The organism is Streptomyces sp. NPDC051286 (assembly GCF_044455345.1).
GTDB lineage: Bacteria > Actinomycetota > Actinomycetes > Streptomycetales > Streptomycetaceae > Streptomyces.
This window is the reverse complement of the sequence record NZ_JBITER010000003.1, coordinates 141,923-257,265: the sequence shown is the minus strand read 5'-3', so window position 1 is coordinate 257,265 and position 115,343 is coordinate 141,923. Positions and strand designations below refer to the sequence as shown.

Below are 115,343 nucleotides of genomic sequence, written 5' to 3'. Positions count from 1 at the left end.
CGGCCGTCGTCCTCGACCAGCAGCCCGAGCCCGTCGTCGAAGTAGACCAGCCGCACACTCGCCCCGGCGTCCGGGCCCCCGTGCTTGCGGGTGTTGGTCAGGGCCTCTTGCACGATGCGGTACGCGGTCAGCTCGACCCCGCTGGGGAGCGGGCGCGGGGTGCCCTCGATCTTGAAATCCACTGCCAGGCCGGTCTGCCTGACCTGCTCGATCAGTTCCTCGATCTGCTCGACGTCGGGCTGCGGGACGTACTCCCCGCTCTCCCGGGCGTCGCCGGTCCGCAGCACGCCGAGCAGCCGGCGCATCTCAGCGAGGGCCTGCCTGCCGGTGCTGGAGATGGTCTCCAGGGCCTGCCGGGCCTGGTCCGGCGCCGCGTCCATCACGTACGCCGCACCGTCGGCCTGCACCACCATGACGGAGACGTTGTGTGCGACGACATCGTGCAGTTCGCGGGCGATACGGGCCCGCTCGGCGGCCACCGCGACCTTCGACTGCGCCTCGCGCTCCCGTTCCAGACGGGCAGCGCGCTCCTCCAGCTGGTCGAAGTACGCCCGCCGGGTCCGCATCGAGTCGCCGAGCACCCAGGCGAGCACGAACGGCACCGTCATGACGACGACGACGAAGATCTCCTGCGCCCAGCCGCCCCGCATCTCGTTCGGCCAGCGCACCTGTGAGATCCCGGCCGCGCAGAGACTGCAGACCAGCGCGAGCCGGGAGGCCCAGCGCTCACCGACCGTGGCCACGGTGAAAGTGATCACCAGCATGGCGAAGTTCGCGACGCTCGGTCTGACACCGAACGCCAGCTGCGCGACGCCCATCGCGACGGCGAGCAGCAGCATCTTCTCCGGTGCCCTGCGGCGCAGCGCGACGACCAGACAGAGGCCGATGATGACCGGCACGGCGGGGAGCCGCTCCGATCCGCGGCTCGAGTCGGCCACCACGGACACGCCGGAGAGACCGAGGAGGACGACAGCCCAGAAGATGTCGACGCCCGTCGGGTGTCTGCGGATGAAGTCGTAGAGGCGCTGCACGTGATCCAGCGTAGGGAAGGCCGACAGGTGACTGGGTCAGCCGAAGGGCCGATCCGGTTCCGGGGACCATACTCCCCAGGGTGGAGACTTGGCTCCGTGACGGATGAGTGGCGTGGGTGGCAGGAGGCGGCACAGGCCGCTTTGTACGGGGACGGGGGGTTCTACCGGAGCTCCGAGGGGCCTGCCGGGCATTTCCGTACCTCCGTACATGCCTCGCCGCTGTTCGCCGCCGCCGTGGCCAGGCTGCTGACCGCGACGGCGCGGGAGCTGGGAACGGACCGGGTCGATCTGGTCGATCTCGGGGCCGGGCGGGGCGAGCTGCTGACGGGGGTGCTGGCGGCGCTGCCGGGCATCGCCCCGGCGGGGCTCGCGGTACGGGCGTACGCGGTGGAGATCGCCGCCCGGCCGCCGGGGCTTGACCCCCGGATCGAGTGGTGCGCCGAGCCGCCGCGGGGGGTGCGGGGGCTGCTGTTCGCCAACGAGTGGCTGGACAACGTGCCGACGCCGGTCGCGGAGACCGACGCGGACGGCGTCGACCGGTATGTGCTTGTCCGGACGGCGGACGGCACGGAACGGCTGGGCGCACCGGTGACCGGAGCGGACGCCGAGTGGCTGCGCCGCTGGTGGCCGTCGGCCGGTCCCGGCAGCCGCGCGGAGATCGGGCGGCCGCGCGACGAGGCGTGGGCGCGGGCGGTCGCCACCTTGTCCGAAGGGCTCGCGGTGGCGGTCGACTACGCCCACGCACGGGAGGCCCGGCCGCCGTTCGGCACGCTGACCGGTTTCCGGGCCGGGCGCGAGGTACGGCCGGTGCCGGACGGCAGCTGTGACCTGACCTCGCATGTGGCGCTGGACGCGTGCGCGGCGGCGGGTGCGAGGGGCGGGACGGAGCCGGAGGTGGTGGATCAGCGGGAGGCGCTGCGGGGGCTGGGGGTCAGCGGGGAGCGGCCGTCGCTCGCACTCGCCTCGACCGACCCGGCGGCGTATGTGCGGGCGCTGGCGTCGGCGGGCGAGGCGGCCGAACTGACCGCACGGGGCGGGCTGGGCGATTTCGGGTGGCTGATGCAACGCGTCGGGGCGAGCGTGTCGACTCCCACCGGCGTTTGACGAGCAGGCTCCGCGGCAGCGCCCCGGAGGCAACGCGGCCGGGGTGCCGGACGGGCCGGAAAGCCCGGGGCCCGGAGCGCGCTGTGCGGCACGCAGGGAATACTGGCCGTATGACGGAGACGACGGTCGGCATCGGTGGCGCGGCGGAGAGCACCGACATGGTGCTCAACATCGGGCCGCAGCACCCCTCGACACATGGCGTGCTCCGTCTGCGGATCGTGCTCGACGGTGAGCGGATCCAGCACGCCGAGCCGGTCATCGGCTATATGCACCGCGGTGCGGAGAAGCTCTTCGAGGCGCGCGACTACCGGCAGATCGTGATGCTCGCCAACCGTCACGACTGGCTGTCGGCCTTCTCCAACGAACTGGGTGTGGTGATGGCTGTCGAGCGGATGCTCGGCATGGAGGTCCCGGAGCGCGCGGTCTGGACGCGGACGCTGCTTGCCGAGCTGAACCGGGTGCTGAACCACCTGATGTTCCTCGGCTCGTACCCGCTCGAACTGGGCGGCATCACCCCGGTGTTCTACGCCTTCCGGGAACGCGAGGAGCTCCAGGCCGTGATGGAGGAGGTCTCCGGCGGCCGGATGCACTACATGTTCAACCGGGTCGGCGGTCTCAAGGAGGACCTTCCGGCGGGCTGGCTCGGCCGCGCCCGGGACGCCGTCGCTTCGGTCCGGTCACGGATGGACGTGTACGACCGGCTGGTGCTCGGCAACGAGATCTTCCGGGGCCGTACCCGCGGTGTCGGTGTGCTGTCCGCCGAGACCGTGCACGCGTACGGGGTGTCCGGGCCGATCGCCCGCGCCTCCGGGGTCGACTTCGATCTGCGGCGCGACGAGCCGTATCTGGCGTACGGGGAGCTGCAGGACACCCTCAAGGTCGTCACCCGCACCGAGGGCGACTGCCTGGCCCGGTTCGAGTGCCTGCTGGAACAGACCCACAACTCGCTGGACCTGGCGGACGCCTGCCTGGACCGGATGGCCGGGCTGGCGCCCGGTCCGATCAACCAGCGGCTGCCCAAGGTACTGAAGGCCCCCGAGGGCCACACCTACGCCTGGACCGAGAACCCGCTCGGGATCAACGGGTACTACCTGGTGTCCAAGGGCGAGAAGACCCCGTACCGGCTGAAGCTCCGCTCCGCCTCGTACAACAACATCCAGGCGCTCACCGAGCTGCTGCCGGGCACGCTCGTCGCCGACATGGTCGCGATCCTGGGCTCGCTGTTCTTCGTCGTCGGCGACATCGACAAGTAGCTCCGCCGACGACCGGCGGCAGGACAGGGCCTACGAGATCGCGCTGCGCAGCTCCACGACGTCCAGTTGCTCCGTCTCGTCGTGCGCGGTCAGGTCGATGACCTTGCCGACGGCGCGGTTCTGCGCCGTCCTCGTGCGGTGCACTGCCAGCGCCTCCTCGCCGACCACATCCGCGAGGTCCTCGTTCTGCACGGACTCGATTGCGGCGCGCTCCTTCTGCGTACCGAAGAAGTCGAAGCTGCCCTGCGGCACCGGATGACGGCGGGACGCGGCGTGCGGAACGACCGCACTGGCTGCCGGGACGACGCGCGGCGCGGGGAGCGCGGTGGACGGGCGGGCCTGAGGCAGGGCGGCTGACGGGCGGCGGTGCTGCTCGGCAGCGGCCGCCGCGTGCTTCCCCTTGCGCTCCTCCGCTTCCGGGGCGCGCTCCGCGAGATCGCGCTTCCTGGCCTGCTCGGCGGTGCGGCGGGCCTCCTGGAGCGCGGCGTTGCGGGTGAGCTCCTGCAGGGCCTGGGCGGCGCGCGCATACGCCGCCGGTGTCGGCGTGGAGCGGCCGGTGGGCAGTTCCTGGGGCGAGGCGGCTGCTTCGAGCGCGAGTTGCCTGCGTCCCTCCAGCGCGCTGGCCCGCTCGGTCTCGGCGTTGGCGTAACGGCGCAGCAGTGCGGCGTGCTCGCCGCGCAGACCGGCGAGCTCCACACGCTTGCGGCGCAGCTTCGTCTCCAGCCGGACGCGCAGGGCCCGCGACTCCTCCAGGTCGGCCTCGAGCTCCGCGATGCGCTCCTCGGTCTTCCATTCGTCGTTTGCGCGGGCACGCATCAGTTCCGCGACGCGACGGCCGGCCTCCTGGTCCCAGGAGCGCATCAGATACGCACCGGTGACGGCGGCGGCCGCCGCGACGGCGACCAGTCCGCGCAGGACCAGGGGCTCGGCGAGGAGCCAGGCGCCCGCAGCACAGACGACCGACGCTCCGGCAACGACCGAAGGCGGAAGGATTCTGTGCAGAGGTGGCGAATGGCGATGACGTCCACGTGGCATGGCCTGAAATTTACCGTGTGTACGGGTCGCTTGGGAGGCCGCCCGGCAATCTGTTCCACGGCGGTTACCTGGCGGGATACCCGGCGGCCCCCGAAGCGGTCCCTTCCTACTTCTTGATCAGACCTTTCGACTGCAGATAGTCCTTGGCCACATCGGCCGGCTTGGCACGCTCGGCGTCGACCTTGCGGTTCAGTTCCGCGAGGTCCTCGGTGGTGAGCGTCTTGGTGAGCTTGCCGAGCGCATCGGCAATGTCCTGTGCTCCGGCGTCCTTGGCATTGAGAACCGGAATGACGTTGTCCGCATTCTGGAGCTTCTTGTCGTCCTCCAGGAACACCAGGTCGAAGCTGTCCAGCACCGCGTCCGTGGTGGTCGTGAGGACCAGCTGGTCCTTGCCGTCCTTGACGGCCTGCTTGGACTGCGGGGTGCCGACTCCCTTCGGGTCGATACCGGTGACATCAATGCCGTACGTCTTCTTCAGACCCGGTGCGCAGAAGGGCCGCACCTCGCACTCGTCACCCGCCGCGATCTTCACCTTCAGCTTGGACGCACCCAGATCCGAAAGGGACTTGAGCTTGTTCTTGTCGGCGAATTCCTTGGTCACCGCGAACGCGTTCTGGTCGACCGCTTCGCCGTACGGGAGCACCTTCAGTCCGCGCGGGGCGGCGAGCTTCTCCAGCGCGGCGGTGGTGGCCGCCGCGTCACCGGAGGCGACCGGATTCTTCTCGGCCGTCTTCGCGCCGTTCGCCTTGGCGTTGAGGAATTCGGCGATCGTCGCGGCGTATTCGGGTACGACGTCGATCTCGCCCTTCTCCAGGGACGGCTCGTACAGTTCGCGGTTCTTCACCGTGGTGACCGAGGTGTTGTATCCGGTCTCGCCGAGGATCTGTGCGTACAGCTCGGCGAGCACCTTGGACTCGGTGAAGGCCGCGGCGCCGACGACGAGCGAGCCCTTCTTCCCCGAGTCACCGGACGCGGCGGAGCCGCCCTTGTCCTTCTCCAGGCTGTCGCCGCCGCAGGCGGCGAGCGAGCCGGCCAGCGCGACCATGCCGATGACCGCGCCCGCTATGCGCGAAGTCTTGCTCATGATGTTCTCCGTCCACAGCAACAGGGCTGATTACAAGTCGTGTCGGGCAAATCGGATGGGTCAGGCGGTCCGGCGGCGGCGGAGCGGCGACAGGGCCCGGTCCAGCCCCACCAGCACGGCCTCCACCGCCAGGGCGAGCACGGCGACGAGCAGCGCTCCGGCAACCACCTGTGGTGTGTTGTACGTGTTGAAGCCGGCGGTGATGATGCGGCCGAGCCCGCCCTGACCGACCATGGCGGCGATCGTCGCCGTGGCGATCACCTGGACCGCCGCCGAGCGCAGACCGGTCATGATCATCGGGTAGGCGAGCGGGAGCTCGACCCGTACGAAGAGCTGGCCGTCCGACATCCCCATGCCGCGCGCCGCCTCGGCCACCGACCGGTCCACCTCCGTCATCCCGACATAGGCGTTGGTCAGCAGCGGCGGCACAGCGAACAGGACCAGCGCACTGATCGTCGGCACATAACCGGCGTTGCGCAGCGGCGACACCATGAACAGGGCCAGCACCGCGAAGACCGGGATCGCCCGCCCCACATTGGAGAGGTTCACGGCCAGTGCGCCACCCTTCCCGATGTGCCCCAGGTACAGAGCGACCGGCAGCGCGATCGCGCAGGCCAGCGCGAGTGACACCCCGCTGACGTACAGATGCTCGCCGAGCCGGTGCCCCGCCCCGCTCTCCCCCGACCAGTTGGCGCCGGTGGTCAGCCAGGTCCAGGCCTCGCCGAGTACTCCCATGGGTCAGACCGCCTTCACCTTGGCGACCGCACCCACGGCGTCGCGCGTCGTGCGTATGCGGGTCCAGGGCGTCAGCAGCCGTTGCACCCCGAGCAGCAGCAGGTCCGCGGCCACCGCGAGCAGCACGCAGAGCACCGAAGCGGTGAGCACCTGCGCCTTGAAGAAGCTCGGCAGGGCGTCCTCGATGAGGTTGCCGAGGCCGCCTCTGCCGACGATCGAGCCGACCGTGGTCAGCGCGATGGTGGAGACGGTGGCGATCCGGACCCCGGCCATCACCGCGGGCAGGGCGAGCGGGAGTTCGACCTCCCACAGGAGTCGGCCCGGCCCGTATCCCATGCCCTTCGCGGCGTCCTTGGCCTCTTGCGGCACGGCTTCGAGCCCGGCCAGGATGTTCCGTACGAGAATGGTCAGCGAATACAGCACCAGACCGGTGACGACCAGCGCGGCCGAGAGCCCGAACAGCGGCAGCAGCAGCGAGAACATCGCCAGCGACGGCACGGTGTAGAGCACCGTCGTCAGTCCGAGCACCGGTCCCGCAATACGCCGGCTGCGGCGCGCGAGCAGCGCCAGCGGAAATGCCACCAGGAGTCCGATCACCACCGAGACAGCGGTGAGCCAGATGTGCTGAACAGTCGCATCGGTCAACTCCTGGCTGCGGGAACGGAGATACTCACCGCAGATCCAGTCGTTCGTCACCAGGCAGTTCTGTCCGGCCATCCGTCCCCCACCTCCCGGTCGCCGATCCGTACTGATGTCTGGCGACCCTATCCCCGACCACTGACAATCGCCGAGGCCGTTGTGTTCCAGCAACATGTCCTTCACAGAACACGCGCCACAATGGGGAACCATGATCCGTTTCGAGCACGTCACCAAGCGGTACGCCGACGGCACGACCGCAGTCGACGACCTTTCCTTCGAAGTGGCCGAGGGTGAACTGGTCACGCTCGTAGGGCCGTCCGGCTGCGGCAAGACCACCACCATGAAGATGGTCAACCGGCTGGTCGAACCGACCGAGGGCCGGATATTCGTCGGCGGGGACGACATATCCGCCATCGACCCTGTGCGGCTCCGCCGCCGGATCGGCTATGTGATCCAGCAGGTCGGGCTGTTTCCGCACAAGACGGTGCTGGAGAACACCGCGACGGTTCCTCATCTCCTGGGCTGGAAGCGGGGAAAGGGCCGCGAGCGCGCCGCCGAACTCCTCGACCTCGTCGGACTCGACCCTTCCGTTTATGGTGACCGATATCCGGACCAGCTCTCCGGTGGTCAGCGCCAACGCGTGGGAGTGGCAAGGGCACTGGCCGCGGATCCGCCGGTACTGCTGATGGACGAGCCTTTCGGCGCCGTCGACCCGGTGGTCCGTGAACGGCTGCAGAACGAATTCCTCAAACTCCAGGCCCAGGTCCGGAAAACCGTGTTGTTCGTCACGCACGACATCGAGGAAGCCGTCCGGCTCGGCGACCGCATCGCCGTCTACGGGCAGGGCTCCATCGAGCAGTTCGACTCCCCCGCGACCGTGCTCGGCGCCCCCGCCACCCCGTACGTCGCGGACTTCGTCGGCGCCGACCGCGGCCTCAAGCGACTCTCCGTGACCCCCATCGAGGAGAGCGATCTCGACCAGCCGCCCGTCGTCCATCTGGACGACCCGCTCTCCCGGGCGACCGAGCGGCTGCGCGCCGAAGGTGCGCGCTGGGCCGTCGTCCTGGACGCCGACGACCATCTGCACGGCTGGATCCCGGCAGGCACCGCCCTCACCGAGGCCACGGGCACGGTCCGCGAACACGCCCGCCGCATGGAGGCGTGGCTCCCCGTCGGCGCCCCGCTCAAGCAGGCGTTCGCCACGATGCTGCAGCACGACGCGGGCTGGATCGCGGTCATCGACAAGGAGAGCACCGGCCGGTTCCTCGGGGTGCTCACCCCCGCCCGCCTCCATGAGGCGCTGCGCCGCTCGATCGACGCGGATGCCCAGGACCTGCCGCGCGCCGACGTGAACGTGGAGACGGTGGCCCGGGCAGGCTCGCTCTGAACCGGCGGCACGCGCCCGGCATCTCCACGAGCCCGCCGCACCCGGTCAGCTCTCGCTCAGCCGGCTGCTCAGCCAGTCCAGCGCCGAAGGGATCTCCCGCCGCCAGGTGTTGAAGTTGTGCCCGCCGCTGTCCAGCACGATCGAGGAGACCTGGGCGGGCGCCTTCACCTTCGCCATGAACCTCTGCGTACTCCGGTAGTTCCCCTCGCCGTGCCGTGACGTCGTCACCAGAAACGACGAGTTGGGCTGGGGCAGATGGTCCAGGCACCACAGCAGGTTCGCGCGCTCGCGCTCCGCCCGGTTGCCGTGGAAGAGGTCACCGGTCGTCGGGTCCTCGGCCGCCTTGTAGTACGCGGACAGACCGACGCTCGCCGCGAACCTGTCCGGGTGGTGCAGGCCGATCTTCAGTGCGCAGTACCCACCGGTCGAGTCGCCGATGATGCCCCAGTTCCGTGCCCGCTTCCCGATCCGGTACGAGTCCGAGACCGCCTGGGGCAGATCCTTCGCGAAGAACGTCTCGGTCTGCGGCCCGCCCGCTATGTCCACGCACTCGGTGTCCCGCGGCGGCGCGACCGTGGGCCTCAGCATCACCAGGATCATCGGCTGTGCCCGTCCGGCTTTCACCCGATCGAGTGCGGTGCGTGGATACGCAAGACCCTTCAGGAGGTTCTCCGCGGTGCCCGGATAGCCGGTGAGGACGACGACCGCGGGGAACTTCCGGTGGGCGTACTCCGGCTGGAAGTACTCCGGCGGCAGATACACGTACGCCGAACTCTTGATCTTCGACCGCCGCCCCTCGATGACGACCTTGTCGATCCGGCCGGCCACCGTCGGGCGCAGATCACCGGGGACGTCCGGCTGCTGTATCCCGACCCGGACCATGTTCTTCGACGCCAGAGTCCTGACCGCCCCGTCCGTGACCACGCCCAGTTCCTGCTGCCCACCGAAGAGATCGGCCCAGGAGCCGTAGAACTGAAAAGAGTTGTTGGCCATCAGGCCGACCGATGTGAAGACCATCACCTGGGTGGCCAGCAGCAGGCCGACCCGGCCGAACACCGCGGGCACACTGCGGCGGGCCAGTCTCGGCCATATCAGGACCGTGGCAGCGAACAGAACGACGGTCAGCACAGTGGACAGGGTCAGAACTGTTTTGCTGGTGAGGCCCATGGTCGGGTGAGCTTTCTTGTCAGGAATTTTCCGAGATGTGGGTGAACCCACCGCCCGGAAGCCTCGTCCTAGAGGTCGCACATCGTCCGGACCGCTTCGGCCGACGGACTCAAGAATCTCTCGCGGAGCCACGGGAAGCGATGTCTATCACGCTAGATGGGGATAAATCGGGATCGGTTCCGAACGCTGTACGCAAGTTCGTACGCGGACCGCGCCCCGAATCCGTACCGGCACTCGTCGGCGCCTCCTGCAGCCTCGTCGGTCTCATCGACGTCGCCGCAGGGGTGTTCCCGCGCTTCCGGCACAGCCGGATGCACACACTCGCCGAAGTCCTTCCAGGAGCCCTCGGCCCCTTCGCCGCCGCGCTGTCGCTGAGCGCAGGCGTCCTGCTGCTGCTTCTCGCCCACGGTCTCAAGCGGCGCAAACGGCGGGCCTGGCGCGCCGCCGTGGTCCTGCTGCCGGCAGGCGCGGCAGCGCAGTTCGTCTACCGGCACTCGATCCTCGGCACCCTCGTCTCCCTCACGCTCTGCTGTCTGCTGGTCCGCCACCGGGGTGAATTCGCCGCGCTCCCCGACCCGCGGAGCCGTTGGAGGGCGCTGGCCAACTTTGTTCTTCTCGGAGCGGGTTCGCTCGTCCTGGGGGTGATCATCGTCTCCGTTCACCCCGGCCACGTCGTCGGCAACCCCTCCATCGCCGACCGTCTCCAGCACGTCCTGTACGGGCTGTTCGGCTTCGAGGGCCCCGTCGAGTACGCCGGAGTGACCTCCTGGACCGTGGCCTACTCGCTCGGCGCACTCGGTCTGCTGACCGCCGTCACGACCATCTACCTCGCGTTCCGCCCCGAACATCCGGCCGCCCGGCTCACCGAGGAGGACGAGGTCCGGCTGCGGGCCCTCCTCGACAAGCACGGCCGCCGCGACTCGCTCGGCCACTTCGCGCTCCGCCGCGACAAGGGCGTCGTCTTCTCCCCCAGCGGCAAGGCCGCCGTCTGCTATCGCGTGGTGTCCGGGGTGATGCTGGCCAGCGGCGACCCGATCGGCGACGTGGAGGCCTGGCCGGGCGCCATCGAACGCTTCATGGACGAGGCCAAGGCGCACTCCTGGACCCCCGCGGTGATGGGCTGCAGTGAGACGGGCGGCGAGGTCTGGACCCGCGAGACCGGGCTCGACGCGCTGGAGCTCGGCGACGAGGCGGTGGTGGATGTCGCGGATTTCTCGCTCGCCGGGCGCGCGATGCGCAACGTGCGCCAGATGGTGAAGCGCATTGAGCGGAACGGTTACGAAACCCGTGTCCGGCGCGTCCGCGACATCGGCGAAACCGAGCTCGCCCGCATCCGGCGGGCCGCCGCCGACTGGCGCGGCACCGATACCGAGCGCGGCTTCTCCATGGCGCTCGGCCGGATCGGCGACCCGGCCGACGGCGACTGCGTCATCGCCACCGCCCACAAGGCCGACGAGCACACCGCCGACTCCCCGTACGGCGATCTGAAGGCCGTGCTCCACTTCGTCCCGTGGGGCACGGACGGCATGTCCCTGGAGCTCATGCGCCGCGACCGCGCCGCCGACCCCGGGATGAACGAGCTGCTGATCGTCGCCTCCCTGCACGACGCGCCCCGGCTCGGCATCGAACGTGTCTCGCTGAACTTCGCGATGTTCCGCTCGGCGCTCGCCCGCGGCGAGAAACTGGGCGCGGGCCCGGTGCTGCGGGGCTGGCGCGGGCTCCTGATCTTCCTGTCACGCTGGTTCCAGATCGAGTCGCTCTACAAGTTCAACGCCAAGTTCCAGCCCCGCTGGGAGCCCCGCTTCGTCGTCTACCGCACCAGCCGCGACCTGCCCCGGATCTCGTTCGCCGCGATGCAGGCCGAGGGCTTCGTCAACGTCGGGCTGCCCCGTCCGTTCGCCCGCCGATTCCCGGCCGCCCGGCCCCGGCCCTGCGCACACACACGGGGTCCCGAACCGGAGCGCGGTGCCGGCGCGGCGTAACACCGCTCCGTACGGGCCTACGCTGGTCGCATGAGTACGTTGCGTGGACGAGGCACGGTCCAGGGCCTGCCGGAGTGGGACCGCTGTGCGGTCATGGGTGTCGTGAATGTGACCCCCGACTCCTTCTCCGACGGAGGCCGCTGGTTCGACACCACGGCCGCGATCAAGCACGGCCTCGACCTGGTCGCCGCAGGCGCCGATCTGGTCGATGTCGGCGGCGAGTCGACCCGTCCCGGTGCCAGCCGGGTGGACGAGGCCGAGGAGCTGCGGCGCGTGATCCCGGTCGTCCGGGGGCTGGCCCAGGAAGGCATCACGGTCTCCGTGGACACCATGCGGGCCCGGGTCGCCGAGCAGTCCGTCGCCGCAGGCGCGGCGCTGGTCAACGATGTGAGCGGCGGGCTCGCCGACCCGGACATGATCCCGGTCGTCGCCGCCGCCGGAGCGCCGTTCGTGGTCATGCACTGGCGTGGCTTCAGCGAGTCGATGAACAGCCGTGCGGTGTACGAGGACGTCGTCGCCGAGGTCGTCGCAGAACTGCGGACGCGGATGGACGCGGTGGTCGCGGGCGGTGTCGCCCCCGAACGGATCGTGATCGACCCCGGCCTGGGCTTCGCCAAGGACGCCGCCCACGATCTCTCCCTCGTCGCCCACCTCGACGAACTGCGCGCGCTGGGCCGCCCCCTGCTGGTCGCCGCCTCCCGCAAGCGGTTCCTCGGCCATGTGCTGGCCGGTGAGGGCGCCGCACCGCCACCCGCCCGGGAACGCGACGCGGCCACCGCCGCGATCTCCGCCCTCTCCGCCCAGGCGGGCGCCTGGGCGGTCCGGGTCCACGAGGTCCGGGCGACCGCCGACGCCGTCCGCGTCGCCCGCGCCGTCGAGGGAGCCACGTGAGCGACGACCAGGAACAGGTGGCCGCCGACATCGCAGCGGTCGAACAGGCCAACACCGCCTTCTATGAGGCGATGGAGCGCGGCGACCTGGACGAGCTCTCCGGGCTCTGGCTGCCCGGCGAGAACCTCACGGTCTCCTGCGTCCACCCCGGCTGGCCGGTGCTCAGCGGACGCGGTGAGGTACTGCGCAGTTACGCCCTGATTATGGCGAACACCGAGTACATCCAGTTCTTCCTGACCGATGTCGGGGTCTCGATGACCGGGGACACGGCCCTGGTCACCTGCACCGAGAACATCCTCAGCGGCGGTCCCGCGGAGGACGGCGGCGAGCTCGGACCGCTGGTCGGCCAACTCGTCGTCGCCACCAATGTGTTCCGCCGCACCGAGGACGGCTGGAAGCTCTGGTCCCATCACGGGTCCCCGGTGCTGACCGAGTCCGAGGACGAGGACGAGGACGAGGACGAGGACGAGTCGCCCTCCTGACCCCCTTGCTGGGGGCGCGACCCCGTGCGGATACGCCCCCGGGGGATTGAACTCCGGGCTGCGGGGTAAAGGACGCGCCCACCAGCCCCGCACAGTCCCGTCCATAGCCCCCGCGGGCGAGCACTGTCCCCGCTCGCAGGTAGATTCGAAACAGGGCACCTTGCCGTCCGCACGCGGCCCCGTGTCTCTACGACCAACAAGAGCAGGAGTGATTCGCGTGGATCGTGTCGCGCTGCGCGGCCTCAAGGCCCGTGGGAACCATGGCGTTTTTCCCCGGGAACGGGAAGAGGGCCAGACCTTCATCGTCGACCTGGTTCTCGGCCTCGACACCCGCCCCGCGGCAGCCGAGGACGACCTGACCAAGACCGTGCACTATGGCGTGGTCGCCGAGGAGGTCGTCGACATCGTGCAGGGAGAGCCGGTCGATCTGATCGAGACACTCGCAGAGCGCATCGCCCAGAAGTGCCTGGGGCACGAAGGCGTCGAGGAGGTCGAGGTCGTCGTGCACAAGCCGGATGCGCCGATCACCGTCCCGTTCGACGACGTGACCATCACCATCACCCGGAGCCGAGCATGACAGCATTTTCTACCGCGGGGCAGAGCGACCCGACCGTACAGCCGGTGCCCGCCTCCGTGGTCGAGCAGGTCGACGCGGCGGACATCACCCTCTCCAACCCCAAACCGGCCGTGATCTCGCTCGGCTCCAACCTGGGCAACCGCCTGGAGACCCTGCAGGGCGCCATCGACGCCCTGGAGGACACCCCCGGCCTCCGGGTCAAGGCGGTGTCCCCGGTGTACGAGACGGAGCCGTGGGGTGTCGCCCCCGGCTCCCAGCCGTCGTACTTCAACGCGGTGATCGTCGTGAAGACGACGCTGCCCCCGTCCTCCCTCCTGGAGCGCGGCCAGGCCATCGAGGAGGCCTTCGACCGCGTCCGCGAGGAGCGCTGGGGCCCGCGCACCATCGACGTGGACATCGTGGCGTACGCGGATGTGGTCTCCGACGACCCGGCGCTGACCCTTCCCCACCCCCGGGCCCACGAGCGGGCCTTCGTGCTCGCCCCGTGGTACGACGTCGCCCCCGAGGCGCAGCTGCCCGGCCACGGCCCGGTGGCGGAGCTGCTCGGCACGGTCGGCCGCGACGGCATACGCCCCCGGACCGATCTGGAACTCCGCCTGCCCGAGTAGTCGTTAGGCTCAGGGCAGGTCAGCACAGCACACAGAACAGACAGCCGGAGTGACGGGCGGACGGCCCGGTCGGCCGGCGGCGAAGGGCGGCTTTCTCGGTGAGGCAACTACGGCTCGGAGTACTGGCCGGACTCTTCGCCGTGGCCGGCGTGCTGTCCTGGGGCGGTGCCCGCCTCTGGGACTCCCTCGCGACCCTGCCGAGCGTGCCGATCGCTGCGCCCATCGTGCTCGCGGTGATCGCCGTCATCCTGCTCGCGACGGCGCTCTCCATCCGCTCCCGGCTGCGCGCGCAGCGGGAGCGCCGCCCGGGGGCGAAGGGTGTCGAGCCGCTGATGGCCGCCCGCGCCGTGGTCTTCGGCCAGGCCAGTGCCCTCGTCGTGTCGCTGGTCGCCGGCCTGTACGGCGGCACTGGGGTCTTCCTGCTCGGCTCGCTCGACATTCCGGCCCGCCGCGACCAGGCGATCTACGCCGGCTTCGCGGTGCTGGCCGGGATCGGGGTGGTCGCCGCCGCCTTGTTCCTGGAGCGCGTCTGCAAGCTGCCGGAGGACAAGGACGACGACAAGAGCGCCGCCTCGGCCTGACGCTCCGCCCCCCGCCCGGCCACCGTCACCGCCTCCGGGCCTCAGCTGGCCATGATCAGGCTCATCGCCTCGGCGCGCGTCGCGGGGTCACGGAGCTGGCCGCGTACCGCCGAGGTCAGCGTCTTCGCCCCGGGCTTGCGGATGCCGCGCATCGACATGCACATGTGCTCGCACTCGACGACGACGATGGCTCCGCGCGGCTCCAGGATCCTCATCAACGAGTCGGCGATCTGCGTGGTCAGCCGCTCCTGGACCTGCGGGCGCCGGGCGTAGACGTCGACCAGCCGGGCCAGCTTCGACAGGCCGGTGATCTTGCCGGTGGTCGCCGGGATGTACCCGACATGCGCGACCCCACGAAACGGCACCAGATGGTGCTCGCAGGTCGAGAACACCTCGATGTCCTTGACCAGCACCATCTCGTCGTGGCCGAGGTCGAACGTGGTCGTCAGGACGTCCTCGGGCTGCTGGTGCAGACCCGCGAATATCTCCTTGTACGCCCGCGCCACCCGTCCCGGTGTCTCACGCAGCCCCTCCCGGTCCGGGTCCTCCCCGACGGCGAGGAGAAGCTCACGCACCGCTGCCTCGGCCCGCTTCTCGTCGAACTCACCGATCGAACCCTGGCCGTCCAGCGTCACCGGGTCGGTCATCTGTGCCTCGTTCCTTCAGCTGTCACCTGCGCAGACATTGCGCAGACATACGAAAAGCCGTGCCCCCCAGGCTAAAACCTGGGGGGCACGGCATCCATTCCGGGTCGGTGGACCCCCGTGACAGGGGCCACACCGGGGTCCGCGTCAGCTCTCGGGACGGTCCTCAGGGATCGCCTCGGTGGCCGCGGCGGTGTCCGCCGGGGCCGACCCGTTGGCCGTGGTGACCCCGTTGGTGAGGGCGAGCTCCTTCGGCGAGAGCACCGGCGGCCGCGTCGACGGCGTACGCCGTGCGGAGCCGGTCCACGCCGGGCGGGCCGGACGCTTCACGATTCCGGCGAAGATCTCGGCGATCTCCTCCTTGCCGAGGGTCTCCTTCTCCAGCAGCTGGAGCACCAGGTTGTCGAGAACGTCGCGGTTCTCGACGAGGATCTCCCACGCCTCGTTGTGCGCGGTCTCGATGAGCTTCTTGACCTCTTCGTCGACGAGCGCCGCGACCTCTTCCGAGTAGTCGCGCTGGTGGCCCATCTCCCGGCCCAGGAAGGGCTCGGTGTTGTCGCCGCCGAACTTGATCGCGCCGAGCCGCTCCGTCATGCCGTACTGCGTGACCATCGCGCGGGCCGTGGCACTGGCCTTCTCGATGTCGTTGGCAGCGCCGGTGGTCGGGTCGTGGAAGACCAGCTCCTCGGCCGCGCGCCCGCCCAGCATGTAGGCCAGCTGGTCGAGCATCTCGTTGCGCGTCGTGGAGTACTTGTCCTCCTCCGGCAGCACCATCGTGTAACCGAGGGCGCGGCCGCGGGAGAGGATCGTGATCTTGTGCACCGGGTCCGAGTTGGGGGAAGCCGCCGCGACCAGGGCGTGTCCGCCCTCGTGGTAGGCGGTGATCTTCTTCTCCTTGTCGGACATGATCCGGGTCCGCTTCTGCGGACCCGCCACGACGCGGTCGATCGCCTCGTCCAGCATCTCGTTGTCGATCAGCTTCTGGTTGCTGCGCGCCGTGAGGAGCGCCGCTTCGTTCAGCACGTTCGACAGGTCGGCACCGGTGAAACCGGGCGTACGACGGGCCACGGCGCCGAGATCGACGTCCGGGGCGACCGGCTTGCCCTTCTGGTGCACCTTGAGGATCTCGAGACGGCCCTGCATGTCCGGCCGGTCGACCGCGATCTGCCGGTCGAAGCGGCCCGGGCGCAGCAGCGCCGGGTCGAGGATGTCCGGCCGGTTCGTGGCGGCGATCAGGATGACGCCGCCCTTCACATCGAAGCCGTCCATCTCGACGAGCAGCTGGTTCAGGGTCTGCTCACGCTCGTCGTGACCACCGCCGAGACCCGCACCGCGGTGCCGGCCGACGGCGTCGATCTCGTCGACGAAGACGATCGCCGGGGCGTTCGCCTTGGCCTGCTCGAACAGGTCACGGACCCGGGAGGCACCGACACCGACGAACATCTCGACGAAGTCGGAACCGGAGATCGAGTAGAACGGGACGCCGGCCTCGCCCGCGACGGCGCGTGCGAGCAGCGTCTTGCCCGTACCAGGAGGCCCGTACAGCAGGACGCCCTTGGGAATCTTCGCGCCGACGGCCTGGAACTTCGCCGGCTCCTGGAGGAACTCCTTGATCTCGTGGAGTTCCTCGACGGCCTCGTCGGACCCCGCCACATCGGCGAAGGTCGTCTTCGGGGTGTCCTTGGTGATCAGCTTGGCCTTGGACTTGCCGAACTGCATGACCTTGGAGCCGCCGCCCTGCATCTGATTCATCAGGAACAGGAAGACGACCACGATCAGGACGAAGGGCAGCAGCGAGAGAAGGATCGAGATGAACGGGGACTGCTTCGACGGCGAGACGGTGTAACCCTTCTCGATGTCACCGCTCTCGAACTTCTTCTGCAGCGTGTCGGCGAGCTGGACACCCTGGTCACCGATGTAGCTCGCCTGGAACTTGCTGCCGGACTCGCCCGCGAGTTTCTGGCCGTCCTTCAGCTCGATCTTGAGGATTTGTTCGTCGCCGGTGGTCAGCTTGGCCTGGTCCACCTGGTTCTTGCTGATCGCCTGGATCACCTTGCCGGTGTCCACCGTCTTGTAGCCGCCCGACGAGCCGACGACCTGCATCAACACGACCACGGCGAGGACGGCCAGCACGATCCACATGACCGGCCCACGGAAGTATCGCTTCACGTCCATCCATACGGAGCGAAGTCGCCCCGTCCCTCCTGCCCGTAGGTAAATGCTGCTGTGAGAAAAGACTGTTTCTTCGGACGGTACCCCAGCATTGTCGCCTGTGACCGCCTGGGCCGTCTGTCAAACCCGCCTTCAAAGGCTCCAACGCCGGGAACCCGTCAGGGGTTCCCGGGGGTGCACCCGGGTCGGGTGCGCGGGCCGGAGGCGGGCTGCGGGGCCTTCAGCCGCCGTAGACGTGCGGGGCGAGCGTGCCGACGAAGGGCAGGTTGCGGTACTTCTCCGCGTAGTCCAGCCCGTAGCCGACGACGAACTCGTTGGGGATGTCGAAGCCGACCCACTTGCAGTCGAGCGCGACCTTCGCCGCGTCCGGCTTGCGCAGCAGGGTGCAGATCTCCAGGCTGGCGGGTTCACGCGAGCCCAGGTTCGACATCAGCCAGGACAGGGTCAGGCCCGAGTCGATGATGTCCTCGACGATCAGGACGTGCTTGCCCTTGATGTCGGTGTCCAGGTCCTTGAGGATCCGGACGACACCGGAGGACTGGGTGCCCGCGCCGTACGAGGAGACAGCCATCCAGTCCATCGTGACGGGGGTGGACAGCGCGCGCGCCAGGTCCGCCATCACCATCACGGCGCCCTTGAGGACGCCGACGATGAGCAGGTCCTTGCCCGCGTACTCCGCATCGATCTTCGCGGCCAGCTCGACGAGCTTCGCGTCGATCTCTTCCTTGGTGAGGAGCACCGACTGAAGGTCGGTGCCCATGTCCTTCTCGTTCACCCACGTCTCTTTCTTTGCCTGCCCGGTCCGGGGTGGTGCCCCGGCCGAGCACAGCCGCTCGCCTGCATGTCAGCCGCTTGTGCTTCAGCTCTGCCGAATCACCAGTCTGCCACCCTGCCGCCGGGCTTCGACGCGGCCGGGCAAGTTGATGGCCTGCTGGCCGCGCCAGCCGGTGATCAGACGGTCGACTTCCTCAAGGTGGCGGGCGAAGAGGGAACCGGCCGGAGCGCCTGCCTCCACGGCCGCCCGGCGCAGCACCCGGCGGCGTACGGCGGGGGGCAGCGCGTACAGCTTGGCGCAGTCCAGCTGCCCGGCGTCGTCCCGTACGGCGGAGTCGGCCTCGGCGGCCCAGGTGTCCAGGGCATCGGCGTCGTCGCGGGACAGCTGCGCGGTCCGGGCCAAGGCCTCGACGACGCCTTTGCCGAGGGCCTTCTCCAGGGCGGGCAGGCCCTCGTGGCGCAGCCGGGAGCGGGTGTAGGCGGGGTCGGTGTTGTGCGGGTCGTCCCAGACGGGCAGGGACTGGACCAGGCACGCCTTGCGGGCGGTCTGGCGGTCGAGCTGCAGGAAGGGGCGGCGGTAGCGGCCGGCCGGGCCGGAGGCGGCGGCCATGCCGGAGAGCGAGCGGATACCGGAGCCGCGGGCGAGGCCGAGCAGAACGGTCTCCGCCTGGTCGTCACGGGTGTGGCCGAGCAGGACGGCGGCGGCGCCGTGGCGCTCGGCCGCGGCATCCAGGGCTGCGTAGCGGGCGTCGCGGGCGGCGGCCTCAGGTCCGCCGTCGCGGCCGACCTGCACGGCGACGGCCTCCACCGGGTCGAGGTCCATGGCGGCGAGGCGGGCGACGACCTCGGCGGCGCGGACGTCGGACCCGTCCTGGAGGTTGTGGTCGACGGTGATGCCGCCGGCCCGGACGGCGAGTTTGCGGGCCTCGAAGGCGAGGGCGGAGGCGAGCGCCATGGAGTCGGCGCCGCCGGAGCAGGCCACCAGCACCAGCGGGGCGTCGGGGCGTTCGGGGAGCGCGCGGCGCCGCCTGCCCGGGCCGGCTTCGGCGAGCTCGGGGCGCGGGGCGCGTTCGGTACGTTCGGTACGTTCGGTGAATTCGTTCAGTACGTCGTGGAGTACGCGGCGGACCGCCAGGCGTATCGCCGCGACCGCAGGATGGGGACCCATGTCCGGTGCCCTTCGTGAAGTTTTGGGGGTGCCTCGGAGCGTCGGGACGGGAAGAGTGCCGTCACCCAGAGTGCGTCGATGGTGACAGAGCCAAGCCGTTCATCGAGCATTGCACGCCTTCCCATGCCCCTACGGTCCCTCGGATGGGTGATTACCGGGGCGTACTTCTTCCGGCTTTCCCCGTCGGCCGCCTCATGATCACGACTCTGCCTTACGGTGCACCCTCGCGATCCAGTCCACCGGTTTGGCGATCTCGGCCTTGGTGGGGAGCGTGTTCGGGGAGGTCCAGACCCGGTTGAAGCCGTCCATGCCGACCTCGTCGACGACGGCGCGCACGAACCGCTCGCCGTCCCGGTACTGGCGCAGTTTGGCATCGAGGCCGAGGAGCTTGCGCAACGCCTGGTCGAGGCGGCTGGCGCCGCGCGCCCGGCGCTGCTGGAACTTCTCCCGGATCTCTGCGACGGAGGAGACGACCTCCGGGCCGACACCGTCCATCACGTAGTCGGCGTGTCCTTCGAGCAGGGACATCACGGCGGTGAGCCGGCCGAGGATCTCGCGCTGGGCGGGCGTCTGGACGATCTCGACGAAACTGCGGCCGCCGTCCTCGCCCTCCTCGCCCTCGGGCGTGCTGCCGGCGAGCGACTGGGCAGCCTCGCGGAGCCGTTCCAGCACGGTCATGGGGTCGACGTCGGTCTCGTCGAGAAACGACTGGATTTCGCCCTGCAGATGGTCGCGGAGCCAGGGGACACCGGTGAACTGGGTGCGGTGGGTCTCCTCGTGGAGCGCGACCCAGAGCCGGAAGTCGTGCGGGTCGACGTCGAGTTCGCGCTCGACGTGGACGACGTTCGGGGCGACGAGCAGCAGTCTGCCGCCGCCGCTGAGGGAGGCCGGGAGTTCACGGCTCGCGGGGGCGAACGTCTCGTACTGTCCGAGGACCCGGGAGGCCAGGAACGACAGCAGCATGCCCAGCTCGACGCCGGTCACCTTGGAGCCGACCGCGCCGAGCACGGCACCGCCGGGGCTGCTGGAGCGCCGGTTCTCCATTTTCGCCAGGAGCGGGCGAAGCAGTTCGCGGAAGCCCGCGACGTTCGCCCTGATCCAGCCGGCCCGGTCGACGACCAGGACCGGGGTGTCCTCCGGTTCGGCCCCCTCCGGGATCATCCGGGTGAAGGAACGGACGTGCTCCTCCGACGCCTTGGCATGTCTGCGGAGCTCTGCGACGACCTCGCGGGCCTCCTCGCGGCTGATGTCGGGTCCCGGCCGCACGAGCCGGGTCGCGGTCGCGACCGCGAGATTCCAGTCGACCATCTCGGCACCACCGATGCTCGTCATGCGTCAACCGTACGTGCTCGGGTCCGTCCGCGGTGTGCTGTCGACCGGCTCACCGGGTACGGACGACGAGGCTCGTGGCGAGAGCGTCGAGGGCGGACTGGGCCTCGGACGGTGACGTCGTACCGGACGCCAGGAAGGCGAAGGCGAGCAGCCGACCCTGTGCATCCACGACCGTCCCGGCGAGGGTGTTCACCCCGGTGAGGGTGCCGGTCTTGGCGCGGATCAGTCCGGTGCCGCGCGAGGTCGAGGTGTACCGGTTGCCGAGCGTGCCGGTGAAACCGGCCACCGGGAGGCCGGTCAGGACGGGGCGCAGCTCGGGGTGGCCGGGTTCGGCGGCGCGGGCGAGGAGGCCCGCCAGCAGCCCGGCGGTGACCTTGTCCTTGCGGTTCAGCCCGCTGCCGTCGGCGAAGTTCGCGCCGGCCAGCGGCAGGTGCAGCTTCTTCAGCCGGGCGGTGACGGCCCGTCGGCCGCCGTCGAAGTCGGCCGGTTCGCCGTCGGCCAGGGCGGTCTGCCGGGCCAAGGCCTCGGCGATGTCGTTGTCGCTGTTGGTCAGGGCCCGCTCGACCAGGGCGGACAGCGGGGCGGAGAGATGCTTGGCGACCGGCCGGGACGCGGCGGCGGCGCGGCCCCGCGCGGGGGCGGACCCGGTGCCGATACCGGCGTCGTTCAGGAGTCCGGCGAAGGTGCGGGCGGCGTCACCGGCCGGGTCGCCGCTGCGCGGGGCGGGCCCGCTGTCCGTCCGGTCGAGCCGCCCCTCGTCCAGCATCAGGGCGCTGACCGGGGCGATGTTCTCGTTGGGGCCGATCGGGTGCCGGGCGGGGCCGGAGTACCGGGAGGTGTCGTACCGGAGCCGGACGGAGTCGACGTCGCGGTCGCGCAGGGCTCGTACGGTCCCGGCGGCCAGTTCGCGCAGCGCCGCCTTGTCGAGGGTGGGGTCGCCGCCGCCCACGAGGGTGAGGGTGCGGGAGTCCGGGGATGCCCGGACGGTCGTGGCGATGCGATGGTCGGGGCCGAGGGCGGAGAGTGCGGCGACGGCGGTGGCGATCTTGACGGTGGAGGCGGGCGTCATCGCGGTGTCGGCGCCCTTCCCGTACAGCCGCTTGCCAGTGGCCGTGTCGATGACGACGGCGGTGCGGGCGGTGCCGAGCGCGGAGGAGTCCAGCAGCTTGTCGAGGGTGCTGCGGAGAGCGGCCGCCGCTCCGTCCGGGGCGGCCGTGTCGACCCGGGTGCCGAGGGCCGCGAGGACGGCCGGGGCACTGGGAGCGGGGTCCGGCGTGGCGGGCGCGGCGGATGCGGCGGGTTCGTGATGTGCGCCACCTGTGCGGTCCCGGGCGGCTGCCCACTGCCGCTCGGCCTTACGCTGGCCCGAGTCCCAGGGACCGGCGGCGAGGACGGCGCCGGCCGCGAGCGCCAGGCCGAGGACGGCGGAGCCTGCCGTGAACTGCCAGTTGCTCCATCCGTTCACCTTGTTCAGGCAGCCCGCCACGGTCGGCCTGCGCAACGCGTTCAACGGGTTGATCGACGGTCTTTTCACCGGCTCGGCCACCGTTGACCAGCCCCTTTCGCGAGCACACATCTCCGTGGGGGACACTTAATCACCAGTCGTATGTGTTGATCATGGAGGAGCCACCCGTGGAGTTCGACGTCACCATCGAGATCCCGAAGGGTTCGCGGAACAAGTACGAGGTGGACCACGAGACCGGTCGGATCCGCCTGGACCGTCGACTCTTCACCTCGACCAGCTACCCGGCGGACTACGGCTTCGTCGAGAACACCCTCGGCGAGGACGGCGACCCGCTGGACGCGCTGGTCATCCTGGACGAGCCGACCTTCCCCGGCTGCCTCATCAAGTGCCGCGCCATCGGCATGTTCCGCATGACGGACGAGGCCGGCGGCGACGACAAGCTGCTGTGCGTCCCGGCCTCCGACCCGCGGGTGGAGCACCTGCGCGACATCCACCACGTGTCGGAGTTCGACCGCCTGGAGATCCAGCACTTCTTCGAGGTCTACAAGGACCTGGAGCCCGGCAAGTCCGTCGAGGGTGCCGACTGGGTCGGCCGCGCCGAGGCCGAGGCCGAGATCGAGGCCTCCTACAAGCGCCTCGAGGCGCAGGGCGGCAAGCACTGACACTGCGGTGTCCCTGACCGCCGCACAGGCGTGATCCCGGTTCCGCTTACGGTCTGCCCCGCGACAGGGGGCCCACTTCCTGTCGCGGGGCAGACCGTTACGGTTCCCGCTGCGGTTCCGTGAAGAGTTCGGCGCAAGGAACGGGCGGTACACCGTTCCTGAGCAGTGCGCAGGAGTGAGTCCTGCGCACTGGCACGCCCCGAACGGTCTTGGGCGCACTGGTCGTCCGCTTTCGCAACCGGACGGCGACACGGATCCTGTCCGTGGTCCGAGCCGGAAGGGCGGAGTCCCTCACGACCTGGCCATACGGACGCGGCCAGAGGCGACGGAGAGGCCCTGAACCATCACGCTGGTGGAGCACGGACCCCGCACGCCGGCACCGCACCCGGCCGTCCCAGATCGCACGGCGACGCTACCCCGGCCGCCCCAGCGCCTCGCAAGCCCGGAAGCCCGGAAGCCGACCATCACACGATCGAGTGAGATCGACCTCGTGCGCTCTCCTTGGCGAGCAGTTACCAACCCCTCACCGGTGTGCCGCCCGTTTCGCATATGCGCCCATGACCGTGTCCATACTGGGGCAGGAGCGCAACCCAAGACGCGCAGCCAAGAAGGAGCGAGGTCCAGTGGTGGCGGAACCGGGCGGTCCCGAGGATCAGAAGCCCCAGTCCGACGAGGCGCGCAGCGCCTTTGTCCCGCCGGCCGGGGTCGGGCGCCCCGCAGCGCCGCCCGAGGACGACCACCCCACCTCGGAGTTCGCCCTCCCGGCCGGTCTGACGACCGAACCGCAGGGGTCCGGATCCGGCCCGGGACCGGGTTCCGCTTCTGGCTCCGGACCGGGTTCCGGTTCCGGTTCGGACACGATCGGTTCGGCCTTCGCCCCGCCGAGCACGTACAGCGCCAGCCAGTCGCCGCCCGCCTTCACTCCCGCGCACGGCATGCCGATGATCCGGCTGACCAAGGAAGCTCCTTGGCAGGACCGGATGCGCACGATGCTGCGGATGCCGGTCGCCGAGCGGCCGGCCGCCGAGCCGGCGCAGAAGCCCGACGACACGGGACCCGCGGTGCCGCGCGTGCTCGACCTGACGCTGCGTATCGGGGAGTTGCTGCTCGCGGGTGGTGAGGGCGCGGAGGACGTCGAGGCCGCGATGTTCGCGGTGACCCGCTCGTACGGTCTCGACCGGTGCGAGCCGACGGTCACCTTCACCCTGCTGTCGATCTCGCACCAGCCGTCGCTGGTCGACGACCCGGTGACGGCGAGCCGTACCGTACGCCGCCGCGGCACCGACTACACCCGGCTGGCCGCCGTCTTCCGGCTCATCGACGACATCACCCACGAGGACGTCGAGGTCTCCCTGGAGGAGGCGTACCGGCGGCTCGCCGAGATCCGCCGCAACCGGCACCCCTACCCCGGCTGGGTGCTGACACTGGCCGCCGGCGGGCTGGCGGGTGCGGCATCGGTGCTGGTCGGCGGCAACGAACTGGTCTTCGTGGTGGCGGCTGTCGGCGCGATGCTCGGCGACCGGCTCGCCTGGTTCTGCGCCGGGCGCGGGCTGCCGGAGTTCTACCAGTTCGTGGTGGCGGCGATGCCCCCGGCCGCGATGGGGGTCGCGCTGACCCTCACCCACTCGACGGACATCCAGCCGTCCGCCGTCATCACCGGTGGGCTGTTCGCGCTGCTGCCGGGGCGGGCCCTGGTGGCGGGCGTCCAGGACGGCCTGACCGGCTTCTACATCACCGCGGCGGCCCGGCTCCTCGAAGTCATGTACCTCTTCATCGGCATCGTCACCGGGGTGCTGCTGGTCCTGTATCTGGGAGTGCAGCTGGGCGCCCAGCTCAATCCGGAGACACGGTTCGTGGCCCACGACCGGCCGGTGGTGCAGATCCTGGCGTCGATGGCCCTCTGCTTCGCCTTCGCGATCCTGTTGCAGCAGGAGCGGTCCACGGTGCTCGCGGTGACCCTGAACGGCGGTGTGGCGTGGGTGATCTACGGGGCGATGGCCCGGACCGGGGGTATCTCGCCGGTGGCGGCCACGGCGGTGGCCGCCGGGCTGGTGGGGCTGTTCGGGCAGCTGCTCTCGCGGTACCGGTACACCTCGTCGCTGCCCTTCATCACGGCCGCGATCGGTCCGCTGCTGCCGGGTTCGGCGACGTACTTCGGTCTGCTGGGTGTCGCGCAGAACGATCTGGTCCGGGGGCTCGCCTCGCTGTCGACCGCGGTGGCGACGGCGCTGGCCATCGCGATCGGGGTGAATCTGGGAAGCGAGATCTCCCGGCTGTTCATGCGGGTGCCCGGAGCGGTCGGCGGGGCGAACCGCCGCGCGGCCAAGCGGACGCGCGGCTTCTGACCCGGGTACGGGACAGCCCTTACGGCCTCCCTGTCGCGGGGGAGGCCGTAAGCGGTCAGCGCTTGGCGTGGCGGCCGCGCTGGCCCGCGGAGGGGGCGCCACCGCCGACGATCGGGCCCCGGCCTGCGCCGCCCCCGGCGGCCTCTTCCTTCTTCGACTTGCTGCGGGCGCGCAGGAACTCGACAGCGATCGGCACCACCGAGATCAGCACGATCAGGATGAGCATCGCCTCGATGTTCTTGCGGACGAACTCGATCTGCCCGAGCCCGGCACCGAGCAGGGTGACCCCGACACCCCAGAGCACACCGCCGATGATGTTGAACGTGATGAACGAGCGGTAGTTCATCCGGCTCACGCCGGCGATGATCGGCGTGAACGTACGCACGACAGGCACGAAGCGGGCCAGGATCAGCGACTTCGGCCCGTACTTCTCGAAGAACTCGTGGGCCTTCTCGACGTTCTCCTGCTTGAAGAGGCGGGAGTCGGGGCGCTTGAAGAGCGAAGGCCCGACCTTGCGGCCGAAGAGATAGCCCACCTGGTCGCCGATGATCGCCGCCAGCGCCACCAGGACGCAGACCAGCCACAGCGGGGTGTGCAGCTTGTCCGTCGTCACCAGCAGACCCGTGGTGAACAGCAGGGAGTCGCCGGGCAGGAAGAAGCCGATCAACAGCCCGGACTCGGCGAAGACGACGACCAGCACACCGAGCAGTCCGAACTGCCCGATGAGATAGTCCGGGTCCAGCCAGCTCGGTCCGAGCGCAAGCGTATTCAAGGGTCCGGGCTCCAGGATCGGTCGATGGCAGGTGCGTGGCCGCCCAAAGCTATCAACGCCGGAAGACAGTCCCGGGTTCCAGTGGACCGCGCGGGGATGAAAAGCTGCCGCCCAGGAGGTGCCACACGATGAGCATTGAGGATTATGGCGGCGGGCAGACGGCACAGTCCGATGTCCTGGTCGTCACCACGAACGACATCCCCGGGTATCGGGTGACCCAGGTGATCGGTGAGGTGTTCGGTCTGACGGTGCGCTCGCGTCACCTCGGCAGCCAGATCGGCGCCGGGCTGAAGTCGATGATCGGCGGCGAGCTGAAGGGGCTGACCAAGACCCTCGTCCAGACCCGCAATCAGGCCATGGAGCGGCTTGTCGAGCAGGCGAAGGCGCGCGGCGCCAACGCGGTGCTGATGATGCGGTTCGATGTGACGGAGGCGGCCGACGTGGGCACGGAGGTCTGCGCGTACGGCACGGCGGCCGTCATCGAGAAGGCCTGACCGCCCCGACAGGCACCGACGGGGGCCGAGGCGCTCTCGGCCCCCGTACCTGGAGTTACGGCCTGGTGCACGATAGCGAGCGGGCTCCCGGCGTCATGCGACTCCGCCTCCGGCGTTGTCGTCGGTCGACGACTCCCCCATAGCCCTAAGGCATGGGGGACCCTCTTCGCGTCGCCTCTCTCCTCCGCCTTGGATTCGAAGCCGCATGACGCCGCTCGCTGATCCACTTTCTATCGTGCACCAGGCCGTTACGCCCGGCGCTCCGCATTGGCATTGATCGCATCCCGCAGGTGTTCGGCCAGGCCGGGCCCGATCGACTCGTAGTAGGCGCGGAACTGCGGGTCGCTGACGTACATCTCGCCGAGCCCACGGTGGATCTCGTAGGTGCACTCGTAGAACCATGTGGAGATGTGGAGCCGGTGTGCCTCGGCGAGCTCCATCGCCCGCTCCCCGGTGGCGGGTTCGCCCGCCTCCATCACCGCGGTGTACGCCTCGCTCCACTCGGCGATCTCGGCCTGCATCCGCTTCCAGTCGTCCTTGGTGTAGCGGGCCGCCCGGCGCTGTGACTCCGCGTACGTGGCGGTGGAGCCCCAACGGCGCTCCGCCTCCTCCGCGTGCTCCTCCGGGTCCTTGTCCCCGAAGACCTCGAACTTCTCCTCGGGCGTGAGATTGATACCCATCTTCCGTGCCTCCATGGCTGTTTCGACGGCGGCGGCCATCTTCTGGAGTTCGGCGATCCGGTCGGACAGCAACGCGTGCTGGCGGCGCAGGTGGTCCTGGGGATCCGCTGCCGGGTCGTCGAGCAGCACCGCGATCTCTTCGAGCGGGAAGCCGAGTTCCCGGTAGAACAGGATCTGCTGCAGCCGGTCGAGGTCGGCGTCGCCGTAACGCCGGTGACCCACGGGGCTGCGCCCGCTGGGCGACAGCAGTCCGATCCCGTCGTAGTGGTGCAGGGTGCGCACCGTGACTCCGGCGAACCCGGCGACCTGTCCCACGGAAAAGTCCACGGCTCTCCGCTCCCTTCCGCTTTCGCTCTGTACGTCGGTGCGTCGGTACGGACCCGAGCCTGAGTCCTGACGCGACGTGAGGTGCAAGCCCGAATTGCCCTCACACCCCGACGCAATGGGCAGGTTATGCGGCTTTTGCATCGTTATCGTGACCCGATGGCCTCCGACTCCGTCGCTCTCGCCCGGACCACCCCGGCGCGCCGGCTGCTGCTCCTCATCGTGCCCGCCCTGGTCGTCGGTATGGCCTCGGCCCTGGTCCTGCTCGCCGTCAGCCTGCTCGCCGAGCAACTCCAGGACGTGCTCTGGAAGACGCTCCCGGACGCGCTCTCCATCGGCCGCTACTCCTCGCCGTGGATGATCGTGATGCTCACCGCGACCGGCCTTGCCGTCGGGCTGGTCGTCCGCACGGTGCACGGGCACGCAGGCCCCGACCCGGCCACCACCGGGCTGGTCGATCCCCCCCTGCCTCCGGACGTCATCCCCGGACTGCTGGTCGTGACGGTGCTGGGGCTGGCGGGCGGGGTCAGCCTGGGGCCCGAGAGCCCGATCACCGCCGCCAATATCGCGCTCGCCTTCTGGCTGGGCCGCCGGGCCGCCCCGGACAATACGGCCGGCCTCTGGATCGCGCTCGCCTCGGCCGGGACGATCGGCGCCCTCTTCGGCACCCCGGTCGCCGCGGCCCTGATCGTCGCCGAGTCGTTCACGACGGGCGGCGGACCGGCTGCGCTCTGGGACCGGCTCTTCGCCCCGCTCGCGGCGGGCGCCGCCGGGGCGCTCACCATGACACTGCTGGCCCATCCCAGTTTCGACCTGTCGCTGCCGCCGTACCCGGGAGCGCACTGGGGCGATCTGCTCTCGTCGACCGTGATCGCCTCGGCGGGGGCGGTGCTCGGTCTGGCGGCGGTGTACGCGGTTCCGCACGCGCACCGGGCGTTCCGCGCGCTGCGGCATCCGGTCCCGATGCTGACCGCCGGTGGTCTGCTGCTCGGGCTGCTCGGCGCGCTCGGCGGGCATCTCACCCTCTTCAAGGGGCTGGACGAGGTGAAGGAGCTCAGCGCCGATCCGAGCGGCTGGTCGGCCGGGCAGTTCGCCGCCATGGCCGTGGTGAAGACCGCCGCCCTGGTGATCGCCACGACCTGTGGCTTCCGGGGCGGGCGGATCTTCCCGTCCGTCTTCGTGGGCGTCGCGCTCGGCATGTGCGCCCATGCGCTGGTCGACACGGTGCCGTTGGCCCTCGCGGTGCCGAGCGCGGTGCTGGGGGTCCTGCTGGCCGTCACCCGGCAGGGCTGGCTGAGCCTGTTCACGGCGGCGGTGCTGGTCAGTGACTCGGGAGTGCTGCCGCTGCTCTGCGTCGCCTCCCTGCCGGCCTGGCTGTTGGTGACCGGACGGCCGCAGATGCAGCTGCACGCGGACGGCACACCGCTGAAATGAGCCCGAGCGGCCTCCTGGTCCGGGCTCCGACCCCACCCCGCCGCTCGACGCGCCGGATGCCCCTGCTTTCCGTATCGTCGCATCCGCATGGATACATATGGATACATCCCTTAAGGCCTTATCGGAGGTTTCCGCAATGCCCACGCCCGTCAACGTCGCCGTCATCTACTACTCCTCGACCGGCACCGTCGCCACGATGGCCAAGGCCATCGCGCAGGACGCCGAGAAGTCCGGAGCGGAAGTACGGCTGCGCAAGGCCCGTGAGCTCGCCCCGCAGGCGGCCATCGACTCCAAACCGGCCTGGGCCGCCAACGCGAAAGCGACCGCGGACATCGCCGAGGCGTCGAAGGACGACATGATCTGGGCGGACGCCGTGATCTTCGGTACGCCGACCCGGTTCGGCAATGTCACCGCCCAGCTCAAGCAGTTCATCGACACCCTCGGCGGCCTCTGGCAGGCGGGCCGGCTCGCCGACAAGGTCTACAGCGGCTTCACCTCCACCAGCACCGCGCACGGCGGCCAGGAGTCCACGCTGCTCGCGCTCTACCACACGATCCACCACTTCGGCGGCATCCTCGTCGCCCCCGGCTATACGGACCCGTCGAAGTTCGTCGACGGCAATCCGTACGGCACCTCTCACGTCGCGGGGCAGGGAGACATCCCGGTCGGTGAGCAGACGCTGACCGCCGCCCGGGTGCAGGCCGAACGGGTCGTGAAGTTCACCCGGGCCATCAAGGACGGCCTCGCAGCCGCGAGCTGACCGAGCACCGATGAGTGCCGTGACCGGCAATGTCCGCCCCATGAGGAGCGGCGCGACGGGGCAGAGCTTGCCGGGAGGGGCACCAGACCGCCGTCAGAGCCACCACCAGCCGAGAAGGGCTGTCCGCCAATGCCTCTCCATCAGGGTTCGAACCACGTCAGGGGGCCGTCCGAGAAGCGCCGCAGGCTCGCCCTCAACCCCTTTTTCGGGGAGGCGGACCCGACTGCGACTATGACGTCCGCGCCCCCCAGGCATCAACTGCCCGACGGACCGCTGCCGCCCTCCACCGCGCGCGGACTCGTCCATGACGAGCTGATGCTCGACGGCAACGCCCGGCTCAATCTCGCCACTTTCGTCACCACCTGGATGGAGCCCGAGGCCGACTCACTGATGGGCGAGTGCCGGGACAAGAACATGATCGACAAGGATGAGTACCCGCGCACCGCCGAGCTGGAACGGCGCTGTGTGTCGATGCTCGCCAACCTGTGGAACGCCCCCGACCCGTCGGCGGCCGTGGGATGTTCGACCACCGGATCCAGCGAGGCCTGCATGCTCGCCGGCCTGGCGCTCAAACGACGCTGGGCGGCCAGGAACGCCGACCGCTACCCGGCGACCGCACGACCCAATCTGGTCATGGGCATCAATGTGCAGATCTGCTGGGACAAATTCTGCAACTTCTGGGAGGTCGAGGCCCGGCAGGTCCCGATGGAGGGCAGCCGCTTCCATCTCGACCCGCAGGCCGCCGCCGATCTCTGCGACGAGAACACCATCGGTGTCGTCGGGATCCTGGGCTCCACCTTCGACGGTTCGTACGAGCCCATCGCCGAACTGTGCGCCGCCCTGGACGCGCTGCAGGAGCGCACCGGGCTCGACATCCCCGTCCATGTCGACGGTGCGTCCGGGGCGATGGTGGCACCGTTCCTGGACGAAGACCTGGTGTGGGACTTCCGGCTTCCCCGGGTGTCGTCCATCAACACTTCCGGGCACAAGTACGGCCTGGTCTACCCGGGCGTCGGCTGGGTGCTGTGGCGCTCGCCCGCCGAACTTCCCGAGGAACTCGTCTTCCGGGTCAACTACCTGGGCGGCGACATGCCGACCTTCGCACTGAACTTCTCCCGGCCCGGCGCCCAGGTGGTGGCTCAGTACTACACGTTCCTGCGGCTGGGGCGGGAGGGCTACCGGGCCGTTCAGCAGGCGTCCCGTGATGTGGCGAGCACACTCGCCGCCCAGATCGAGAACCTGGGCGACTTCCACCTCCTCACCCGGGGGGACGAGTTGCCCGTCTTCGCGCTGACGACCGCGCCCGATATGCGGGCGTACGACGTCTTCGACGTGTCACGCCGGCTGCGCGAGCACGGCTGGCTGGTGCCCGCGTACACCTTCCCCGCCAACCGGCAGGACCTGTCGGTGCTCCGGGTGGTGTGCCGCAACGGTTTCTCCTCGGACCTCGCGGAACTGCTCATGGAGGACCTGCGCCTGCTCCTGCCCGACCTGCGCTCCCAGCGGCATCCGTTGAGCCAGGACCGGGACGTCCAGACGGCGTTCCATCACTGAGTCAGGGGCGGGGGTTCTACCGGCCTAGGAGGGCACTGAAGATCTTGGCCGGGCTCCCGGAGTCTTGCACGCACATCTGCGGCGTTGCCAAAGCGGCCTGATGGCTCCGCTATGAGGCCGCTTCGGCGCCTTGCAGCCGCACGCACCAGACGCCGCTCGCTGATCCGGCCAAGATCTTCAGCACCCTCCTAGCCGGGCGAACCTCCGCACCGCCAGCGGCAAGAACACCGCGATCAGCGCCAACGGCCAGACCACTGCGAGAAGTTCGGCATGGGTGGCCGCCCAGGAATCCTCGGAACCGCCGGGGTTGCCGAACAGCCCGCGGACCGCCGTGGCCGTCGCCGACATCGGGTTCCACTCGACGACCGCGCCCAGCCAGCCCGGCATCGACGCCGGCGTCGCGAAGACATTGGAGAGGAATCCGACCGGCCAGACCAGGATCTGCACCGCCTGCACCATCTCCGGCTTCCCCGCCACCATCGCCAGCTGGATGCCGGCCCACAGCATCGCGAACCGCAGCAGCAGGAGCAGCCCGACCGCGCCCAGCGCCGAGGTGACCCCGTTGTGCCAGCGCCAGCCGACCGCGTACCCGACGCCGATCATCACCGCGAGCGCCGCCACCGACTGGAGCATGTCCGCGACGCTCCGGCCGACCAGCACCGAACCGGAAACCATCGGCATGGCGCGGAACCGGTCGATGACGCCCTTGGTGAGGTCCTGAGTGACCGCGAGCATGGTCGCTTCCAGACCGAACGCCATGGTCAGCGCGAGCATGCCGGGCACCAGGAATTCGGCGTGGTCGCCGTCGACGCCTCGACCGCCGCCGACCAGGTACGTGAACATCAGCAGCAGCATCACGGGAAAGACCAGGCCGACGACGAGCTGCACCGGTTGCCGCGCACAGTGGGCGAGTTCGCGGCGGGTCATCGTCCAGGAATCGGCCAGCACCCAGCCGGCCGTGCTCGTGCCGGTGCGCGTACTGATGGCACTCATGCGGCAACCTCCGTGTCTGCGCCCGTGAGCGCCAGAAAGACCTCGTCCAGGGTGGGGCGGCGCACCGCGATGTCCTCCGCCTCGATCCCCGCCTCCTGCAGCGCCCGCAGCGTCCGGGTGAGCGTCGCCATCCGGTCCCCGACGGGCGCCCCGATCAGCCGCCGGTCGGCGTCCAGGACCGTGCCGCCCGTCAGGAGCTCTGCCGCGGCGCCCAGTTGGGATGCGTCACGGACGACGACGTCGATACGGTCCCCGCCGATCTGCTCCTTCAATGTGTCGGCGGTGCCGTCCGCGACCACCCGGCCGCCGTCGATCAGCGAGATCCGGTCCGCGAGCTGGTCGGCCTCCTCCAGATACTGCGTGGTCAACAGGACGGTCGTGCCCCCTCCGACCAGGGAGCGCACCGACGACCACACCTCGGCGCGCCCGCGCGGGTCGAGTCCGGTCGTCGGCTCGTCCAGGAAGAGCACCTCGGGATCGGTGATGAGGGAGGCGGCCAGATCGAGCCGCCGGCGCATACCGCCGCTGTACTCCTTGACCGGCTTGCGGCCGGTGTCCGCGAGTCCGAAGCGGGCCAGCAGTCCGTCGGCCCGCACACCCGCCCGGCGTGCGCCCAGGTGGTACAGCCGGCCGAACATCTCCAGGTTCTGCCGGCCGCCGAGCTCCTCGTCGAGGGCGGCGTGCTGCCCGAGCAGCCCGATCCGCCGCCGGACCTCACCGGCCCCGCTCCGTACGTCGAACCCCGCCACCTCGGCCCGGCCCCTGTCGGGGCGGAGCAGCGTGGACAGGATGCGTACGGCCGTGGTCTTGCCCGCGCCGTTGGGGCCGAGCACGGCGTGCACCGTGCCCCGGCCAACCGTGAGATCGAGGCCGTCCAGGGCGCGCTTGCCCCCGTATCTCTTGTGCACGTCGTCGAGAACGATCGCGTCCGCCACCCTCGCCACACCCTCTCGTCGCACCACACAGCCATCTAGTCAAACTTGACTAGATGGCTAAAGGTAACCGGAGCCGACCCATTCGTCAAACTTGATTAGTCGAGATCCCCGGGATCCGGGACCCCGGTCGCGTACGGGTTCTCCTCACCCTCGGCGAGCACTCCGACGAACGGATCACCCTCCCCCGCGAAGGTGTACGCGCCGCCCTCGATCCGCTCGATCAGCCCCCGCGTCCACTCGGCTCCCGCGTCCGCCGAGTGGACCCACATGTTCATGATCTCGCCGATGTGACCGAGCGATTCGGGCCCGTCCTCCGGCGTGTAGTACTCGGTGACCGACGCCCGCCAGGCCGCCAGCCCCGCCACCCGCTCCTTGAGCAGCGCGACCGCCTCGGACCGTTCCAGGTCGACGATGAAGCCGATGCCCGCCGACAGCACGTCCATCTTCTGGTCGTACGAGGTCAGCGCCGCGCGCAGCAGCGAGAGGTACTCCTCGGTGCCCTTGTCGGTGATCTCGTACTCGGTACGGGGCGGGCCGCCCGCGGTGCTCGGGGCGATCTCATGGGCGATCAGCAGCCCTTGTTTCGCCATCTGCTTCAGGGCGTGGTAGACCGAGCCCGGCTTGGCGTTGGACCACTCGTGGGCGCCCCAGTACTCCAGGTCGTTGCGGACCTGATAGCCGTGCGCCCGGCCGTGCTGACGCACGGCACCGAGAACCAGCAGCCGGATCGCGGACATCCCACTCACCCTTCCTATTCAACTTTGACTAGGGTAGCCCGCCTCCTCAGCGACCAGCTCGAGCGCGGTCCGGCCGTCCAGGGACTCCCGGAGGATGTCCGCGTGGCCGGCATGCCGGGCGATCTCCTCGATGAGATGGAGCAGCATCCAGCGCATCGAGCAGCGCTGGCCCTTCGGGAACCAGGGCGCCTCGGGCAGCGGGAACGTGTCGTTCATGCTCTCCACCGAGTGGATGAACTCCTCGGTCTCCGCCGCGACCTTCGCCCAGAACTCCAGCATCTGCGGGACTGTCTCGTCCCCGACCAGCCGGAAGCCGTCCCCCCAGGTCTCCTCGGTGCGGACCTTCTCATTGGGGCGCTGCTGGGCAAGGCGCAGCCAGTTCAGCTCGGTCTCGGCGACATGCTTGAGCAGCCCGGAGAGGGAGAGTTCGCCGGCGCTGGGCCGGCTCGCCGCCTGCCCCTCGGTGAGGCCGAGCAACGAGCGCCGGATCGAGCCGCGCTGAGCCTCGACGAAGGAGAGGAGCGCGCCGCGCTCGTCGCCGTGGGCCTCTGCGGGAACGCGAGTGACCATGATGTCCGCCCTTCGGGATGGTCCGGGCCTGCGCCCGGTGTCTTCCTGACACCGACCAAGCTACGGACCCTTGCGGACAGCTTCCGTCCTCAACGAGCGGGCATCACAGCGAGAATTCGGTCCGGCCGTGCTGGATCGAGATCCACTTCTGGGTGGTGAACGCCTCCACGGTGGCGTCGCCGTTCAGCCGCCCGGTCCCGGAGAACTTCTCGCCGCCGAACGCCACCAGCGGGTCGTCCGCGATCGTGGAGTCGTTGACGTGGAACATTCCGGTCACGATGCGCTGCGCGAACCGCACCCCGCGCTCGGCGTTCCCGGTGTGCACGGCGCCGCTCAGCCCGTACGGAGTGTCATTGGCGATCCGTACGGCCTCCTCCTCACCGTCGAACGTCATCAGCAGCGCCACCGGACCGAAGATCTCCTGGGCGAGCAGCGGCGAGTCGTCCGGGAGCCCCGTCAGGACGGTCGGTTCGACGAGATTGCCGCGGGTGCCGCCCCGTACGAGCGCCGTGGCGCCTTCGGCGACCGCCTGGTCGACCAGCGCGGTCAGCGCGTCGGCCTGGAAGGTGTTGATGACCGGGCCGATCTGGGTTTCGGGGTCGCGCGGGTCGCCGGTCCTGAGCGCCGCTACCTTGGCGGTGAACTTCTCGGTGAACTCGGGTGCGAGGGAGCGGTCCACCAGGATGCGGTTGGCGGCCATGCAGACCTGCCCCTGGTAGACGAAGCGGCTGAAGACGGCCGCGTCGACCGCGTAGTCGATGTCCGCGTCGTCCAGCACCACCAGGGCGCTGTTGCCGCTGAGCTCGAGGATGGCCCGCTTGAAGAGTCCGCCCGCGGTCGCACCGACATGGCGGCCGACCCGGTCCGAGCCGGCGAAGGAGATCACCTTGGGCACGGGGTGCGCGATCAGCGCGTCGCCGATCTCGGCGATGTCGGTGACCAGGACGTTGAGCAGTCCGGCGGGCAGCCCGGCGTCCTCGAAGATCTTGGCGATCAGTCCGCCGCCGACGACGGGAGCGTTCTGGTTGGGCTTGATGACGACCGCGTTACCGAGCGCCAGGGCGGGTGCGACCGACTTCATCGTCACCAGGAAAGGGAAGTTGAACGGGCTGATCACGCCTATGACACCGACGGGCAGCCGGTAGACGCGGTTCTCCTTGCCGTCCAGCGGGGACGGCAGGATCCGCCCCTCGGGGCGCACCGCCTGCTGGATCGCCTCGCGCAGGAAGTCCTTGGCGCAGCGGATCTCGAACTCCGCCTTGAGCCGGGTGCCGCCCAGTTCGTCGCCGATCGCCCCGATGATGTCCTCGGTGCGCTCCTCGGTGATACGCAGGGCGCGTTCGAGGACGAGGCGGCGTTCGTACGGGTTGGTGGTGGCCCAGACCCGCTGGGCACGCTCGGCGGCACGGTAGGCCTCGTCGACCTCCTGCGCGGTGGCGACGGTGATGGCGGCGAGCTTTTCCCCGTTGTACGGATTGAAATCGATGATGTCCCACGAGCCCGTGCCGGTCCGCCACTCACCGTCGATGTACTGGTTGGCCAGCTCGTTGAAGAAGGACATGCGATCCCTTACTGCAGGTGCAGACTCCTGTTTATACGTCATCGTACTGATGAATCACGACAGTTGGAGAAGTCCGCGGAGCAGATCGCGGCTCTCTTCGGGACCCGGGCTGTCGCGATGGAGCCGGGCCATCGCCCTTTCGTACTGGGCGACTTCCTCGGCCTTGTCCAGATAGAGCGCACTTGTCAGCTGCTCCAAATAGACAATGTCCGACAGGTCGGATTCCGGGAATCGCAGCATCGTGAAGGAACCGCTCTCTCCGGCATGCCCGCCAAAACTGAAGGGCATCACTTGAAGCGTGATGTTCGGGTGTTCCGACATCTCGATCAGATGCCGCAATTGTGCGCGCATCACCTCGCGTTCGCCGTACGGGCGGCGCAGTGCCGCTTCGTCCAGCACGGCGTGGAAGCTCGGAGCGCGTTCGGAGACGAGGACTTTCTGCCGCTCGAGCCGGAGCGCGACCCGGCGGTCGATCTCGGCGGCGGGGGCGCCGGACATGCCGCGGGAGACAACCGCGTGTGCATAGGCCTCGGTCTGCAACAGGCCGTGGATGAACTGGACTTCGTAGATCCGGATGAGCGAGGCCGCCCCCTCCAGACCGATGTACGTCTGGAACCAGCCGGGCAGCACGTCTCCGTAACTGTGCCACCAGCCCGCCACGTTGGCCTCGCGGGCCAGACCGAGGAGCGAGTCGCGCTCCGCCTCGTCCGTGACCCCGTAGAGCGTGAGCAGGTCCTCGACGTCCCTGGCCTTGAAGCTCACCCGTCCCAACTCCATGCGGCTGATCTTCGATTCGGAAGCACGGATGGAGTAGCCGGCCGCCTCGCGGGTGATGCCGCGCGAGTCGCGCAGCCGCCTGAGCTGAGAGCCCAGCAGGATGCGCCGCACCACAGATCCACTCGACTCGCCTGCCGCCACTGGTCCAACCCTCCCCATCGCTTCCTGGGCATCGGGGCACCCCTGAGCCCCAAGAGCCGGATTCTGCCATCAAAACGCTTCAGCCCGTACTCATTCGATTACGGAAATGAGAAGACTTCCGGAAAGCCATGAAACTGTCTGTAGGGAGAAATGAGCAAGAACCGGCACGGGGTCGGACAGGTCCGGCGCGTGCACGTGCATCTGCCCTTGCATCTGCTCAGCGCATTCGGAACCATGGGCCCCGCGCACCTGCGTGCTCGTTCGTGTTGTCCGCCGTACCACCGCAGTACCGCTACAGCCGCGAATCCCGGGAGTGCCTCGCATGGGGACGAATGGATCGACGATGCTCGGGCCGTTAAGGCAGGGGCTTCCCCCCGCCGATCCCTCAGCCGCCTCCGGATCAGCCACCTGCACCCTGCCGGCCCGGTACGAAGCCGTCGGCGGAGCGCGCCGGTTCACCAAGGCGACGCTGGCCCGGTGGGAGCTGAGCGACCGTTTCGACGACGTCGCCCTGGTCGTCTCCGAACTCGTCACCAACGCGCTGCGGCACGCGCTGCCCGATGACGCCGCGAGGGACCTTCAGGAGGCTCCGGTAAAGCTGCACCTGATGCACTGGTCCTCACGCCTGGTGTGCGCGGTGCGCGACCCCAGTCAGGCGAGTCCGGTGGCGTCCGAGGCGGCGGACTCGGCGGAGTCGGGCCGCGGCCTGTTCCTGGTCGAGTCGTTCAGTGACGGCTGGGGCTGGCACCCGTCCCCCGCACTGGGCCCGGAGAATCCGGCCGCGGGCTCGCAGGCGCTGCGGGGCAAGGTGGTCTGGGCGCTGTTCCGGCTCTCCGACACCGTCTGACGCACGGCCCGGCGCGGGGTTCCGCGCGCACGGCCGGCGCTTTCCGCGCGTACGGCGGTCAGCCGCCCGCTATCAGGTGATCGAACTCCCCGTCCTTCACGCCGAGCAGCAGCGCCTCTATCTCGGCCGGCGTATAGACCAGGGCGGGCCCGTCGGGGTGGCGTGAATTCCGCATCGCCACATCCCCGTCGGGCAACTTGGCGAACTCCACGCAGGATCCCTGGGAGTTGCTGTGCCTGCTCTTCTGCCAGACGACTCCGCGAAGCTCTGTGGCGGCCATGCCGTTGTACACGTGGTGCACAGGACGCTCCCCGAGTTGCAAGGTGCAAGTGTCAACTGGATCGGATCATAGCTGTGTTCATATGCCGATGCATGAGCAGATGCACGTGCACGCGGGGTGTTCTCTTGATTACAGCTTTACCTTCTCCCGCCCGCTCGCTCTCACGGAGAGACAGACGAACGGAGCGTCTATTTGGCTCCCGGCAGCGGGAGTTGCCCGGTCAATCGATCGAAACTCCCTGGTAACTTTGGGCGGTCTTTCGTCAACAAGGGGGAATTCCAGGTGCACCCACTCGTACGAACCGGCGCCGTCGCCGTCGCGGGTCTGGCCGCCGCGGTCGCGCTGACGGGCTGCGGCCATGACAGCGGGAAGGGCGACTCGGACAAGGGCGCAGCCGACGGGCCCGCCTCGGCACCCGCCGACGGCAGCGACAGCGGTTCCGCGGAAGATGCCGCGGCACTCGACGGGACATGGACCGGGGTGACCAACGGCAAGGCCGTCGCCCTGTCGGTCACCGCCGGCAAGGCCGCGCTCGTCGCCGACGCCCACGTCTGCTCGGGCGAGGTGAAGGACATGGGCAAGGTGATGCTGGCGCTGAAGTGCACCGACGGCGACACCGCCCGCACCATGGGAGCCGTCGCGTCCAACGACGGCAAGACGATCGTCGTTCAGTGGGACGCCGGCGGCAAGGACACGCTGGCCAAGACGGAGCCGGGTGCGCTGCCGACGGGACTGCCTGACCTGCCCGCCCCGTGACACGGGAGCGCTGCCGGACCGTTCAGCTCCGTCCGGCACCGCTCGTCCCGGGCCGGGTGCCCGCGCCGCCGTCCAGCGCCCGGGAGAACTCCTCCAAGGACTCCAGCAGCAGATCGGCCCCGTTCCGGACGACCGGGTCGGATGTCCGCCCGCACCGCCGGTCCTCCTCGTCCCACCGCTCCAGCGCCTCACGGACCACGTCCCAGCGCGGTGCGCGGCGCTCCCGCACCTCCTTCGCACCCCGCGCGGTGGCCCGGCGCAGCGCGGCAGCGAGTTGCGCGGCGGCGGGAACGGGAATGGCATCGCCCACCGGCAGGTGCGCCTCCATCAGCATCCCGGCCCGGCCCAGCTGGGCGAGGGCGTGCTGGGCGTCCTCGGCGGCCGTGCGGGAGAGGCCGCGGTGGCGCACGGGTTCGTGCTGGGCCCGCGCGACCGCCTCCTGCCAGGCCACCCGGGCTTCGCGGGAGGCAAGGAGCGCGGCGCGGACGTCCTCGGGGCCACGCTCCCCCGGATCCGCGTACTGGTCGACGACGGCTGCGGCGTACCGCCCGTCGGCCGCCAGCCAGTCGCCGAGCCGGTTGCGCAGCCGAGGGGTCTCCCAGGCCGGGTAGACGGCATACGAGATCATCGCGAGGAGCCCGCCCACCAGGGTGAGGACGACGCGTTCGGCCACGGTCTGCGACCAGACGTCACCCGCCATGCCGAGCAGGAAGACGACGTACGCGGAGACGCACGCCTGGCCGACCACGTACCCGGTGCGCATCAGCAGGTACATCAGCAGGGCGCAGCCGACGGCGAGCGCGGCGGCGGGGCCGGCGCCGGGATGGACGGCCCGGACGATGACGGTGGCGACGAAGACCCCGACGATCGTGCCGCCGAACCGGCCCGCAGCTCGGGCATACGTCTGGGCGAACTCGGGCCGCATCACCATGATGGCGGCCATCGGCGCCCAGTAGCCGTGACCGAACGGCAGGGCGGCGCCGATGAGATAGCCGACGGCGACGACGGCTGTGACCCGGACGGCGTGCCGCAGGATCGGCGTACCGGGGCGCAGTTCGGCGCGCATCGCCCCCAGGACGACGGGGACCAGCCGCAGCAGGGTGGGACGGCGGCGGTGCGGGGCAATCGTGTCGGCGGCGTCATCGGCCTCCGCCCGGTCCTCCTTCGTCCCGTCGCCCTCGGCGGTCTCGATGACATCGGCGAGCAGCGCGCTGAGGCGGCGCGCGGCACGGCGCGCGGCTCCGGTGAGGATCGCCCCGGTGTCGGGGGTCTTCAGGGCGGCGACCGCGGGGGCGGGGAGGCGCACCGGGGTGCCGTGCCGGATGGCGCCGGCCGCCGCGTCCAGTACGGAGGCTGCGGCGGCGAGGAGTTCGCGGACCCGGTCGCGTTCCGGACCTTCGGCGGGGGCGCCCATCGCCGGATCCGCCAGCGAGGCGAGCACCGGCCTGATCCGTTCGGCGACGCCGCGGAAGCCATGCAGTTCGGCGGGGCGGTGGCGGGCCTGGCGGGGGGTGACGGCGGCGGCGCTGCGGGCGGTCATCAGCGGGACCGGGTCGAACGCGGCGACCGGGTCGTGGCGCAGCCTGCGGGCGTAGTCGGCCTCCGCCGCCAGTGCGTCGGCGAGGGCGTCGCGCTGGGCGCCCCATCTGCGTACCGGAAACAGGACGATCAGCGCCGCCTGGACGACTCCGCCGAACGCGATCATCACAGCGTGCAGGGAAGCCTGGGCGACGGAGGTGGGGAGGGTGATCGTGACCAGCATGATGGCGACATTGGATGCGGCGATGATGCCGCCCGTCGGCCCGGCCGCCCAGGCCAGCCCGGCCAGGAACGTCCAGAGGACCAGCAGGACCATGAACAGCGCGAGATGGGCGCCGGTGAGATAGCCGAGGAACGTCGATACCGCGAGACTCGCACCGGAGACCAGGGCCAGAACGGGCCGGGGGCGCCAGCTGCGCTGGAAGGTGGCGATGGCCGCCTGGAACGCACCGAACGCGGAACTGGCGGCGACCACCGGTCCGAAGAAGGCGAGGCTGACCCCGATGACCAGGGCGAGTCCGGCCGCGCCACGGATCGCGATCAGCGGTTCGAGGCGCCGCCGCTCGATCGTCAGCCCCGAGCGAGCGGTCTCTCTCAGGGCCCGGAGCCAGCCCATGGACCCGAGCCTAGTCGGAATGCCCCCTGGAGTGCCCGGCAGTAGGCTTCGCGGCGTCGCGGGGCCGGCGCACGCACCTCGCGGCGTTGTCGTCAATCACCAACGCTCCGCGTTGGCTCAATCCTCCGCCTTGCGATGCACGCACCCCGGCCCCGCTCCTTCACCCGCGCTGCCTACTGCCGGGCACTCTTATGCAGACTTTCCGAGTATTCGGTCGCGAGAGGGGCGCCGCCTGCTCGCGTACGCCCCGCTACCGGGAACCGTCGATGCCCGGCCGCCGCTCGCCCATCCGGGCCCGGTCGGCGGCGGCCGTGCCGTGCGCCCAGCCCTCGCCGTCCGTCACTCCGCGCACCCGGGTGCTGGTCGTCCGAGGGAACATCCGGTCCGCGGCGTCCGTGACCGCCACGTCCCGCGCCGCCAGGACCGGCAACAGATCGTCGTCGGCGGCGGCCCCCTCCGAGACGGAGGTCGCGGTCACCCGGGCGGTGTCGGACGCCAGGCGCGCGCCCAGCCGCTGGACGTACGCCATCAGGAAGGACTGACGGAACGTCTTGGTCCGCTTGCGCCCTCCGGCCCGCTGTCCCGCCTCGGCCTTCGCCATCGCCGCCGTTCCCTGCACCAGCAGGGAGGTGTACAGCAGGTCCACGGCCTCCAGGTCCGGCTCGAAGCCGACGACCGTCGAGAAGCCGAGCTCGCTGTTCCACACGGCACGGCAGCGGTTCGCGGAGGCGACGGCGTCGAGCAGGATCGCCTTCGCCGTCTCGTACGGGGCGTCGACCCCGATCCGGCAGGCGCCCGGCGCCTCCTTGCTGTGCGTACGGGCAGCGAGGAGGGCCTCGTCGATGGAGTGCCGGGCCATCAGCTCCTGTGCCTTGGTGGTAAGGGCCTCCGCCTCCTCCGGGAACCCGGTCGCCTCCGCCTTCGCGAGCAGCGCGCGAATCCGGGTCAGCATGCGGGGTTCGTCGTGCGCGGGCGGCAGATCGAGCCGACGGCCGGGGGCGCCGGGCGGCGGGCCGACCGGCTCGATCGAGGGAAGCCGGAGGAGCAGCCGGTAGAGACCGAGGAGGGCGGAGGCGTACGAGAACCGGTCGGGCCGGTTCCGCGGCGGCGGCCCGGGCAGCTCGGCCAACTGGGACCGCCAGCGGGGCGGCAGCTGCTCGTACCGGCCGGTCTCCGCGGTGATCAGCCCCGCGGCGAGCCCGGCCCCGGTCTCGCCGAGTTCGCGGCGGACGATGCGTACGACATCGGCGGGCTGCCAGCCACGCTCCCAGGCACGGCGGACGAATTCCTCTCCGCGCCGGACCAGTTCCGCGTCGGCCGCCGGATCGGCTGCGAGGAGGGACGCACCGGTGTCGAGACCGGCGTCGCCGTCCGAGTAGAGGGCTGCCGCGAATGCCTGGTCGATCACCGGTTCCATGAGGTCAGGGTAGGCAGGGCGACGCGGCGAGGTAGGCCTGGCCCTGCCCCGGAGACGGGTTCTGATGCCGCGGGAACCGGTGGACCGGGAGGGACGGACGATCGCGATGGTCACGCATTGTCCGGTGGCGACGGCGTACGCGGACGGGTGTGGTCTTCCTGGTCGACGGGCACATCGCGGACGACCTGAACGGACTCTCCGTGGAACGGATCGCGGCCTGGCTGGCCGCAGCGCGCGTGAGCGCGGCCCGTGCGGACGCCACGGCCGGGGATCGCGCGGAGGCGGCGTCGTGCTGACCGTCGCCCTGGCCGCGCTGCGGACCCGCTGGACCACACTCATCGGCACCTTCGTCGCGCTCGCGCTCGGCGTGGGGCTGATCGCGACCACGGGGCTGGGACTCGCCTCGGCCTTCGACGCCCCGGATCGTAAGGGCCTGTCGGGTGACGTCCGCCCGCTGCAGAGGCCGCCCGACAGGCTCTCAGCCGCAGCGATTCGCCGCGTCGCCGGTGGCGGTGAAGGGCGTCGGCACACTGACCGTGCGGGTGCGGCGGGGACCGGCCACCGCTCACGTCACCGGGAGACTCGCTCATCCACAGCCTGTGGATATCAAACGCCTGCCCGACCTGGCAGCGCTCGGCCCGGTGGCCCGCGCCGCCCCGCCCCACTGTCAGTCCCTCCTGCCAGACTCACAGACATGACCGCACGCTGGGCTCTGGCCACCACGGAGAGCGGCGGCGCCCGCCTCACCCCCCTGACGGCCGACGGTCTTCCCGCCGCCCCGGTCCTGACCGAACCCGACCTCGTGGAGGCGGTCCGTTCCCGCCCGGACGTCATCCGCTGGGTCTGGCGGTCGACCGCCGAGATCTACCCCCGCCTGCTCGCCGCGGGCGTACGGATCGACCGCTGCTACGACATCGAGGCAGCCGAGTCCCTCCTCCTCGCACACGAGGGCCGGTTCGGCGAGCCCCGCTCCGCCGCGGCCGCCCACGCCCGCCTCCGTAACGCCCCCGTACCCCCCGATCCCCCCTCCCGCGCCGCGGAGCCCGGCGCACAATCCTCCCTCTTCGAGCCGCAGTCCGGCACGGACATCCCTTTCGAGGCGCTCCTCCAGGTGTACGCGGAGCAACTCCGCCGCCACGACGCCACCACCCACCCCGGCCGCATGCGTCTGCTGACGGCCGCCGAGTCGGCCTGCATGCTGGTCGCCGCCGAGATGAACCGGGCCGGCCTGCCCTGGCGGGCCGACGTGCACCGGGAGGTCCTGCACGACCTGCTGGGCGAGCGGTACGCCGGCGGCGGCGAACCCCGCCGACTGGCCGAGCTGGCCGAAGAGGTGTCCACGGCGTTCGGCCGCCGGGTCCGCCCGGACCTTCCCGCCGATGTGGTCAGGGCGTTCGCACAGGCCGGGATCAAGGTGAAGTCGACTCGCCGCTGGGAGCTGCAGGAACTGGACCATCCGGCCGTGGAGCCGCTGATCGAGTACAAGAAGCTGTACCGGATCTGGACGGCGCACGGCTGGGGCTGGCTCCAGGACTGGGTGCGGGACGGCAGGTTCCGCCCCGAGTACCAGCCGGGCGGCACCGTCAGCGGCCGCTGGACCACCAACGGCGGCGGGGCGCTGCAGATCCCCAAGGTGATACGGCAGGCGGTCGTCGCCGACGAGGGCTGGCGGCTGGTCGTCGCCGACGCCGACCAGATGGAGCCGAGGGTTCTGGCCGCGATCTCCCGCGACCCCGGCCTGATGGAGGTCGCGGGCCATGACGGCGACCTCTACACGGCGCTGTCGGACCGCGCCTTCCACGGCGACCGCGACCACGCCAAGCTGGCGCTGCTGGGAGCGATCTACGGCCAGACCTCGGGCGACGGCCTGAAGAACCTCGCGGCGCTGCGACGACGCTTCCCGCGTGCCGTGGCATACGTCGACGACGCGGCGAAGGCGGGCGAGGAGGGCCGTCTCGTACGGACCTGGCTGGGCCGGACCAGTCCGCCGGCGGCCGGGAGCGGGGACGACGACGAGGCCGGTATCCCGCAGGAGAGCGACGAGCAGCCGTCCGGGGAGGGCGAGTTCACGCCGGGCTACGCCTCGTCGAACGCGCGGGCGCGCGGCCGCTTCACCCGTAACTTCGTGGTGCAGGGCAGCGCCGCCGACTGGGCGCTGCTGTTCCTGGCCGCACTGCGTCGGTCTCTGGCCGCCGCCGGTCTCCGGGCCGAACTGGTCTTCTTCCAGCACGACGAGGTGATGGTGCACTGCCCCGAAGAGGAGGCCGAGGCAGTCGTGAAGGCGATCCGGGCCGCCGGTGACCTGGCGGGGCGGACCGCCTTCGGCAGGACGCCGGTGCGCTTCCCTTTTACGACGGCGATCGTGGAACGCTACTCCGACGCCAAGTAGCAGAGCTCACCCGTCGGGGCGTTCGGCCGCCTCCGTCCCGGGCTCACCCTTCCGCACGGGCTGCGTGGGCTGCGCGGGCTGTGCCGACTGCGTGGGCTGCACCGTCTCCGCGGGCGGAACGACGCGCCCTGTACCCGCACCCGGCCCTCCGAACCCACCGAACCCGGCCAGCCCGTGGTCGTAGTGCACGGCCCGCAGATGCCGGTGCCGGTGCCGGGAATTGAGCAGATGGATGACGTACGCCGTCAGCGCGATCATCGCCAGGACGACCGCCGCGGTGATCAAGCTTTCCATGAAAGACGGCCCCCTTCGCACGCGCAGGCCGAGACTTCTCCAGGCTACTCCGCGAGCCGTCCGCCCCCAGTTCCCGGTACGCCTTCAGCGTGGTGTTCGGGTTCACTTTGGCGGCCGCGGCCACCTGTGCCGCAGTGGGCAAGCGGTCACCCACAGCCAACACGCCCATGCGCAAGGCCTGTTCGACCTGCCGGACGATCTGCAGGTAGGTGGGGACGCCGCAGCGGCGATCAATGCGGAACACCATCACTTCGTTCCCTTCGCTCCCCCCTTCCTGCCGCCCCTGTCCTCCTGCACCGCGGCGGACGGCGTCCTCCGCGGGAACGCGCCTGGACCAGCCGCGCCCGGGGCGCCGAAGGCGGCATGGTCCGGCAGCCGAAACGCATGACGCGGTCGAGCCCCGGCGGGACGAAGAGGCGCTGCCCATGGACGCCGCCGGCCATGAGGGAGCCGTACGGATCATTCGAGATCCACCGTGGGTCGCGGTACGAGAGGGTGGCGGGCACCGCGCACAGATGACACCCCCCTCGCCCGGACAAGGAAGAACCCCAGGCCACGGCGAGTGACCTGGGGTTTCGCTGAGTCGCCTCCGGGATTCGAACATCCAGCCATCAACAGGGGTCACGGGCGCGCTGCCGGAGATCAGCTGACCAGCCGGTTGCAGGACGTCACGCAGCGTCTCGCCGGCTCGCACAGACCGGGACCGCACATGCGGTGGCTCCCGGTGCTCCAAATCGACCCGCAAGCGTCAGTCGTCGCCGACGACTCCGTTGTCGATATGTCGCTCTTCCGGGAGCCTAGCCAGTTGCCGAGATGGGTGTCACTCGGGTCGATGGACGTCTCCACCGGCGGTGTGGCTCTCACCGGTCGTCTGGTGTATTAGCTAGCTTCCTCCTTATTTGTCCGTAGTCAAGAGAAGAAGCGGAAAAATTTCAACCCGGATGGAGCGGCCCGGATGCTGCATGGCGGGTGGTGGCCCGGAGGGCTCGCCGAGCCGATGAAGCAACGCCGGCCGCTCCTCCGTTCCTCCTGGACGACGGTGTTGCTCTCGGTCAGTACTGGGGTGCTGGCGCAATCGGCCCGAGGTCGGGCTGTGCCCGCAGTTCCACGGTGAGTGGCGCGGCGGCCCCGGTGAGGTCCAGCACCAGGACCTCGTTGGCGCCCGCATGCCACAGGGGCGCCGGGGCGTAGAGGGTGCGCTGGGGGCCCTGCTCGGTCCGCAGGCGGCCGAGGAGGAAGCCGTTGAGCCAGACTTCTCGGTCAGCTCGCCGGCCTCGCCGATCGGCGCATCGTAGTCGTAGCTGGTGATCGTGGGCAGGTAGCCGGGGTCGGTGAGGGTCTTTCCGGTGTGGTTGGCTCCGGCCCACCAGCCGAAGTTGGTACCGCCGTGGCCCATGTAGATGTAGACCGATCCACCGGCGGCGAGGATCCCGTCGAGCGCCTCGGCGGCGTCGGTGGTGTCCCGGACGTGGTGGGGGTCGCCGTAGTGGTCGAACCAGCCGTTCCAGAACTCCATGCAGGCCAGCGGTGCGTCCGGCTGGAACGTGGCAAGGGTGGCGAAGGCCTCGCCGGGGCGCGAGCCGAAGTTGGCGGTGGCCAGCACGTCCGGGAGGTGCCGCCGGCAAGCCTGCGGGGCCGGCGGCGCGGGAGGACGGGTGCACGCAGCACGCGGGAAGCACAATCAGCTTCTACTTGAACGTAGAAGTTCTACGTGACTGTAGATGATGAACAGGCGGTCTAGTCGTCTCCCGGCTTGCCGCGTTCATCGCTGCCCGGGGGCTGCTCGGCGGCGCGCTGATGCCGACGCCGCTGTAGGTGCCACACGATCAGCGCTGCGATCACGGCACCGGCGATGAACACTGCGATGGCCCGGCCGACCTGGTGTTCGACCTTGGTGTAGGCGCTACCCGCGAAGTATCCCAGCAGCGTGAAGCCCGTACCCCAGACCAGGCCGCCGAGAGCGTTGAAGGGCAGGAAGCGGCGGTAGGGCATGTGGGAGATACCTGCCAGAGCGGGCATCATCGCACGGAAGAACGCGACGAAGCGGCCGAAGAACACAGCGGCGGCCCCACGGCTGCGGATCATGCCCTGGGCCTTTTCGACGCGGTCGCGGTGACGGCGAAGCGGACGGGTCTCGAGAATCCGGGGGCCGTAGTGGTGGCCGATCTCGTAGCCGACGCTGTCTCCGGCGATGGCGGCGAGGACGACGGCCAGGGCCAGCCAGTACACCGAGACCTTGCCCTGGCTCGCGAGGACGCCGCCGATGACGACTGCGGTCTCGCCGGGTAGGACGAAGCCCACGAACAGGGCGTCCTCGCAGAAGACCAGGGCTGCCACGACGGCGTAGACCACAGGGCCGGAAAGGCTGCCGAGCCAGTCGGTGATCGTGTGCATCAGCCATCCCTTCGGCGCGTGCCGGCTCCGGGTTAACGACCCGTCCTCGCGGGATAGAGCCGAAATCAACTCTAGGCGCGTAGCAGTGGGCGTCGGGCCGAGCGCGGCGCGCGGCCCCAGCCGCGCCCGGTGCTCGGCACTGCTGGCCGTTGGGTACACCGACCGACGGCCCCACCGAATGCCCACCGGGAGCGATCGTGAAGCGTTTTTCGCTCGCGCAGACGTCCACGAAAGGTCACGGGAAGGCAAAAGGCCCAGGCCAGAGGGTGTCTGTCCTGGGTCCTATCTGAGCCGCCTTCGGGATTCGAACCCGAGACCTACCCATGGCGAGGGCCGGCAAGCTCATCCCGAGTGGCGCTGGGCGGTGCCACCGAATCCCGTTTCCGCTGATCAGAGACGTACGACCTTGATCACCGTGGCGTCTGGTCCACGCCAGTGCCACCCCGTCCGCTCGCTCAGCGCCCACGCAAGCCGAGACCTGCGGTCACCCGTGGCGGGTCCGCTCACCCCTTCAGGAGCCGGCCCTCCGCCTCCTCGCTCAACCCGTCCACGAGCTTCAACTCGCCATCCGGAACGGATTGTTGCCAGATCCAGGTGTCGGTGATCGTTTCGGTGGCCGGCCGGCAGCGGAGGCCCGTGGCGTGGGCTCGGGAGACGTCCCCCGCGTGGATCGCGGCGTGGAAGTCCGTGCCGGGCGGGGCCCAGACGGGGATGTCGGTCCAGGGCGAGAGACCGGCGGCGGCGATCGCGTCGGGCGACGTCCAGCGGAGCTCGGCGGCGGCGCCCGTGACGCGTACACAGGTGTCCAGGAGTTCGCCGATGGTGGTGTGACCCGGCTGCGAGACGAGGTTGTAGGGGCCGTACAGGGCCGCCTCCAAGGCGTCCAGGAGCCACGTCGCCAGGTCGCGTACGTCGATGTACTGGAGGGGGGTGTCCCGGGGGCCGGGGGCGGGGATCTCGCCGCCCCTGGCAATGCGGGACAGCCACCACGGCAGGCGGCCCGCGTTCTCGCGCGGGCCCAGGATCAGGCCCGGGCGGACCAGCAGGGCGCGGTCCGCGCCGAATTCGCGCAACACGGCCAGTTCCGCCCCCCGCTTGTCGGCCGCGAAGTCGGTCGGCTCCGCGTCCGGGTCGCCCTCGACCAGCGGTCCGAACTCGTCCAGACCCGCCGGCGCCGGCCACGCGTAGACCGAGCGGCTGGAGACGAAGGCGTAGCGTCCGGCGCGCACGGCCAGCAGGCGGGCCGTGTCGCGCACCACGGTCGGGGCGCCCGACCATGTGTCGACGACCGTGTCCCACTCCCCCGTCGCCAGGGCGGCCAGGCCGTCCTCCTCCGTGCGGTCGCCGTGCAGTACGTGCACGCCGGGCGGGGCCGGGTGCTCTCCCCGGTGGAAGACGGTCACGTCCCAGCCCCGGGCGACCCCTGCCTCGGCGACCGCGCGCCCCGCGAAATCCGTTCCGCCCAGCAGCAACAGCCTCATCCTGGTTCCTCTCCGTGGAGCTCGTCCGTCACTTCGTGCTCTTCGTACATGGCCACCGCCGCCGCGTACCCCGGCAGGGTCGGTACGTCCGCCACCCGCCATCCGAGGATCCGGGCGGGCCGGGGGCCGGCGCCGGCCCTCACCGTGGCCGGCGGCCTGTTCAGGCCCGTGCCCGTGCCCTTCAGGTACGCCTCCTTGCGGGTCCAGCAGCGCGCGAACGCCGCCGGGCGGGCGGCCTCGGGAAGCGCGGCCAGTTCGCACAGCTCCCCGGGGTGCAGCGCGGTCGGGGCGGTCGCGGCCGCGACGTGCGACGGCGGGACCTCCTCCACGTCCACGCCCACGGGGACGGCGGCCACCGCGACGGCCACCAGGTCGCCCGCGTGGGAGAGCGAGAAATGCACGCCGGTGGTGCCCGCCACGACGGGGCGTCCGTGCGGGCCGCCACAACCCGTACAAGGCTGCCTGGTGATGCGTACCGCCGAGGGAGCCACCCCAAGGTGCTCACCCAGGAGTTGGCGTACCGCTACGTGGGCCACCAGGTAGCGGTGCCGGTCCGCCGCCGTGCGGAAAGCGGCGAGCCGGGCGTGTTCGGCGGCGTCCAGGACGGACGTGAGGCGGGCGGCCTGCGGGAGGTACCCGGAGACCCGCCGCTGCCACACGCGTTCCGGACCGGACGCCGCCGTCCGCGAGGGAGACGATGTCACCGCGCGGTGCGGTCGCGGTACGCCATGAAGCGCTCGGCGATCTCCTGGGCGCGGCCCTCGGCCTCCGACAGCTTCATCTCGGCGCAGTCGTAACCGATTTCCTTCCTCATGATCGCCATGGCGGAGGGCTCGAAGACGACGGTGCCGTCCGCGCGGATCTCGCTGATGCCGTCGTGCAGCTGGCCGGAGAGATTGATGGCGTGCGCCTCGTCCGCCGTCATACCGTCGGGAAGCAGCGCGCGGAACTTGCCGTTCTCGATCGCCACCGGGTAGCCGCCGAGCGCCCCGTCCGCGCCGGGCGCGTGGACCACCGCGTCGCGCTGGTCGGCGAGCGGCTCGAGGACGCTGAGCGCGGAGGACGCGGTCATCGTCTGGCCGGGCAGACCGCCGGTGCGGCGGTACTCGCCGGGGAGGCGGCCCAGGAGCGCCGCGACATCGAGGTCGGCGGTGACGTCGCGGCCGTCGAGGCGGATGCCGAGGCCCATGCCGGCGGGGCCGCTGTTGCCGGTGCGGGAGAGACGGTGCGAGACATAGTGGTGGGCGACCAGGCGCACCTCCACGTCGGCGGTGCTGCAGCCCAGCTCGTCGGCAGCGACGGCGGTGATGCCGGGGACATTGTTGGCGACGTTGCCGATGCCGATGTCCGGGGAGAGGCCGATCGCGGCGAGCGCGGGGTGCACGGCGTCGGGGTAGGCGGCGTTGACGACCATGGCCTGGGTGCCGGAGAGGCGGACGGCCTCCATGGCCTTCATCACCGGGACAAGGTGCATGGGCAGCCACGGGCCGTAGTTGGCGGCGTACACCCGCTGGAAGGCATCCTGCTGGAGCGTGGAGATGACCCACCAGGACTGGTAGCTGACGGCCAGGAAGATGATGTCGGGGCCGAAGGCGGTTATCCGCTCGGCGGTGCGCGCCGCATCCGTGATGTCGGTCAGCGCATGGCTGACGCTGGTGGTGTAGCCACGCTGCACGCTGCAGAAGCGGGTCAGGTTAGCGGCCTTGAGTACGGTCTCCTCGTCACGGCCGACCAGCTGGACGTGACGGTCGTTCGGGCTGTGGGCCAGCTCGTGGAAGACGCGGCGGCCGATGTCACCGGCACCCAGGATCATGATCTTGCGGGCGTTGTTCATGAGGTACCTCCGAGGGGTGCGGCGGCGAAGGGGGTGGCGGCGGGCGCCATCAGGTGGGCGTCGCGGACCAGTCGGGGCAGCGAGCGCATGGACGGGAAGGTGACGGCGCCTTCCCGATGAGGCGGGGTGGCCGGATCGGCGGTGTACTGCAGGACCCGCATCCCGGCGGCCACGGCGGCGTCCACGCCGACCGGGCTGTCCTCGACCACGACGCACTCGTCGGGCGTGACGCCGCACTGCTCGGCCGCCCAGCGGAACAGCCTCGGGTCGGGCTTCCAGGCGTTGACGTCGTACGCGGAGAAGAGCCGGCCGCCGAAGTGGTGCCGAATCCCCGCCTTCTCCAGGCGGCTCTCCATGATGCCGAGCGGGCTGTTGGAGGCCACGCACATGCGGTCGCCCACGGCGGCGGCGAGCCGTTCGAGGGCGTACGCGACGCCGTCGATGGGCTCGATGCGGTCGCCGATCAGCTCCTCGCACCTGGCGCGGGCGATCACCATGGCGTCCTGCGGCGGGGCGGTGCGCGCAAGGTCCGCCATCAGGTCGATGCACTCCTGCATCTTCTTGCCGGAAAAGAGCTCGTCCCGCTGTTCCTTGTCCAGGCGCAGACCCATCAGTTCGCCGACGTAGGCGATCCCGCCGTTCTCGGCGTCCTGCGTGTCGACCAGGACACCGTCCAGGTCGAAGACGACGAACTCGGCTGCCCGTACGGGGAACTCACTCATAGTCGATCCAGTCCACGCTCTCGATGGCGGCCACGGTCACGGCCAGTTCCTCATGGGTCGCGGCGGAGCCGATGACGGCCGCCGTGTTGCCGCGCGCGCCGATCCGCCAGTCCACGTCCGCGCCCGGCTCGGCGAGCACGACGACCCGGTCGACACGGGCGAGGCGACGCAGCGCGGAGACCCCCCGAATGGCGCGCACCCGGCGGGCGCCGACGGGCGGCACGGTCAGGTAGTGGAAGGCGATCGGCCCACCCTGCTTGACCTCGGGGGTCTCGTACGGGAGGCCGAGGGCGGCGGCTACCGCGACGTACGCCGGGTCGGAGGTGCCGGAGCGGACCGCGAGGTCGTCGACCCAGGCACCGAGCCGGCCGTTGACCTCGATGACCCGGGGACCGTCGGCGGTCAGCTTGATCTCGACGTCGGCGACGCCGTGGATGTTCAGGGCGCGCACCGCGCGGCAGGCCAGATCTCGGACCTCGCGCTCCTCCGCCTCCGGTACGACGGAGAAGCCGCCGTAGCCGCCGCGCTCGCGGAACGGCTCGGCGAGGGCGAACTTGCTGGTGACGAACACCGGCCGGACGTCGTCGCCGTCGGCGACGCAGTCCACCGCGATGTAGTCGCCCCAGGGAGCCGGGGTCGGCCGCCCCACCAGGAGCTCCTCCAGCATCACGGCCGTCTCGGCGGGCCCGCCGTCGGAGCCGGTGAAGATCGCCGCGAGGGCGGCCCGGCACTCCTCGGGAGTGGCGACGGCCTGCGTGTTGCGGCTGGACGCGCCGATCACCGGCTTGATGATGGCGGGCAGTCCGACGTAGGCGATCGCCTCGTCGGCCTGGGCGGGGTCGGTCAGGGTACGGAAGCGCACGCTGTCGACGCCCGCTTCGGCGAACCGCCGGCGCTGGAGGTCCTTGTGGGTGATGGCGTCGACATCGGCGGGCCGGTGGTAGCGCAGGCCGAGGGCCGCGGCCAGCCGCACGGTGAGTGCGATCTGGAACTCGCTGAAGGTGATGATGCCCGCCGGGGCGAGCGCGCGCAGCGCCGCCTCGGTCTCCGCCTCGGTGCGGCCCGCGGTGTTCGCCACGGTTCCGACCATCTCCAGGGTCGGGATCATCTCCTGGGCGTGCGCGGTATCCGCCGTCACGAACACCAGGTCGCAGCCGGCCTGCCGGGCCGCCTCGGCGAGCCGGGTGGGTGCGAGGCTGCCGGCGTCGTAGACGACGAGCAGGACGGGGTTGTCGGGGATCGCGGTCATCGGTCAGCCTCCGGCCGGAAACGCGCCGGTGCGGCGGGCGACGGTCAATGCCCCCGCGAGCGACTCGACGGTCGAGTAGGTGAACAGGGTCCGCACCGGTATCTCCAGGCCGAAGTCCTCCTGGAGCCGCAGCGCCACCCGGGTCGCGGTCAGCGAGTCGCCGCCCAGGTCGAAGAAGTCGTCCTGCGCGCCGACCTCGTCCGCGTACAGCGTCTCGGCCCACACCCGGGCCACCGCCCGCTCGGCGGGGGTGCGCGGCGCGATGAACTCGGCTTCCAGGCCGGTGCGTTCGCCGCCCGGCGCGGGCAGCGCCTTGCGGTCGGTCTTGCCGCTGGTGGTCAGCGGCATCCGGTCCAGGAAGACGTACGTGCCGGGCACCATGTAGCCGGGCAGGGTGCGCCCGCACCAGTCGCGCAGCGCGCCGATGCCGGGTGCCGGGCGGCCGGGCGCCGGGACGACGTACGCCACCAGCGTCTTCTCGCCGGGTACGTCCTCACGGACGGTGACGGCGCCGGAGCCGACGTCCTCATGGCCGAGCAACACGGCCTCGATCTCACCGAGTTCGATGCGGAAGCCACGCACCTTGACCTGGTGGTCGAGGCGGCCGAGGAACTCCAGGTTGCCGTCGGGCAGCCAGCGCACGAGGTCGCCGGTGCGGTACAGCCGCCCGGCGGCGAACAGGTTCTCGGTGAAGCGTTCGGCGGTCAGGTCGTCCCGGCCAAGGTAGCCGCGGGCCACCCCGGCGCCGCCGATGAGCAGTTCCCCGGGCACGCCGACGGGGACCGGGCGGTCCGCGTCGTCGACGACGTACAGCTCGGTGCCGGCGGTGGGGCGGCCGATGGGGATGGTGCCGGTGGTGTCGGTGATCTCGGCGACGGAGGCGTAGACGGTGGTCTCCGTCGGGCCGTAGCCGTTGAGGACGCGGGTGCCTGCCCGCAGCATCCGTGCGGCCAGCTCGGCGGGCAGCGCCTCGCCGGCGGCGAAGATCTCCAGGGCGCGCGGCCGGTCGCCGAGGGCGTCCAGGAGCGGGCGCAGGGCGGACGGCGTGGCCTGCACGAGGGTGACGGCGTGCCCGTCGATGAGCTCGACGAGGGCGGGCGGGTTGTGGATCTGGTCCTCGTCCGCGCCGATGATCCGGCCGCCGGTGATCAGCGGCAGGAACACCTCGACGCCCGCGATGTCGAAGGTCGCCGAGGTGGTGAACAGGACCCGCTCACTGACCGGCGCCGGGAAGGTCTCCCGCATCCCGCACAGCAGGTTGAGGAATCCGCCCCGGGTGACAGCGACGCCCTTGGGGGTGCCGGTGGAGCCGGAGGTGTAGAGGACGTAGGCGAGGTGCCCGGGTCCGGCGGCTGTCGCCGGTTCCACGGCGACGGAGGCGGCGATCGCCTCACGGTCCGTATCGACCGCGACGAGGGTACGCGGCCCGGCGGCAGCGCCACCGGACAGCCGCTCACGCAGCGACTCCTGGGTGACGACGACCGGCGCAGCCGTGTTCTGCAGAACGAACTCCAGGCGATCAACGGGGTGTTGGGGGTCGAGCGGCACGTACGCCGCGCCCGACCTGAGCACCGCGAGCAGCGCCACGATCAGTTCGTGGCCGCGCTCAAGGCAGACCGCGACGGGGACGTCGGGCCCGGCGCCAAGGCCGCGAAGGTGGTGCGCGAGGCGGTCGGCACGGGCGTCGAGCTCCCGGTAGGTGACCTCCTTGGCGCCGAAGACGACCGCGACGGCGTCGGGCGTCCGCCCGGCCTGCTCGGCGACCAGTCCGGCCACGTCCTGGTCGGCGGCGAACTCGGCGCGCCCCCGGCCCCAGCCGGTGAGCAGCAGCTCGCGCTCGGCGGTGGTGAGCGGGTCGAGGCTGCCCAGCGGGAGGCCGGGGGCACCGGCGATCGCGGTGAGCAGGGTGAGGTAGCCGTCGGCGAACCTGCCGGCGCTCGCCGCGTCGAACAGCTCGGCGGCGAAGTCGAACCGCAGGCCCAGCTCGGCGCGCCGGCCGCCCTGGTCGCGCCGGCCCTCGTGACCCAGGGCCAGGTCGGGCGGGCAGACACCGTCGGCCGCGTAGGCGGGGCCGTCCGTGAACAGGGCCTGGACGACGGGGTGGTGGCCGGCGTCGGCGCCGGGTGCGAGCTCGGCGGCGAGGCGGGCCGGCGGCAGCGCGGCGGCCCGGCCCCGGGTGAGCCCGGCGTCCGCCCGCGCCACGAGCGTGGCGAAGGCCGGGTTTCCGGTCAGATCTGCCCGAACGAAGGTGAGTTCACCGTTCGTGTCCGGCACGCCCACCGCGAGGTCACGCTGCCGGGCCCACTGGCCGAGCAGCACCTGGTAGGCGGCGAGCAGCACGGCGGACAGCGGGGTGCCGTACTCAGCGGCCGCCTTGCCCAGCGCCAGGGCGGTGTCGGCCGGGACGGTGCGGGTGAGGTGGCCCAGGGCACCGGTGCGCGCCGATGGGCGCGGCCGGTCGGTGGGAAGCTCCAGCGGTTCCAGACCCGCCAGTTCGGTCCGCCAGTACTCCAGCGCTTCGGTCATGACGCCTCCGTGGTGTCGAGGATCCGCGCCAGTGCCTTGCGGTCCGTCTTTCCGTTGTCATTGAGCGGCAGCCCGCCCGGCAGGTGGGTGAGCGAGGCGGGCACCATGTGCAGCGGCAGCAGCTCGCGCAGCCAGGCGTCGAACCGCTCGGGGTCCACCTCGCGGCCCGCGTATGCGGCGAACAGCTCGGTCTCGCCGTCCGGGCCCGGCAGGGCGAGCACCGCGGCGTCGATGACGTGCGGGTGGCGGTGCACGGCCGCCTCGACCTCGCCGAGCTCGATGCGGAAGCCGCGCACCTTGACCTGCTGGTCGAGGCGGCCACCGTGCACGTAGAGCCCGTTCTCACGGCGGACCCGGTCACCGGTGCGGTACCAGTGGCGGTCGGTCAGCACGGTGCTGCCGTCGTAGACCACGGCGGGTCCGCCGTCGGCCTCGTACGACACGAACCGTCCGGGGTTCTCGCGCGGGTCGAGGTAGCCCGCGAAGCGCTGTGGTCCGCGCACGCACAGCTCGCCCTCTTCGGCGGCCAGGCCGTCCTCGTCGAGCAGCACCATCTCCATGCCCGGAAAGGCCACGCCGATCGGCACGGTGCCGCCTGTGAACTCCGGCCAGTCCGACCTGGGCCCGGGCAGCGCGTGGTTGGTGCAGACCACGGTCAGCTCGGTGGGCCCGTACACGTTGTGGATCACGGCGTTCGGGGCGACCGCGCGCCACAGTTCGGCGTGCTGCGCGGTGACCGGCTCGCCGCCGAACATGCTGTGCCTGAGGTTGACGGCGCGGCCCAGCGGCACGTTGCCGAGCCGCTGGGCCTCGCGGATCACCGAAGGGACCGAGAACCAGTGGGTGAGCTCTCGCTCGACGATGAAGTCCACCGGCCGGTACAGGTCGGCGGCGAGCGGCACCACCAGGGTGGCGCCGCCGCCCCAGGTCCCGAACAGGTCGATGACGTGCGCGTCGAAGGTCAGGCCGAAGGTCTGGGTGAGCCGGGCGCCCGGCGCGATCTCGTACCGCTCGATGTTGTGCGCGAGGAACCCGAAGGTGTTCCGGTGCAGGATCGGCACGCCCTTGGGCTGGCCGGTGGAGCCCGACGTGAACAGCAGGTACGCCTCGCGGTCGGGGTCGTCGGGGACCGGCGGAAGCGACTGCTCGAGTACGTCGGTCAGCGCCCCGGGCGCCCGCTCGCCCTCGTCAAGTCCGAGGACGGTGGGCCGGTACCGCTCGGGCAGCCGGGCGAACAGCTCGGCGGACCGGGTGTCCACGAGGGCCACCTCTGCGCCGGCCCGCTGGGCGATGTCGAGGTTGCGCTGCGCGGGGTAGTCGGGGTTGAGCGGGACGACGCACACGCCGAGCCGCTGGATCGCCAGGTATCCGGCGTACGCGGCGACCGAGCGGGTGGCGGCGAGCGCCACCCGGGTGGGCAGCGAGCCGTGCTTGCGGGCGATGCGGTCGGCGAGGGTGAGCGCGAGGGCGCGCAGCTCGCCGTAGGTCAGTACCTCGTCGCCGATCTCCAGGGCGGGCAGGCCGGGGTGACGCAGGGCCGATTCCTCGAACCACTGGTAGAGCGTGCGCTGTTGCCGGTCGTTCATCGCTTCCTCGGTATCGGTGTGCTGGTCTGGCGGGTGCGGCCGCGGGCGCGCATGGCCTCGGCGCGGGCCTGGGCCCGGCTCTGAGTGCGCTCCCCGGCGGCCGATGGGGCGTCCGTGGCGGGCGCGCCGCCCAGGAAGGCGGCCATGGTCTTGACGGTGGAGTGGCGGAACAGGTCCACCACGTCGACCTCGCGGCCCAGTGCGGTGCGCAGCCGGTCACGCAGGCGGATCAGGAGCAGCGAGTTGCCGCCGACGTCGAAGAAGTTCTCCGACGCTCCGACGGTCCGGCCGAGCACCTGCTCCCAGGCCCCGGCTACGGTCCGCTCGGCGTCGCTCACCGGCTGCGCGTCGGCCTCCTCTGCCGACCGCCCGGCCTGTGCGGCGGCCGTCTCGGCGAGCAGCTTGGCGATCCGCTCCCGGTCGGGGCGCCCGCTGGGCAGCAGCGGCAGCCGGTCGGCCAGGTGCAGCCGGACGGGCAGCAGGTAGCCGGGCAGCAGGTCCCGCAGGTGGGTGCGGAGTTCATCGACGGTCAGGTCCGTGCCGGGCCTGACCGCGACGGCCGCCCCGAGAACGCCGCCCGCCGGGTCGGTGAGGACCTGCGCCCGTACGACGTCCGGGTGCGCAAGCAGCGCGGCCTCGGCGTCGAGGGCGGCCACGCGGACGCCCCGCACCAGGGTCCGGTCGGCCGCCCGGCCGGCGAATACGACTCGCCCGTCGGGGAGTTGGCGGGCCAGGTCGCCGGTGGCGAACAGGCGCGCGCCGGGCTCGCCGCCGAACGGGTCGGGCAGGAAGCGTTCGGCGGTGCGGCTCGCCCGGTCCGGGTAGCCCCGGGTGACGGCCGGGCCGCCGATGTGCAGCTCGCCGACCGCGCCGGGCGCCGCGAGCTCGACGCGCGCGTCGAGGACGTATGCCGTGGCGTCGGCCGGCAGCCTCAGCGGCAGGGGGCCGTAGCCCTCGCCCTCCGGCGCCTCTGCCGGGCCCGCGAGCGCGGGGCCCGCCGTCTCGGCGCAGGTGTACAGCTGGTGCACACCCGCGGCCCCGGCGGCCCGCGCGGCCTCAAGGGTCCCCGGGAACAGGGGCTCGCCCGCCGTCAGTACGGCGACCGGCGCGCCGCCCGTGAGCAGCCCCGCCAGCTCGGCGGGGGCCGCGAGCACGGTGGCCTCGTCGCCGCCGGTCGGGACGACCGCGCGGCCGCCCCGGGTCAGCGGGCCGAACAGCTCCAGGAAGGCGGCCGGCGAGTCCGGCGCCCCCAGCTGGGCGACCGCGTCGAAGGTGGTCGCGGGCAGCTCGCGGTGGGCCCAGCGCAGCCGGGACACCAGGTTGCGGTGCTCGGCGACGACCGCGCGCGGCTCGCCGGTGACGCCCGACGTCCGCAGCACCCAGGCGGCGTTGCGCGCTGTGACGCGTACGACGTCTGGCGACTCATCGTCGTCGACGTCATCCTCCGGGTCCAGCACGTCGACCCTGGTGTGGTCGAACAGCGCGCTGGAGCAGGCGTCCGCGAGGACCGTCGTCAGCCCCGCGTCGTCCACGGCGAGGCGCAGCAGGAACGCGGGCAGCCCCGGGTCGAGCGGCACGCACATCCCGCCCGCCCTGACCACGCCCAGCTGGGCGGCGGCCAGTGCGAAGGACTTGGGCACGCACACGCCGACCGGGGTCTCGGGGGCGACCCCGAGCGCCCGCAGGCGCACCGCCACCCGGCCCGCCGCACGGTCAAGGTCGCGGTACGTCCAGGTGCGCGCCCCTGCGGCCACGGCGACCGCGTCGGGGGTGCGGGCGATCTGCTCGGCGACCAGCTGGTGCAGACAGCTCTCGTCCTCGTACGCCGCAACGGGCGCCGGGCCCTCGGTGCGCAGCAGCGCAGAGACGCGGGCCTCCGGGTCGGCGCCGGCCCGCTCCAGGACGGTGCGCAGCCGGGCGAGCAGCAGCTCGACGGCGGCCCCGTCGAAGAGGTCGGTGCGGTAGTCGGCGAGGGCGAGCAGGCCCTCGGCGGTCTCGACCGTGTCGATCGCCAGGTCGGTCTTCATGGTGGGCAGTCGCAACTCGGCGGCGCCGAACCGGGCACCGGCCGCCTCGCGGACGGGCGCGGCGGGCGAGTGCGTGTACATGACCTGGTAGAGCGGGTGGTAACTGGGGTCGCGGGCGATTCCGAGCCGGTCCATGACCTCGTCGACGAGCAGGTCGGGGTGGTCGAGGGCGTCCAGGAGGTCGCCGCGCACCCGGCCGATCAGGTCGCCGAACTCCGGGTCGTCGGCCAGCTCGCCGCGCAGCACGACGGGCCGGGTGAGGTAGCCGATGACGTCGGCGCTCTCGGTGGTGTCGCGCCCGGAGAGGGCCATGCCGGTCAGCACGTCGGTGCTGCCGTACTGGCTGAGCACCACGTCGACGGCGGCCTTGAGCACCATGAACAGGGTGGCGCGCTTGGTGCGGGCCAGCCGGCGCAGGGGCTCCACCACCGAGTCGGGTACGACGGCGGTGACCCGGCCGCCCTCGTGCCCGGCGCGGGACCGGCGGGGCCCGGCGAGCGGCAGTTCCAGGAGGTCGGGGGCGCCGGCCAGGCGCTGCGTCCAGTAGGCGAGCCGCTCGGGTCTGGCCGCCTCGTCCTGTGCGGTGCGCTCGGCGAGGAACTCCCCGTAGCCGACGCTTGGCTGGGGTAGCGGGTCGGGCAGAGCTCGCGCGAACGCGTCGTACAGGGCGGTGAGTTCGGTGGTGAACAACTCCAGCGAGGCCCCGTCGAAAATGACGTGGTGGACGCCGACGAGGAGTTGGTGACGCGTCTCGCCGAGGCGGAGCAGCCGGGCCCGCAGCAGCGGTTCGCCGTCGAGGTCGAAGGGGGTGCGGGCGAAGGCGTCCGCGAGTGCGGCCGCCTCCTCCTCGGTCGCCTCGACACGGTCGAGGTCGACCGGACCGGGCGCCCCGATCCGCTGGACGGGCTCCCCGTCGGCGTCCCGCACGATGCGCACCCGCAGCGCGTCGTGCCGCTGGACGAGGGCGTCCAGGGCGCGCTGCAGGGCGTCACCGTCGAGCGGGCCCTCGATGGTGACGGCGAAGGGAATGCTGAAGAACGGGTCGGCGGGCCGGAGCTGGCCAAGGGCCCACAGCCGCCGCTGGGCGGGGGTCAGGGGAAGGGTGGTCACGCGACGGCCTCCGGTTCCGGGGTGCCCGCCTTGTCGCCGGCGCCGCCGCGCAGCCCGGGAACGAGGAGGACCAGGGCGGCGACCACCAGGACCCCGCCGGCCACCACGATGGAGGCTGCGATGCCGACGAGCCCGGCGAGCACGCCGCCGACGACCACGCCGAGGACGGTGAAGTTGACCATCAGGGCGTTGAGCAGGCCGACGCCGCGGCCACGCAGTTCCTCGGGCAGGTCGCTGAGCAGCGTGTTGGCGACCGGCACCTGGAACAGCCCCGAGCCGAGCCCGGCAAGGACGCACCAGAGCAGGACGACGGTCAGGCCGAGGCCGCCCCGCTCGGTGGCGTCCCACACCCTGCCGGTGGGGGCGAGCAGCATCAGGGACGCGCCGAACAGCACGATCGAGCCGATGAGCAGCCCCCGGTCGGAGTACCGACGCACCAGCGGCGGACCGGTGAGCGCGCCGATCACACAGCCGGCGCCGAACCCGGCCTGCGCCAGGCCGTACTCGAAGGCGGGCAGTTCGAAGACGCTCAGGAGCTGGGAGTTGAGGTTGGTGGTGAACAGGCCGAGGACCAGCATCACCGGGACCATGACGATCGCCAGGAACCGCAGCGACGGCACGGCGAGCACACCGGAGATCCCGGTGCGCAGCGAGTGCCAGTACCCCTCGCGGCCGCTGTCGGCGCCCCGCACGGGCACCTCCCGCAGCACCGCCATGCTGGCGAGCAGCACCGCCGAGATCACGAACGTCGCGGCGTCGAGCACGAAGACCGCTGTGACGCTGCCGAACGCGATGAGCAGTCCGCCGAGCGCCGGGCCCACCAGGTTGAGGGTGTGGTTGGTGGACTGGAAGAGGGCGACCGCCGTCGGGATGCTGTGCCCACGCACGATCAGCGGGATCGCGGTGATGCGGGCGGTCTCGAAGAAGGCCTTGGCGATGCCGCTGAGCAGAATGAGCACGAGCAGCAGCAGCGGCGAGTCCCGTACGACGATCATCCCGAGCACCAGGGCGACGCGGACCAGGTCCGAGCCGACCATGAGCAGCCGGGCCGGCAGCCGGTCGGCCAGCGGTCCCACGAACGCGCCGAGCGCTCCGAAGGGCAGCGCCTGCGCGATGACGACCAGGGACACGTACAGGACCGGGTCGTCAGTCTCGGTGGCCACCACGTAGATCAGGGTGATCTTCGTGATGGCGTCACCGAGGAACGAAGCGACCACGGCCAGCCAGTAACGGATGTACGTCCGGTCCTTCAGCAGCTCAAGCATGGTTGTCTTCCCCGTTCCGTGCGGCGCGGTTCAGTACGTCGTTGAGCACTGCTCCGACGCCCTCGATGTGGGGGTGACGCATCATCGTGTAGTGGTTGCCGTCGACCGTCCGGACGTCGAAGTGCTGCCCGGTCAGCTCGTTCCAGGAGGCGGCCAGGTCCCACTCCTCCTCGCCGGCGCGGATCAGCGTGACCTTGCCCTTGACAGGACTGGGCCGGAAGTTCCACACAAGGCGCAGGTTGGCGACCCACAGCTCGTAGATGTCGCGGATCTGCTCACGGCCGGCGTCCGGCGGCAGGTAGCCGGAGGCGCGGGCGACGCCGAGCAGGTAGTCGAGGTGTTCGTCAGCGCCCATGGCCTGGAGTTCGGCAAGCGACTTGAGGCGATCGCCGTAGTCCCACTGGAGGTTGGCGGCGATGGCCTCGACGATCTCGGCGGCGTCCGGCTCGGAGCCGGCCGGCACGACGGCGGGCGCGTGCGCGTCCATCATGACCACCGACACCTCGGCGCCGCTCTTCTCCAACTCGCCTGCGACGGCGAAAGCGTTGGCGCCGCCGTAGCACCAGCCGACGACGGTGTAGGGGCCCTCCGGCTGGGTCTCGCGGATCAGCTCCGCGTACTTGGCGGCGCGGTCGCCGAAGCCGGTGAACGGCAGCTCGCCGTCGACGGGCGGCGGCGAGGCCAGCGCGTACAGCGGGCGCCCGGCGGGCTCGACGAGCGTGGCGAACGGCATGTAGCAGACGACCTCACTGCCGGCGGGGTGGGCGAAGAACACCGGGGAGCCCGTGCCGTCGCCGGAGCCGAGCTCGACGAGGTGCACCCCGGTCTCGTCCTGGTAGCCCTCGCGCAGCATCCGGGCGAACCGCTCGACGGTGGCGCCCCGGAAGATCGCTGCCATCGGGAGCTGCTGCCCGAACCGCTTCTCGATCTCCGCCATCAGGCGCAGCACCAGCAGGGAGTGGCCGCCCAGGTCGAAGAACCGGTCGTGCAGGCCGATCGGGGAGACCCCGAGGACCTCCTCCCAGATGTGCGCGACCTCCAGCTCGACGGCGTCGCGCGGCGGCACGTAGCTCGCCGTGTCGCGGTCGACGACGGGGACGGGCAGCGCCCGGCGGTCGATCTTGCCGCTGGTGTTGAGCGGGAAGGACTCCAGGCGGACGATCGCGGTGGGGACCATGTAGTCGGGCAGGAAGCCGCGCAGGTGCTCGCGCAGCACCTCGGCGGTCAGCGACTCGTCGGCGGACTCGACGTACCCGGTGAGCCGCTTGTCGCCGGGGCGGTCCTCACGGACCAGGGCGGCCGCGCGGCGCACCGCCGGGTACTCCTCCAACCGGGCTTCGATCTCGCCCAGTTCGATACGGAATCCGCGCAGCTTGACCTGGCCGTCGTCGCGGCCGAGGAAGACGAGCGTGCCGTCCTCGCGCAGCCGCGCCTTGTCGCCGGTGAAGTAGAGGCGAGCGCCGGGGCGGGCGCTGAACGGGTCGGGCACGAACCGCTCGGCGGTCAGGCCCGGCCGGCCTCGGTAGCCGCGGGCGACACCGGTGCCGCCCAGGTACAGGTCGCCGGGCATGCCGACGGGGACCGGGGCGAGCCGCTCGTCCAGGACGTACACCTGCGTGTTGTCGAGCGGCCGGCCGATGGAGATCTGCTCGGTGCCGCTGTCCAGGCGCTGGAAGGTGGACCAGATGGTGGTCTCGGTGGGGCCGTACACGTTCCACGTACGGCCGGGTTCGCGGACCAGCTGCTCGGCCAGGGCGGGCGGCAAGGCCTCGCCGCCGACCAGGGCGCGCAGCGAGCCGTCGTTGTGCCAGCCCGCCTCCACCAGGAGGTGCCAGGTGGCAGGGGTGGCCTGCATGACGGTGGCGCCGGTCTCGGCGAGCAGCTCGGCGAGCCGCCGGCCGTCTACGGCCTGCTCCTTGGTGACGACGTACACCCGGGCCCCGCTGACCAGCGGGGCGTACAGCTCAAGGCCCGCGATGTCGAAGGTGACGGGGGTGACGGCCGCGAGGGTGTCACCCGGGGCGAGCCCCGTCTCGCGGGCCATCGCGAGGAGCAGGTTGACCAGGTTGCGGTGGGTGACCTCGACGCCCTTGGGGCGGCCGGTGGAACCCGAGGTGTAAATGACGTAGGCGAGCCGGTCCTCGCCGGAGGCGGGCTTCGCCGGGGCGGCGGGCGCGGCGGCGATCGCCTCGGCGTCGGTGTCCAGGCAGACCCGCTCGCCGGGGCACTCGGCGAGCGCGTCGAGCAGGCCGCAGCGAGTGAGCAGGAACGCGGTGCCGGCGTCACCGGTCATGTCGGCGAGGCGCTGCGCCGGGTAGGCGGCGTCGAGCGGCAGGTAGGCGCCGCCCGACATCAGCACGCCCAGCAGGGCGACGACGAGGTCCACCGAGCGGTCCAGGCAGACGCCGACGACGGTCTCGGGGGTGACGCCACGAGCCTGCAGATGGGAGGCCAACCTGCCGCAGCTCTGGATGAGTTGGGCGTACGTCAGCTGCTCGTCGCCGCAGGAGACGGCGACCGCTTCGGGGGTGGCGGCAGCCTGACGGCGCACCAGCTCGTCCAGGCACAGGCCGGGCTCGCGCTCGGCCTCGGTGTTGTTCCACTCGACGAGCAGGGTGTGTGCCTCGTCGGCGTCGACCAAGGACAGCTCGCGCACGGTGCGCCCGGCGTCGTCGGTCATCTGCTCGAGGACGCGCACGATCTGGCGGGCCATCCGGGCCATCGTGCTCTCGTCGAACAGGTCGGTGTTGTACTCGAACATGCCGTGGAAGTGGTCGGCGGCGAGCATCGGGTCGTCGACGAAGCCGAGCATCACGTCGTCCTTGGCGGTGGCGTTGTCGAGCATCAGCTCCTCGACGCGCAGCCCGGCCATCGGCGGCGGGTCCTCGTGCACGAAGTCGACCAGGATGAAGGAGGCCTGGTAGATGGGGGTGCGGCTCGGATCGCGGACGATGTCGAGCTCGTCCAGGAGGGTGCCGAACGGGATGTCGTGGTGGTCGAAGGCGCCCAGCATGGTGGAGCGGGTCGCCTGGAGCAGCTCGCGGACGGTCATCGCGGGCGAGACCGTGGTGCGCAGCGGCAGCATGGTGAGGAAGTAGCCGATCATCGGCTCGATCTCGGGCCTGCCGCGGGTGGAGGAGGTCGTGCCGACGACGATGTCCTCCTGGCCGCTGAGCCGGTGGAGCAGCGTCTGCCAGGCGGCGAGCAGCACGATGTTGACGGTGACGTCCTCGCGCTTGGCGAGGTCGCGGATCGCCTGGGTCAGCTCCGGGGTGAGCGGGAACTGGTAGCGGGCGCCGTTGGAGGTCATCAGCGGCGGGCGTGGCCGGTCGGTGGGCAGTTCCAGGACCAGTTCGGCGCCTTGGAGCTGCTTCTTCCAGTACGGCAGGTGCTTGTGCTCGACCTCCTCGGCCAGCCACTGCGGCTGCCACTCGGAGTAGTCCGCGTAGTGCACCTCGACGGCGGGGAGTTCGGGCTCCCGACCGGTCGCGAACGCCGTGTAGAACTCGGCGAACTCGGCGTTGAAGATGCCCATCGAGCCGCGGTCCCAGACCAGGTGGTCGACGGTTCCGACGAGGACGTGCTCGTCGTCCGCGACCCGCAGCATCGCGATGCGCAGCAGCGGTCCCTTGAGCAGGTCGAAGGGGGTGCGCATCTCCTCGCTGGCGAGGCGCGTCAGCTCGGCCTCGCGTTCCTCGTCCGGTACGGAGCGCAGGTCGACGTGGCGGACCGGCACCTCCATGGCCGGGTGGACGACCTGGACGGGGGCGTGGCCGTCCTGCTCGAAGGTGGTGCGCAGGGCTTCGTGGCGCTGCACGAAGGCGTCGGTGGCGCGCTGGAGCGCGTCGCGGTCCAGCTCACCGTGCAGCTTCGAGGCGAAGTACACGTTGTAGAGCGGGTCTTCGTCGTCGAACTGGTGGATGAGCCAGATGCGTTCCTGGTCCACGGTGAGCGGCACCCGGTCGCCGCCCTTGCGCCGGGGGATGGGGCCGGCCGTCGCGGGCGTCTGGGCACGCTCCCGCATCTTCTTGTCCAGGAGAGCCCGCTGGGCGGGGGTGAGGCCGGCCAGCCGGTTGGCGAGTTCGGTCACGACTGCGCTCCTTCGGCGTCGGCCTCGGCGGCCCGGTACCGGTTCTTGAGTTCGGTGAGGTGTTCCAGGCCCTTGACGACCTGGCCCGGCGCGAGGCCGAAGTCGACCAGGCAGGCCACCTCGTCCACGCCGATGTCGACCAGGTCCTCGATCAGGGACTCGCACTTGTCGGGCGTACCGAGCAGCGCGAGCGTGTCGAAGTACCGGTCGAAGGTGGCGTTCAGCATCACGTCGCGCTCGGCGTCGGAGAGCTTGGAGTACGCACTGCCGAAGCTGTCCTGCTGGGCGAGGAAGGTCTTGAGGTAGCCGGTCAGCGGCTCCCGCACGATCTCCCGGGCGCTCTCGTCGTCGGAGTCCAGGAAGGTGTGCACCATCGCGGTGACCTTGGCGCGGGCCGGGTCGTGCCCGGCGCCTACGAGCGCCTTGCGGTAGGCGGCGATCTTGTCCTTGAGGTCGGCGGGCCGCTGGGCGACAAGACCGGTCAGCAGGTACGCACCGGCCTCACCGGCCTTGATGAAGGTCTCGGGGCTGCCCTGCGCCGACACCCATACGGGGAGCTCGGCCTGGAGCGGGCGCGGCAGGGTGCGTACCGACTGCAACGAGCCGTCGGCGCGCGGAAGCTCGACGCTCTCCCCGGCCCACAGCCGCTGGATCGTCTCGATCGCCTTGAACATCTCCTCCTTGCGGTGCGGGTAGCGCTGCTGCCCGTCGCCGGGGGCCAGGAGGAAGTCGTCGGGGTGCCAGCCGGAGGCCGCGGAGATCGCGGCCCGCCCGCTGGACAGGTTGTCGACGACCGCCCACTCCTCGGTGACCCGCACCGGGTGGTGAAGCGGTAGTACGCAGCTGCCCGCGCGGATCTGGATCTGCTTGGTCTGTACGGCGATGGCCGCGGCCAGGACCGACGGGTTCGGGTAGAGCCCGCCGAAGTCCACGAAGTGCCGCTCGGGCACCCAGATCCCCGCGAACCCGTTGGCGTCGGCGAACCGGGCGCTCTCCATGAGCAGGTCGTACTTCCCCGGTCCGGCGGCGGTGCCGTCGCCGGAGAAGAAGAACAGGCTGAACTCCATGGTGGAGCCCGGGCGCCGGGTGCGGCGCGGCGCGGCGGCCTGCTTGGCGCCGGCCTTCTCCCCCGCGTCCACGGTGGCGGGCGCCTTGACGCCGCGCTCCCGCATGGAGCGCTCGAGGACCGCGCGCTGCTCGGGGGTCAGCGAGGAGAGCCGCTCTCGGAGCCCCCGCGCCTGCGCCGCCTCGATGCCGGTGTGCGTGTTCTCGTCAGCCATGGTCAGCTGTCACCCTTCAGCTTCTGCTCGGCTTCGGCGGCGGAGAGGGCTTCGACCTCGCGCAGCATCGCCTCGAACTCGTCCAGACCGATGGACTCGGCCTGGTGGGCGCGGATCGCTGCCGCGAGCCCGGGAACGGTCGGCGCCTCGAAGACGGCGCTCATCGGGAAGTCGCCGTGCGCCTGGCGCAGCCGGCCCACGATCTGGATGGCGAACAGCGAGTTGCCGCCCAGGTCGTAGAAGTCGTCCTCCGGGCCGATCGGGGAGGCGCCGAGCATCTCCTGCCACACCCGGGCCACCGACTGGGCCAGTTCGTCGTCCGGCCACACTGTGGCGGGGTCCCAGTCGCTGCCCTCGCCTCGGCCGCTGCCCAGCGCGTTGGTGAACGAGGTCGCGGTCAGGCCCTGCTGGTCGGCCAGGACGTCCTGGAAGTCGGCTCGGGACACGATCAGCTGGGGAAGGCCGGCGAAGAGTGCGGCGCGGGCCAGCGCGAGGCCGTCGGCGACGGGGATGCCCTGGCTCAGGCGCAGCCGCTCGTACAGCTCGCGCACCTCGGGCAGCCCGGCCATCTGCAGCTCGAACCAGTCGTCCCACTCCCACTGCGACCAGTCGAGGGTGACGGTGTTGCGTCCCTCGGCGGACCCGGCGGCGGCGAAGGCGTCCAGGAAGGCGGCGGCCGCGCAGTTGTCGGCCTGGCCGAAGCCGCCGACGATGCCGGTGGTGGCCGAGCCCGTCAGGAAGAAGTCCAGCTCTTCGGCGGCGAGCAGTTCTTCGAGCAGCAGCGTGGAGCGCACCCGCGCCTTGAGCACGGCCTCGAAGTCGTCCCGCGACTTGAGCGCGACGAGTCCGGTGCCCCGGGTGTCCGCGCAGTGCAGTACGCCGTTGACGGCGCCCAGCACGGTCCGGGCCTCCTCGACCAGGAGTCGGGCCTGGTCCGGGTCGGCCAGGTCGGCCGCCCGGTAGGTGATGGCGTCGGGGCGGGCGGCGAGCAGCGCGGCGAGCCGCTCGGCGCGGGTGCGCTCGGCCCCTGCGGGCAGCGCGGCCCACTCGCTCGCGGCCGGGAACTGCGGGTCCCCGACGAGCACCAGGTGGGCGCCCGCCTCGGCGAGCTGCTCGGCGAAGCTCAGCCCGGCCTCGCCGGACGCGCCGGTGACCAGGTAGCCGGCCTCGGCCCGCCATGCCTGCCCGATGGGCACGGCGGTCGGCTCGACCGGCGCGAACGCGCGGCGCAGCCGCTGGGCGCCGCGGTAGGCGATGAGCGGTTCTGCGCCGGGACCGGCCAGTTCGGCGGTGAGCTGCTTGCTCAGCAGGGTCCGCGCCGCGGTGTCCGCCGGGGGCAGCACGTCGACGCTGCGGCAGGTCAGCCAGGCGTACTCCTGCGGCAGGACAGTGACCGCTCCGTACAGGGCGGCTCGCTCGGGGCGGGTCACGGCCGAGCCGTGCGCGTCCTGCAGCTGGTCGGTGAGGACGTCGACACGCACCGGGGTGTCCGTGCCGCTCTCGCCGAGCGCCTGCGCCAGAGAGACCAGGCTGTGGAAGCCGGTGGCCAGACCGTGGGCGTAACGGCCCTCCGCAGAGGATGCGTCGGCGCTCTCCGGGTCGGTCACGGCCCAGGCGTGCACGATCCGGTCCGGGGTCAGCCCGTCCTGGCGCAGCTCCTTGAGGATGCGGCCCAGGTGCTCGGCGTCCGCCGGGTCGGCGTCGAAGCCGTGCGCGGAGGTGCGGGCGTACGCCGCCGCCTTGCGCACGGTGGTGACGCTCTCGCCGCGCTCGCGCAGGGCGGCGACCAGGTCACCGCTCAGCCCGCGGCCGTCGGCCAGGACCAGCCAGGTGGCCGGCTCGGTCTGCTCCGGGGCGGCGGCCAGCGGCGCGCGGTGCCAGACCGGTGCGTACGTCCACCGGGCACTGTTCGTACGGACGCTGGTGGTCGCTGCCGGCTTGGGCAGCAGGAAGCTGCGGCCCTGGAAGGGGTAGGCGGGCAGCGGTACCCGGCGGCGCACGCCGTCGGTGTGCAGGGCCGTCCAGTCGACGGTGACGCCGTGGCGCCACAGCTCGGCCAGGCCCTCACGGACCGCGCGGCGCTCGGCGGGCGCCTCGGCGCCGGTGCGCGGCTTGCGCAGCAGGGTGATGACGGGGCCCGGCTCCGGGTGGGTCTTGACGAGCCCGCCGAGCTGGCTGCCGGGACCGGACTCGACGAACACGACGGGGCCCCGCTGGGCAAGGGTGGCGACGCCGTCGGAGAACCGGACGGCCCGGCGGGTGTGGGCGACCCAGTACGCCGGGTCGGTGGCCTGCTCGTCGGTGATCCAGGTGCCGGTGACGTTGGACAGGAAGGGGATCTTCGGCGCGTTCAGTGTGACCGAGCGCAGCACCTCCTCCAGAGCGGGCAGGGCGGGCTCGACCAGCGCGGTGTGGAAGGCGTGCGAGGTCTCCAGCTCACGCACCGAAGCGCCCTGTTCCTCCAGAACGCGGCGGGCCTCGGCGACCTCCTCGGGCGTACCGGCGACCACGCAGGAGCCGGGCGCATTGACCGCGGCGATCGTGGCGCGGCCGTCCAGCGCTTTCGTCAGCGCCTCCTCGTCGAGGAGCACCGACAGCATCCGGCCGGGCGCGAGGTCCTGCATCAGCTGGGCGCGGCGGGCGACCACGCGCAGGATGTCCTCCAGGCTGAACACCCCGGCCAGGCAGGCCGACACGTACTCGCCGAGGCTGTGCCCGGTCATCGCGTCCGGCTTGATCCCACAGGAGAGCAGGAGCTGCGCGGTGGCGTAGTCGAGGGAGAAGACGGTGGGCTGGGTGTAGAGGGTCTGCCGCAGTCGCTCGCGGGTCTTCTCGCCGTCGGCGGCGAACGCCACTTCCCGTACGTCCCAGCCCAGTTCGGGCATGAGAAGCTCGGCGCACCTGTCGAAGGCCGCGCGGAAGACGGGCTCGGTGCGGTACAGGTCCGCACCCATGCCCGGGTACTGGGCCCCCTGGCCGGGGAAGAGGAACACCACGCCGGGTGCCTGGTCGCCCTGCCCGGCGGCCACGGCGGGCCGGTCCTGGCGCAGCGCGGCGGCAGCGCCCTCCCGGCTGTCGGCCACCACGGCGCGGCGGTAGGCGAATTCGGCGCGGCCCGACTGCAGCGTGTGGGCGGCGTCCGCGAGCCGGGCGCCGCTCTCGGTGAGCGCGGCCGCGAGGCGCTCGGCGGCGGCGTCCAGGGTTTCGGGGGTACGGGCCGACAGCGGCAGGACCTGCCAGTCACCGTCCGTCTCGGGCTCCGTGGTCACGACGGGAGCGGCTTCGAGGACCACGTGGGCGTTGGTGCCGCCGATGCCGAAGGCGCTCACCCCGGCGCGCGGCGGGGTCGCCGTCCGCGGCCACGGGGTGCCCTCGCCGCTGACCACGAACGGGCCCTTGTGCAGGGCGAGTCGAGGGCTGGGGGCGCGAAAGTGCGCGGTCGGCGGGATGAAGCGGTGCTCCAGGGCGAGCGCGGCCTTGATGAGGCCGGCCACACCGGCGGCGGCGTCGAGGTGGCCGATGTTGGACTTCACCGAGCCCAGGTGGACCGAGCCGGCCCGCGCGTCGGAGCCGAACGCCTCTGTGAGCGCCTGCACTTCGATGGGGTCGCCGAGCGGGGTGGCGGTGCCGTGCGCCTCGACGTACTGGACGGTGCCGGGCTCGACGCCCGCGACGGCCAGCGCCTCGGCGATGACCTCGGCCTGGCCGTGCGGGGACGGCGCGGTGAAGCCGATCTTGGCGGAGCCGTCGTTGTTGACGGCCGAACCACGGATCACCGCGTGGATGTGGTCGCCGTCGGCGACCGCGTCCTCAAGGCGCTTGAGGACGACCAGGGCGACGCCGTCGCCCGAGACCGTGCCGGAGGCGTCCGCGTCGAACGGGCGGCAGTGGCCGTCCGTCGAGAGGATCGCGCCCTCTTCGTAGCGGTAGCCGCGCGGCTCGAACTCGCGCACCGCGACACCGCCCGCGAGGGCGAGGTCGGACTCCCGGCCGAGCAACGACTGCACGGCGAGGTGCACGCCCACCAGCGAGGAGGAGCAGGCGCTCTGCACCGTGAAACTGGGCCCGTTCAGGCCGAGCTTGTAGGAGACTCGCAGCGCCGGCATGCCGGGGTCGTTGCCGATGGCGACCTGGATCTCGTCGGAGGTCTGCCCGTCCGAGCCCGAGCCGGCGATGCGCTCGCGCAGGTAGCCGCTGCCCGAGATGCCGGCGAAGACGCCGGTGCGGCCCTCGAAGGTGCCCGCCGGGTAGCCGGCCCGCTCCAGGGCCTGCCAGGCGGTCTCCAGGAGCAACCGGTGCTGCGGATCCATGAGTTCTGCCTCGGAGCGGGTGACACCGAAGAACTCGGCGTCGAACCGGTCGAACCCGTCGACGGGGAAGCCGCACTTCACATAGGCCGGGTCGGCGAGCAGCCGCTCGGGCACACCCGCCTCGGCGAGCTGCTCGTCGGAGTAGTCGGTGCGGCCCTCTTCGCCCGCCGCCACCATGCGCCACAGAGCGTCGACATCGCCGGCACCGGGGAAGCGGCCACTCATCCCGATGATGGCCACGGACTGCTCGGGCAACGGCAGTTCCGCTTCGTACGTCATGCGTTCTCCCCGTGCGGGTTGGTTATGGACTGTGCGGCGAGCAGCTCTTCCAGGGCGCCCGCGAGTTCCCGGACCGTGGGCAGGTCGAAGAAGAGGCGCAGCGTCACGGCGACGCCGAACTGCTCCTTCGAGCGGGCAACGACCTGGGTCGCGAGCATCGAGTGTCCGCCGAGTTCGAAGAAGTCGTCGTCGAGGCCGACGCGGTCGACCGAGAGCACATCGGCCCAGATGTCCGCGAGGGCCTTCTCCACCGGGGTGCCTGCCGCCTCGAAACCGCCGCCCAGGTCGGGGCGTACGGCCTCGGGCGCGGGCAGTGCGCGCCGGTCGACCTTGCCGTTGAGGGTCAGCGGCAGCCGGTCGAGCACCACGAAGACGTTCGGCAGCATGTACACGGGCAGGGTGCGCCCCAGGTGCTCGCGCAGCTCGGTGGTGCTGTCGGCGAGTTCGGCCCCGCCGGACACCCAGTACGCGACCAGGCGCGGCTCGCCGACCGAGTCCTCGTCGACCGTCACCACGCAGTCCCGGACGTCCGGGTGGCGGGTCAGGGCGTTCTCGATCTCGCCGAGTTCGATGCGGTAGCCGCGCACCTTGACCTGGTGGTCGAGCCGGCCGCGGTACTCGTGGTCGCCGTTCGCGCCGCGCCGGGCGCTGTCGCCCGAGCGGTAGCGGCGGGCGCCGGGCACGGCCGCGTCCGGGTCGGGCAGGAAGCGCTCGGCGGTCAGGGCGGGCCGGCCCAGATAGCCCCGGGCCACCCCGGCGCCGCCGACGAACAGCTCGCCCGCCTCACCGTCTGCCGCCTCGGTGCCGTCGGCGGCGGCGATCTTCATCGTCCAGCCCTCGAAGGCACCGCCGATCATGCTGCCGGCCCCGGCGTCGAGGTCTGCCGAGGTCATCCGGCGGTAGGTGGAGTGCACGGTGGTCTCGGTGATCCCGTACATGTTGACCAGTTCGGGCCGGTCCTCGCCGCGCCGGGCGAGCCACGGCCGCAGCATCTCGGGCGGCAGCGCCTCCCCGGCGAAGACCACGAGTCGCAGCGCATCGAGGGGCGCCGGGCCCGGCCGGCCCTGCTCCTCCTCGTATCGCACCAACTGCCGGAAGGCGGACGGCGTCTGGTTGAGGACGGTCACCCGCTCGCGGTGCAGCAGCGCGTGGAACTCCTGCGGCGAGCGCCTGGTCTCCTCCGGTACGACGACGAGCCGGCCGCCGTGAAGCAGCGCACCCCACATCTCCCACACCGACACGTCGAAGGCGGCAGAGGCGAACATCGACCAGACGTCCTCGGGGCCGAAGCCGAAGTGGCCTCGGGTGCCGGTGAGCAGGCCCGTCACATTGCGGTGCTCGATCATGACGCCCTTGGGGGTGCCGGTCGAGCCGCTGGTGTAGATGACGTACGCGAGGCTGGCCGGGCCGGTGCCGGGCGCGTCCGGCGCGGTGTCCGGGTACGCGGCCAGGTCGGTGCCGCCGGGGCCGGTCAGGACTGTGTGCTCGACGGCGAGACCACGCCCTGCCCGGTCGGTGACCAGGACGGTGGCGTCGGCGTCGCCGAGCGTGAAGGCGATCCGCTCGTCCGGGCTCGCCGGGTCGAGCGGCACGTACGCGCCGCCCGCCTTGAGCACCGCGAGCAGCGCCGTCACCAGGGCGGTGGTGCGTTCCATGCAGACGGCGACCGGCACTTCGGGGCCGACGCCGAGGGTGCTCAGGTGGTGGGCGAGGCGGTTGGCGGCGCGGTCGAGCTCGGAATAGGTCAGCCGGCCGTCGGTGCCGGTCACGGCGACCGCGTCGCCCCGCTCGGCCGCCTGCCGCCCGAACCAGGCGTCGATGGTGCCCGGCCCTGTGGTGGCCAGTGGGTCAGCTGTCACGGTGAGTGTTCCTCTCGAAGCCGGACACCCGGAACCGGACCGCTGCGAGATCCAGAACCGGCCTGTCCGGGAAGGTGATTGCGTCGTGCAGCGTCTGCTCGTAGGCGGCCAACAGCGCGGCCGGGGTCTCGGGACCGAACAGGTCGGTGTCGTATTCCAGGGTCAGCGCGACGCCCGCGCCGCTCTCCTGCGCGTACAGACTGAGGTCGTACTTCGCGGTGTCCTGCGGGCCCGTGAGGTCGAGGGAGCAGTGGTCGAGCCCGGAGAAGAGCGGCGTGGACTGCTCCTTGAGGAAGCTGAACATCACCCGGAACACCGGCAGGAAGTCGCGGCTGCGCCGGGAGACGAGGGCCTCGACCAGCTTGTCGAAGGGCAGTTCCTGGTGCGCGGAGGCGTCGAGCAGCGCGGTGCGGGTGCGGGCGAGCAGCCCCCGGAAGCCCGGGTCGCCACCGAGTCCGACGCGGACCGGGACCATGTTGATGAGGCAGCCGAGGAGCTCCTGGAGCTCGGGCCGGGTGCGGCCCGCGACCGGGGTGCCCACAGTGACGTCGTCGGTCCCGGACCAGCCCGCGAGAAGCGCCTGGAACCCGGCGAGCAGCGTCATGTTGAGCGTGGCGCGCTCACCACGGCCGAACTCACGCAACTGGGCGGTGAGTTCGGGCCCCAGCTCGCGGGTGACGACCGCGCCCCGGAAGGAGCGGTACGTGGGCCGGGGGTGGTCGGTGGGCACGGCGAGGGCCTGCGGGTCGTCGCCGAGCACCGCGCGCCAGTGGGCGGTCAGGTCGTCCAGAGTGTCGCCCTGGAGCCAGTCGCGCTGCCAGACTGCGTAGTCGGCGTACTGCAGCGCTGGCCCGCTGCCCGCATCCGCGCCTCCGTACAGCTCCCCCAGCTCCCGGAAGAAAATCTCGACGGACCAGCCGTCGATGGCGATGTGGTGGAACGTCACCACCAGGTGGTGCTCGTCGGAACCGAGCCGCAGCAGGTGGGCCCGCAGCGGCGGGCCGACGGCGAGGTCGAAGACGCGGGCACCCACCTCGGCGGTGATGCGGGCCGCCTCGGCCGCCGGCTCGCCCTTCCCGATCAGATCGGTGTACGGGAGCGCGACCTCCCCGGGGGCGGCGACGACTTGGTGCGGTATTCCGGACGCCGTCTCATAGGTCGTACGCAGCACCTCGTGCCGGGCGACGAGCGCGGCCAGCGCCCGGCCGAGCCGGCCGTGGTCGAGGTCGCCGCGCAGCCGCAGCACGGTCGGCACGTTGTAGAGCGTGGTGTCGGGATCGATCTGCTGCATGAACCAGAGCCGCTGCTGGGCGAAGGACAGCGCCGGCCGCTCCGGCCGCGCCCCGGCCCGCGGGCCCGCCGGTCCGGCCGCCGCCGGCTTGGCCGCCGCGTTCCTGGCCGCCATGGCATCCCGCACCAGGCGGGCCATGCCCTCCAGGGTGGCCGCGTCCAGCAGCCCCTCGGGCTCGACGCGCGCGCCGAGCTCTTCGCCGATCCGGTCGGCGAGGGTGCGTACCGCCTCAGGCCCCCCGCCGAGCGCGTGCCAGCCGGAGGCGAGCGTCACACCGGTGACGTCAAGGATCTCGGCCCACATCTGGGCGAGCTCTTCCTCCACGAATCCCATGACTGTCATACCAGTTGTGTCCCGGGGTGAGAGTGACGCACGGCGTCCTGGAGCAGTTCGAGGAACCTCGGCGGGTTGCCGCTGAAGTAGAAGTGGTCGCCCTCGAAGACGTGCACGGTGGCGCCCGCCGTCGTGTGGGCGCCCCACGCGGCGGCCTCGGCGGGCGGCACATCGGGGTCGCTGTCGGCGACGAACACCGTGACCGGGCAGCCGACCCCGGCACTCTCATCGAGCCGGTAGCTCTCCAGAGCTCGAAGGTCGGCGCGGATGGCGGGAAGCACGAGCTGCAACAGCTCCGGGTTCTGGCGCACCCCCTCACGCGTGCCGCCCAGGCCCATGATGCGGGCCAGCACGGCGTCGTCGGCCTCGGCTTCGCTGCGGGGCGCGCCCTGGCCGGCGGTCAGCCGGTCAGTCCGCACCGAAGGCGCCGAACTGGCCGAAACGACACAGGCATGGGGGGCGAGCCCCCCGGCCGACTCCAGCCGCCGGGCGACCTCGAAGCCGATGAGCCCTCCCATGCTGTGACCGAAGAAGGCCGGGCACCGCGGCAGCCGGGGACGCAACGCCTCGTACACGCCGTCCGCCAGCGCCGCCACGGAACTCGCGGGCTCCTCGAAGAGCCGGTTCTCGCGCCCCGGGTACTGGATGACCAGCATCTCGATGTCCGGGTCGAGCGCCGCCGAAAGCCCGAAGTAGTAACTGGCCGACCCACCCGCATGCGGAAAACAGACCAGGGTGTACCGAGCCGCCGGCTTCGGGTGGAAGCAGCGGATCCAGGGGGTGGGGTCCGAAGCGGTCCCGGAGGCCGTCGTCGTGACCGCACCGCCGTCGGGACAGTGGCCGACGCTGGTGCCGCTCATCGGGCGTGCACCGCCTCGGCCCGGAGTGCCCGGTGGGCCCGGCGGGCCTCCGCGAACTCGACGACCTGCCCGGCCATCGCAGTCAACTGCTGCTGGAGGTGCGGGTCGTCGCACTCGCCGCCCGCGCCGAACCCGGCCGTCGCGCTGTTGAGCGCCACCCCCAGCGGGGTGGTCCAGCCGCGCAGGGCGTGCACGACGTCCCGAAGCGCGGCGAGCGTGGTCACGGCACCCTGCCAGCCCATCCCGACGGAGAGGCAGCCGACGGCCCGGCCCGAGAGGTACGGCCGGGCGTCGTCCCGGAGCTCCTCGGTGTAGTCCAGGGCGTTCTTCAGGAGCCCGGACACCGTGCCGTGGTACGCGGGGCTGGCCAGCACCACCCCGTCCGCCGAGGCCACCTCGGCGAGCAGTCGGCGCGCCTGCGGCGGGCAGCTCGCCACGCGCGGGTCGTACAGCGGCATCACCAGGTCGGCGCCGCTGACGAGACCGACCTCCGCACCCAGCCGGGCGGCCTCCGCGAGCACCACCCGCAGCCCCAGCTCCGCGGTGGAGCCGGGTCGGGAGGACCCCCCGATTCCGACGACCTTCACGGCCTGCTGCATGAACTCCCCGTTTCGCGTGTTCCGGTCCGGCATGCCGGCTACCCGTGTTCTGGCGGTCTGGGTTCCCCAGTGGTCGATCTCCCGGTCGATCAGGACCGCCCACAGCCTTCGGCAAGCGAACTTGCAGGGCAACGCCCGCCGTCCGGGAAGTTCCGATGGCCCGGTTCAGGCATTCCGATGACGCTTGCGATCACGGCCGGCCGACGCCGACGGCTTCCGTTCGCCGAGTGGCTGCGGACGGTGGTCGCACCGGCGGTTCGGCCGGCCGCACACCCGCTCGCCCCGCTCATCCGGAGCCGATCGCTCCCGCTGATGGGAGCCATCGGAGATGCCCGTCGGGGCACCCATTGCCGACCGCCCCGGATGCGCGGATCATCGGACCGGCGCCGATCGCGCACACCGCCCCCGCCGAGCTTCCGGCGCGTACTCGAACAGGGTCATGTCCCGGAGCCGACGCCCACACGGCGCCTGCCGTCCGTGTCCCCTGCCCTACGCGGATCCGAGAAGCCCATGCCTAAGGTCGACGACCCCGCCGCCCCCCGAATCGCCGTCGTCGGAGCGACCGGCGCGGTGGGCGGGACCCTGCTCGAACTCATCGAGGACCGCCGCCTCCCGTACCGGCGACTGCATCTGGTGGCCTCCGCCCGCTCGGCGGGCCGTACGATCCGCGTCAACGGCCGGGACCACCGCGTCACCGAGCTCTCCCGGTTCGACTTCGGCATGGCCGACGCCGCGCTGTTCTGCGCCGGCCAGGAGGTCAGCAGGGCCTGGGTCCCGGTCGCCGTCGCCCACGGCGTCCTGGCCATCGACAGCACCCCCGCCTTCCGGATGGCCCCGGGTACCCCCCTGGTCGTCCCGCAACTCAACGCGGCCGAGCTGGGCCGCCGCCCGGCCGGCGGGGTGATCGCGGTGCCCGGCGCCGCCACCGTCCCCGTGGTCCGCGTGGTGCGGGACGTGGAGCGTCGCTGGGGGATCCGCCGGATCGTCGTCAGCACGTACCAGGGTGCCTCGGGCGCCGGGCACGCCGGCGTCGAAGAGCTCCAGGACGGCTCGCGTACCGTCCTGCAGGACCCGCAGGCCACCGTGCCCTCGGCGGAGTTCTCGCCCGCGCTGGCCTTCAACGTGCTGCCCAGCATCGGCGACATGCTGGAGGACGGCTCGACCCGCCAGGAGCGGGAGGTGGTCGACGAGATCCGCAAGGTCCTGGGTCTGCCCGGCATCGAGGTCACGGCGACCTGCGTACGGGTCCCGGTGGTCAGCGGGCACGGCGCGGCGGTGTGGGTGCAATGCCGTTCAGTGGTGAACCGCGCCGAACTGGTGACCCTGCTCAGTGCGTTGCCCGGGGTCACGGTCCACGACTGCGGCGGCCCGACACCGGCGGCGCTGGGCGACCCGGACCACCTCCACGTGGGGCGGATCCGGGTCTCGGCCACCGCCCCCGACGGCTTCTGGCTGTGGCTGGCGACCGACAACCTCCGGGTCGGCGGCGCGCTGGACGCCGTACAGATAGTGGAGGAACTCCTGGCCCGGGGCACCCTGTGAACACAGCCCTCGACAGCCCGCGCGAAGGCCGTACGAGGGCAGCACTCAGCGGGCCACCAGCGGCCGGTCCTGCTCCATGAACCGGACCATCCAGTCGATGAACACCCGCATCTCGCACGTGAGGTGGCGCCCGGACCGCCAAGCGATCTGCGTATACACCTCGAACGGCGCTTGCCAGTCCAACACGGTCAGCGACTTCGCCTCGACCTCGTCGGCCACCGCCATCGCGGGCAGCACACTGACGCCGAGACCGGCCGAGATCCCACGCTTGATCGACTCGATGTTGCCGAACTGCAGCAGTGGTACGGGCTCCTCGGCGCCGCCGTTGAGCTCCGCCTCGAACATCGCCCCGTACGAGCAGCCCGCCTCCGGCGCCAGGATCGGCACCGCGCGCAGATCGCTGGTGGAGACGTTGCGGGCGCCGGCCAGGACATGGTCCGGGGCGGCGACCGCGACCAGCGCCTCGGAGCCGAGGACCTCGGTCCTGACCCCCGGGTGCTCGGTCTCGGCCTCCATGAGGAAGCCCAGGTCGAAGGTGCCCTGCCGCAGCGCCTCGCAGGTGTCCCGGCACAGGCTGGGCCGCAGGTCGAGCTGGAGCTGCGGGTAGCGGTGGTGAAAGTACTCGAGGACCGGGGGCATCCGGTAGGAGGTGATGCTCTCCATCGTGCCGATAGAGAGCACCCCGGACGGCTCGGCCCGGACGGTCGTCCGGTCCCGGGCCTCGTCGACCAGGGACAGGATCTGCTCGGCGTACGGTACGAGCCGCTCACCGGCCGGTGTCAGCCGGATCCGCCCCCGCAGCCGCTCGAAGAGCTCCACACCCAACGCCACCTCCAGGCCCTTGACCTGGGCGGTCACGCTGGACTGCGCGTACTTCAGGTCGGCCGCGGCGCGGGTGAAGCTGAGCAGCGTCGCGACCCGGTGAAAGGTGGTGAGCTGCTTCAGATCCATGCGCTGTCCCGGCGGCGCGCCGTCCCCGTGGTGGCGGCGGTGGTCACTGCCAGCCCATGTCCTGCTGCACGGCGTCCGCGACCGGCGCGGGCGCCTCGACGGCCTGTGGCGCCGCGGTGGCGGCCTGTGCGGCGGCGGGCGCGAGCAGTGCCGCGGTGCCCAGGGCGATGGTTGCGGCGGCCTTGACCATACGAACGCGAAGCATGACGAACTTCCCCCCGGTGACTGTGTTTTCTCTCAGCCACAGCATCACCATCCGTCACACGGTCAGGAAGGGTTTCCGGGTGGCCGGATTGGGCCCTGACCCAATCCGGCCCGGCCAACTCAGGCCGTCTCGGCCATGCCAGGGATAATGGCAGCCACTGATGGACGGGGGGCCGATGCTCGAACTACTGGGACTGGACAAACCGACCGAGGCTGTTTACCGGGCGATGCTGAGCCGCCCCCGGGACGACGCCGAGGCGCTGGCCGAGCGGCTCGGGATCTCCGAGGAGGCCGTGCGCGAGGCGTGGGACCGGCTGTGCGAGCTCTCGCTCGTGCAGTACGCCGCCGACTGCCCGACCGGCGCTTCGACGCCGCCCCGCGCGGTCAACCCGGAGGTCGGTCTGGACTACCTGCTGGCCCAGCGGCAGGCCGAGTTCGCCCTGGAGAGCCAGCGCATCGCGGGCGCCCGGGCTGCGGCGCGGCAGCTGATCTCCGAGTACGAGGACCTGCGCCCGGCCGGGGCGCCGGTCAGCGTGGAGCACCTCGCCGACGTCGACCAGGTCCGGACCCGCCTCGCGGTGCTCACCGAGAACGTCCGGACCGAGGTGATGGTCTTCGCCCCCGGCGGGGCGCAGACGGAGGAGAACATGGCGGCGTCCCGCCCGCTCAACGAGCGGCTCCTGGTCCGGGGCGTCACCATGCGGACGATCTATCTGGACAGCGTACGCAATCACCCGGCCAGCGAGGCGCACGCCAAGTGGCTGACGGGGCTGGGCGGCCAGGTCCGCACGGTCGCCGTGCTGCCGCTCCGGATGACCATCGTGGACCGGACGACCGCCATCCTCCCCGTCAACACCGAGAACAGCGGTGAGGGCGCGGTCGCCCTCACCGGCCAGGGCACGCTCACCGCCCTGTGCACCCTCTTCGAGACGGTGTGGGAGAACGCCCGCCCGCTGGGCCAGGCCCCGCGCCGCGACGAGGGCGAACTGGACCACCAGGAGGCGGCCGCCCTGCGCCTGCTCGCCGAGGGCCACACCGACGAGGGCATCGCCAAACGCCTCGGCGTCTCCTACCGCACGGCCCGCCGCATCGCCACGGTCCTGATGGACCGCCTGGGCGCCCGAAGCCGCTTCGAAGCCGGCGCCCGAGCGGTCCAACGCGGCTGGCTCCCCCCGGACGCGTAGCCCGGCCCCGTCACCACCAGGGACCCTAGAGGGGGTCACGCCCCGGGCGCGAGCCCTACCGCACGCTCAGCGGCCGCTGGTCCGTCCACACCTCGTCGATGTGCGCAAGGCACTCTTCCTTGGTCCCCACCACACCCGCGTCCCGCCAGCCCAGGGGCAGCTCGCGCCCTTCGGCCCAGATCGAGTACTGCTCTTCCCCGTTGACGACAACGGTGAACCGCCCCACGCCGCACCTCCACGTACACGCCGTCCCGACAGCCCGGCTACCTCATTGCGGGCCCCAGCCTGATCCGCCCACCCTCGCACCACAACACCCACCCCATACCGGCTCCCGAACCTCACTATCGCCCCAGCCGATCGCCCCCACCCCGAACACGAGGAACAGGCTGGTCGCCGGGCGCGCTCACCAGACAGGCGCCCCGTGTGGTTGATGCGGGTTACCGATGGTGTCGGCGATGCGACTCGGATTGCTTGCCGCTTGCGGGTTTACGGGCCTGGTTCACGTGGCCCGGCGCCTGGGAGCTGGTCATGGTCGAGCGTCGGCAGGCCGCCGTGCGCAGGGCGTGGGCGGCCCGGTTGTCGGCTCGTCCCCCTCCAGCGCAAGGCCGAGCAGGAGGAGCAGGCCCGCAAGGCCGCCAAGAAGGCCGCGAAGAAGGGCTGAAACCCGCTCCGCTCATGCATCGCTCACGCAAGCAAACTCGCGGCACCTCGGCTGTGTGACGCGTCATGCCCCGAGCAACCGAAAAGGCCAGGTCAGACAACGTCTGACCTGGCCTTTCTCGGAGCCGCCTTCGGGATTCGAACCCGAGACCTACGCATTACGAGACCATGAGCGATCGTGTTGTGTTGTGCTTCGTCGTGCTGCCTGGTGACGTTTTTCCTGATCAGAGCACGTTCGGCAGGTTGACCCATGCCACCCCGTGATGCACCGTCCAAAGGCGTCTGCCCACCGGCTGTCCACCGAAGGAAGTGTCAGCGGCGCACCAGCGAGACTGGAGCTGCGCTCCCTACGACGCTGTCGACCAGGCGGAGAGACGAACAGATGCCGCTGTAGGACATCTACAAGCGCCCCATCGCTGGGTTCGGTCACTGTGTGGGTGCTCAGGGTCGACACAGCTGGCCGGGTCATTTCTCGTCGAGCCGTTCGTCAAGGATCTCGGCAGCCCAGGCGCGCAACCGTCGGCGCATATCCTCCACCTGGCCGCCGTCGACGCCGTATGCCTCGTACTCCCGGTCCGGCCAACGGTCGACCGCCCGCAGCGCTTGGGCGAAGTAGCGCGGATCGAACCCGGCGTCGTGCTCCGACGCCAATTGCAGCAGCCGCCCACCGGAGTACCGCCCGGAGGCGAGCGCGGCATTCACGTCGAGGTAATCCCGTGGCGCGGCCCGTCCGAAAAGCGTGGTCACCTTGTTGGCCACCGCGTCATCGGGGTGCAGTACCGGAGTCGGGCGTGAAACGGATCCATGCAGGTGAATACTACGCAGCCCTGCGGGCCAGCTGCGGGAATCGCCCTTCCCACATCGACCGTGCGCGCGGCGGGAGCCACAGCCTCTGCCACACGGCCGAGAGGAGCACCGGGTCCAGGAACTGCCGTAGCTCCTCCACATGCATGGCCTCACGGATCACCGTCTCATAGAGCATCCGCAGGTCAACGTCGTCCGACAGGTCGTAGACACGCTTCGGCGTCCAGTCCAGCACGGTCGGCAGAACCACCACCCCGGTTGCCGAACCGGCCAGCTCCTCCAGCGTCTCCGGAACCGTGTAGGGCCGGATCTCCGCGTACCGCACCCGTGACTCCATGCACCCAGTATGCCCCTGCCCGAGCGTTGCCCGCCGGTCGCTGTGGTGTTCGTCAGCGACGCCTCGATCCGCAACCAGGCACGGGAGCCGCGCCGAGGGGAGGCGAGGCCGCCCCCCTGAGCTGACCGCAGGACCACCGTCGTCCCGATCATCGTGACCGCCCTGAACTCGCTCCAGCAACAGATGCCTGTGGACTTGGAGTCCGTTCAGCGGGAGAACCGCCCTGCCGCCCCCGGTACCCGAGCCGGCAGCGCTGCCCCGCTCTCGGCGGCGAACGTGTGCAGTTCCTGGTGCCCGGGGAGCTCGGTCAACACCTCACTCACCAGAGCGCCAGCCCGATCCGCCTCCCCGTTCCGCCAGGCCGGCCTGGCGGAACAGCAACGACTCGGCACCGGCGAGGGCAGGGTGCGCAGCCATCCGGGCGATCTGCTGGTGGTCGGCGCCGCCGATGACAGCCCTGAGGGGCTCGATGGCGCGCCGACAGACCCCGTGCGCGTCCACCGGACAGTCGACGTCGAAGCTGTCGGCAAGCGCATCTTCTCGAAGACCTTCAGGCCCTTGAGACGGAGCGTGCTCATCCACTCCGGCTTTCGCCAGTGCGTTCCGGGCGCGGTGCGCGACTACCAGGGCTGGTCCTGGGTCAGTTTCAGCAGGCGCTGCAGGTGCGTGCCGGCCTTGCGCAGGTCGGCCTCGGGGACCTGCCACAGCAGTGCCGCGTCGCCGTAGCCGCCTCCGCCGACGCCGCTCCAGTAGCAGGCGGACCGTTCGGCGGCGGCAGCGAGGACCGCAGCCGGGTAACGCTCCCGCAACGCCTGCGGGGCGGTCAGCCGCCACCAGGAGGCCAGGGCCCGTGCGGCCAGGTGCGCCCCGTGCCGGGCAGGGGTGCGCTGCCACAGCAGGTGGGCGACCGGGTCCAGTTCGGCACCGGTGCGCGGGAGGCGGGTGGCCGGCTCGGTACCACCCGAGCGGTAGCGCGCCATCACGGTGCTGGCATTCATCGCGTAGGGAGTCCGGTGGGGCAGGACCTCGACGATCAGCCGGTCGGGCCCGGGGGACCAGCGCAGCAGGTAGTCATGGCGTCCCCGGTCGGTGTGGACCTCGCCTCCGGCACTGTCCCAGCCGCGTCGTCCCTCGGCGGGGAAGACCGAGACGCTGCAGGACTCCACCCGCTCCTGGAAGCCGACGCCGATCCCGTACAGCGGCCCGGCCGCGCCGTACAGCCGTAGCAGGGCGGCGGCGGGCGAGTCTGGGGCGCACAGCCGCTCCAGCTTGCGGCGGTCGCCCCCTGCGGCGTGCTCCCAGAAGGTGAAGGCCCGCTTCTGCAGGGCCTGGGGATCGACAGATCGGCGCTGCGGCGGGGACTCGGCATGGCCGGGTGCGGCAGGCCGGGCAGAGGCGGCGCGCGCTGCGGACGCCTCAGCGATTCGCCCGGCCTTCGCTTCACCTCTGCTTCGCGGCGCAGCGCCGCCTGCGGCCTCGGCGTTTCGTGCAGCCGACGGCCCCACAGCGATGGTCGCGCCCGCACGCACCGGCGCCGCCGCGCGTTCCGCGGATACGGCAGCGTGCGCGCCAGCGCCGTCGCGGGGCGGAGGTACGGACTCCGGGGTGGGGCGCTTGGGGGCCAGGCATCGGGCGCAGCCCAAGTGGGTCTTGGCCGCGACCAGCGGAGCACCGCTCTGGGCGCAGGCAGGGCAGCGCAGTGGGGCGAACTCCCCGGCGGGCAGCAGCCAGTCCAGGTCAAGCGGATAGCGCCTGTCACCCCTGCGGACGTCCAGCGCGAGGCATAGCACCGGCACTCTCAGCAGGTGCAGCCGGTAGGGAGTAAGCGTGTGGCGAGCACGGTACTTTTCGGCGATCTCGGCCAGACGGCGGGCGCGCTCCTCGCGAGTGCTCTCGATACGGGCGCGCAGCAACGCCGCGCGGTCCTCGGGCGCGGTGGCGGCACGGCGCTCCAAGGAGTCCACGGCGGCGGCGTAGTACTCCTCGGCGCGGCCGCGCTCCTTCGCGTACGCGTCGCCGATCTGCCCGGCCAGCCCATCACGGCGCAGCACGGCGGCGGCCTCCAGCATCCGGTGAGCCTTGGCGAGGGCCGCCGCCAGGTCCGGCCGGCTCGTGGAGGCGTAGTCCAAGGCGGCGGCGAGCCCGGCGGGCAGCGCGGTCTCGGCACGGGGGTCATGGCCGGTGCGTGCGAGGCGCTCGCTCACCCCCGCCGGCACCCGCAGGCGGCTGGGTACGTCGACGTACACCTCGACCTGCTCCTGGAAGTGGTCCTCCGCGGAGAGCTCGTAGCCCACCAGGGCGCCCACGCGCAGCACTGGCCGCAGGGCCCGCTCGGGCGGGGCGTCGGAGCGCGGATCCAGGCGACCGTGGTCGACCGGCAGATGCTCTCGAGCCTTGGACAGCAACGTGACCGCATCGGGCGGCACGGAGCGCGGCGCGGCCAGGGTGAGGGTGCCCGTGTCGCCCGCGGCCAGCACGCTCTCGGCGGCCTTGGCGACCACCGGGTGCCCGGTCACCAGCAGCAGGGCGCCGTCCTCGCGGGCGACATCGGGGTCGGCGGTGGCCGCGGTCTCCTCAGGCAGCTCCAGCTCGCTCGCCAGGGCAGCGGGCAGGAGTGCCAGGGCGGTGTCCCCGGCGTCCTCCCACAGCCCGCCGCGGTGCTCGACCCAGTCCAGCCAGAAGGCCAGCCCGGCCTCTTTCCGGATCACCGGCCCGCCTCCCACTCGTCATCGCCGCCGACCAGTTGATCGACCGCGCCGCGGCTGTCCAGGTAGTCCGTGCGGGCACTGACCAGCCGCTTACCCAGGCACTCCAGGCGCTCCTCGAACTCCGCGTCGTCCTCCGCGGTGGCGAAGGCGTCGAAAACGGAGGCCTCGAAGTCGAAGTCCTCGTCCACCCGGCCCAGGATCATGTCCAACTCGCCGACAACAAGCTCAAACAGATTGATCTTGGATTCAAGGACGTGCAGGATCCGCTGCTCGATGGTGCCCCGGGCGACCAGATTGGTCAGCACCACGTCGTGCTCCTGCCCCACCCTGTGCAGCCGGCCCAGGCGCTGCTCAATCTGCATGGGGTTCCACGGCAGGTCCACATTGGCCATCACATGGCAGAACTGCAGATTGCGGCCCTCTCCGGCAGACTCCGTGGACAGCAGCACCGGCGCGGAATCGCGGAAGGCCGCCACCGCCGCTTCCTTGTCCCGGCGCGAGAGGCTGCCGTGGTAGACCGCCGCCTGGACGCCCTCGCGCTCCAGCCGCGCGGCGAGCGCGTCCAGGGTCTGCCGAAAGGCGGTGAACACCAACACCTTCTCCCCCTGTCCGTTGTGCCGGCGCAGCCGCTCCAGCAGGAGATCCGCCTTGGTGGATCCCTCGATCCCCCGGGCCAGATCCGCCAGGTCCGGCCAGCCCGCCTTGGCCAGGGTCGGCGCGGCGGCCTGCGGGCTCGACCCGGCCAGCCGGGTCAGCCCGCGCAGGGTCAGCAGCCGCGCCGAGGACGCACCCCTGGCCTCCGCCCTGATCCTGGCCGCGATCCCCGCATACAGCTCCGCCTCCTCCTGCGAGGGCGCCACCAGCACCGTCTCGGCCAGCCGCTGCGGCAGCAGCACCTCGACCTCGCTGCGCCGGTGACGGACCATCACCTCACGGGTACGGGCCCGCAACTCGGCCAGGTTGCGCGGCGCCGATGTATCCGTCCCGGCTCCGGCGTGCCGCTGGCGGAACTGAGCAGAGGTACCCAGCAATCCGGGCGCGACCAGGCTCACGAGCTCGTACAGGTCCTGCAACCGGTTCTCCATCGGAGTCGCGGTGAGCAGCAGCAGGTAGCGGGCACGCAAGGCCCGGGCGAGCTTCCCCGAGGCGCTGCGCGGATTGCGCAACCGGTGCGCCTCGTCCGCCACCACCACATCCCACTGCCCTGCGGTCAGCCGGGACTTCAGCGGTTCCCGGCGCGCGGCGGCGATCGAGGCGAGCACCACCGGCCGCTCCGCGTCCGCCTCGTCCCAGCCCTGGCCCCGGGCGATCACCGTCGGCAGGCCGAACTTGCGCTCCAACTCCTCGCGCCACTGCTCCACCAACCCGGCCGGGGTGAGCACCAGCGTCCGATCCGCCAACCCCCGCATCCGCAGCTCGGACAGAACCAGACCCGCCTCGATCGTCTTGCCCAGCCCCACCTCGTCGGCCAGGATCGCCCGGCCGCGCATCCGCCGCAGCACCGTCTGAGCGGTCTGCATCTGGTACCCGAACGGCACGAAGGACAGCTGCGGCAGCGACAGGAAGGAGTCGAAACCGGGCCTGCGCCACACCTCCACCGCCGCGTCCACCAGCACCGAGGTGACCGGATCCACCGGAGCCGCGCCCAGCTGGGCCAACAGCACCGCGAACGCGTCAGGCAGCCCTTCGGGCCGCGGAGCCGAGCCGTCATCTGTGGGCGGGCGAATGGTGACGGTACTCAAGCGACCTCGCTCGGGGAGCAGCGGAACGGATGGGAACGGGCACGCTCCGTCACCCGCGTGGACCAGCCTACCGACAGCACCGCCAGGACCGTAACCGTGGACAGGCCCCGAACGGGGGATCACATCCAGGTCCCGTGAGATGAGCCGCAGCGCCTGTCGGTAGTCTGCACGAACGTGAGCGAGTACCAGTACTACGAGTTCCAGGCTATCGACCGACCGTTGACGAAGGACGAGCTCGAACGGGTGCGGGCGCTGTCGAGCCGGGCCCGGATCAGCGCGACGCACTTCGTCAACGAGTACCACTACGGCAACTTCCGCGGCGATGAGCGCAAACTGATGGAGCAGTCGTACGACGCCCATCTGTACTTCGCCAACTGGGACTCGCGGCGCCTGATGCTGCGCCTGCCCACCGCCCTGCTGCCCGCCCGCAGCGCCGAACCGTACTGTGCGGAAGACGCCTTGACCTGCTGGACCAGGAAAGGGTACCTGCTGCTCGACTTCTCCTACGAGGCCGAGGACGGCGGCGAGTGGGACTTCGAGACCTCCTTCACCCTCGCCTCGTTCACCGCCCTGCGTACCGAACTCGCCGCGGGCGACCTGCGCCCCCTCTATCTGGCCTGGCTCTCCGCGCTCACCCGCTGGGAGCTGGAGGAGGACGTCGACGAGGACGAGTACACCTCCACCCTCGAACCGCCCGTACCCGTCGGCCTTGCCCGACTCACCGGCCCGCAGCAGGCCCTGGCCGACTTCCTTCACGTCGACCCGCATCTGCTCACCGCTGCTGCCCGCGCCAGCGGCGCCGCCCCTTCCCAGGCGATCGACAAGGACGCGCTCGCCGCCTGGATCCGCGCCCTGCCACCGCGCGAGAAGGACACCCTGCTACTGGATGCAGCCCTGGGCACCGCCCCGCAACCGGGCCCCACTCTGCTGGCCCGCCACCGCGCCGCGTCCCACGGCACAGCCGAACCGTCCACCGCTGCCCGACGCCGCTCAGCTGCGGAGCTCCTCGACGCCGCCCACGAGGTGCGCAGCGGTCACACCCGGCAGCAGGAACAAGTCCGTGCCCAGGAGCGCCGGGTCGAACAGCGGGCCCGCGAGAGCCGTCTGGACCGCCTGGCCGAGAACACCGAGCAAGCCTGGCAGGACATCGCCCACCTGATCGGGCAGAAGCAGCCCGGCCCCTACGACGCCGCCGTCACCCTCCTGAAGGATCTCCGCGAAATCCACGACCGGGCGGACGCCCCCGAGGAGTTCGCCCGGCGCCTTGACGACCTGCGCGAGCAGCACCGCGGCAAGCCCTCGTTGATGCGGCGCCTCACCGACGCCGGCCTGACAGCCCGCTGAGGCGCGCTCAGATGTGGTCGCGGGGCCCCTCGGCCAGGAGGCGGAGCGCGGCGAGGGCGGCCGGGCGGCCAGTCACGGACAGGGAGATCGGGGCGTCGACGGACCGTTCCCGCCCGTCGAGGTAGCCGAGTTCGCGGCCGGTGCGCCAGAACCTCCACAGCAGCTGCTCGCTGTCCTTCGCCTCCATCGCGGTGCCGTCGCCGTGGGTGAAGCACGCCCCAAGCACCGGATGTACGGCATCGCGGAGGTCCTCGCGGGACCGGGGCTCCGCCCACAGCGCGCCCAGGGCGGACTCGGCCACCTGCCGCTCAGCCGCGGTGGTGCCGAGCCAGGCCAGCGCGGCCGTGTGCTGGCGCAGCTGGTGGTCCGCCAGCTGGGCGCGGCCGGCAGGCGAGAGCTTGAGCGTACGGTGGCGCTTGGTCACCAGCCGGTGGGTGCGAGCGAGTTCATGCAGGTCGGCCAGCTGGAACAGGTCCGCCTCCGAGCGTGGCCCCTTGCCGATCGGGTACCAGTGCGGGTAGCGGGCGAACGCGGCAACCACCAGTTCCCGCGGCAGGTAGCCGGCCTGTGTCAGGGTGACGCCGCCGCCGATCTGCTCCAGCAGCCACCGCAGCGGCTCAGCCGTGTCCACCGGTGCCGCAGCCGACTTCTCCAGGTCAGGCAGGACGGCGGCGAGCAGGGCGCGGCGCTCAGTCGGGGGCGCCTCGGCCCACAACTCGCGCCGTTCGCGGCGGACGGCCTCCAGCGGGGCGCGGCCCTCGAACACGGGCTGCGCCGTGGTGATCCAGTGCTGGACGAGCCGTCGGCGCGCGGCCGGGAACGTACGCGTGTCCGGGTCGAGCTCGCCCTCGTCCAGGGCCTTCTCCAGTCGATCTTCGAGGTGGGCACGGGCCAGCGCTTCCCGGACGCCCATGACCTGCCCCCAGCTCAGCTCGGGCACGTCCGGCGGGGTCGTGGGCGAGGCGGCCGCGGCCTTGCGGTAGGCCGCGAAGCCCGCCTCCTCGGAGCGCTGCCAGGCCTCCAGCACCTGGGCGGTGGTCGCGCTCGTGCACACCGCGGCGGCCCGCGCTCGGCCCACTCCGGCCAGCAGGTCGGCCAGGACGGCGACAGCCCGCCGCTGCTCAGGGGTGTCCGCGTGCCACTTGCGGGGCAGCTCGTACCAGCAGAAGCGTTCGGCCTCGGCCGCCGAGAGCGCGACGAGCGAGTCACCGTCGGGCACCAGCCAACCCAGCAGGCGCTGCGCCATCGCCTCGTCCGCCACCAACGCCGTCACCTCCGCCGCACTCCGGCCTACCTGCCGATCCTCCCACGGACAGGGGTCCCCTCCATGGGCGACGCTGCGGCGGGAACCTCACCAGTGACGTCGCCCCTCGGCAGCCAGGATTTCCCCCAGCCTGTCGGAACAGCACAAGCGCTACGCCGCCGACCACCCGTTCCCAAGGCACCCGAAACCCTCGGCTCCCCCAGGGACGGCGAGGCGTTTCTGGCGAGCCGTCACACACGCTTGTCACCGACTGTCCACCGGAGCGTTTGCCTGCATGGCCAACCGAAGGGCTCAATGCACCAAAACCGCTGGTCAGAGCCTCACCAGGGGCTCGTCGGCAACAGGAAGCGAATCCGCGACCGACGCATTGCGATGCACAGACCGCAAGTGTCCGATCTGCCCGAATTCCAAGGTCAACGCAAACAAGAAACCCCAGGTCAAAGGCCCGACCTGGGGTTCACCATGGAGCCGCCTTCGGGATTCGAACCCGAGACCTACGCATTACGAGTGCGTTGCTCTGGCCAACTGAGCTAAGGCGGCACGCCCTGTCGCACTATGGTGCGAGCAGCAGCGTCGCTAAGTTTACACAGTTTCGGAGGGTGCTCCGCACCACCCGCCTCCGGAGCCGAATGCGCAGGTCAGGGGTGGGGGGGGGAGCCGCGGGAGGTCAGGAGCACTTCGTGCCGTCGGCCGGCGGGGTGCCCTCCAGGAGGTACGTGTTGATCGCCGTGTCGATGCAGCGGCTGCCACGGCCGTACGCGGTGTGACCGTCGCCCTCGTGCGTGAGGAGCCTGCCCGAGGAGAGCTGGGCGGCGAGGGACTGGGCCCACTTGTACGGGGTCGCCGGGTCACGGGTGGTGCCGACCACGACGATCGGGGACGCGCCCTTCGCCGTGATGCGATGCGCGGTGCCGGTGGGCGCCGCGGGCCAGTGGGCGCAGTTCAGAGCGGCCCAGGCGAAGGCATTGCCGAAGACCGGGGAGGCCTTCTCGAAGCTGGGGAGTGCCTGCTCGACGGCGTCGGGGCCGGTGAAGGCCGGAGGCGCGTCCAGGCAGTTCACCGCGGCGTTGGCGAACATCAGGTTGGCGTATGTGCCGTTCGGCTTGCGCTCGTAGTAGCTGTCGGACAGGGCGAGCAGGCCGGACCCGTCGCCCGCCCGGACGCCGGCGAGGGCGCTACGGAGCTGGGGCCAGGTCCCCTGGTCGTACATGGCGGCGATGACACCGGTGGTGGCGAGGGACTCGCCGAGCTTGCGGGAGCCGCCGGCCGGGACGGGCCTGGCGTCGAGGTCGGTGAAGAGCTGCTTCAGCCCGGCCGCGGCGTCCGCGGTGGAGGTGTTGCCGAGCGGGCAGTCCGACCTCTTCACGCAGTCCGCGGCGAAGGCCTGGAACGCGACCTCGAAGCCCGCCGTCTGGTCGCGGTTCATCTCCAGCGACGAAAGCGACGGGTCCATCGCACCGTCGAGGACGAGACGACCGGTCCGGCCGGGGAAGAGTTCGGCGTACGTCGCACCGAGGAAGGTGCCGTACGACGCCCCGAGGTACGTCAGCTTCTCGTCGCCGAGCAGGGCCCGCAGGATGTCCATGTCGCGGGCCGCCTCGACAGTGGAGACATGCGGGAGGATCGCGCCGGAGCGCTGCTCACAGCCGTCTGCGAACGTATCGAAGGCGGTGCCCAGCTTCGTGACCTCGGCACGGTCGTCGGGGGTCTGGTCGACCTGGGTGTACGCGTCCATCTGGGGGCCGGTGAGGCATTCGACGGGCTCGCTGCGGGCGACGCCGCGCGGGTCGATGGCGACCATGTCGTAGCGGGCGCGGACCGCGGCGGGGTAGCCGAGGGCCGCGTAGTTCTGGAGGTAGCCGATGGCCGAGCCGCCGGGGCCGCCCGGGTTCACCAGCAAGGAGCCGATCCGCCGGCCCGGACCGGTGGCCTTCTTCCGGGAGACGGCCAGCTTGATGTCGCCGCCGTCCGGCTTCCGGTAGTCGCGCGGCGCCTTCATCGTGGCGCACTGGAAACCGGAGAAGCCGCAGTCCCGCCAGTTCAGATGCTGCGCGTAGTACGGCTGGAGCGCCGCAGGTGCGGCGGACGTCGGGCCCGACGGGCTCGTCGTCGAACTGCCTTTGCTGCAGCCGGAGACGAGTAGGCCGGTCGCGCCGAGCACGGTGGCGAAGGTACGGAGCAGACGCCTGGTATCCATGCCCGGAGCGTAGCCCTCACGGGGTGACTGGCCCGTTTCGTTACCCATTCGGATGAATCGGCGGTGCGCGACGAGGACCGCGGACGGATCAGCCGGCGCGCAGAGCCATCGTCATCGCCTCCACTGCGAGCAGCGGCGCCACATTGCGGTCCAGCGCCCGGCGGCAGGCGATCACCGCCTCTATCCGGCGCAGGGTGCGCTCGGGCGTCGAGGACCGGGCGATGCGGTCGAGTGCGTCCCGTACATCGACATTGGCGAGGGCGATCTGCGAGCCCAGCTGCAGCGCCAGTACGTCGCGGTAGAAGCCGGTCAGGTCGGTGAGGGCGAGGTCGAGGCTGTCGCGCTGGGTACGGGTCTTGCGGCGCTTCTGCTTGTCCTCCAGCTCTTTCATCACCCCTGCCGTGCCGCGCGGCATCCGGCCTCCGGCAGCCGCGCCGAGTGCGGCCTTCATGTCCTCCGTCTCCTTGGCGTCCACCTCCTCGGAAACCTGCTTCGCGTCCTCCGTGGCGGTGTCGATCAGCTCCTGAGCGGCCTTGAGACAACCACCGATGTCCTCCACCCGGAGCGGAAGCTTGAGCACGGCCGCGCGGCGCGCGCGGGCCTTCTCGTCGGTGGCCAGGCGGCGGGCCCGGCCGATGTGCCCCTGGGTGGCGCGAGCGGCTGCCGTGGCCCGCTCCGGTTCGATTCCGTCACGCCGGATCAGCACATCGGCAACGGCGTCGACAGGGGGCGTGCGCAGGGTGAGGTGACGGCAACGGGACCGGATGGTGGGCAGCACATCTTCGAGCGAGGGTGCGCAGAGCAGCCACACCGTACGGGGCGCGGGCTCCTCGACCGCCTTCAAGAGCACGTTTCCCGCGCCCTCGGTAAGGCGGTCGGCGTCCTCCAGGATGATCACCTGCCAACGGCCCACGGCCGGGGACAGCTGGGCGCGCCGGACCAGCTCACGGGTCTCCTTCACGCCGATGGAGAGCAGGTCCGTACGGACCACCTCGACGTCGGCATGCGTCCCGATGAGGCTGGTGTGGCAGCCGTCGCAGAAACCGCACCCCGGTGCGCCGCCCAGCGCGCGGTCCGGACTGGTGCACTGGAGGGCGGCGGCGAAGGCGCGGGCGGCGGTGGACCGCCCGGAACCCGGCGGTCCGGTGAACAGCCAGGCGTGGGTCATCTTCGACCCCGGCGGCACCTGATCCCCCGCGGAAATGGCGGTGACCAGCTCATCGGCGTCCCGGGCGGCGGCGCCGAGCTGCTCCTGCACCCGGTCCTGGCCGACCAGGTCGTCCCATACGGTCATCGGTCACCGCCCTTCCGGTGGTGGTCTAGGGGTTTCCCATTGTGGCGGAAGGGTCTGACATTCCCGGCGATCCGGCCTGCCCCGAACCGCCCGGGCCACCCGTCGCGGCCGCTCTCAGCGGCGCGGGCGGCGGCCCCGTCCGGAGGTGCCATGGCCCTCGTCGTCCGGGTCATGGTCGCCGAGCAGCTCGTCGGCCAGGGTCGGCAGATCGTCCAGCGGAGTCTCCTCGGCCCACTCCGGGCGACGGCGATGGCCCCGGCCCGGACGCCGCTCCTCGGCTGCCTCCGGGACGGCGTGCGGACCGCCGATCTGCGGCAGCTCCCGGGTGCGCTCGTTGTCACCCTCCGGTACGGCGTCCGCCGGGCGCTCGTCGCGGAAGATGCCCCGCGGAACGCGGTCCGCCGGGTGTTCGTCACGTACCGGCGGGAGTACCGCCGTCTCGTCTGCGGAGCCCGTGGCGTCCCGTGCCGCAGGCGGCTCGGACATATCGCTGATTCTCGGGATCATCGTGGTCTCGGCCTGGTCCGAAGGCGTGTCGACCGGTGAGGGCACCGGCTGCGTCACCTCGTTCGGGTTGACGACCGGCGTCGGCACCGTCAGCTCGTTGTCCGGGACGGAAGCGGACGCGGCCGCCTCCGCGCGGGCGGCCTCCGCCGCCGCGGCCGCCTCGGCCTCGGCCTGCCGCCGGGCAGCCTCGGCCCGCAGCAGCGCCTCCTCCGCCTTGCGCTGCTTCTCCAGCCGCCGCGCCTCGGCCTCCTTGCGCAGCCGTGCCTCCTCCTGGGCCTGCCTGCGCAGCCGCTCCTGCTCGGCCTCGCGCGCCTGCTCCTCGGCCTCACGCCGGACCCGCTCCTCCTCGGCGACCCGACGGGCTTCCTCGGCCTGCCGGCGGGCCTCCTCCGCCTGCCGCTCGGCCTCGCGCTGCCGCGCCTCCTCCAGCTCGCGGCGCTTGCGCTCCTCCTCCTCGGCGCGGAGCTTGGCGAGCTGTTCCTGGCGCTCGCGCTCCAGCCGCTCCTCCTCCGCCTTGCGCGCCGCCTCTTCCTCGGCCTTGCGCCTGGCCTCTTCCTCGGCCGCCTTGCGCGCCTCCTCCTGGGCCTTGATCTCGGCCTCGGAGAGCGGCAGGAGCTGGTCGAGGCGGTGGCGTACGACGGTGGTGATCGATTCCGGTTCCTGGCCGGCGTCCACCACCAGGTAGCGGGTCGGGTCCGCGGCGGCCAGCGTGAGGAAGCCGGAGCGTACCCGGGCGTGGAACTCGGGCGGCTCGGACTCCAGCCGGTCGGGCGCCTCGGTGAACCGTTCCCGTGCGGTCTCCGGGTCGACGTCGAGCAGCACCGTCAGATGCGGTACGAGTCCGCTCGTCGCCCACCGCGAGATCCGGGCGATCTCGGTCGGGGAGAGATCGCGGCCCGCGCCCTGGTAGGCGACGGACGAGTCGATGTAGCGGTCGGAGATGACGATCGCGCCGCGCTCCAGGGCCGGACGGACCACCGAGTCGATGTGCTCGGCGCGGTCGGCGGCGTAGAGCAGTGCCTCGGCCCGGTTCGAGAGCCCGGCCGACGACACGTCGAGCAGGATCGAGCGCAGCCGCTTGCCGACCGGCGTGGCGCCGGGCTCGCGGGTGACGACGACCTCGTGGCCCTTGGCCCGGATCCACTCGGCGAGCGCCGCGACCTGGGTGGACTTGCCTGCCCCGTCGCCGCCCTCCAGGACGAGGAAGAAGCCGGTGGCGGCGGGGGCGACAGCCGGCTCGCCGCCACGCAGGGCCTCGCGCAGGTCACGGCGGAGCGGCACTCCGGAACGGTCGTCCGTCTTCGCGAGGACGATCGCGGCGACCGGCAGCAGCAGGGCGCCGATGAGCATGAGGGCGAACGCTGCGCCGCCGTGCGCGAAGACGAAGTCGCCGGCCTTCAGCCGGTGGGCGCCGATCGCCGCGGCCAGCAGCGGTCCCGCGACCGCGCCGAGCGCGATCAGGACCCGGACGACTGCCTGGAGGTGCTCGGCCGTCCTGGCCCGGCGGGACTCCTCGGTCTCCTGGTCGACGAGCGTGTGGCCGGTGTTGGCCGCGACACCCGCCGCGTAACCGGCGAGGACCGCGAGGAACACCACGGTCGCCGTGTCCGGCACCAGACCCATCGCGAGGAGCGCGACCCCGGTGACAGCGGTGGCGAGGGCGAGCATCCGGCGCCGCGACAGGGTGGGCAGCACCTTCTCCGCGGTACGGATACCGGCGCCTGTGGCGCCCGTCAGAGCCAGGATCAGCAGGGCGAACGTGGCCGGTCCGCCACCGAGGTCGTAGGCGTGCAGTGCGGCGACGGCGGCTGCGGCGGCGATCGCTCCGGCGACGGCCGCGCACGCGCCGACGAGCAGCGGGACGGCGCCGGTGCGGCCCTTGTCCGGGCCGCTGCCGGTGGACGGCCGTCGCAGACCCTCCAGGGGCGAGCGCGGGCGGGGCGTCGGAGAACCAGGGAGTTCGAGGAAGTAGAGGATCGAGATCGAGGCGGAGAACAGCCCGGCCGCGACGTACGAGCCGAGAGCCGCCTGGTGGAAGGAGAACCACTCCAGCCCCGAGGACAGCAGATTGCCGATCAGCGCCGCGATCAGCAGAACGGCCGCGGCGGCGGGGACGGCGGCGAAGTCCGTACGGAGGGAGAGCCTGCGCAGTGCGTCGAGGTGGTCGGGCAGCGGGCGTACCGCGGCGCCCTCGGGGGGCGGGGAGGGCAGCAGCGCGGGGGCGGCACTCTCCTTCGCGACCGTCCACAGCCGTTCGCCGACGCCGGTGACGAAGACGGTGATGAGGATCATCATGAGCGCCCTTTCGGGCATCCAGTCGATCCACAGTGGCGCGACGACGAGCAGCGCGAGCCGCAGGCCGTCCGCCCCGATCATCAGCCACCGCCGGTCCAGCGGTCCACCGGGCGCGGTGAGCGTCGTCAGCGGCCCCAGAAGTACGGCTCCGAAGAGGAGCGTGGCAAGGATTCGGGCACCGAACACGGCGGCGACGGCAAAGGCCGCCCCGCGGTATCCGGATCCGAATGAGCCCTCAAGGACCGCCGCTTGCAGCGACAGCAACACCAGCACGAGAAGGGCGAGTGCATCGCCGATACTCCCGACGAGCTGGGCGCTCCACAACCGCTTCAGCGGGGGAACACGCAACAGGGCTCGTACGGCGCGCTCGCGTGAGTCTGCGGCAAGTGTGTCGGAGGTGGGGCTCACGACCGTTGGCTGCTCGGCTCGCGTCATCCGCCCAGCCTATCCGGAGCGGCGCGGTCGGCGACGGCCCCGTCCGAACATATGGGCGCCCGAGCGGGGTGCGGAAATGCTCCCCCGTACGCCGGAGGGGCTGGAATGGCCAGCCCCTCCGGTGTTCGGGAACGCCCTGACCGCCGGTGCGGTCAGTCCTCGACGGATGGCGCGGACGCCTTCTTCGCGGCCGCAGTCGTCTTCTTCGCGGCGGTCGTCTTCTTGGCGGCCGTCGTCTTCTTGGCAGCCGTCGTCTTGGCGGCCGTCGTCTTGGCGGCCGTCTTCTTGGCCGTCGTCGCCTTTTTCGCGGGCGCCTTCTTCGCCGGGGCCTTCTTCGCCGTCTTCTTCTTGGCGGGTCCCTTGGCGCGCTTCTCCGCGAGGAGCTCGTAGCCGCGCTCCGGCGTGATGTCCTCGACACTGTCGCCGGTCCGCAGCGTCGCGTTCGTCTCGCCGTCGGTGACGTACGCGCCGAAGCGCCCGTCCTTGACGACGACCGGAGCACCGCTCACCGGGTCCGTGCCCAGTTCCTTCAGCGGCGGCTTGGCGGCGGCGCGCCCGCGCTGCTTGGGCTGGGCGTAGATCGCGAGAGCCTCTTCGATCGTGATGTCGAAGAGCTGGTCCTCGGACGTCAGCGAACGCGAGTCCGTGCCCTTCTTCAGGTACGGGCCGTAGCGCCCGTTCTGCGCGGTGATCTCGACGCCCTCGGCGTCCTCGCCGACGACCCTCGGCAGCGACATCAGCTTGAGCGCGTCCGCCAGCGTCACCGTGTCCAGCGACATCGACTTGAAGAGCGACGCGGTCCGCGGCTTCACCGCGCTCTTGCCGGTCTTCGGCGTGCCCTCGGGCAGCACCTCGGTGACGTACGGACCGTACCGGCCGTCCTTCGCGATGATCTGGTTGCCGGTGACCGGGTCCGCGCCGAGCTCGTAGTCGCCGCTCGGCTTGGCCAGCAGCTCCTCCGCGTACTCGACCGACAGCTCGTCGGGCGCCAGGTCCTCCGGCACGTCCGCGCGCTGGTGGCCCTCGGCCTCCTTCTCACCGCGCTCGATGTACGGGCCGTACCGCCCGACGCGGAGCTTGATGTCGTTGCCGACGGGGAAGGAGGAGATCTCCCGGGCGTCGATCGCGCCGAGGTCGGTGACGAGCTCCTTGAGACCGCCGAGGTGGTCGCCGTCGCCGTTGCCCGCGGCGGAGGCCGCGCCACTGACGGCGTCGTCGCCCTCGCCGAAGTAGAAACGCCTCAGCCATGGCACGGACTGGGCCTCGCCCCGCGCGATGCGGTCGAGGTCGTCCTCCATCCGCGCGGTGAAGTCGTAGTCGACGAGCCGGCCGAAGTGCTTCTCCAGCAGGTTGACCACGGCGAAGGAGAGGAAGGACGGGACGAGCGCCGTGCCCTTCTTGAAGACGTAGCCGCGGTCGAGGATGGTGCCGATGATCGAGGCGTACGTCGACGGGCGGCCGATCTCGCGCTCTTCCAGCTCCTTGACCAGCGAGGCCTCGGTGTAACGGGCCGGCGGCTTGGTCGCGTGGCCGTCGACCGAGATCTCGTCGGCGGACAGCGCGTCGCCCTCGGCGACCTGCGGCAGCCGGCGCTCGCGGTCGTCGAGCTCGGCGTTCGGGTCGTCGGCGCCTTCGACGTACGCCTTCATGAAGCCGTGGAAGGTGATCGTCTTGCCGGAGGCGGAGAACTCGGTGTCGCGTCCGTCGCTCGCCCGGCCGCCGATCTTCACGGTGACCGAGTTACCGACCGCGTCCTTCATCTGCGAGGCGACGGTCCGCTTCCAGATCAGCTCGTAGAGCCGGAACTGGTCGCCGGTCAGACCGGTCTCGGCGGGTGTGCGGAAGCGGTCGCCGGAGGGGCGGATCGCCTCGTGCGCCTCCTGCGCGTTCTTGACCTTCCCGGCATACGTACGCGGCTTGTCCGGCAGGTAGTCGGCGCCGTACAACTGCGTGACCTGCGTCCTCGCCGCGGAGACCGCGGTGTCGGAGAGCGTCGTGGAGTCGGTACGCATGTAGGTGATGAAGCCGTTCTCGTACAGCTTCTGTGCGACCTGCATGGTGGCCTTCGCCCCGAAGCCCAGCTTCCGGCTCGCCTCCTGCTGGAGGGTCGTCGTACGGAACGGGGCGTACGGGGAACGGCGGTACGGCTTCGACTCGACGGACCGCACGGCGAACGCGGAGTCGGCGAGCGCGGCGGCCAGGGCCCGGGCGTTCGTCTCGTCCAGGTGCAGCACCTGGCCGGCGCCGGATTTCAGCTGTCCGTCAGGACCGAAGTCGCGGCCCTGGGCGATCCGGCGGCCGTCGACCGCGCTGAGGCGGGCGGTCAGCGTCGACGGGTCGGAGGCGTCACCGGTACGGCCGGTGGCAAAGGCACCGGTCAGGTCCCAGTACTCGGCGGAACGGAAGGCGATGCGCTCGCGCTCCCGCTCGACGACGAGTCGGGTGGCGACGGACTGGACCCGGCCTGCCGAGAGCCGCGGCATGACCTTCTTCCACAGGACCGGCGAGACCTCGTAGCCGTAGAGGCGGTCGAGGATACGGCGGGTCTCCTGGGCGTCGACCATGCGCTGGTTCAGCTCGCGCGGGTTGGCGACGGCTTCCCGGATCGCTTCCTTGGTGATCTCGTGGAAGACCATCCGGTGGACCGGGACCTTGGGCTTCAGCACTTCCTGCAGGTGCCACGCGATGGCTTCGCCCTCGCGGTCCTCATCGGTGGCGAGGAAGAGTTCGTCGGACTCGGCCAGCAGCTGCTTGAGCTTCCTGACCTGGGCCTTCTTGTCCGCGTTGACGACATAGATGGGCTGGAAGTCATGCTCGACGTCGACGCCGAGCCGACGGACCTCGCCGGTGTACTCGTCGGGAACCTCTGCGGCGCCGTTCGGCAGGTCGCGGATGTGCCCGACGCTCGCCTCGACGACGTATCCGGGGCCGAGGTAGCCCTTGATCGTCTTCGCCTTGGCAGGCGACTCGACGATGACGAGTCGGCGGCCGCCCTGTGCGGTCTCGCTGGTCGGGGACAACTTCGCTCTTCTCTCCGGTCGACACTCAGTGGGCATCCGGGCAGCGCCATGACGCTGCCGACGGTGCTGTCGCTGCGGAGTGTGACGGTACAACCCGCCCCCGTGTCAAACGGCAAAAGCCCGCAACGGCCACTCGAACGGTAACCCGACTTCCGCCATTCCTGCCGCCCGGAGTGCCCGATACGCGGCGCGCGCGGTCGCTGCCTGCGGGTTTCGCGGCGCCGTGGCGGTGCTGCGGCCGCCGGAGGAGAGTGGCGGGGCAGCCGGGCGTGTTCACGTCCCGGGCCGGGTGATCACACGGCCGCGACGCGGGTGGCGGGGCGGCAGCCGTGGATCAGATACGGGTGAAGCACCACACACCGAGGACGAGGAAAAGTACGCCGAACACAGTGGCGAGTGTGGCGGAGGCAACGGGGCGCACCCCGTACGCCACCGGCGCGCGGTGTGCGAGGCGCGCCCCTGTCCAAACCAGCAGCGCGGTCCCGAACAGCGCGAACGTCGTTCCGGCGAATACCGCAGGTCCGCTCTCCATGCCCGTACGCCTTTCCGTGACCGCCCGGCCCGGGACCGATGCCCGTGTCGAGTCAGGGGGAGGCTGTCACTCGGGGGCGACACCGGTGCGAACCCCGGGTGAACTCCAGGGCCGCGGCCCACGGGGGCGCGCTCCGCCCGGGCCGCGCTCGTGGGCCGGATCACATCAGGTCGAGGGTCGCGCGACGCCGGCTGCCACGTTCGAACACCGCCAGCAGGATCACGGCGAGCACCGCGTATCCGGCCCCCGTCGCCAGCTCGGCGCCGAGCCGTCCCCAGTCGAGGCCATCCCCCTGCGGACAGCTCCCGGGCGGCCTCGGCGGCATGGCTCAGCGGAAGAACGTCCCCGACGGCCCGCATCCACTCCGGCAGGGTCTCCCACGGCACATTCGCGCCGGTCAGCAGCAGGAGTACGGAAGCGGCTCCGGATCCGCCAGGTAGGGCCGGATGCGCGGATGGTCCCCGAGTCCTGGATAGTGCTCCTCGACCCCGGCCCGTACGACCTCGGACGGCGTGGCCCTGAAGATGTCCAGCTCCGCCTCGACGGACGAGGCGCCGACCGGGCGGGGCAGCAGGAAGTCCGGGAAACTCATCGGGCCGTCGATCAGCAGCCGCAGCGCCGCGGTCCGGTCGTCCTCGCGCAGCACTTCACGGGCCCGCCCGACCCACCCTCGTACGGCCAGGAGGGCGTACGGTACGGCTTGGCCAGATGCAGGCTGCAGAAAGGTCCCACAGCGGGCTGATGGCGATCCGGGTCGCGCCGAGCGCCGCCTCGTCCAGCTCGATCCGGATCACCCGGCGGTCACCGTCCGCTCCGCGCTCATCAGGCCACCCCCGCCGGCTCCAGGAACCCTTCCTCCACCAGCAGCCGGATCGCCTGCGGTGTACGGTCACGCAGCAGTACCGGGTCCTCGTTCATCAGCTGGGCGATCGCGTCCAGGATCCGGCCCGCGGGCAGCGTCCCGTCGCAGACGCCCGCGAAACCGGCACCGACCGCGTCGACCTTCGTCGCGCGCCGCATGCCGCGGTTCTGACGCAGCACCACATGCTCGGGGTCCTCCGCGCCCGGCAGTCCGACCTGCTCCTGCATCACTTCCGGAGCCAGCGTGAAGTGGTCGGCGAGCAGCGCCGCGTCATCGTGCGTCCGCAGATAGTCCTGGCGCGCGAAGTGTGCCTCCACGGCCGCGCCGAGCGGCTGTTCCACCGGGTGCGGCCACTCCTCGATCACGACCGACGGATTCCCGTCGGCCGCGGCCGCGGACTTCCGGAGTGTGATCCAGCCGAAGCCGACGCCCTTCGTCTTGCGGGCCTCGAACTCGTCCAGCCAGACGTCGTACCGTGCGGCGTACTCTGCGGGGTCCGTACGGTGGTCGCCGCTGTCGCGCAGCCACAGCTCCGCGTACTGCGTGATGTCCTGCACTTCGCGCTGGACGATCCAGGCATCACAGTCGCGCGGCACCCAGGAGCGCAGCCGGTCCTGCCACTCCTCGCCCTCGACGTGCTGCCAGTTGGCGAGGAAGTGCGCGTATCCCCTCTCGTTCAGCCGGTCCCCGGCCTGCTGCACCAGCGTCCGGCACAGGTCGTCGCCGCCCATGCCGCCGTCGCGGTACGTGAGACGGGCGCCCGGCGAGATGACGAACGGCGGATTCGACACGATGAGGTCGTACGTCTCGGTGTCGACCGGCTCGAAGAGCGAACCCTCGCGCAGATCGGCCGCAGCGGCACCGGACAGGGCGAGGGTCAGCCGGGTGAAGGCAAGGGCGCGGGGGTTGAGGTCCGTGGCCGTGACCCGGGTGGCGTGCTGCGCGGCGTGCAGCGCCTGGATGCCGGAGCCCGTACCGAGATCGAGCGCGGAGGCGACCGGCGTACGGACGGTGATCCCGGCGAGTGTGGACGACGCCCCACCGACGCCGAGGACCACCCCCTCCTCATGCGAACCGATGCCACCCGCGCCGCCGACCGCGCAGCCCAGGTCGGAGACGATGAACCAGTCCTGCGCCTCGGGCCCGCTGTACGGCCGCACATCGACGGCGGCCCGCACCTCGTCGCCCGCGCGGATCACCCAGCCGTCCTCGACGCACGCGTCCAGCGGGAGCGCGGCGCGGGCCCGCTCGTACGGGACGGGGCGCTGAAGCAGGAAGAGCCGCACCAGTGTGTCGAGCGGGGAGTCGCCACGGGTGGCCCGCAGTGCCGGAACCGTCTCGCTGCGGGCGAGCGCGGCATAGGCGGGCGCGCCGAGCAGGTCGAGGAGACCGTCGGCGGTGAAGGCGGCGGCAAGCAGGGCTTCGCGGAGCTGGGGCGAACGGTCGGGCGCGGGGAGACTGGTCGTACTCACCCGCCCATTGTGGCCGCTCCCACCGACAACGGCAGCGGCCCGGCAGCATCGGAGCTGCCGGGCCGGCCGTACCGGCGTTGTCAGGGCTTCTTGCTGGGTGACGCGGAAGCCGACTTCTCGGGGGTCTTCGACGGCGCGGCGGCCGGCGGGACCGAAGCCGTCGGCTTCTGGCAGCCCGGCTGCTTGGCCATCGCGACGCCGACCTTGCCGGACTGGAGCTGCTTCAACGCCTGGTCGCCATTGTTGCTGATCTTGTTCAGCTCGTCGGCGATGCTCTTCAGACCGTCGGCGAACTTCGCCTGGTCCTTGATGTCGAGCGCGTCGACCTTCTTCTGCAGCCCGGCGTAAGCGGCCGAGGAGGCGTTGAGCTCCTTCACGGCCTCCTTGTGCGTGGTCTCGCCGCCGTCGACCGGCGGTGCGCCCGAAGAGTCCACAGCTGCGCCCAGCGCCTTGTACGCCTGCGAGATCTGCTGGAAGGCGGCCGAGTCGGTCTTCTGGACATCGGCGGGCTTGCTGTTGTCGGCGGTCTGCTGCTGGATGGCGGCGTTGGCGTTCGCGATCTTCTGCAGCTGGGGCTTGACCTGGTCACAGACCTTCTTGGCCCAGTCGTTGACCTTGTTGTCGTTGCCACTGTTGTCGCTGCAGCCCGACAACGTCAGTACCAGTACCGCACCGCCGGACAGTGCGGCTGCAAGCTTCTTGTTCACCGGATTGGTCCCTTCCAAGGCTCTCGGCCCCGGAACTTACACGCCAAATGACCTCCATCCGGGTGCCGAGTGTCCGACGGATGGCCTTTTGTAGCCATTTGCACCAAGGGAAATGAGGGAGATACAACTCACGCGCGAACGGGTGAACGAACGCGGCAGCCGAACGGCAAACGGGTGGGCAGCGCATCGGAATGCACCGCCCACCCGTTCTTTGACCAGGTCATGTCTTTGACCAGGTCATGCTCTTGCTCGATCAGTTGCTGACCCGGGTTGATCGGGTCCCCGCGAGCTGTCGCTCTCTTCCCTGTGCCCGCCTCATGAAACGGCAGCCGGATCGGTCGACTTGGCAGTCGCGCCGCCGTCGTCATCGGAGTCGTCCTCGTCGCCCACGGCGATCCCGCGACGCTTGGAGGCATAGACCGCGCTGACGATGACGGTGAGGGCGAGCACCGCCACCACCGCCCGCACGCCCGCGCTCGCGTCCGCCCCGTAGCTGAACTGCACCACCGCCGGCGCGATGAGCAACGCCACCAGGTTCATCACTTTCAGCAGCGGGTTGATCGCCGGTCCCGCCGTGTCCTTGAACGGATCGCCGACTGTGTCGCCGATCACGGTCGCGGCGTGGGCCTCGCTGCCCTTGCCGCCGTGATGACCGTCCTCGACGAGCTTCTTGGCGTTGTCCCACGCGCCTCCGGAGTTGGCGAGGAAGACCGCCATCAGCGTCCCGGTGCCGATCGCGCCCGCGAGGTACGACCCGAGCGCCCCGACACCGAGGGTGAAGCCCACCGCGATCGGCGCCATCACCGCGAGCAGCCCGGGCGTGGCGAGCTCACGCAGCGCGTCCTTGGTGCAGATGTCGACGACGCGCCCGTACTCCGGCTTCTCGGTGTAGTCCATGATCCCGGGGCGCTCGCGGAACTGCCGCCGCACCTCGTAGACCACGGACCCGGCGGACCGGGACACCGCGTTGATGGCCAGGCCGGAGAAGAGGAAGACGACCGCGGCCCCGAGGACCAGCCCCACCAGGTTGTTGGGCTGCGAGATGTCGAGGCTGAGGGTCATTTCCCCGGCCTTGGCACCCACGCCATCGACCGCCGTGGCGATCGCGTCGCGGTACGAGCCGAAGAGCGCCGACGCCGCCAGCACGGCGGTGGCGATGGCGATGCCCTTGGTGATGGCCTTGGTGGTGTTGCCGACGGCGTCCAGGTCGGTGAGGACCTGGGCACCGGCGCCGGTGACGTCGCCGGACATCTCCGCGATGCCCTGCGCGTTGTCGGAGACCGGTCCGAAAGTGTCCATGGCGACGATGACCCCGACGGTGGTGAGCAGCCCGGTTCCGGCGAGGGCCACCGCGAAGAGCGCCAGCATGATCGACGTACCACCGAGCAGAAACGCCCCGTAGACGCCGAGGCCGATCAGCAGCGCGGTGTAGACGGCGGACTCCAGGCCGATGGAGATCCCGGCGAGTACGACGGTGGCCGGGCCGGTGAGGGAGGACTTGCCGATGTCCTGGACGGGGCGCCGGCCGGTCTCGGTGAAGTAGCCGGTGAGCTGCTGGATCAGCGCGGCCAGCACGATGCCGATGGCGACGGCGACCAGGGCGAAGACCCGAGGGTCACCGCTGTGCGTGGTGATCGCGCTGTCGGTGACGCCGCCCAGGTCGGCGTACGAGGACGGGAGGTAGACGAAGACGGCCACCCCCACCAGGACCAGCGAGATCACCGCGGAGATGAAGAAGCCGCGGTTGATGGCGGTCATCCCGCTGCGGTCGGCGCGCCGCGGGGCGACCGCGAAGATGCCGATCATCGCGGTGACCACGCCGATCGCCGGCACGATCAGGGGAAAGGCCAGTCCGGCGTCACCGAAAGCGGCCTTGCCGAGGATGAGCGCGGCGACGAGCGTCACGGCGTACGACTCGAACAGGTCGGCCGCCATGCCCGCGCAGTCACCGACGTTGTCGCCCACGTTGTCGGCGATGGTGGCGGCGTTGCGCGGATCGTCCTCCGGGATGCCCTGCTCGACCTTGCCCACGAGGTCGGCGCCCACATCGGCGGCCTTGGTGAAGATGCCGCCACCGACCCTCATGAACATGGCGATGAGCGCGGCACCGAGCCCGAAGCCCTCGAGCACCTTGGGCGCGTCGGCGGCATAGACGAGAACCACGCACGAGGCGCCGAGCAGCCCGAGCCCTACCGTGATCATGCCGACCACGCCGCCCGTGCGAAAAGCAATCTTCATAGCCCGATGCGATACGTCGGTGAGATCTTTTTCCGGTTCGCCTTCCGCCGGAGTCGCCTCACGCGCGGCGGCGGCCACCCGCACATTGCTGCGGACGGCCAGACGCATGCCGATGTATCCGGTGGTCGCCGAGAAAAGCGCACCCACCAGGAAGAACAGCGACCGGCCGGCGCGCTGCGACCAGGTGTCGGCCGGGAGCAGCAGTAGCAGGAAGAAGACCACGACGGCAAAGACGCCGACAGTGCGCAGCTGCCGGGCCAGATAGGCGTTCGCGCCTTCCTGGACGGCTGCCGCGATCTCCTTCATGCGGTCGGTGCCCTCACCGGCCGCCAGCACCTGGCGGACCAGCAGCCGGGCGACGATCAGTGCGGCGACGGCGACGATCGCGATGACGATCACGATGACGCGGTTGTCATCGGTGAGTACCGCGGCCGCGAGAGAGGTGGGTCGGTCGGAAAGCGCGGAAACTTCGGGCAGTTCTGCCAGTGGTGTGTTGATGAAGCCCGCCATACGTCCTCCTTGACGCTCAGCGCTCAAGACGTGGACGGATTGTAAGGAGCAGAACCTGATCAAAACAGTCCGCAGTAAATGTAAATCGACTTTGCCCGCCGATCGATAAATGATCGCGCCCTCGGATTGATCCGAATGCAGTAATGGGGCAGAAGCATTGTCCGTAGATCGCTGATCAAGCAGAAATGAAAAAAGGCCCTGCTCGGCAGGGCCCCGGGAGAGTGGATCAGGAGTTACGGTCGGGGCGGCGCCGCAACGGGCCCGCCCGCTGTGACGCCTCCGGCGCTCAGGGATGCGCCGTTGTGGGCGTCTTGGGCCAGCTCATGCGGATCACTTCGCCATCGGCCCCCGATCTGACTTCCACGTCGTCGACGAGGCCGCTGATGACCGCGAGACCCATCTCGTCCTCGCTGTCGGCGTCGGTCTCGGTGTCCGGTTGGCCGGGCCCCTCCCCGGACGCCTCGGCGGCTCCGGCCTCCCCACCGGGGCCAGGCACCTCGTCGCCGACCTCGACGGAGAAGGACTTCTCCTCCTCGGTCAGGACGACCTTGACCGGAGCGGTGATGCCGTGGTTGCGGTGCAGCCCTACGGCGCGGCTGCAGGCCTCACCGACGGCGAGTCGGACCTCGTCGAGCACTGCCTCGTCGACCCCGGCGCGGCGCGCCACGGCGGCCGCCACGAGGCGGGCCGTCCTGACGTGTTCGGGCTGGGCGCTGAAGCGGAGTTCAACAGTGGCCATGCGATCCCCTTCAGACATACGGGCGTGCATCTCAGGGGCCCGGGCGCACTGCCCGGTACCCCCGCTCTCTCTTCCTCCGGAAACCGGCAGAGCCACCGGCCCCCGACAGCCGACGCGCGACCGTCGGCAGCCGGCCCACCGATCGGCCGACGGGTATCCCGTCGGCCCGGAAGCCGTCCGTACCGATGGCCGACAGCCCGCCGCCGGGCGTCTCACGGCCCGGCCGGCTGCCGGAATGCCGAGGACCCGGCACCACGACTTCCACCGAACCAGCCGCCCGCCGAACGGGCCGCGGTCCGACCCGGCTGTGCACCGGACCGGCCGACTGCCGGACCGGCCGACTGACTGCCGGACCGGCCTCCGGCCGATCCGGAAGCAGCCGGTCAGCCGTCAGTCGGTGGCCGCGACAGCCTCGTCGACCGTGGTATGGATCGGGAACACCTTGGTCAGACCGGTAATCCGGAAGATCTTGAGAATGCGCTCCTGGTTGCAGACCAGGCGCAGTGAGCCCTCATGGGCCCGGACACGCTTCAGGCCGCCCACGAGCACGCCGAGGCCGGTGGAGTCGAGGAAGTCGACACCTTCCATGTCGACAACCAGGTGGTAGCTGCCGTCATTCACCAACTCGACCAACTGCTCGCGCAGCTTGGGCGCGGTATACACATCAATCTCGCCACCGACCTCGACGACCGTACGGTCGCCACCAGGGCCGGACACATTGCGAGTCGACAAGGACAGGTCCACGGATCCTCCAGCACCTTGCTATCGAGCGGTCGCCCCTCGGTCTCCCCGACGGAGCCAGGGGACGGATCGCCAGCCGCGATGGCATTCAATCACTTACCAGCAGCCATGCACGACGCCTTGGGACCATTGTCCGTCACAGCGGTGACACACTCGGTGCCGATGGCCAAGAATCACCGCCCCAGTCGACCACCCGAGAGCAGGGACTCCCGCCCCACTCCCGCCATGGTCCTCGACCGGCTCGCCGCAGCGGCGGGCCGGTCCGCGCGCATCACTCATACGGAGCACTTGCCCCCGCGAACAGGTACCCATGCCATCTGGCCCGATCGTATCCGGCCGGAAGTGATCGCCGCTGTCCAGCGGGCCGGTATCGACCACCCGTGGGCACACCAGGCGGCCGCCGCGGAGCACGCCCTGGACGGCGAATCCGTCGTGATCGCCACCGGAACCGCCTCCGGCAAGTCGCTCGCCTATCTGACACCGGTCCTCAGCGCCCTGCTCGACGGCTCGGAGGCCCCCAACGGCCGTGGCGCGACCGCCCTGTACCTGGCCCCCACCAAGGCGCTCGCCGCCGATCAGCGGCGTTCGGTCAAGGACCTCGCGGCCCCGCTCGGCAACGCGGTCAGGCCCGCGGTCTACGACGGCGACACCCCGGTCGAGGAACGCGAATGGGTACGTCAGTACGCCAACTACGTCCTGACCAACCCCGACATGCTGCACCGCGGGATCCTCCCGTCCCATCCGCGCTGGTCCTCCTTCCTGCGCGCCCTGCGCTATGTCGTCATCGACGAGTGCCACACCTATCGCGGCGTCTTCGGCTCCCATGTCGCCCAGGTGGTGCGGCGGCTCCGCCGCCTGTGCACCCGGTACGGAGCCGATCCGGTCTTCCTGCTCGCCTCGGCGACCGCCGCGCAGCCCTCGGTCGCCGCGGGCCGCCTCACCGGCCTTCCGGTCACAGAGGTCGCAGACGACGCCTCGCCCCGCGGCGAGATGGTCTTCGCCCTGTGGGAGCCACCGCTGACCGAGCTGCACGGCGAGAAGGGCGCCCCCGTACGCCGTACGGCCACCGCCGAGACCGCCGACCTCCTCACCGACCTGACCGTCCAAGGCGTCCGCTCGGTCGCCTTCGTGCGCTCCCGGCGCGGCGCCGAGCTCATCTCCGTCATCGCCAAGGAACGCCTCGCCGAGGTGGACCGCTCACTGCCCTCCAGGGTCGCCGCGTACCGCGGGGGCTACCTCCCCGAGGAACGCCGCGCCCTCGAGCGCGCCCTTCACTCCGGCCGGCTGCTCGGTCTGGCCGCCACCACCGCCCTCGAACTCGGTATCGATGTCTCGGGCCTGGATGCCGTCGTCATCGCCGGTTACCCCGGCACCAGGGCGTCGCTGTGGCAGCAGGCGGGCCGCGCCGGGCGCTCCGGCCAGGGCGCCCTGGCCATCCTGGTGGCCCGCGACGACCCGCTGGACACGTTCCTCGTCCACCACCCCGAGGCTCTGTTCCAGCAGCCCGTGGAGTCGACCGTTCTGGACCCGGACAACCCTTACGTCCTCGCCCCCCATCTGTGCGCGGCCGCCGCGGAGCTTCCGCTCACCGAGAGCGACCTGAAGCTGTTCGGGCCGGCTGTGGCCGAGTTGCTGCCGCAGCTGGAGGCCGCGAGGCTGCTGCGCAAGCGGGCCTCGGGCTGGCACTGGACCCGGCGCGAGCGGGCGGCCGATCTCACCGACATCCGTGGCGAGGGCGGCCGCCCGGTCCAGATCGTCGAGGAAGGCACTGGCCGGCTGCTGGGCACCGTCGACGAGTCGGCCGCGCACACCGCCGTCCACGAAGGGGCCGTCCATCTCCACCAGGGCCTCACCTATCTCGTCCGGAAACTGGATCTGGAGGACTCGGTGGCGCTGGTCGAGGAAGCCAGTCCGCCGTACTCGACGACCGCCCGCGACACCACCTCCATCACCGTCCTGGAGACCGACACAGAGATCCCCTGGGGTGACGGAAGGCTCTGCTACGGCTCCGTGGAGGTCACCAACCAAGTCGTCTCCTTCCTGCGTCGCAAACTGATCACCGGCGAGGTTCTCGGTGAGACCAAGCTCGATCTGCCGCCCCGCACACTGCGCACCCGCGCGGTGTGGTGGACGGTCACCCAGGACCAGCTGGACGCCGCCCGCATCAACCCCGAGATCCTCGGTGGCGCCCTGCATGCCGCCGAACACGCGTCGATCGGGATGCTGCCCCTCTTCGCCACCTGCGACCGCTGGGACATCGGCGGCGTCTCCATCCCCCTCCATCCGGACACCCTGCTGCCGACGGTCTTCGTGTACGACGGGCATCCGGGCGGCGCCGGATTCGCCGAGCGGGCCTTCCACACCGCCCTCAGCTGGCTCACCGCCACCCGCCAGGCCATCGCGTCCTGCGAGTGCGAAGCGGGCTGCCCGTCGTGCATCCAGTCCCCCAAGTGCGGCAACGGAAACGATCCGCTGCACAAGCGGGGGGCCGTACGCCTCCTCACCGAACTTCTCCGCTCCGCACCGGCGGACCCGGAGCAGGCGGGGGAACCGCCGAGCCCGGAATCGGACCGGGATCGCCCGTCGGAGGGCCTGCCCGGGACCTGACCTCGGGTGCGTACGGCCCGAACCGCACCAGGGCCGTCACATCGGCAATCTCCCCCTGCACCGCGCACCGGACCACTGCCGCACCCTGCGCCTCGGCCACCTCCGCAGCCGCCCTGCACGCCGCCTCGGCCCCGCGCAGGGCCCGGTCGGCCGCTGCCAGGGCCGCCAGGTCCGCCGCCCCGCCGGCCCGGTGCCGAGCGACCACCACCTGGCCGAGCGCAAGCACGGCCGCGAACACCGCACACAGCGCTGCCGTGGTCACCGCCACCCACACTGTCGCCACCCCCCGATCACGCCCCTCCCCCCACCCGCGCGAACCCACCACCCCCAACGCCCGTCGAACCCGCCCCACACACCACATCCGTCGCACACATCGCTTCTGTCGCAGGGGCGCCGCTCCGATCGCCCCCGTCACAGCTCCGCCCCCAGCGTGTCCTCGGCCATCGCCACCGCGTCCGCTCTCAGCGTCAGGGCCAGCGCACCCGGTCCAGGCGTCGGCGCAGCCACCCGTACCCGCCACAGCTCCCCGGCCCGTTCCACCTCCACACGCGCCCGGTCGGGTGCCACCGAGCGGGTGACAGCCAGCACCTGTGCCTCGGGTTCGGACCGGGCCGCCGCCCTCGCGCCGGCCCTTGCCGCATCCACGCACCGGATCTGCGCGGCGGCGGCCATCAGCGCCCAGAGGAGAGCCAGAGCGAACAACATCAGGACCGGGATCACCATGGCCGCCTCCGCCGTCACCGCACCGCGGTCGCCTCCGCCCCCTTCGCGGCCCCCGACTCCGCTCCCCGAACGCCTCTCAGACCTTGGCATCGAGGGCGTCCGTGAGAATCGACTGCAGTGCCGCCATGACCGGCGGACTCGTGACCACCTTGTAGAGCACCGCCGCCAGCGCACAGGCGGCGATCGTCCCCACCGCGTACTCGGACGTCGTCATCCCGCGGTCCGTCCGGACTCGGCGCGCCACACGCCGTGCCCAACCCCTGATGCGCTTGATTTGCCATGCCATGTCAACCCCCAGAAGTGTTCTTTTGCACAAACTCGCCACTGATTGGATGCTTTTGCTCATCGGGCTTGCAGGAGCCCGTTCGCCAGGCCGATGACCACCGGCGCCACACCGACCGCCAGAAAGGCGGGCAGAAAGCAGAGCCCCACCGGAGCTGTAATCAGCACGCCGGCCCGCTGGGCGCGCGCCACGGCCTCGCTCGACCGTTCCGCCCGCATCGCCTCGGCCAGCCGAGCGACCGGTTCCGCCGCCGGAGCCCCGGTCGAACCCGCCCGGTCCAGACAGCGGGCCAGCGCGCCGGCGCCCGAAATCTCTCCGAACCTCCCCCAGGACAGGGCAGGTTCGCCGCCCAGCCGGATCTCCGCCGCTGTCCGTGCCAGCCGCTCGCCGACCGGACCGCCCAGCGACTCCCCGACCGCCTCGGCCGCTTCCCTCGGGCCGGCTCCTGCGGAGATGCACGCCGCCAACAGGTCGGCCGCCAACGGGAGCCGGCGTTCGGTCTCCGCAACTTCCGCAGCGGACGCGGCGGGTTTGCGCCGATGCCGCGTCCGCTGCCATCGCCACGTGCCGTACGCCGCCACCAGTCCGACCGCGCACCCCCACGAACCACCGACGAGGAACCAGCCCGTCACCACGGCGCCCAGCGGCATGGCCCAGTTCTTCAACCAGGCCCCGGACACCGACCGCTCGCGCCACCGCCTCCCGGCGTCGACCGCCAGCAGCGCCGCGCCCCGGCGGCGCGCCACCCGATGCCGCCTCCGCCCGGCCAAGCAGACAGCCAGGTATCCGACCGCGCCCAGGGCGACCGCCACCGGAACCGGCCCGCGGACAATGTGCGCCACCACGCCGGCCCCTTCGCTCATGGCCGCTCCCCCGCCCGTACGATCCGGCCGGCCCAGCAGAGACCGGCCGTCTCCAGCAGCCCGCCCACCAGCAGGCAGACCAGCCCGGCCGGACTGTGCAGAAGCACCCCCAACGGATCGGCCCCCAGCGCCGCCCCCAGTCCCAGACCGAGCACCGGCAGCAACGCCAGCACGGCCACCGTCGACCAGGCCCCCGCCAGTTGCGCCCGCAACTCCTCCCGCCGACGCCGCTCTGCCCGCAACGCGCCCTCCAGGCGGTCCAGACCGGCTGCCAGCCCCGCGCCGCCGTCGACCGCCACCCGCCAGCAGGCCGCAACCCCGGCGAGCCCCTCCAGCCCGGGTTCGCGCGCCGCCTGCCCGAGGGCCCCCGGCACATCGCCGCCGAACCGCGCCGCAGCCGACACCGCGGCCTCCGCCGCACCCATCGCCCCCGTGTCACGCACCGCCACCAGCAGTGCCTGCCCCGGCTCGCGCCCGGCCCGCAGCTCGCCCACCACCGCGCCGCACAGCGCCACCACGGCATCCGCTCTGCGCTCCTGCTCATGCCGCCCGGCCCGCTTACGAAGCCATCGCCGCACCAGTGGTACCGCCAGCGCCCCCGCGACCACCGGCAGCAGGGACTCGCCCAGCACAGCGAGAAGCAACGCCACCGGAAGACACAGCCACTCCCGCCGCTCCCGGAACATGCCCGCGCACCACAGCCGGACCCGGTCCCGGCCGATCCGCGGCTCCGGCTCCAGCACCGAACCGACGAACAACACCCGCGCCCGCCGCGTTCCTTGGCCCCTCCCCACCACCAGCCAGGCTGCAGCCCCCGCGCACACGGCCGACGCATACGTCGCGTACTCCGGGCCCCCCACCGCCGCGCCACCGGTCACAGCGCACCCCCGATCAGCGACCGCAGCCGCTCCCGGCCCCGCTCGTGGACGAAGCCGTCGGCACCCCACCGCAGCGCGGGCACGGTCACCACCAGCCCGGCCGCATCCCGCTCCAGCACATGCACCTCGGCGATCCGGCGCACCCCGGCCCGGTCCCGTGCAAGATGGACCACCACCGACAGTGCCGCCGCCAGCTGACTGTGCAGCGCCACCCGGTCAAGACCGGCTGCCGTCCCCAACGCCTCCAGCCGCGCCGGTACATGCTCGGCAGCGTTGGCGTGAACCGTCCCGCAGCCACCCTCATGGCCGGTGTTCAGCGCAGCGAGAAGTTCGGTGACCTCGGCGCCCCGCACCTCTCCGACCACCAGGCGGTCGGGCCGCATCCGAAGCGCCTGCCGCACCAGGTCCTGCAGAGTCACCCGTCCGGCACCCTCCTGGTTGGCAGGGCGTGACTCCAGCCGCACCACATGCGGATGGTCCGGCCGCAGCTCCGCCGAGTCCTCGGCGAGCACGATCCGCTCCCGCTCTCCGACGGCACCCAGCAAACTCGACAGCAACGTGGTCTTCCCCACCCCCGTCCCGCCACTGATCAGGTACGAGACCCGGGCCTCGACCAGCGCCCGCAGCACCCGGTCACCACCCAGCGGTACGGTGCCCGCCGCGACCAACTCCGCCAGCGAGAAGGCCCGGGGGCGCACCACCCGCAGCGACAGACAGGTGGAACCCACGGCCACCGGCGGCAGGACCGCATGCATCCGGGTCCCGTCCGGAAGCCGCGCGTCCACCCAGGGCCGGGCATCGTCCAGCCGCCGCCCTGCCACCGCCGCGAGCCGCTGTGCCAGCCTGCGCACCGCCGGAGCGTCGCGGAAGGTCACCCCGGTGAGTTCGAGCCCACTGCCCCGGTCCACCCACACCCGGTCCGGTGCGGAGACCAGCACATCCGTCACCGCCGGATCGGCGAGCAGCGGTTCCAGCACTCCCGTACCGACCAGTTCGCCACGCAATTCCTCTGCCGCGCCGAGCACTTCGGCGTCGCCGAGAAGCCTTCCCTGGGCGCGTAGCGCAGCCGCCACCCCGGCCGGGGTCGGTGCGGCGCCGCTCTGCGCGAGCCGCTGCCGCACGGCGTCGAGGAGTCCGTCGGTCACGACGCACCTTCCCCACCGGGGCCGCCGCCGGCTCCACCGGCAAGTGCCCGCTCCCAGAACGCCGTACAGAATCTGGCGAGCGGTCCGCGTGCACCCGAGCCGGGCGGCACTCCATCGTCCTGAGCCGCCAGCAAACCTGATTCCAGCGGGAGTTCACCGGCGAGCGGCAAGCCGAGCGCCTGCGCCACCCAGCGCTCGTCCAGCCCCGCCGCGTAGGGGCCGCGTGCCACCACCCGCAGGTCGCCCAGGACCATCCCGGCCGTCGACGCCACGCGTTTTGCCGCCGCGACCGCCCGCAGTTCACCGGGGACCACGAGCAGCCCGAGGTCCAGCTGCGCAAGCGCCTTCGCCACCGACTCGTCGACCCGGCGCGGCAGGTCGACGACCACCACCCCGCCGAGCCTGCGGGCGGCCGCCAGCACCGCCTCCATGGCCTGCGGCGGGATGACCACCCAGTCGTCACGCCCCCAGCTGAGCACCCGCAGCCCGTGCAGTGCGGGCAGCGACTCCTCCAGGGCGCCACCGCCCACCCGTCCTTTGGAATGAGCGAAATCCGGCCACCTCATTCCCTCGGCCCGCTCGCCGCCGAGCAGCACATCGATGCCGCCACCCAGCGGATCGCCATCGATCAGCATCGTCCGCCGCCCGGCCCTGGCCGCGGTCACAGCGAGAGCACAGGCCAGCGTGGACGCGCCGGCGCCGCCCCGCCCGCCGATCACCCCGACGGTGAGAGCGGGCCGCCCCACCCCCTCTGCCGCATTGGCGATCTGATCGACGAGCCAGCTCTCCGCATCGGGCAGCCGTAGCACATATTCGGCCCCGATCTCGACGGCCTGCCGCCAGACATCCGGTGCATCCTGGTCGTGCCCGACGAGCATCACGCCCTGCCTGCGCAGCGCTCCGCGGCACCGCGGGGCCGCGTCATCACCCACCAGGACCATCGGCGCCTGCTCCCAGCCACCCCTTCCCTCGGGCAGCGTGTGGTGCACCTCAGGCTCCGCGCCGGCGGCCGCGCACAGCCTCAGCAGATCGTCGAGCAGTTCCGCATCCTCGGTCACGATCAACGGTCCGCCCCGGCGTTCTCCGACGACCGGCAGACGATCCCGTGCGATGGATTCAGTCACGATCTCCGCCCCCTTCTCACTGCACCTTCACCGCGGATTCGCAGCGATCTCGGCGCGTTCCGAGTTCGGCGATATCCGGAACCCGCGGACTTCGCGGGTGGAATCACCGTGCAGCGCTTCGGAAAATCGTGTGGATCTTGCTCTAAAACTGTGGACAACTCCACCGTTGTGAATATCTCGGTCACCCAAACCGAGGACTTCCGGAGAGCAGCACATCCGTTACACACTGTGACGAAACAGGGTCCTGCGACAGGCTCGAAAAGACACGCCGTCGCAGTGGGAAGGAGGCGGAATGTTTGATTCCGAGCGGCAGAAACGCGTCCGGACATGCGACGACCCCCGCCGGGGGGGAGAGCGGGGGTCGTCCCCACGGCCGACTCGGGGGGGGAGGAGTCGGACCGGGTTAGCACGGTCGCGAACGATCCGTGACTTCCATGGTGTACCCGAGAGCCTTCTCAGGCAAACCCGCGCACCAGAGTTTACGCCGAATGGTGTCCCCCTATGCTCTGCCTTGTGGAAAACCACTCCTTGCCGCGCACAGCAGCCTTCTTCGACCTGGACAAGACGGTCATTGCGAAGTCATCGACTCTGACCTTCAGCAAGTCCTTCTACCAAGGCGGACTGATCAACCGCCGCGCCGTACTGCGCACCGCGTACGCACAGTTCGTGTTCCTCGCCGGGGGCGCCGATCACGACCAGATGGAGCGGATGCGCGAATATCTCTCCGCGCTCTGCAAGGGCTGGAACGTCCAGCAGGTGAAGGAAATCGTCGCCGAGACCCTGCACGATCTGATCGACCCGATCATCTACGACGAGGCGGCGACCCTCATCGAGGAACATCACACCGCCGGACGCGACGTCGTCATCGTCTCCACCTCGGGCGCCGAGGTCGTCGAGCCGATCGGCGAGCTGCTGGGCGCCGACCGGGTCGTCGCTACTCGGATGGTCGTCGGCGACGACGGCTGCTTCACCGGCGAGGTGGAGTACTACGCGTACGGGCCGACGAAGGCCGAGGCGGTCAAGGCGCTCGCCATGTCCGAGGGATACGACCTCTCGCGGTGCTACGCCTACAGCGATTCCGCGACCGATGTACCGATGCTGGAGTCCGTGGGCCACCCGCACGCGGTCAATCCGGACCGCGCGCTGCGGCGTGAGGCGACGCTCCGGGAATGGCCGATTCTCGTCTTCGACCGCCCGGTCCGGCTCAAGCAGCGGCTGCCCGCCTTCTCGATGCCGGCGCGCCCGGCACTCGTCGCCGCGGCAGCAATGGGCGCGGCGGCCCTCACAGCGGGGCTGGTCTGGTACACCTCGCGCCGGCGCACGACCACCGCATCCGGCTGACCTCCAG

Annotated in this window: 93 protein-coding genes, 1 tRNA gene and 2 pseudogenes (1 of these 96 cut by a window edge); 24 read left to right on the top strand and 72 right to left on the bottom strand. The window is 71.2% G+C overall.

What is annotated here, in order from left to right:
- On the bottom strand, positions 1-1,031 hold the 5' portion of the coding sequence (locus ACIBB8_RS05775) for a sensor histidine kinase (RefSeq protein ID WP_398949167.1). The gene continues 169 nt to the left of window position 1, outside the view; only the first 1,031 of its 1,200 coding nucleotides appear in the window; it begins with the start codon at positions 1,029-1,031; its stop codon lies beyond the left edge, outside the window.
- A 96-nt stretch (positions 1,032-1,127) separates the two neighbouring features.
- Here ACIBB8_RS05775 and ACIBB8_RS05770 point away from each other — a divergent pair, with 96 nt between their 5' ends.
- Both ACIBB8_RS05770 and ACIBB8_RS05765 read left to right on the top strand, forming a co-directional pair.
- Positions 1,128-2,135, top strand: coding sequence for an SAM-dependent methyltransferase (locus ACIBB8_RS05770; protein WP_398949166.1), 1,008 nt, complete (start codon positions 1,128-1,130; stop codon positions 2,133-2,135).
- Positions 2,136-2,245: 110 nt separating this feature from the next.
- On the top strand, positions 2,246-3,388 hold the full coding sequence (locus ACIBB8_RS05765) for an NADH-quinone oxidoreductase subunit D (protein WP_398949165.1): 1,143 nt from the start codon (positions 2,246-2,248) through the stop codon (positions 3,386-3,388).
- A gap of 30 nt (positions 3,389-3,418) precedes the next feature.
- Here the strand turns inward: ACIBB8_RS05765 and ACIBB8_RS05760 are convergent, their stop codons facing one another.
- The 4 genes from ACIBB8_RS05760 to ACIBB8_RS05745 all read right to left on the bottom strand — a co-directional run bounded on the left by ACIBB8_RS05760 (position 3,419) and on the right by ACIBB8_RS05745 (position 6,959).
- Positions 3,419-4,423: a hypothetical protein gene (locus tag ACIBB8_RS05760; RefSeq protein ID WP_398949164.1), complete on the bottom strand. Its 1,005-nt coding sequence runs from the start codon at positions 4,421-4,423 to the stop codon at positions 3,419-3,421.
- A 106-nt stretch (positions 4,424-4,529) separates the two neighbouring features.
- Positions 4,530-5,507, bottom strand: coding sequence for an ABC transporter substrate-binding protein (locus ACIBB8_RS05755; RefSeq protein ID WP_398949163.1), 978 nt, complete (start codon positions 5,505-5,507; stop codon positions 4,530-4,532).
- Between the two features lie 60 nt (positions 5,508-5,567).
- Positions 5,568-6,242, bottom strand: a complete 675-nt coding sequence (locus ACIBB8_RS05750) for an ABC transporter permease (protein WP_398949161.1) — start codon at positions 6,240-6,242, stop codon at positions 5,568-5,570.
- A gap of 3 nt (positions 6,243-6,245) precedes the next feature.
- Positions 6,246-6,959: an ABC transporter permease gene (locus tag ACIBB8_RS05745; protein WP_398949160.1), complete on the bottom strand. Its 714-nt coding sequence runs from the start codon at positions 6,957-6,959 to the stop codon at positions 6,246-6,248.
- Between the two features lie 130 nt (positions 6,960-7,089).
- Between ACIBB8_RS05745 and ACIBB8_RS05740 the strand changes: the two genes are divergently transcribed.
- Complete coding sequence (locus ACIBB8_RS05740) at positions 7,090-8,268, top strand: ABC transporter ATP-binding protein (protein ID WP_398949159.1); 1,179 nt, start codon at positions 7,090-7,092, stop codon at positions 8,266-8,268.
- A gap of 45 nt (positions 8,269-8,313) precedes the next feature.
- Here the strand turns inward: ACIBB8_RS05740 and ACIBB8_RS05735 are convergent, their stop codons facing one another.
- Positions 8,314-9,435 carry an alpha/beta hydrolase gene (locus ACIBB8_RS05735; protein WP_398949158.1) on the bottom strand — a complete coding sequence of 374 codons (1,122 nt, stop codon included), beginning with the start codon at positions 9,433-9,435 and terminating at the stop codon, positions 8,314-8,316.
- Between the two features lie 140 nt (positions 9,436-9,575).
- On the opposite strand from ACIBB8_RS05735, the gene ACIBB8_RS05730 reads away from it, so the two are divergent.
- The 6 genes from ACIBB8_RS05730 (at position 9,576) to ACIBB8_RS05705 (ending at position 14,556) form a co-directional block, all read left to right on the top strand.
- Positions 9,576-11,417 carry a phosphatidylglycerol lysyltransferase domain-containing protein gene (locus ACIBB8_RS05730; protein WP_398949157.1) on the top strand — a complete coding sequence of 614 codons (1,842 nt, stop codon included), beginning with the start codon at positions 9,576-9,578 and terminating at the stop codon, positions 11,415-11,417.
- A 93-nt stretch (positions 11,418-11,510) separates the two neighbouring features.
- Positions 11,511-12,308 carry a dihydropteroate synthase gene (gene folP, locus ACIBB8_RS05725; protein ID WP_398949218.1) on the top strand — a complete coding sequence of 266 codons (798 nt, stop codon included), beginning with the start codon at positions 11,511-11,513 and terminating at the stop codon, positions 12,306-12,308.
- A complete protein-coding gene (locus ACIBB8_RS05720; RefSeq protein WP_398949156.1) occupies positions 12,305-12,790 on the top strand; it encodes a nuclear transport factor 2 family protein in 486 nt (161 codons plus the stop codon). Before folP ends, ACIBB8_RS05720 begins: the two co-directional genes overlap by 4 nt.
- Before the next feature lie 217 nt (positions 12,791-13,007).
- Positions 13,008-13,367 (top strand): dihydroneopterin aldolase, encoded by a 360-nt coding sequence (folB, locus tag ACIBB8_RS05715; RefSeq protein WP_366689384.1) that lies wholly within the window; start codon positions 13,008-13,010, stop codon positions 13,365-13,367.
- Positions 13,364-13,975, top strand: coding sequence for a 2-amino-4-hydroxy-6-hydroxymethyldihydropteridine diphosphokinase (gene folK / locus ACIBB8_RS05710; RefSeq protein ID WP_398949155.1), 612 nt, complete (start codon positions 13,364-13,366; stop codon positions 13,973-13,975). The genes folB and folK overlap by 4 nt, the downstream gene beginning before the upstream one ends.
- 98 nt (positions 13,976-14,073) lie before the next feature.
- The gene (locus ACIBB8_RS05705) at positions 14,074-14,556 is read left to right on the top strand and encodes a DUF3180 domain-containing protein (protein WP_398949154.1); all 483 of its coding nucleotides are present in this window, start codon (positions 14,074-14,076) and stop codon (positions 14,554-14,556) included.
- A gap of 41 nt (positions 14,557-14,597) precedes the next feature.
- Here ACIBB8_RS05705 and folE read toward each other — a convergent pair whose 3' ends face one another.
- The 6 genes from folE to dacB all read right to left on the bottom strand — a co-directional run bounded on the left by folE (position 14,598) and on the right by dacB (position 22,192).
- A complete protein-coding gene (folE, locus tag ACIBB8_RS05700; RefSeq protein WP_398949152.1) occupies positions 14,598-15,203 on the bottom strand; it encodes a GTP cyclohydrolase I FolE in 606 nt (201 codons plus the stop codon).
- A gap of 144 nt (positions 15,204-15,347) precedes the next feature.
- On the bottom strand, positions 15,348-17,375 hold the full coding sequence (gene ftsH / locus ACIBB8_RS05695) for an ATP-dependent zinc metalloprotease FtsH (RefSeq protein WP_398949151.1): 2,028 nt from the start codon (positions 17,373-17,375) through the stop codon (positions 15,348-15,350).
- A 217-nt stretch (positions 17,376-17,592) separates the two neighbouring features.
- Positions 17,593-18,132 (bottom strand): hypoxanthine phosphoribosyltransferase, encoded by a 540-nt coding sequence (gene hpt / locus ACIBB8_RS05690; RefSeq protein ID WP_072487175.1) that lies wholly within the window; start codon positions 18,130-18,132, stop codon positions 17,593-17,595.
- Positions 18,133-18,231: 99 nt separating this feature from the next.
- Complete coding sequence (tilS, locus tag ACIBB8_RS05685; RefSeq protein WP_398949150.1) at positions 18,232-19,314, bottom strand: tRNA lysidine(34) synthetase TilS; 1,083 nt, start codon at positions 19,312-19,314, stop codon at positions 18,232-18,234.
- A gap of 198 nt (positions 19,315-19,512) precedes the next feature.
- Positions 19,513-20,646 carry a zinc-dependent metalloprotease gene (locus ACIBB8_RS05680; protein ID WP_398949149.1) on the bottom strand — a complete coding sequence of 378 codons (1,134 nt, stop codon included), beginning with the start codon at positions 20,644-20,646 and terminating at the stop codon, positions 19,513-19,515.
- Positions 20,647-20,695: 49 nt separating this feature from the next.
- The gene (gene dacB / locus ACIBB8_RS05675) at positions 20,696-22,192 is read right to left on the bottom strand and encodes a D-alanyl-D-alanine carboxypeptidase/D-alanyl-D-alanine-endopeptidase (RefSeq protein ID WP_398949148.1); all 1,497 of its coding nucleotides are present in this window, start codon (positions 22,190-22,192) and stop codon (positions 20,696-20,698) included.
- An 86-nt stretch (positions 22,193-22,278) separates the two neighbouring features.
- Here dacB and ACIBB8_RS05670 point away from each other — a divergent pair, with 86 nt between their 5' ends.
- Together ACIBB8_RS05670 and ACIBB8_RS05665 are read left to right on the top strand one after the other, a co-directional pair.
- Complete coding sequence (locus ACIBB8_RS05670) at positions 22,279-22,773, top strand: inorganic diphosphatase (protein ID WP_037691000.1); 495 nt, start codon at positions 22,279-22,281, stop codon at positions 22,771-22,773.
- 623 nt (positions 22,774-23,396) lie between these two features.
- Positions 23,397-25,118: a threonine/serine exporter family protein gene (locus ACIBB8_RS05665; protein WP_398949147.1), complete on the top strand. Its 1,722-nt coding sequence runs from the start codon at positions 23,397-23,399 to the stop codon at positions 25,116-25,118.
- Positions 25,119-25,173: 55 nt separating this feature from the next.
- Here the strand turns inward: ACIBB8_RS05665 and ACIBB8_RS05660 are convergent, their stop codons facing one another.
- The gene (locus tag ACIBB8_RS05660) at positions 25,174-25,890 is read right to left on the bottom strand and encodes a DedA family protein (protein ID WP_398949146.1); all 717 of its coding nucleotides are present in this window, start codon (positions 25,888-25,890) and stop codon (positions 25,174-25,176) included.
- 128 nt (positions 25,891-26,018) lie between these two features.
- Between ACIBB8_RS05660 and ACIBB8_RS05655 the strand changes: the two genes are divergently transcribed.
- Positions 26,019-26,384 carry a YbjQ family protein gene (locus ACIBB8_RS05655; RefSeq protein WP_398949145.1) on the top strand — a complete coding sequence of 122 codons (366 nt, stop codon included), beginning with the start codon at positions 26,019-26,021 and terminating at the stop codon, positions 26,382-26,384.
- Positions 26,385-26,632: 248 nt separating this feature from the next.
- On the opposite strand, the gene ACIBB8_RS05650 is transcribed toward ACIBB8_RS05655, so the two are convergent.
- The gene (locus ACIBB8_RS05650) at positions 26,633-27,391 is read right to left on the bottom strand and encodes a MerR family transcriptional regulator (protein ID WP_398949144.1); all 759 of its coding nucleotides are present in this window, start codon (positions 27,389-27,391) and stop codon (positions 26,633-26,635) included.
- Between the two features lie 156 nt (positions 27,392-27,547).
- Here ACIBB8_RS05650 and ACIBB8_RS05645 point away from each other — a divergent pair, with 156 nt between their 5' ends.
- The 3 genes from ACIBB8_RS05645 to ACIBB8_RS05635 all read left to right on the top strand — a co-directional run bounded on the left by ACIBB8_RS05645 (position 27,548) and on the right by ACIBB8_RS05635 (position 31,136).
- Positions 27,548-28,822: an ion channel protein gene (locus tag ACIBB8_RS05645; protein WP_398949142.1), complete on the top strand. Its 1,275-nt coding sequence runs from the start codon at positions 27,548-27,550 to the stop codon at positions 28,820-28,822.
- 136 nt (positions 28,823-28,958) lie between these two features.
- Positions 28,959-29,582, top strand: coding sequence for an NAD(P)H:quinone oxidoreductase (gene wrbA, locus ACIBB8_RS05640; RefSeq protein WP_398949141.1), 624 nt, complete (start codon positions 28,959-28,961; stop codon positions 29,580-29,582).
- Positions 29,583-29,711: 129 nt separating this feature from the next.
- Positions 29,712-31,136 carry a glutamate decarboxylase gene (locus ACIBB8_RS05635; protein WP_398949140.1) on the top strand — a complete coding sequence of 475 codons (1,425 nt, stop codon included), beginning with the start codon at positions 29,712-29,714 and terminating at the stop codon, positions 31,134-31,136.
- A 177-nt stretch (positions 31,137-31,313) separates the two neighbouring features.
- Here ACIBB8_RS05635 and ACIBB8_RS05630 read toward each other — a convergent pair whose 3' ends face one another.
- The 6 genes from ACIBB8_RS05630 to ACIBB8_RS05605 all read right to left on the bottom strand — a co-directional run bounded on the left by ACIBB8_RS05630 (position 31,314) and on the right by ACIBB8_RS05605 (position 36,868).
- Complete coding sequence (locus tag ACIBB8_RS05630) at positions 31,314-32,129, bottom strand: ABC transporter permease (RefSeq protein WP_398949139.1); 816 nt, start codon at positions 32,127-32,129, stop codon at positions 31,314-31,316.
- Positions 32,126-33,064 (bottom strand): ATP-binding cassette domain-containing protein, encoded by a 939-nt coding sequence (locus ACIBB8_RS05625; protein ID WP_398949138.1) that lies wholly within the window; start codon positions 33,062-33,064, stop codon positions 32,126-32,128. The genes ACIBB8_RS05630 and ACIBB8_RS05625 overlap by 4 nt, the downstream gene beginning before the upstream one ends.
- Positions 33,065-33,159: 95 nt before the next feature.
- Positions 33,160-33,801, bottom strand: a complete 642-nt coding sequence (locus tag ACIBB8_RS05620) for a PadR family transcriptional regulator (protein ID WP_398949136.1) — start codon at positions 33,799-33,801, stop codon at positions 33,160-33,162.
- 18 nt (positions 33,802-33,819) lie between these two features.
- Positions 33,820-34,371: a DinB family protein gene (locus ACIBB8_RS05615; protein ID WP_398949135.1), complete on the bottom strand. Its 552-nt coding sequence runs from the start codon at positions 34,369-34,371 to the stop codon at positions 33,820-33,822.
- Between the two features lie 103 nt (positions 34,372-34,474).
- A complete protein-coding gene (locus ACIBB8_RS05610) occupies positions 34,475-35,932 on the bottom strand; it encodes an aldehyde dehydrogenase family protein (RefSeq protein WP_398949134.1) in 1,458 nt (485 codons plus the stop codon).
- Positions 35,933-35,986: 54 nt separating this feature from the next.
- Entirely contained in the window at positions 35,987-36,868 is an 882-nt protein-coding gene (locus tag ACIBB8_RS05605) for a helix-turn-helix domain-containing protein (RefSeq protein ID WP_398949132.1), read from the bottom strand.
- A 304-nt stretch (positions 36,869-37,172) separates the two neighbouring features.
- Between ACIBB8_RS05605 and ACIBB8_RS05600 the strand changes: the two genes are divergently transcribed.
- Complete coding sequence (locus ACIBB8_RS05600; protein ID WP_398949131.1) at positions 37,173-37,697, top strand: ATP-binding protein; 525 nt, start codon at positions 37,173-37,175, stop codon at positions 37,695-37,697.
- Positions 37,698-37,755: 58 nt separating this feature from the next.
- On the opposite strand, the gene ACIBB8_RS05595 is transcribed toward ACIBB8_RS05600, so the two are convergent.
- Complete coding sequence (locus ACIBB8_RS05595) at positions 37,756-37,998, bottom strand: DUF397 domain-containing protein (RefSeq protein WP_037690973.1); 243 nt, start codon at positions 37,996-37,998, stop codon at positions 37,756-37,758.
- A 261-nt stretch (positions 37,999-38,259) separates the two neighbouring features.
- Between ACIBB8_RS05595 and ACIBB8_RS05590 the strand changes: the two genes are divergently transcribed.
- Complete coding sequence (locus ACIBB8_RS05590; protein WP_398949130.1) at positions 38,260-38,733, top strand: hypothetical protein; 474 nt, start codon at positions 38,260-38,262, stop codon at positions 38,731-38,733.
- A 22-nt stretch (positions 38,734-38,755) separates the two neighbouring features.
- Here the strand turns inward: ACIBB8_RS05590 and ACIBB8_RS05585 are convergent, their stop codons facing one another.
- Positions 38,756-40,888, bottom strand: coding sequence for an FUSC family protein (locus ACIBB8_RS05585; protein WP_398949129.1), 2,133 nt, complete (start codon positions 40,886-40,888; stop codon positions 38,756-38,758).
- Between the two features lie 250 nt (positions 40,889-41,138).
- Complete coding sequence (locus ACIBB8_RS05580; RefSeq protein WP_398949128.1) at positions 41,139-42,305, bottom strand: DUF2786 domain-containing protein; 1,167 nt, start codon at positions 42,303-42,305, stop codon at positions 41,139-41,141.
- Positions 42,306-42,454: 149 nt separating this feature from the next.
- Between ACIBB8_RS05580 and ACIBB8_RS05575 the strand changes: the two genes are divergently transcribed.
- Positions 42,455-42,601, top strand: a complete 147-nt coding sequence (locus tag ACIBB8_RS05575; RefSeq protein ID WP_398949127.1) for a hypothetical protein — start codon at positions 42,455-42,457, stop codon at positions 42,599-42,601.
- A gap of 398 nt (positions 42,602-42,999) precedes the next feature.
- Positions 43,000-44,694 (top strand): bifunctional 3'-5' exonuclease/DNA polymerase, encoded by a 1,695-nt coding sequence (locus ACIBB8_RS05570; protein WP_398949126.1) that lies wholly within the window; start codon positions 43,000-43,002, stop codon positions 44,692-44,694.
- A gap of 6 nt (positions 44,695-44,700) precedes the next feature.
- Here the strand turns inward: ACIBB8_RS05570 and ACIBB8_RS05565 are convergent, their stop codons facing one another.
- From ACIBB8_RS05565 to ACIBB8_RS05465, 21 genes and pseudogenes are all read right to left on the bottom strand, one after another.
- Entirely contained in the window at positions 44,701-44,988 is a 288-nt protein-coding gene (locus tag ACIBB8_RS05565) for a hypothetical protein (protein ID WP_398949220.1), read from the bottom strand.
- A gap of 63 nt (positions 44,989-45,051) precedes the next feature.
- A pseudogene (locus ACIBB8_RS05560) lies at positions 45,052-45,235 on the bottom strand (GntR family transcriptional regulator); the annotation flags it as partial.
- Positions 45,236-46,040: 805 nt separating this feature from the next.
- The gene (locus tag ACIBB8_RS05555; RefSeq protein WP_398949217.1) at positions 46,041-46,355 is read right to left on the bottom strand and encodes a hypothetical protein; all 315 of its coding nucleotides are present in this window, start codon (positions 46,353-46,355) and stop codon (positions 46,041-46,043) included.
- A pseudogene (locus tag ACIBB8_RS05550) lies at positions 46,253-46,591 on the bottom strand (beta-galactosidase); the annotation flags it as partial. The pseudogene ACIBB8_RS05550 and the gene ACIBB8_RS05555, both read right to left, overlap by 103 nt.
- Positions 46,592-46,725: 134 nt before the next feature.
- On the bottom strand, positions 46,726-47,382 hold the full coding sequence (locus ACIBB8_RS05545; protein WP_398949125.1) for a DedA family protein: 657 nt from the start codon (positions 47,380-47,382) through the stop codon (positions 46,726-46,728).
- A 503-nt stretch (positions 47,383-47,885) separates the two neighbouring features.
- Positions 47,886-48,863, bottom strand: a complete 978-nt coding sequence (locus tag ACIBB8_RS05540; RefSeq protein WP_398949124.1) for an NAD-dependent epimerase/dehydratase family protein — start codon at positions 48,861-48,863, stop codon at positions 47,886-47,888.
- A complete protein-coding gene (locus ACIBB8_RS05535; protein ID WP_398949123.1) occupies positions 48,860-49,567 on the bottom strand; it encodes a 4'-phosphopantetheinyl transferase family protein in 708 nt (235 codons plus the stop codon). Before ACIBB8_RS05535 ends, ACIBB8_RS05540 begins: the two co-directional genes overlap by 4 nt.
- Positions 49,564-50,697 (bottom strand): hypothetical protein, encoded by a 1,134-nt coding sequence (locus ACIBB8_RS05530; RefSeq protein ID WP_398949122.1) that lies wholly within the window; start codon positions 50,695-50,697, stop codon positions 49,564-49,566. The genes ACIBB8_RS05535 and ACIBB8_RS05530 overlap by 4 nt, the downstream gene beginning before the upstream one ends.
- Positions 50,694-51,419 carry an HAD family hydrolase gene (locus ACIBB8_RS05525; RefSeq protein WP_398949121.1) on the bottom strand — a complete coding sequence of 242 codons (726 nt, stop codon included), beginning with the start codon at positions 51,417-51,419 and terminating at the stop codon, positions 50,694-50,696. The genes ACIBB8_RS05530 and ACIBB8_RS05525 overlap by 4 nt, the downstream gene beginning before the upstream one ends.
- The gene (locus ACIBB8_RS05520; protein ID WP_398949120.1) at positions 51,412-52,668 is read right to left on the bottom strand and encodes an acetyl-CoA carboxylase biotin carboxylase subunit family protein; all 1,257 of its coding nucleotides are present in this window, start codon (positions 52,666-52,668) and stop codon (positions 51,412-51,414) included. Before ACIBB8_RS05520 ends, ACIBB8_RS05525 begins: the two co-directional genes overlap by 8 nt.
- A 3-nt stretch (positions 52,669-52,671) precedes the next feature.
- Positions 52,672-55,194, bottom strand: a complete 2,523-nt coding sequence (locus ACIBB8_RS05515) for an amino acid adenylation domain-containing protein (protein ID WP_398949119.1) — start codon at positions 55,192-55,194, stop codon at positions 52,672-52,674.
- The gene (locus ACIBB8_RS05510) at positions 55,191-56,780 is read right to left on the bottom strand and encodes an AMP-binding protein (protein ID WP_398949118.1); all 1,590 of its coding nucleotides are present in this window, start codon (positions 56,778-56,780) and stop codon (positions 55,191-55,193) included. The genes ACIBB8_RS05515 and ACIBB8_RS05510 overlap by 4 nt, the downstream gene beginning before the upstream one ends.
- Positions 56,777-59,917, bottom strand: a complete 3,141-nt coding sequence (locus tag ACIBB8_RS05505; RefSeq protein ID WP_398949117.1) for a condensation domain-containing protein — start codon at positions 59,915-59,917, stop codon at positions 56,777-56,779. The genes ACIBB8_RS05510 and ACIBB8_RS05505 overlap by 4 nt, the downstream gene beginning before the upstream one ends.
- Positions 59,914-61,182 (bottom strand): MFS transporter, encoded by a 1,269-nt coding sequence (locus ACIBB8_RS05500; protein WP_398949116.1) that lies wholly within the window; start codon positions 61,180-61,182, stop codon positions 59,914-59,916. Before ACIBB8_RS05500 ends, ACIBB8_RS05505 begins: the two co-directional genes overlap by 4 nt.
- Positions 61,175-65,272 (bottom strand): amino acid adenylation domain-containing protein, encoded by a 4,098-nt coding sequence (locus ACIBB8_RS05495; RefSeq protein ID WP_398949115.1) that lies wholly within the window; start codon positions 65,270-65,272, stop codon positions 61,175-61,177. Before ACIBB8_RS05495 ends, ACIBB8_RS05500 begins: the two co-directional genes overlap by 8 nt.
- Positions 65,269-66,552 carry a MupA/Atu3671 family FMN-dependent luciferase-like monooxygenase gene (locus ACIBB8_RS05490; RefSeq protein ID WP_398949114.1) on the bottom strand — a complete coding sequence of 428 codons (1,284 nt, stop codon included), beginning with the start codon at positions 66,550-66,552 and terminating at the stop codon, positions 65,269-65,271. The genes ACIBB8_RS05495 and ACIBB8_RS05490 overlap by 4 nt, the downstream gene beginning before the upstream one ends.
- Before the next feature lie 2 nt (positions 66,553-66,554).
- Positions 66,555-71,141, bottom strand: coding sequence for a beta-ketoacyl synthase N-terminal-like domain-containing protein (locus ACIBB8_RS05485; RefSeq protein WP_398949113.1), 4,587 nt, complete (start codon positions 71,139-71,141; stop codon positions 66,555-66,557).
- Positions 71,138-73,000, bottom strand: coding sequence for an amino acid adenylation domain-containing protein (locus ACIBB8_RS05480; protein ID WP_398949112.1), 1,863 nt, complete (start codon positions 72,998-73,000; stop codon positions 71,138-71,140). The genes ACIBB8_RS05485 and ACIBB8_RS05480 overlap by 4 nt, the downstream gene beginning before the upstream one ends.
- A complete protein-coding gene (locus ACIBB8_RS05475) occupies positions 72,990-74,633 on the bottom strand; it encodes a condensation domain-containing protein (protein ID WP_398949111.1) in 1,644 nt (547 codons plus the stop codon). Before ACIBB8_RS05475 ends, ACIBB8_RS05480 begins: the two co-directional genes overlap by 11 nt.
- A complete protein-coding gene (locus tag ACIBB8_RS05470; RefSeq protein ID WP_398949110.1) occupies positions 74,630-75,484 on the bottom strand; it encodes a thioesterase II family protein in 855 nt (284 codons plus the stop codon). Before ACIBB8_RS05470 ends, ACIBB8_RS05475 begins: the two co-directional genes overlap by 4 nt.
- Positions 75,481-76,083 carry an NADPH-dependent FMN reductase gene (locus ACIBB8_RS05465; RefSeq protein ID WP_398949109.1) on the bottom strand — a complete coding sequence of 201 codons (603 nt, stop codon included), beginning with the start codon at positions 76,081-76,083 and terminating at the stop codon, positions 75,481-75,483. Before ACIBB8_RS05465 ends, ACIBB8_RS05470 begins: the two co-directional genes overlap by 4 nt.
- A 510-nt stretch (positions 76,084-76,593) precedes the next feature.
- On the opposite strand from ACIBB8_RS05465, the gene ACIBB8_RS05460 reads away from it, so the two are divergent.
- A complete protein-coding gene (locus ACIBB8_RS05460; RefSeq protein WP_398949108.1) occupies positions 76,594-77,625 on the top strand; it encodes an aspartate-semialdehyde dehydrogenase in 1,032 nt (343 codons plus the stop codon).
- Between the two features lie 45 nt (positions 77,626-77,670).
- Here the strand turns inward: ACIBB8_RS05460 and ACIBB8_RS05455 are convergent, their stop codons facing one another.
- Both ACIBB8_RS05455 and ACIBB8_RS05450 read right to left on the bottom strand, forming a co-directional pair.
- On the bottom strand, positions 77,671-78,576 hold the full coding sequence (locus ACIBB8_RS05455; RefSeq protein WP_398949107.1) for a LysR family transcriptional regulator: 906 nt from the start codon (positions 78,574-78,576) through the stop codon (positions 77,671-77,673).
- Between the two features lie 43 nt (positions 78,577-78,619).
- The gene (locus ACIBB8_RS05450; RefSeq protein WP_398949106.1) at positions 78,620-78,781 is read right to left on the bottom strand and encodes a hypothetical protein; all 162 of its coding nucleotides are present in this window, start codon (positions 78,779-78,781) and stop codon (positions 78,620-78,622) included.
- A 175-nt stretch (positions 78,782-78,956) separates the two neighbouring features.
- Here ACIBB8_RS05450 and ACIBB8_RS05445 point away from each other — a divergent pair, with 175 nt between their 5' ends.
- Positions 78,957-79,964 (top strand): helix-turn-helix domain-containing protein, encoded by a 1,008-nt coding sequence (locus ACIBB8_RS05445; protein WP_398949105.1) that lies wholly within the window; start codon positions 78,957-78,959, stop codon positions 79,962-79,964.
- A gap of 55 nt (positions 79,965-80,019) precedes the next feature.
- On the opposite strand, the gene ACIBB8_RS05440 is transcribed toward ACIBB8_RS05445, so the two are convergent.
- The 5 genes from ACIBB8_RS05440 to ACIBB8_RS05420 all read right to left on the bottom strand — a co-directional run bounded on the left by ACIBB8_RS05440 (position 80,020) and on the right by ACIBB8_RS05420 (position 86,215).
- Positions 80,020-80,190, bottom strand: a complete 171-nt coding sequence (locus tag ACIBB8_RS05440) for an MbtH family protein (RefSeq protein WP_398949103.1) — start codon at positions 80,188-80,190, stop codon at positions 80,020-80,022.
- Between the two features lie 899 nt (positions 80,191-81,089).
- Positions 81,090-81,383, bottom strand: a complete 294-nt coding sequence (locus ACIBB8_RS05435; RefSeq protein ID WP_398949102.1) for a hypothetical protein — start codon at positions 81,381-81,383, stop codon at positions 81,090-81,092.
- A 58-nt stretch (positions 81,384-81,441) separates the two neighbouring features.
- The gene (locus tag ACIBB8_RS05430; RefSeq protein ID WP_398949101.1) at positions 81,442-81,765 is read right to left on the bottom strand and encodes a hypothetical protein; all 324 of its coding nucleotides are present in this window, start codon (positions 81,763-81,765) and stop codon (positions 81,442-81,444) included.
- Positions 81,766-82,385: 620 nt separating this feature from the next.
- Positions 82,386-84,473 (bottom strand): hypothetical protein, encoded by a 2,088-nt coding sequence (locus ACIBB8_RS05425; RefSeq protein WP_398949100.1) that lies wholly within the window; start codon positions 84,471-84,473, stop codon positions 82,386-82,388.
- Positions 84,470-86,215, bottom strand: coding sequence for a DEAD/DEAH box helicase (locus ACIBB8_RS05420; RefSeq protein WP_398949099.1), 1,746 nt, complete (start codon positions 86,213-86,215; stop codon positions 84,470-84,472). The genes ACIBB8_RS05425 and ACIBB8_RS05420 overlap by 4 nt, the downstream gene beginning before the upstream one ends.
- Positions 86,216-86,389: 174 nt before the next feature.
- Between ACIBB8_RS05420 and ACIBB8_RS05415 the strand changes: the two genes are divergently transcribed.
- Positions 86,390-87,559: a hypothetical protein gene (locus tag ACIBB8_RS05415; RefSeq protein WP_398949098.1), complete on the top strand. Its 1,170-nt coding sequence runs from the start codon at positions 86,390-86,392 to the stop codon at positions 87,557-87,559.
- Positions 87,560-87,566: 7 nt separating this feature from the next.
- Here ACIBB8_RS05415 and ACIBB8_RS05410 read toward each other — a convergent pair whose 3' ends face one another.
- The 14 genes from ACIBB8_RS05410 to ACIBB8_RS05345 all read right to left on the bottom strand — a co-directional run bounded on the left by ACIBB8_RS05410 (position 87,567) and on the right by ACIBB8_RS05345 (position 106,375).
- The gene (locus ACIBB8_RS05410; protein ID WP_398949097.1) at positions 87,567-88,832 is read right to left on the bottom strand and encodes a hypothetical protein; all 1,266 of its coding nucleotides are present in this window, start codon (positions 88,830-88,832) and stop codon (positions 87,567-87,569) included.
- Between the two features lie 454 nt (positions 88,833-89,286).
- Positions 89,287-89,363 (bottom strand) — tRNA-Thr (locus ACIBB8_RS05405).
- A gap of 127 nt (positions 89,364-89,490) precedes the next feature.
- Positions 89,491-91,020 carry an alpha/beta hydrolase gene (locus tag ACIBB8_RS05400; RefSeq protein ID WP_398949096.1) on the bottom strand — a complete coding sequence of 510 codons (1,530 nt, stop codon included), beginning with the start codon at positions 91,018-91,020 and terminating at the stop codon, positions 89,491-89,493.
- An 88-nt stretch (positions 91,021-91,108) separates the two neighbouring features.
- Complete coding sequence (locus ACIBB8_RS05395; RefSeq protein ID WP_398949094.1) at positions 91,109-92,314, bottom strand: DNA polymerase III subunit delta'; 1,206 nt, start codon at positions 92,312-92,314, stop codon at positions 91,109-91,111.
- Positions 92,315-92,428: 114 nt separating this feature from the next.
- Positions 92,429-95,551 carry a dTMP kinase gene (gene tmk, locus ACIBB8_RS05390; protein ID WP_398949093.1) on the bottom strand — a complete coding sequence of 1,041 codons (3,123 nt, stop codon included), beginning with the start codon at positions 95,549-95,551 and terminating at the stop codon, positions 92,429-92,431.
- A 152-nt stretch (positions 95,552-95,703) separates the two neighbouring features.
- A complete protein-coding gene (topA, locus tag ACIBB8_RS05385) occupies positions 95,704-98,571 on the bottom strand; it encodes a type I DNA topoisomerase (RefSeq protein WP_398949092.1) in 2,868 nt (955 codons plus the stop codon).
- A gap of 334 nt (positions 98,572-98,905) precedes the next feature.
- The gene (locus tag ACIBB8_RS05380; protein ID WP_398949091.1) at positions 98,906-99,103 is read right to left on the bottom strand and encodes a hypothetical protein; all 198 of its coding nucleotides are present in this window, start codon (positions 99,101-99,103) and stop codon (positions 98,906-98,908) included.
- Between the two features lie 160 nt (positions 99,104-99,263).
- Positions 99,264-99,428: a hypothetical protein gene (locus tag ACIBB8_RS05375; RefSeq protein WP_398949090.1), complete on the bottom strand. Its 165-nt coding sequence runs from the start codon at positions 99,426-99,428 to the stop codon at positions 99,264-99,266.
- Positions 99,429-99,500: 72 nt separating this feature from the next.
- A complete protein-coding gene (locus ACIBB8_RS05370; protein ID WP_398949089.1) occupies positions 99,501-99,749 on the bottom strand; it encodes a hypothetical protein in 249 nt (82 codons plus the stop codon).
- A 176-nt stretch (positions 99,750-99,925) separates the two neighbouring features.
- Positions 99,926-101,437: a methyltransferase gene (locus ACIBB8_RS05365; protein WP_398949088.1), complete on the bottom strand. Its 1,512-nt coding sequence runs from the start codon at positions 101,435-101,437 to the stop codon at positions 99,926-99,928.
- A gap of 80 nt (positions 101,438-101,517) precedes the next feature.
- A complete protein-coding gene (locus ACIBB8_RS05360; protein ID WP_398949087.1) occupies positions 101,518-102,144 on the bottom strand; it encodes a small secreted protein in 627 nt (208 codons plus the stop codon).
- Positions 102,145-102,459: 315 nt separating this feature from the next.
- Positions 102,460-104,892 (bottom strand): sodium-translocating pyrophosphatase, encoded by a 2,433-nt coding sequence (locus ACIBB8_RS05355; protein WP_398949086.1) that lies wholly within the window; start codon positions 104,890-104,892, stop codon positions 102,460-102,462.
- Between the two features lie 286 nt (positions 104,893-105,178).
- The gene (locus tag ACIBB8_RS05350; RefSeq protein WP_398949085.1) at positions 105,179-105,631 is read right to left on the bottom strand and encodes an ATP-binding protein; all 453 of its coding nucleotides are present in this window, start codon (positions 105,629-105,631) and stop codon (positions 105,179-105,181) included.
- A 390-nt stretch (positions 105,632-106,021) separates the two neighbouring features.
- The gene (locus tag ACIBB8_RS05345; RefSeq protein ID WP_003967428.1) at positions 106,022-106,375 is read right to left on the bottom strand and encodes an STAS domain-containing protein; all 354 of its coding nucleotides are present in this window, start codon (positions 106,373-106,375) and stop codon (positions 106,022-106,024) included.
- A gap of 78 nt (positions 106,376-106,453) precedes the next feature.
- Between ACIBB8_RS05345 and ACIBB8_RS05340 the strand changes: the two genes are divergently transcribed.
- Positions 106,454-108,979, top strand: a complete 2,526-nt coding sequence (locus ACIBB8_RS05340; protein ID WP_398949083.1) for a DEAD/DEAH box helicase — start codon at positions 106,454-106,456, stop codon at positions 108,977-108,979.
- Here the strand turns inward: ACIBB8_RS05340 and ACIBB8_RS05335 are convergent.
- The 7 genes from ACIBB8_RS05335 to ssd are packed head-to-tail and all read right to left on the bottom strand — an operon-like array spanning position 108,873 to position 113,929.
- Positions 108,873-109,340 carry an Rv3654c family TadE-like protein gene (locus ACIBB8_RS05335; protein ID WP_398949216.1) on the bottom strand — a complete coding sequence of 156 codons (468 nt, stop codon included), beginning with the start codon at positions 109,338-109,340 and terminating at the stop codon, positions 108,873-108,875. The two genes, ACIBB8_RS05340 and ACIBB8_RS05335, sit on opposite strands and share 107 nt — an antisense overlap.
- A 50-nt stretch (positions 109,341-109,390) precedes the next feature.
- A complete protein-coding gene (locus ACIBB8_RS05330) occupies positions 109,391-109,792 on the bottom strand; it encodes a TadE family type IV pilus minor pilin (protein WP_398949082.1) in 402 nt (133 codons plus the stop codon).
- A complete protein-coding gene (locus ACIBB8_RS05325) occupies positions 109,779-109,988 on the bottom strand; it encodes a DUF4244 domain-containing protein (RefSeq protein WP_398949081.1) in 210 nt (69 codons plus the stop codon). The genes ACIBB8_RS05330 and ACIBB8_RS05325 overlap by 14 nt, the downstream gene beginning before the upstream one ends.
- A 56-nt stretch (positions 109,989-110,044) precedes the next feature.
- Entirely contained in the window at positions 110,045-110,848 is an 804-nt protein-coding gene (locus tag ACIBB8_RS05320) for a type II secretion system F family protein (RefSeq protein WP_398949080.1), read from the bottom strand.
- Positions 110,845-111,708 (bottom strand): type II secretion system F family protein, encoded by an 864-nt coding sequence (locus ACIBB8_RS05315; RefSeq protein ID WP_398949215.1) that lies wholly within the window; start codon positions 111,706-111,708, stop codon positions 110,845-110,847. The genes ACIBB8_RS05320 and ACIBB8_RS05315 overlap by 4 nt, the downstream gene beginning before the upstream one ends.
- Before the next feature lie 14 nt (positions 111,709-111,722).
- The gene (locus ACIBB8_RS05310; protein ID WP_398949079.1) at positions 111,723-112,871 is read right to left on the bottom strand and encodes a TadA family conjugal transfer-associated ATPase; all 1,149 of its coding nucleotides are present in this window, start codon (positions 112,869-112,871) and stop codon (positions 111,723-111,725) included.
- Complete coding sequence (ssd, locus tag ACIBB8_RS05305; RefSeq protein WP_398949213.1) at positions 112,868-113,929, bottom strand: septum site-determining protein Ssd; 1,062 nt, start codon at positions 113,927-113,929, stop codon at positions 112,868-112,870. Before ssd ends, ACIBB8_RS05310 begins: the two co-directional genes overlap by 4 nt.
- A gap of 567 nt (positions 113,930-114,496) precedes the next feature.
- Here ssd and ACIBB8_RS05300 point away from each other — a divergent pair.
- Positions 114,497-115,336 carry an HAD family hydrolase gene (locus ACIBB8_RS05300; protein ID WP_398949078.1) on the top strand — a complete coding sequence of 280 codons (840 nt, stop codon included), beginning with the start codon at positions 114,497-114,499 and terminating at the stop codon, positions 115,334-115,336.
- Positions 115,337-115,343 lie beyond the last annotated feature (7 nt).

What these genes read in the sequence shown, in the direction of transcription:
- ACIBB8_RS05765 (WP_398949165.1), top strand. Translation starts at nt 2,246, where the DNA reads ATGACGGAGACGACGGTCGGCATCGGTGGCGCGGCGGAGAGCACCGAC.
- ACIBB8_RS05760 (WP_398949164.1), bottom strand. Translation starts at nt 4,423, where the DNA reads ATGCCACGTGGACGTCATCGCCATTCGCCACCTCTGCACAGAATCCTT.
- ACIBB8_RS05755 (WP_398949163.1), bottom strand. Translation starts at nt 5,507, where the DNA reads ATGAGCAAGACTTCGCGCATAGCGGGCGCGGTCATCGGCATGGTCGCG.
- ACIBB8_RS05750 (WP_398949161.1), bottom strand. Translation starts at nt 6,242, where the DNA reads ATGGGAGTACTCGGCGAGGCCTGGACCTGGCTGACCACCGGCGCCAAC.
- ACIBB8_RS05745 (WP_398949160.1), bottom strand. Translation starts at nt 6,959, where the DNA reads ATGGCCGGACAGAACTGCCTGGTGACGAACGACTGGATCTGCGGTGAG.
- ACIBB8_RS05740 (WP_398949159.1), top strand. Translation starts at nt 7,090, where the DNA reads ATGATCCGTTTCGAGCACGTCACCAAGCGGTACGCCGACGGCACGACC.
- ACIBB8_RS05735 (WP_398949158.1), bottom strand. Translation starts at nt 9,435, where the DNA reads ATGGGCCTCACCAGCAAAACAGTTCTGACCCTGTCCACTGTGCTGACC.
- ACIBB8_RS05730 (WP_398949157.1), top strand. Translation starts at nt 9,576, where the DNA reads ATGTCTATCACGCTAGATGGGGATAAATCGGGATCGGTTCCGAACGCT.
- folP (WP_398949218.1), top strand. Translation starts at nt 11,511, where the DNA reads ATGGGTGTCGTGAATGTGACCCCCGACTCCTTCTCCGACGGAGGCCGC.
- folK (WP_398949155.1), top strand. Translation starts at nt 13,364, where the DNA reads ATGACAGCATTTTCTACCGCGGGGCAGAGCGACCCGACCGTACAGCCG.
- folE (WP_398949152.1), bottom strand. Translation starts at nt 15,203, where the DNA reads ATGACCGACCCGGTGACGCTGGACGGCCAGGGTTCGATCGGTGAGTTC.
- ftsH (WP_398949151.1), bottom strand. Translation starts at nt 17,375, where the DNA reads ATGGACGTGAAGCGATACTTCCGTGGGCCGGTCATGTGGATCGTGCTG.
- hpt (WP_072487175.1), bottom strand. Translation starts at nt 18,132, where the DNA reads ATGGGCACCGACCTTCAGTCGGTGCTCCTCACCAAGGAAGAGATCGAC.
- tilS (WP_398949150.1), bottom strand. Translation starts at nt 19,314, where the DNA reads ATGGGTCCCCATCCTGCGGTCGCGGCGATACGCCTGGCGGTCCGCCGC.
- ACIBB8_RS05680 (WP_398949149.1), bottom strand. Translation starts at nt 20,646, where the DNA reads ATGACGAGCATCGGTGGTGCCGAGATGGTCGACTGGAATCTCGCGGTC.
- ACIBB8_RS05655 (WP_398949145.1), top strand. Translation starts at nt 26,019, where the DNA reads ATGAGCATTGAGGATTATGGCGGCGGGCAGACGGCACAGTCCGATGTC.
- ACIBB8_RS05645 (WP_398949142.1), top strand. Translation starts at nt 27,548, where the DNA reads ATGGCCTCCGACTCCGTCGCTCTCGCCCGGACCACCCCGGCGCGCCGG.
- wrbA (WP_398949141.1), top strand. Translation starts at nt 28,959, where the DNA reads ATGCCCACGCCCGTCAACGTCGCCGTCATCTACTACTCCTCGACCGGC.
- ACIBB8_RS05635 (WP_398949140.1), top strand. Translation starts at nt 29,712, where the DNA reads ATGCCTCTCCATCAGGGTTCGAACCACGTCAGGGGGCCGTCCGAGAAG.
- ACIBB8_RS05630 (WP_398949139.1), bottom strand. Translation starts at nt 32,129, where the DNA reads ATGAGTGCCATCAGTACGCGCACCGGCACGAGCACGGCCGGCTGGGTG.
- ACIBB8_RS05620 (WP_398949136.1), bottom strand. Translation starts at nt 33,801, where the DNA reads ATGTCCGCGATCCGGCTGCTGGTTCTCGGTGCCGTGCGTCAGCACGGC.
- ACIBB8_RS05615 (WP_398949135.1), bottom strand. Translation starts at nt 34,371, where the DNA reads ATGGTCACTCGCGTTCCCGCAGAGGCCCACGGCGACGAGCGCGGCGCG.
- ACIBB8_RS05610 (WP_398949134.1), bottom strand. Translation starts at nt 35,932, where the DNA reads ATGTCCTTCTTCAACGAGCTGGCCAACCAGTACATCGACGGTGAGTGG.
- ACIBB8_RS05605 (WP_398949132.1), bottom strand. Translation starts at nt 36,868, where the DNA reads ATGGGGAGGGTTGGACCAGTGGCGGCAGGCGAGTCGAGTGGATCTGTG.
- ACIBB8_RS05600 (WP_398949131.1), top strand. Translation starts at nt 37,173, where the DNA reads ATGGGGACGAATGGATCGACGATGCTCGGGCCGTTAAGGCAGGGGCTT.
- ACIBB8_RS05585 (WP_398949129.1), bottom strand. Translation starts at nt 40,888, where the DNA reads ATGGGCTGGCTCCGGGCCCTGAGAGAGACCGCTCGCTCGGGGCTGACG.
- ACIBB8_RS05580 (WP_398949128.1), bottom strand. Translation starts at nt 42,305, where the DNA reads ATGGAACCGGTGATCGACCAGGCATTCGCGGCAGCCCTCTACTCGGAC.
- ACIBB8_RS05570 (WP_398949126.1), top strand. Translation starts at nt 43,000, where the DNA reads ATGACCGCACGCTGGGCTCTGGCCACCACGGAGAGCGGCGGCGCCCGC.
- ACIBB8_RS05565 (WP_398949220.1), bottom strand. Translation starts at nt 44,988, where the DNA reads ATGGAAAGCTTGATCACCGCGGCGGTCGTCCTGGCGATGATCGCGCTG.
- ACIBB8_RS05545 (WP_398949125.1), bottom strand. Translation starts at nt 47,382, where the DNA reads ATGCACACGATCACCGACTGGCTCGGCAGCCTTTCCGGCCCTGTGGTC.
- ACIBB8_RS05540 (WP_398949124.1), bottom strand. Translation starts at nt 48,863, where the DNA reads ATGAGGCTGTTGCTGCTGGGCGGAACGGATTTCGCGGGGCGCGCGGTC.
- ACIBB8_RS05530 (WP_398949122.1), bottom strand. Translation starts at nt 50,697, where the DNA reads ATGAACAACGCCCGCAAGATCATGATCCTGGGTGCCGGTGACATCGGC.
- ACIBB8_RS05525 (WP_398949121.1), bottom strand. Translation starts at nt 51,419, where the DNA reads ATGAGTGAGTTCCCCGTACGGGCAGCCGAGTTCGTCGTCTTCGACCTG.
- ACIBB8_RS05520 (WP_398949120.1), bottom strand. Translation starts at nt 52,668, where the DNA reads ATGACCGCGATCCCCGACAACCCCGTCCTGCTCGTCGTCTACGACGCC.
- ACIBB8_RS05515 (WP_398949119.1), bottom strand. Translation starts at nt 55,194, where the DNA reads ATGACCGAAGCGCTGGAGTACTGGCGGACCGAACTGGCGGGTCTGGAA.
- ACIBB8_RS05510 (WP_398949118.1), bottom strand. Translation starts at nt 56,780, where the DNA reads ATGAACGACCGGCAACAGCGCACGCTCTACCAGTGGTTCGAGGAATCG.
- ACIBB8_RS05500 (WP_398949116.1), bottom strand. Translation starts at nt 61,182, where the DNA reads ATGCTTGAGCTGCTGAAGGACCGGACGTACATCCGTTACTGGCTGGCC.
- ACIBB8_RS05490 (WP_398949114.1), bottom strand. Translation starts at nt 66,552, where the DNA reads ATGGCTGACGAGAACACGCACACCGGCATCGAGGCGGCGCAGGCGCGG.
- ACIBB8_RS05485 (WP_398949113.1), bottom strand. Translation starts at nt 71,141, where the DNA reads ATGACGTACGAAGCGGAACTGCCGTTGCCCGAGCAGTCCGTGGCCATC.
- ACIBB8_RS05475 (WP_398949111.1), bottom strand. Translation starts at nt 74,633, where the DNA reads ATGACAGTCATGGGATTCGTGGAGGAAGAGCTCGCCCAGATGTGGGCC.
- ACIBB8_RS05470 (WP_398949110.1), bottom strand. Translation starts at nt 75,484, where the DNA reads ATGAGCGGCACCAGCGTCGGCCACTGTCCCGACGGCGGTGCGGTCACG.
- ACIBB8_RS05465 (WP_398949109.1), bottom strand. Translation starts at nt 76,083, where the DNA reads ATGCAGCAGGCCGTGAAGGTCGTCGGAATCGGGGGGTCCTCCCGACCC.
- ACIBB8_RS05460 (WP_398949108.1), top strand. Translation starts at nt 76,594, where the DNA reads ATGCCTAAGGTCGACGACCCCGCCGCCCCCCGAATCGCCGTCGTCGGA.
- ACIBB8_RS05455 (WP_398949107.1), bottom strand. Translation starts at nt 78,576, where the DNA reads ATGGATCTGAAGCAGCTCACCACCTTTCACCGGGTCGCGACGCTGCTC.
- ACIBB8_RS05450 (WP_398949106.1), bottom strand. Translation starts at nt 78,781, where the DNA reads ATGCTTCGCGTTCGTATGGTCAAGGCCGCCGCAACCATCGCCCTGGGC.
- ACIBB8_RS05445 (WP_398949105.1), top strand. Translation starts at nt 78,957, where the DNA reads ATGCTCGAACTACTGGGACTGGACAAACCGACCGAGGCTGTTTACCGG.
- ACIBB8_RS05430 (WP_398949101.1), bottom strand. Translation starts at nt 81,765, where the DNA reads ATGGAGTCACGGGTGCGGTACGCGGAGATCCGGCCCTACACGGTTCCG.
- ACIBB8_RS05400 (WP_398949096.1), bottom strand. Translation starts at nt 91,020, where the DNA reads ATGGATACCAGGCGTCTGCTCCGTACCTTCGCCACCGTGCTCGGCGCG.
- ACIBB8_RS05395 (WP_398949094.1), bottom strand. Translation starts at nt 92,314, where the DNA reads ATGACCGTATGGGACGACCTGGTCGGCCAGGACCGGGTGCAGGAGCAG.
- tmk (WP_398949093.1), bottom strand. Translation starts at nt 95,551, where the DNA reads ATGACGCGAGCCGAGCAGCCAACGGTCGTGAGCCCCACCTCCGACACA.
- ACIBB8_RS05380 (WP_398949091.1), bottom strand. Translation starts at nt 99,103, where the DNA reads ATGGAGAGCGGACCTGCGGTATTCGCCGGAACGACGTTCGCGCTGTTC.
- ACIBB8_RS05375 (WP_398949090.1), bottom strand. Translation starts at nt 99,428, where the DNA reads ATGCCGCCGAGGCCGCCCGGGAGCTGTCCGCAGGGGGATGGCCTCGAC.
- ACIBB8_RS05355 (WP_398949086.1), bottom strand. Translation starts at nt 104,892, where the DNA reads ATGGCGGGCTTCATCAACACACCACTGGCAGAACTGCCCGAAGTTTCC.
- ACIBB8_RS05350 (WP_398949085.1), bottom strand. Translation starts at nt 105,631, where the DNA reads ATGGCCACTGTTGAACTCCGCTTCAGCGCCCAGCCCGAACACGTCAGG.
- ACIBB8_RS05340 (WP_398949083.1), top strand. Translation starts at nt 106,454, where the DNA reads ATGGCATTCAATCACTTACCAGCAGCCATGCACGACGCCTTGGGACCA.
- ACIBB8_RS05335 (WP_398949216.1), bottom strand. Translation starts at nt 109,340, where the DNA reads ATGTGGTGTGTGGGGCGGGTTCGACGGGCGTTGGGGGTGGTGGGTTCG.
- ACIBB8_RS05330 (WP_398949082.1), bottom strand. Translation starts at nt 109,792, where the DNA reads ATGCCAAGGTCTGAGAGGCGTTCGGGGAGCGGAGTCGGGGGCCGCGAA.
- ACIBB8_RS05325 (WP_398949081.1), bottom strand. Translation starts at nt 109,988, where the DNA reads ATGGCATGGCAAATCAAGCGCATCAGGGGTTGGGCACGGCGTGTGGCG.
- ACIBB8_RS05320 (WP_398949080.1), bottom strand. Translation starts at nt 110,848, where the DNA reads ATGAGCGAAGGGGCCGGCGTGGTGGCGCACATTGTCCGCGGGCCGGTT.
- ACIBB8_RS05300 (WP_398949078.1), top strand. Translation starts at nt 114,497, where the DNA reads ATGCTCTGCCTTGTGGAAAACCACTCCTTGCCGCGCACAGCAGCCTTC.